The organism is Tabrizicola thermarum, from assembly GCF_003574395.1.
In the GTDB taxonomy this organism is placed as follows: Bacteria; Pseudomonadota; Alphaproteobacteria; order Rhodobacterales; family Rhodobacteraceae; genus Tabrizicola; species Tabrizicola thermarum.
Genome location: NZ_QMJY01000013.1, coordinates 1 through 110,380 on the forward strand (window position 1 = coordinate 1; position 110,380 = coordinate 110,380).

110 protein-coding genes, 1 tRNA gene, 1 pseudogene and 1 riboswitch (1 of these 113 cut by a window edge) are annotated in these 110,380 nt (G+C 67.5%); of the genes and pseudogenes, 58 read left to right on the forward strand and 54 right to left on the reverse strand.

Translation table 11 applies throughout. The features are described 5' to 3' along the window. Positions 1 to 196: 196 nt before the first annotated feature. Entirely contained in the window at positions 197 to 1,276 is a 1,080-nt protein-coding gene (gene zapE / locus D5084_RS04820; protein WP_128514384.1) for a cell division protein ZapE, read from the forward strand. Here zapE and D5084_RS04825 read toward each other — a convergent pair. Together D5084_RS04825 and serB are read right to left on the reverse strand one after the other, a co-directional pair. After that, positions 1,273 to 2,034 (reverse strand): TSUP family transporter, encoded by a 762-nt coding sequence (locus tag D5084_RS04825; protein WP_128514385.1) that lies wholly within the window; start codon positions 2,032 to 2,034, stop codon positions 1,273 to 1,275. The genes zapE and D5084_RS04825 overlap by 4 nt on opposite strands. 286 nt (positions 2,035 to 2,320) lie before the next feature. Further along, positions 2,321 to 3,199 (reverse strand): phosphoserine phosphatase SerB, encoded by an 879-nt coding sequence (gene serB, locus D5084_RS04830; protein WP_128514386.1) that lies wholly within the window; start codon positions 3,197 to 3,199, stop codon positions 2,321 to 2,323. Positions 3,200 to 3,353: 154 nt separating this feature from the next. Between serB and D5084_RS04835 the strand changes: the two genes are divergently transcribed. The 3 genes from D5084_RS04835 (at position 3,354) to D5084_RS04845 (ending at position 7,022) form a co-directional block, all read left to right on the forward strand. Beyond that, entirely contained in the window at positions 3,354 to 4,511 is a 1,158-nt protein-coding gene (locus D5084_RS04835; protein ID WP_128514387.1) for a phosphoserine transaminase, read from the forward strand. A 97-nt stretch (positions 4,512 to 4,608) separates the two neighbouring features. After that, positions 4,609 to 6,201, forward strand: a complete 1,593-nt coding sequence (gene serA / locus D5084_RS04840) for a phosphoglycerate dehydrogenase (protein ID WP_128514388.1) — start codon at positions 4,609 to 4,611, stop codon at positions 6,199 to 6,201. 86 nt (positions 6,202 to 6,287) lie between these two features. Then, entirely contained in the window at positions 6,288 to 7,022 is a 735-nt protein-coding gene (locus D5084_RS04845; RefSeq protein WP_128514389.1) for a metallophosphoesterase, read from the forward strand. 42 nt (positions 7,023 to 7,064) lie between these two features. On the opposite strand, the gene D5084_RS04850 is transcribed toward D5084_RS04845, so the two are convergent. After that, complete coding sequence (locus D5084_RS04850; protein ID WP_128514390.1) at positions 7,065 to 7,286, reverse strand: hypothetical protein; 222 nt, start codon at positions 7,284 to 7,286, stop codon at positions 7,065 to 7,067. A gap of 97 nt (positions 7,287 to 7,383) precedes the next feature. Between D5084_RS04850 and D5084_RS04855 the strand changes: the two genes are divergently transcribed. Next, positions 7,384 to 7,956, forward strand: coding sequence for a DUF2585 domain-containing protein (locus D5084_RS04855; RefSeq protein ID WP_128514391.1), 573 nt, complete (start codon positions 7,384 to 7,386; stop codon positions 7,954 to 7,956). Positions 7,957 to 7,984: 28 nt separating this feature from the next. Here D5084_RS04855 and D5084_RS04860 read toward each other — a convergent pair whose 3' ends face one another. Continuing rightward, positions 7,985 to 9,085, reverse strand: coding sequence for an MFS transporter (locus D5084_RS04860; protein WP_128514392.1), 1,101 nt, complete (start codon positions 9,083 to 9,085; stop codon positions 7,985 to 7,987). A gap of 128 nt (positions 9,086 to 9,213) precedes the next feature. On the opposite strand from D5084_RS04860, the gene bktB reads away from it, so the two are divergent. Continuing rightward, positions 9,214 to 10,371 carry a beta-ketothiolase BktB gene (bktB, locus tag D5084_RS04865; RefSeq protein ID WP_128514393.1) on the forward strand — a complete coding sequence of 386 codons (1,158 nt, stop codon included), beginning with the start codon at positions 9,214 to 9,216 and terminating at the stop codon, positions 10,369 to 10,371. Between the two features lie 75 nt (positions 10,372 to 10,446). Here bktB and pbpC read toward each other — a convergent pair whose 3' ends face one another. Continuing rightward, a complete protein-coding gene (gene pbpC, locus D5084_RS04870) occupies positions 10,447 to 12,489 on the reverse strand; it encodes a penicillin-binding protein 1C (protein ID WP_128514394.1) in 2,043 nt (680 codons plus the stop codon). Positions 12,490 to 12,631: 142 nt separating this feature from the next. Continuing rightward, positions 12,632 to 18,082 carry an alpha-2-macroglobulin family protein gene (locus D5084_RS04875; protein WP_128514395.1) on the reverse strand — a complete coding sequence of 1,817 codons (5,451 nt, stop codon included), beginning with the start codon at positions 18,080 to 18,082 and terminating at the stop codon, positions 12,632 to 12,634. A 180-nt stretch (positions 18,083 to 18,262) separates the two neighbouring features. Here D5084_RS04875 and D5084_RS04880 point away from each other — a divergent pair, with 180 nt between their 5' ends. Continuing rightward, positions 18,263 to 20,809, forward strand: coding sequence for a hybrid sensor histidine kinase/response regulator (locus D5084_RS04880; protein WP_128514396.1), 2,547 nt, complete (start codon positions 18,263 to 18,265; stop codon positions 20,807 to 20,809). A 312-nt stretch (positions 20,810 to 21,121) separates the two neighbouring features. On the opposite strand, the gene recQ is transcribed toward D5084_RS04880, so the two are convergent. Then, complete coding sequence (gene recQ / locus D5084_RS04885; protein WP_128514397.1) at positions 21,122 to 23,167, reverse strand: DNA helicase RecQ; 2,046 nt, start codon at positions 23,165 to 23,167, stop codon at positions 21,122 to 21,124. A gap of 14 nt (positions 23,168 to 23,181) precedes the next feature. Next, a complete protein-coding gene (locus D5084_RS04890) occupies positions 23,182 to 23,469 on the reverse strand; it encodes a YggT family protein (RefSeq protein ID WP_128514398.1) in 288 nt (95 codons plus the stop codon). Between the two features lie 126 nt (positions 23,470 to 23,595). Between D5084_RS04890 and D5084_RS04895 the strand changes: the two genes are divergently transcribed. The 6 genes from D5084_RS04895 (at position 23,596) to D5084_RS04920 (ending at position 28,825) form a co-directional block, all read left to right on the forward strand. Next, the gene (locus D5084_RS04895; protein ID WP_128514399.1) at positions 23,596 to 24,162 is read left to right on the forward strand and encodes a thioesterase family protein; all 567 of its coding nucleotides are present in this window, start codon (positions 23,596 to 23,598) and stop codon (positions 24,160 to 24,162) included. 114 nt (positions 24,163 to 24,276) lie between these two features. Beyond that, positions 24,277 to 25,647 carry an MFS transporter gene (locus D5084_RS04900; RefSeq protein WP_128514400.1) on the forward strand — a complete coding sequence of 457 codons (1,371 nt, stop codon included), beginning with the start codon at positions 24,277 to 24,279 and terminating at the stop codon, positions 25,645 to 25,647. After that, complete coding sequence (mepA, locus tag D5084_RS04905; protein WP_128514401.1) at positions 25,644 to 26,540, forward strand: penicillin-insensitive murein endopeptidase; 897 nt, start codon at positions 25,644 to 25,646, stop codon at positions 26,538 to 26,540. Before D5084_RS04900 ends, mepA begins: the two co-directional genes overlap by 4 nt. A gap of 84 nt (positions 26,541 to 26,624) precedes the next feature. Further along, the gene (locus D5084_RS04910) at positions 26,625 to 27,245 is read left to right on the forward strand and encodes a queuosine precursor transporter (RefSeq protein WP_128514402.1); all 621 of its coding nucleotides are present in this window, start codon (positions 26,625 to 26,627) and stop codon (positions 27,243 to 27,245) included. 258 nt (positions 27,246 to 27,503) lie between these two features. Then, positions 27,504 to 27,926: an alternative ribosome rescue aminoacyl-tRNA hydrolase ArfB gene (gene arfB / locus D5084_RS04915; RefSeq protein ID WP_128514403.1), complete on the forward strand. Its 423-nt coding sequence runs from the start codon at positions 27,504 to 27,506 to the stop codon at positions 27,924 to 27,926. Beyond that, positions 27,923 to 28,825 (forward strand): phosphotransferase enzyme family protein, encoded by a 903-nt coding sequence (locus tag D5084_RS04920; RefSeq protein WP_128514404.1) that lies wholly within the window; start codon positions 27,923 to 27,925, stop codon positions 28,823 to 28,825. Before arfB ends, D5084_RS04920 begins: the two co-directional genes overlap by 4 nt. Here the strand turns inward: D5084_RS04920 and pncB are convergent. Together pncB and pncA are read right to left on the reverse strand one after the other, a co-directional pair. Further along, positions 28,822 to 30,114: a nicotinate phosphoribosyltransferase gene (gene pncB, locus D5084_RS04925; RefSeq protein ID WP_128514405.1), complete on the reverse strand. Its 1,293-nt coding sequence runs from the start codon at positions 30,112 to 30,114 to the stop codon at positions 28,822 to 28,824. The genes D5084_RS04920 and pncB overlap by 4 nt on opposite strands. Before the next feature lies 1 nt (position 30,115). Beyond that, complete coding sequence (pncA, locus tag D5084_RS04930; protein ID WP_128514406.1) at positions 30,116 to 30,724, reverse strand: bifunctional nicotinamidase/pyrazinamidase; 609 nt, start codon at positions 30,722 to 30,724, stop codon at positions 30,116 to 30,118. A 99-nt stretch (positions 30,725 to 30,823) separates the two neighbouring features. Between pncA and trhO the strand changes: the two genes are divergently transcribed. Further along, positions 30,824 to 31,735, forward strand: a complete 912-nt coding sequence (gene trhO / locus D5084_RS04935; RefSeq protein WP_128514407.1) for an oxygen-dependent tRNA uridine(34) hydroxylase TrhO — start codon at positions 30,824 to 30,826, stop codon at positions 31,733 to 31,735. Positions 31,736 to 31,750: 15 nt separating this feature from the next. Here the strand turns inward: trhO and D5084_RS18295 are convergent, their stop codons facing one another. Further along, entirely contained in the window at positions 31,751 to 31,894 is a 144-nt protein-coding gene (locus D5084_RS18295) for a hypothetical protein (protein ID WP_155523098.1), read from the reverse strand. A 99-nt stretch (positions 31,895 to 31,993) separates the two neighbouring features. Here D5084_RS18295 and D5084_RS04940 point away from each other — a divergent pair, with 99 nt between their 5' ends. Then, positions 31,994 to 32,476 carry a RidA family protein gene (locus tag D5084_RS04940; RefSeq protein WP_128514408.1) on the forward strand — a complete coding sequence of 161 codons (483 nt, stop codon included), beginning with the start codon at positions 31,994 to 31,996 and terminating at the stop codon, positions 32,474 to 32,476. A 111-nt stretch (positions 32,477 to 32,587) separates the two neighbouring features. On the opposite strand, the gene D5084_RS18300 is transcribed toward D5084_RS04940, so the two are convergent. Then, positions 32,588 to 32,785: a hypothetical protein gene (locus tag D5084_RS18300; protein WP_155523099.1), complete on the reverse strand. Its 198-nt coding sequence runs from the start codon at positions 32,783 to 32,785 to the stop codon at positions 32,588 to 32,590. Between the two features lie 95 nt (positions 32,786 to 32,880). On the opposite strand from D5084_RS18300, the gene D5084_RS04950 reads away from it, so the two are divergent. Then, on the forward strand, positions 32,881 to 33,747 hold the full coding sequence (locus D5084_RS04950) for a LysR family transcriptional regulator (protein WP_128514410.1): 867 nt from the start codon (positions 32,881 to 32,883) through the stop codon (positions 33,745 to 33,747). Between the two features lie 4 nt (positions 33,748 to 33,751). On the opposite strand, the gene D5084_RS04955 is transcribed toward D5084_RS04950, so the two are convergent. After that, the gene (locus tag D5084_RS04955) at positions 33,752 to 34,498 is read right to left on the reverse strand and encodes an NYN domain-containing protein (protein WP_128514411.1); all 747 of its coding nucleotides are present in this window, start codon (positions 34,496 to 34,498) and stop codon (positions 33,752 to 33,754) included. 119 nt (positions 34,499 to 34,617) lie between these two features. Between D5084_RS04955 and D5084_RS04960 the strand changes: the two genes are divergently transcribed. Then, on the forward strand, positions 34,618 to 35,604 hold the full coding sequence (locus D5084_RS04960) for an acyltransferase family protein (protein ID WP_128514412.1): 987 nt from the start codon (positions 34,618 to 34,620) through the stop codon (positions 35,602 to 35,604). Here the strand turns inward: D5084_RS04960 and D5084_RS04965 are convergent. The 5 genes from D5084_RS04965 to D5084_RS04985 form a co-directional block, all read right to left on the reverse strand. Further along, a complete protein-coding gene (locus D5084_RS04965) occupies positions 35,601 to 36,002 on the reverse strand; it encodes a hypothetical protein (protein WP_128514413.1) in 402 nt (133 codons plus the stop codon). The genes D5084_RS04960 and D5084_RS04965 overlap by 4 nt on opposite strands. A gap of 55 nt (positions 36,003 to 36,057) precedes the next feature. Continuing rightward, entirely contained in the window at positions 36,058 to 36,528 is a 471-nt protein-coding gene (gene ybaK / locus D5084_RS04970) for a Cys-tRNA(Pro) deacylase (protein ID WP_128514414.1), read from the reverse strand. 69 nt (positions 36,529 to 36,597) lie between these two features. Continuing rightward, the gene (locus tag D5084_RS04975) at positions 36,598 to 37,599 is read right to left on the reverse strand and encodes an MvdC/MvdD family ATP grasp protein (RefSeq protein WP_128514415.1); all 1,002 of its coding nucleotides are present in this window, start codon (positions 37,597 to 37,599) and stop codon (positions 36,598 to 36,600) included. Positions 37,600 to 37,656: 57 nt separating this feature from the next. Beyond that, positions 37,657 to 37,974, reverse strand: coding sequence for a hypothetical protein (locus D5084_RS04980; RefSeq protein WP_128514416.1), 318 nt, complete (start codon positions 37,972 to 37,974; stop codon positions 37,657 to 37,659). Positions 37,975 to 38,102: 128 nt separating this feature from the next. Further along, positions 38,103 to 39,233 carry an S-(hydroxymethyl)glutathione dehydrogenase/class III alcohol dehydrogenase gene (locus D5084_RS04985; protein WP_128514417.1) on the reverse strand — a complete coding sequence of 377 codons (1,131 nt, stop codon included), beginning with the start codon at positions 39,231 to 39,233 and terminating at the stop codon, positions 38,103 to 38,105. 73 nt (positions 39,234 to 39,306) lie between these two features. On the opposite strand from D5084_RS04985, the gene D5084_RS18425 reads away from it, so the two are divergent. Next, the gene (locus D5084_RS18425) at positions 39,307 to 39,597 is read left to right on the forward strand and encodes an I78 family peptidase inhibitor (RefSeq protein ID WP_162302380.1); all 291 of its coding nucleotides are present in this window, start codon (positions 39,307 to 39,309) and stop codon (positions 39,595 to 39,597) included. Between the two features lie 59 nt (positions 39,598 to 39,656). On the opposite strand, the gene D5084_RS04995 is transcribed toward D5084_RS18425, so the two are convergent. Then, the gene (locus tag D5084_RS04995) at positions 39,657 to 40,097 is read right to left on the reverse strand and encodes a c-type cytochrome (protein ID WP_128514419.1); all 441 of its coding nucleotides are present in this window, start codon (positions 40,095 to 40,097) and stop codon (positions 39,657 to 39,659) included. A 196-nt stretch (positions 40,098 to 40,293) separates the two neighbouring features. On the opposite strand from D5084_RS04995, the gene D5084_RS05000 reads away from it, so the two are divergent. The 4 genes from D5084_RS05000 (at position 40,294) to D5084_RS05015 (ending at position 45,633) form a co-directional block, all read left to right on the forward strand. Then, on the forward strand, positions 40,294 to 41,970 hold the full coding sequence (locus D5084_RS05000) for a Y-family DNA polymerase (protein WP_128514420.1): 1,677 nt from the start codon (positions 40,294 to 40,296) through the stop codon (positions 41,968 to 41,970). Positions 41,971 to 42,100: 130 nt separating this feature from the next. Further along, positions 42,101 to 43,348: an RNA polymerase factor sigma-54 gene (gene rpoN / locus D5084_RS05005; RefSeq protein WP_128514421.1), complete on the forward strand. Its 1,248-nt coding sequence runs from the start codon at positions 42,101 to 42,103 to the stop codon at positions 43,346 to 43,348. Between the two features lie 73 nt (positions 43,349 to 43,421). After that, a complete protein-coding gene (locus tag D5084_RS05010; RefSeq protein WP_128514422.1) occupies positions 43,422 to 45,422 on the forward strand; it encodes a hydantoinase/oxoprolinase family protein in 2,001 nt (666 codons plus the stop codon). 134 nt (positions 45,423 to 45,556) lie between these two features. Then, positions 45,557 to 45,633: transfer RNA gene (locus D5084_RS05015), tRNA-Met, on the forward strand. A gap of 76 nt (positions 45,634 to 45,709) precedes the next feature. On the opposite strand, the gene D5084_RS05020 is transcribed toward D5084_RS05015, so the two are convergent. The 8 genes from D5084_RS05020 to D5084_RS05055 are packed head-to-tail and all read right to left on the reverse strand — an operon-like array spanning position 45,710 to position 53,054. Next, positions 45,710 to 46,486: a creatininase family protein gene (locus D5084_RS05020; RefSeq protein WP_128514423.1), complete on the reverse strand. Its 777-nt coding sequence runs from the start codon at positions 46,484 to 46,486 to the stop codon at positions 45,710 to 45,712. Next, on the reverse strand, positions 46,483 to 47,136 hold the full coding sequence (locus D5084_RS05025) for an NAD(P)H-dependent oxidoreductase (protein WP_128514424.1): 654 nt from the start codon (positions 47,134 to 47,136) through the stop codon (positions 46,483 to 46,485). The genes D5084_RS05020 and D5084_RS05025 overlap by 4 nt, the downstream gene beginning before the upstream one ends. After that, positions 47,136 to 47,720 (reverse strand): NAD(P)H-dependent oxidoreductase, encoded by a 585-nt coding sequence (locus D5084_RS05030; RefSeq protein ID WP_128514425.1) that lies wholly within the window; start codon positions 47,718 to 47,720, stop codon positions 47,136 to 47,138. The genes D5084_RS05025 and D5084_RS05030 overlap by 1 nt, the downstream gene beginning before the upstream one ends. Further along, positions 47,717 to 49,111: an FAD-binding oxidoreductase gene (locus D5084_RS05035; protein WP_128514426.1), complete on the reverse strand. Its 1,395-nt coding sequence runs from the start codon at positions 49,109 to 49,111 to the stop codon at positions 47,717 to 47,719. Before D5084_RS05035 ends, D5084_RS05030 begins: the two co-directional genes overlap by 4 nt. Beyond that, positions 49,108 to 50,373 (reverse strand): cytosine deaminase, encoded by a 1,266-nt coding sequence (locus D5084_RS05040; protein ID WP_128514427.1) that lies wholly within the window; start codon positions 50,371 to 50,373, stop codon positions 49,108 to 49,110. The genes D5084_RS05035 and D5084_RS05040 overlap by 4 nt, the downstream gene beginning before the upstream one ends. Then, complete coding sequence (locus D5084_RS05045) at positions 50,370 to 51,224, reverse strand: ABC transporter permease (RefSeq protein ID WP_128514428.1); 855 nt, start codon at positions 51,222 to 51,224, stop codon at positions 50,370 to 50,372. The genes D5084_RS05040 and D5084_RS05045 overlap by 4 nt, the downstream gene beginning before the upstream one ends. Further along, a complete protein-coding gene (locus tag D5084_RS05050; protein ID WP_128514429.1) occupies positions 51,221 to 52,018 on the reverse strand; it encodes an ABC transporter ATP-binding protein in 798 nt (265 codons plus the stop codon). The genes D5084_RS05045 and D5084_RS05050 overlap by 4 nt, the downstream gene beginning before the upstream one ends. Before the next feature lie 49 nt (positions 52,019 to 52,067). Then, on the reverse strand, positions 52,068 to 53,054 hold the full coding sequence (locus D5084_RS05055; protein ID WP_238382531.1) for an ABC transporter substrate-binding protein: 987 nt from the start codon (positions 53,052 to 53,054) through the stop codon (positions 52,068 to 52,070). A gap of 283 nt (positions 53,055 to 53,337) precedes the next feature. Between D5084_RS05055 and D5084_RS05060 the strand changes: the two genes are divergently transcribed. The 7 genes from D5084_RS05060 (at position 53,338) to D5084_RS05090 (ending at position 60,212) form a co-directional block, all read left to right on the forward strand. Continuing rightward, entirely contained in the window at positions 53,338 to 53,727 is a 390-nt protein-coding gene (locus D5084_RS05060) for a RidA family protein (protein ID WP_128514431.1), read from the forward strand. Positions 53,728 to 53,849: 122 nt separating this feature from the next. Next, positions 53,850 to 54,065, forward strand: a riboswitch (cobalamin riboswitch). Between the two features lie 30 nt (positions 54,066 to 54,095). Then, complete coding sequence (locus D5084_RS05065; RefSeq protein ID WP_128514432.1) at positions 54,096 to 54,545, forward strand: DUF1636 family protein; 450 nt, start codon at positions 54,096 to 54,098, stop codon at positions 54,543 to 54,545. Continuing rightward, positions 54,542 to 55,309 (forward strand): ABC transporter ATP-binding protein, encoded by a 768-nt coding sequence (locus D5084_RS05070; RefSeq protein WP_128514433.1) that lies wholly within the window; start codon positions 54,542 to 54,544, stop codon positions 55,307 to 55,309. Before D5084_RS05065 ends, D5084_RS05070 begins: the two co-directional genes overlap by 4 nt. A gap of 5 nt (positions 55,310 to 55,314) precedes the next feature. Beyond that, complete coding sequence (locus D5084_RS05075) at positions 55,315 to 56,244, forward strand: ABC transporter substrate-binding protein (RefSeq protein WP_128514434.1); 930 nt, start codon at positions 55,315 to 55,317, stop codon at positions 56,242 to 56,244. Further along, positions 56,244 to 57,593: a flavin monoamine oxidase family protein gene (locus tag D5084_RS05080; protein ID WP_128514435.1), complete on the forward strand. Its 1,350-nt coding sequence runs from the start codon at positions 56,244 to 56,246 to the stop codon at positions 57,591 to 57,593. The genes D5084_RS05075 and D5084_RS05080 overlap by 1 nt, the downstream gene beginning before the upstream one ends. Before the next feature lie 124 nt (positions 57,594 to 57,717). Next, positions 57,718 to 58,773, forward strand: coding sequence for a FecCD family ABC transporter permease (locus D5084_RS05085; protein ID WP_128514436.1), 1,056 nt, complete (start codon positions 57,718 to 57,720; stop codon positions 58,771 to 58,773). Then, complete coding sequence (locus D5084_RS05090) at positions 58,770 to 60,212, forward strand: cobyric acid synthase (RefSeq protein WP_128514437.1); 1,443 nt, start codon at positions 58,770 to 58,772, stop codon at positions 60,210 to 60,212. The genes D5084_RS05085 and D5084_RS05090 overlap by 4 nt, the downstream gene beginning before the upstream one ends. A gap of 129 nt (positions 60,213 to 60,341) precedes the next feature. Here the strand turns inward: D5084_RS05090 and D5084_RS05095 are convergent, their stop codons facing one another. Next, positions 60,342 to 61,286, reverse strand: a complete 945-nt coding sequence (locus D5084_RS05095; protein WP_128514438.1) for a zinc ABC transporter substrate-binding protein — start codon at positions 61,284 to 61,286, stop codon at positions 60,342 to 60,344. Positions 61,287 to 61,352: 66 nt separating this feature from the next. Between D5084_RS05095 and D5084_RS05100 the strand changes: the two genes are divergently transcribed. The 4 genes from D5084_RS05100 to D5084_RS05115 all read left to right on the forward strand — a co-directional run bounded on the left by D5084_RS05100 (position 61,353) and on the right by D5084_RS05115 (position 64,493). Further along, a complete protein-coding gene (locus tag D5084_RS05100; protein WP_128514439.1) occupies positions 61,353 to 61,862 on the forward strand; it encodes a Fur family transcriptional regulator in 510 nt (169 codons plus the stop codon). Next, on the forward strand, positions 61,859 to 62,611 hold the full coding sequence (locus D5084_RS05105; protein ID WP_128514440.1) for an ATP-binding cassette domain-containing protein: 753 nt from the start codon (positions 61,859 to 61,861) through the stop codon (positions 62,609 to 62,611). The genes D5084_RS05100 and D5084_RS05105 overlap by 4 nt, the downstream gene beginning before the upstream one ends. Next, entirely contained in the window at positions 62,604 to 63,386 is a 783-nt protein-coding gene (locus D5084_RS05110) for a metal ABC transporter permease (protein ID WP_128514907.1), read from the forward strand. Before D5084_RS05105 ends, D5084_RS05110 begins: the two co-directional genes overlap by 8 nt. An 81-nt stretch (positions 63,387 to 63,467) precedes the next feature. Further along, on the forward strand, positions 63,468 to 64,493 hold the full coding sequence (locus tag D5084_RS05115; protein WP_128514441.1) for a hypothetical protein: 1,026 nt from the start codon (positions 63,468 to 63,470) through the stop codon (positions 64,491 to 64,493). Positions 64,494 to 64,499: 6 nt separating this feature from the next. Here D5084_RS05115 and speB read toward each other — a convergent pair whose 3' ends face one another. Together speB and D5084_RS05125 are read right to left on the reverse strand one after the other, a co-directional pair. After that, positions 64,500 to 65,474, reverse strand: coding sequence for an agmatinase (gene speB / locus D5084_RS05120; protein ID WP_128514442.1), 975 nt, complete (start codon positions 65,472 to 65,474; stop codon positions 64,500 to 64,502). Positions 65,475 to 65,608: 134 nt separating this feature from the next. Then, the gene (locus D5084_RS05125; protein ID WP_128514443.1) at positions 65,609 to 66,886 is read right to left on the reverse strand and encodes a C13 family peptidase; all 1,278 of its coding nucleotides are present in this window, start codon (positions 66,884 to 66,886) and stop codon (positions 65,609 to 65,611) included. A gap of 157 nt (positions 66,887 to 67,043) precedes the next feature. Between D5084_RS05125 and D5084_RS05130 the strand changes: the two genes are divergently transcribed. Continuing rightward, positions 67,044 to 69,542 (forward strand): GcvT family protein, encoded by a 2,499-nt coding sequence (locus D5084_RS05130; protein ID WP_128514444.1) that lies wholly within the window; start codon positions 67,044 to 67,046, stop codon positions 69,540 to 69,542. Positions 69,543 to 69,575: 33 nt separating this feature from the next. On the opposite strand, the gene D5084_RS05135 is transcribed toward D5084_RS05130, so the two are convergent. Together D5084_RS05135 and D5084_RS05140 are read right to left on the reverse strand one after the other, a co-directional pair. After that, positions 69,576 to 70,025, reverse strand: coding sequence for a hypothetical protein (locus tag D5084_RS05135; RefSeq protein WP_128514445.1), 450 nt, complete (start codon positions 70,023 to 70,025; stop codon positions 69,576 to 69,578). Next, on the reverse strand, positions 70,022 to 70,264 hold the full coding sequence (locus D5084_RS05140; protein ID WP_128514446.1) for a hypothetical protein: 243 nt from the start codon (positions 70,262 to 70,264) through the stop codon (positions 70,022 to 70,024). Before D5084_RS05140 ends, D5084_RS05135 begins: the two co-directional genes overlap by 4 nt. Before the next feature lie 280 nt (positions 70,265 to 70,544). Between D5084_RS05140 and D5084_RS05145 the strand changes: the two genes are divergently transcribed. Both D5084_RS05145 and D5084_RS05150 read left to right on the forward strand, forming a co-directional pair. After that, a complete protein-coding gene (locus tag D5084_RS05145; RefSeq protein WP_238382532.1) occupies positions 70,545 to 70,781 on the forward strand; it encodes a hypothetical protein in 237 nt (78 codons plus the stop codon). A 72-nt stretch (positions 70,782 to 70,853) separates the two neighbouring features. Next, positions 70,854 to 71,171: a hypothetical protein gene (locus D5084_RS05150; RefSeq protein WP_128514448.1), complete on the forward strand. Its 318-nt coding sequence runs from the start codon at positions 70,854 to 70,856 to the stop codon at positions 71,169 to 71,171. Here D5084_RS05150 and D5084_RS05155 read toward each other — a convergent pair. Then, entirely contained in the window at positions 71,168 to 71,497 is a 330-nt protein-coding gene (locus tag D5084_RS05155) for an ArsR/SmtB family transcription factor (RefSeq protein ID WP_128514449.1), read from the reverse strand. The two genes, D5084_RS05150 and D5084_RS05155, sit on opposite strands and share 4 nt — an antisense overlap. Before the next feature lie 193 nt (positions 71,498 to 71,690). On the opposite strand from D5084_RS05155, the gene D5084_RS05160 reads away from it, so the two are divergent. The 5 genes from D5084_RS05160 (at position 71,691) to D5084_RS05180 (ending at position 74,212) form a co-directional block, all read left to right on the forward strand. Further along, positions 71,691 to 72,014, forward strand: a complete 324-nt coding sequence (locus tag D5084_RS05160) for an AtpZ/AtpI family protein (RefSeq protein ID WP_128514450.1) — start codon at positions 71,691 to 71,693, stop codon at positions 72,012 to 72,014. A 2-nt stretch (positions 72,015 to 72,016) separates the two neighbouring features. Then, positions 72,017 to 72,772 (forward strand): F0F1 ATP synthase subunit A, encoded by a 756-nt coding sequence (locus D5084_RS05165; RefSeq protein ID WP_128514451.1) that lies wholly within the window; start codon positions 72,017 to 72,019, stop codon positions 72,770 to 72,772. 42 nt (positions 72,773 to 72,814) lie between these two features. Continuing rightward, positions 72,815 to 73,060: a F0F1 ATP synthase subunit C gene (locus D5084_RS05170; RefSeq protein ID WP_128514452.1), complete on the forward strand. Its 246-nt coding sequence runs from the start codon at positions 72,815 to 72,817 to the stop codon at positions 73,058 to 73,060. A 68-nt stretch (positions 73,061 to 73,128) separates the two neighbouring features. Then, complete coding sequence (locus D5084_RS05175; RefSeq protein ID WP_128514453.1) at positions 73,129 to 73,653, forward strand: F0F1 ATP synthase subunit B'; 525 nt, start codon at positions 73,129 to 73,131, stop codon at positions 73,651 to 73,653. Positions 73,654 to 73,657: 4 nt separating this feature from the next. Beyond that, on the forward strand, positions 73,658 to 74,212 hold the full coding sequence (locus D5084_RS05180) for a F0F1 ATP synthase subunit B (RefSeq protein ID WP_128514454.1): 555 nt from the start codon (positions 73,658 to 73,660) through the stop codon (positions 74,210 to 74,212). 419 nt (positions 74,213 to 74,631) lie between these two features. Here D5084_RS05180 and D5084_RS05185 read toward each other — a convergent pair whose 3' ends face one another. From D5084_RS05185 to D5084_RS05220, 8 genes and pseudogenes are all read right to left on the reverse strand, one after another. Continuing rightward, complete coding sequence (locus D5084_RS05185; RefSeq protein WP_128514455.1) at positions 74,632 to 75,084, reverse strand: YaiI/YqxD family protein; 453 nt, start codon at positions 75,082 to 75,084, stop codon at positions 74,632 to 74,634. Then, positions 75,081 to 75,563: pseudogene (locus D5084_RS18640) on the reverse strand (IS30 family transposase); the annotation flags it as partial. The pseudogene D5084_RS18640 and the gene D5084_RS05185, both read right to left, overlap by 4 nt. Positions 75,564 to 75,726: 163 nt before the next feature. Beyond that, on the reverse strand, positions 75,727 to 76,830 hold the full coding sequence (gene pqqE, locus D5084_RS05195) for a pyrroloquinoline quinone biosynthesis protein PqqE (RefSeq protein ID WP_128514456.1): 1,104 nt from the start codon (positions 76,828 to 76,830) through the stop codon (positions 75,727 to 75,729). Then, positions 76,823 to 77,086 carry a pyrroloquinoline quinone biosynthesis peptide chaperone PqqD gene (pqqD, locus tag D5084_RS05200; protein WP_128514457.1) on the reverse strand — a complete coding sequence of 88 codons (264 nt, stop codon included), beginning with the start codon at positions 77,084 to 77,086 and terminating at the stop codon, positions 76,823 to 76,825. Before pqqD ends, pqqE begins: the two co-directional genes overlap by 8 nt. Beyond that, complete coding sequence (gene pqqC, locus D5084_RS05205) at positions 77,083 to 77,826, reverse strand: pyrroloquinoline-quinone synthase PqqC (RefSeq protein ID WP_238382534.1); 744 nt, start codon at positions 77,824 to 77,826, stop codon at positions 77,083 to 77,085. Before pqqC ends, pqqD begins: the two co-directional genes overlap by 4 nt. Further along, complete coding sequence (gene pqqB, locus D5084_RS05210; RefSeq protein WP_128514458.1) at positions 77,823 to 78,707, reverse strand: pyrroloquinoline quinone biosynthesis protein PqqB; 885 nt, start codon at positions 78,705 to 78,707, stop codon at positions 77,823 to 77,825. Before pqqB ends, pqqC begins: the two co-directional genes overlap by 4 nt. A 15-nt stretch (positions 78,708 to 78,722) precedes the next feature. Then, on the reverse strand, positions 78,723 to 78,815 hold the full coding sequence (gene pqqA / locus D5084_RS05215; protein ID WP_128514459.1) for a pyrroloquinoline quinone precursor peptide PqqA: 93 nt from the start codon (positions 78,813 to 78,815) through the stop codon (positions 78,723 to 78,725). A 77-nt stretch (positions 78,816 to 78,892) separates the two neighbouring features. After that, a complete protein-coding gene (locus D5084_RS05220) occupies positions 78,893 to 79,441 on the reverse strand; it encodes a tetratricopeptide repeat protein (RefSeq protein WP_128514460.1) in 549 nt (182 codons plus the stop codon). Positions 79,442 to 79,635: 194 nt separating this feature from the next. Here D5084_RS05220 and D5084_RS05225 point away from each other — a divergent pair, with 194 nt between their 5' ends. Further along, complete coding sequence (locus D5084_RS05225; RefSeq protein ID WP_128514461.1) at positions 79,636 to 80,538, forward strand: hypothetical protein; 903 nt, start codon at positions 79,636 to 79,638, stop codon at positions 80,536 to 80,538. Here D5084_RS05225 and gshB read toward each other — a convergent pair. Genes gshB through rsmI form a run of 3 tightly spaced genes read right to left on the reverse strand, consistent with a single transcriptional unit; the run spans position 80,535 to position 82,747 of the window. After that, positions 80,535 to 81,476: a glutathione synthase gene (gshB, locus tag D5084_RS05230; RefSeq protein WP_128514462.1), complete on the reverse strand. Its 942-nt coding sequence runs from the start codon at positions 81,474 to 81,476 to the stop codon at positions 80,535 to 80,537. The genes D5084_RS05225 and gshB overlap by 4 nt on opposite strands. A gap of 54 nt (positions 81,477 to 81,530) precedes the next feature. Next, the gene (locus D5084_RS05235) at positions 81,531 to 81,929 is read right to left on the reverse strand and encodes a YraN family protein (RefSeq protein ID WP_128514463.1); all 399 of its coding nucleotides are present in this window, start codon (positions 81,927 to 81,929) and stop codon (positions 81,531 to 81,533) included. A 2-nt stretch (positions 81,930 to 81,931) separates the two neighbouring features. Then, positions 81,932 to 82,747 (reverse strand): 16S rRNA (cytidine(1402)-2'-O)-methyltransferase, encoded by an 816-nt coding sequence (gene rsmI, locus D5084_RS05240; RefSeq protein ID WP_354001212.1) that lies wholly within the window; start codon positions 82,745 to 82,747, stop codon positions 81,932 to 81,934. A 148-nt stretch (positions 82,748 to 82,895) separates the two neighbouring features. Between rsmI and D5084_RS05245 the strand changes: the two genes are divergently transcribed. The 3 genes from D5084_RS05245 to murJ are packed head-to-tail and all read left to right on the forward strand — an operon-like array spanning position 82,896 to position 88,398. Next, the gene (locus D5084_RS05245) at positions 82,896 to 84,071 is read left to right on the forward strand and encodes a penicillin-binding protein activator (RefSeq protein WP_128514464.1); all 1,176 of its coding nucleotides are present in this window, start codon (positions 82,896 to 82,898) and stop codon (positions 84,069 to 84,071) included. A 14-nt stretch (positions 84,072 to 84,085) separates the two neighbouring features. Further along, positions 84,086 to 86,857, forward strand: a complete 2,772-nt coding sequence (locus D5084_RS05250) for a [protein-PII] uridylyltransferase (RefSeq protein WP_435532664.1) — start codon at positions 84,086 to 84,088, stop codon at positions 86,855 to 86,857. Beyond that, a complete protein-coding gene (murJ, locus tag D5084_RS05255) occupies positions 86,854 to 88,398 on the forward strand; it encodes a murein biosynthesis integral membrane protein MurJ (protein ID WP_128514466.1) in 1,545 nt (514 codons plus the stop codon). Before D5084_RS05250 ends, murJ begins: the two co-directional genes overlap by 4 nt. Here the strand turns inward: murJ and D5084_RS05260 are convergent. After that, the gene (locus tag D5084_RS05260; protein WP_128514467.1) at positions 88,389 to 89,078 is read right to left on the reverse strand and encodes a rhomboid family intramembrane serine protease; all 690 of its coding nucleotides are present in this window, start codon (positions 89,076 to 89,078) and stop codon (positions 88,389 to 88,391) included. The genes murJ and D5084_RS05260 overlap by 10 nt on opposite strands. An 85-nt stretch (positions 89,079 to 89,163) precedes the next feature. Here D5084_RS05260 and trpS point away from each other — a divergent pair, with 85 nt between their 5' ends. The 5 genes from trpS (at position 89,164) to D5084_RS05285 (ending at position 93,269) form a co-directional block, all read left to right on the forward strand. Beyond that, on the forward strand, positions 89,164 to 90,219 hold the full coding sequence (trpS, locus tag D5084_RS05265; RefSeq protein ID WP_128514468.1) for a tryptophan--tRNA ligase: 1,056 nt from the start codon (positions 89,164 to 89,166) through the stop codon (positions 90,217 to 90,219). Positions 90,220 to 90,637: 418 nt separating this feature from the next. Beyond that, positions 90,638 to 91,141 carry a type III secretion system chaperone family protein gene (locus D5084_RS05270; RefSeq protein ID WP_128514469.1) on the forward strand — a complete coding sequence of 168 codons (504 nt, stop codon included), beginning with the start codon at positions 90,638 to 90,640 and terminating at the stop codon, positions 91,139 to 91,141. A 27-nt stretch (positions 91,142 to 91,168) separates the two neighbouring features. Then, on the forward strand, positions 91,169 to 91,981 hold the full coding sequence (proC, locus tag D5084_RS05275; RefSeq protein WP_128514470.1) for a pyrroline-5-carboxylate reductase: 813 nt from the start codon (positions 91,169 to 91,171) through the stop codon (positions 91,979 to 91,981). Beyond that, positions 91,978 to 92,313, forward strand: a complete 336-nt coding sequence (locus tag D5084_RS05280) for a tRNA-binding protein (RefSeq protein ID WP_128514471.1) — start codon at positions 91,978 to 91,980, stop codon at positions 92,311 to 92,313. Before proC ends, D5084_RS05280 begins: the two co-directional genes overlap by 4 nt. Continuing rightward, on the forward strand, positions 92,310 to 93,269 hold the full coding sequence (locus D5084_RS05285) for a 2-hydroxyacid dehydrogenase (RefSeq protein ID WP_128514472.1): 960 nt from the start codon (positions 92,310 to 92,312) through the stop codon (positions 93,267 to 93,269). Before D5084_RS05280 ends, D5084_RS05285 begins: the two co-directional genes overlap by 4 nt. A gap of 3 nt (positions 93,270 to 93,272) precedes the next feature. On the opposite strand, the gene D5084_RS05290 is transcribed toward D5084_RS05285, so the two are convergent. After that, positions 93,273 to 94,229 carry an L-malyl-CoA/beta-methylmalyl-CoA lyase gene (locus D5084_RS05290; protein WP_128514473.1) on the reverse strand — a complete coding sequence of 319 codons (957 nt, stop codon included), beginning with the start codon at positions 94,227 to 94,229 and terminating at the stop codon, positions 93,273 to 93,275. Between the two features lie 141 nt (positions 94,230 to 94,370). Between D5084_RS05290 and dgcA the strand changes: the two genes are divergently transcribed. Further along, entirely contained in the window at positions 94,371 to 95,333 is a 963-nt protein-coding gene (gene dgcA / locus D5084_RS05295; protein ID WP_128514474.1) for an N-acetyl-D-Glu racemase DgcA, read from the forward strand. Positions 95,334 to 95,337: 4 nt separating this feature from the next. Further along, the gene (locus tag D5084_RS05300; protein ID WP_128514475.1) at positions 95,338 to 96,201 is read left to right on the forward strand and encodes a D-amino-acid transaminase; all 864 of its coding nucleotides are present in this window, start codon (positions 95,338 to 95,340) and stop codon (positions 96,199 to 96,201) included. Positions 96,202 to 96,238: 37 nt separating this feature from the next. Here D5084_RS05300 and D5084_RS05305 read toward each other — a convergent pair whose 3' ends face one another. The 5 genes from D5084_RS05305 to D5084_RS05320 form a co-directional block, all read right to left on the reverse strand. Then, positions 96,239 to 96,556 (reverse strand): IS30 family transposase, encoded by a 318-nt coding sequence (locus D5084_RS05305; protein ID WP_128514476.1) that lies wholly within the window; start codon positions 96,554 to 96,556, stop codon positions 96,239 to 96,241. 213 nt (positions 96,557 to 96,769) lie between these two features. Then, complete coding sequence (locus D5084_RS05310) at positions 96,770 to 97,630, reverse strand: DMT family transporter (RefSeq protein ID WP_128514477.1); 861 nt, start codon at positions 97,628 to 97,630, stop codon at positions 96,770 to 96,772. 11 nt (positions 97,631 to 97,641) lie between these two features. Then, a complete protein-coding gene (locus D5084_RS18305; RefSeq protein WP_155523100.1) occupies positions 97,642 to 97,803 on the reverse strand; it encodes a hypothetical protein in 162 nt (53 codons plus the stop codon). Between the two features lie 228 nt (positions 97,804 to 98,031). Continuing rightward, positions 98,032 to 99,408, reverse strand: a complete 1,377-nt coding sequence (locus tag D5084_RS05315; protein ID WP_128514478.1) for an ammonium transporter — start codon at positions 99,406 to 99,408, stop codon at positions 98,032 to 98,034. A 28-nt stretch (positions 99,409 to 99,436) separates the two neighbouring features. Continuing rightward, positions 99,437 to 99,775 carry a P-II family nitrogen regulator gene (locus D5084_RS05320; RefSeq protein ID WP_128514479.1) on the reverse strand — a complete coding sequence of 113 codons (339 nt, stop codon included), beginning with the start codon at positions 99,773 to 99,775 and terminating at the stop codon, positions 99,437 to 99,439. Positions 99,776 to 100,065: 290 nt separating this feature from the next. On the opposite strand from D5084_RS05320, the gene D5084_RS05325 reads away from it, so the two are divergent. Continuing rightward, positions 100,066 to 102,381 (forward strand): transglycosylase domain-containing protein, encoded by a 2,316-nt coding sequence (locus D5084_RS05325; RefSeq protein WP_128514480.1) that lies wholly within the window; start codon positions 100,066 to 100,068, stop codon positions 102,379 to 102,381. 92 nt (positions 102,382 to 102,473) lie between these two features. Here the strand turns inward: D5084_RS05325 and D5084_RS05330 are convergent, their stop codons facing one another. Continuing rightward, a complete protein-coding gene (locus D5084_RS05330) occupies positions 102,474 to 103,082 on the reverse strand; it encodes an MlaC/ttg2D family ABC transporter substrate-binding protein (protein ID WP_128514481.1) in 609 nt (202 codons plus the stop codon). After that, positions 103,072 to 103,845 (reverse strand): MlaA family lipoprotein, encoded by a 774-nt coding sequence (locus D5084_RS05335; protein WP_162302381.1) that lies wholly within the window; start codon positions 103,843 to 103,845, stop codon positions 103,072 to 103,074. The genes D5084_RS05330 and D5084_RS05335 overlap by 11 nt, the downstream gene beginning before the upstream one ends. 141 nt (positions 103,846 to 103,986) lie before the next feature. Between D5084_RS05335 and D5084_RS05340 the strand changes: the two genes are divergently transcribed. From D5084_RS05340 to D5084_RS05355, 4 genes are all read left to right on the forward strand, one after another. Next, positions 103,987 to 105,738, forward strand: coding sequence for a type I secretion system permease/ATPase (locus D5084_RS05340; protein ID WP_238382535.1), 1,752 nt, complete (start codon positions 103,987 to 103,989; stop codon positions 105,736 to 105,738). Beyond that, positions 105,735 to 107,033, forward strand: a complete 1,299-nt coding sequence (locus D5084_RS05345) for an HlyD family type I secretion periplasmic adaptor subunit (RefSeq protein ID WP_128514483.1) — start codon at positions 105,735 to 105,737, stop codon at positions 107,031 to 107,033. The genes D5084_RS05340 and D5084_RS05345 overlap by 4 nt, the downstream gene beginning before the upstream one ends. A 158-nt stretch (positions 107,034 to 107,191) precedes the next feature. Next, a complete protein-coding gene (locus D5084_RS05350; protein WP_238382536.1) occupies positions 107,192 to 108,151 on the forward strand; it encodes a hypothetical protein in 960 nt (319 codons plus the stop codon). Continuing rightward, complete coding sequence (locus tag D5084_RS05355; RefSeq protein WP_128514484.1) at positions 108,135 to 109,199, forward strand: endonuclease/exonuclease/phosphatase family protein; 1,065 nt, start codon at positions 108,135 to 108,137, stop codon at positions 109,197 to 109,199. Before D5084_RS05350 ends, D5084_RS05355 begins: the two co-directional genes overlap by 17 nt. Here D5084_RS05355 and D5084_RS05360 read toward each other — a convergent pair. Continuing rightward, positions 109,186 to 110,067, reverse strand: coding sequence for a Rossmann-fold NAD(P)-binding domain-containing protein (locus D5084_RS05360; RefSeq protein ID WP_128514485.1), 882 nt, complete (start codon positions 110,065 to 110,067; stop codon positions 109,186 to 109,188). The genes D5084_RS05355 and D5084_RS05360 overlap by 14 nt on opposite strands. Before the next feature lie 90 nt (positions 110,068 to 110,157). Here D5084_RS05360 and D5084_RS05365 point away from each other — a divergent pair, with 90 nt between their 5' ends. Next, a protein-coding gene (locus tag D5084_RS05365; RefSeq protein WP_354001213.1) for a LysR family transcriptional regulator crosses the window boundary here: on the forward strand, positions 110,158 to 110,380 show its 5' portion. It continues 647 nt past the right edge of the window; 223 of the gene's 870 nt are visible here — the first part of the coding sequence; its start codon is at positions 110,158 to 110,160; the stop codon falls past the right edge of the window.

Sequence of the window (110,380 nt, forward strand, 5' to 3'; positions counted from 1 at the left end):
GCTGGAAAACACCAGCACAGGCCCTCGCCGAGGAACTCGAAAAAACAACAACAACCGTTGCACTTGGAACTTGAGTTAACCTCCCCCTAACGCCCACAGCCAACCCCTTGAAATCCCACACCTCACCCACAGCGCCGCGCGCGGCGCGGGCCAGAGCCCCTTGCGGCCCCCACCCCCGCCCCGCTACTCCTGCCCCATGCGCCAGACCCTGACCGAGATCTACGAGGCCCGCGTGGCCGAAGGCAGCTTGCGGGCCGACCCCGCCCAGCACGCGGTCCTGCCGAAACTCGAGGCCCTCCGGTCTTGGCTCGAAGCGAACGCCACCCGCCGCGTCGGCCTCTTCGCCGGCCTCTTCGCCAGGCCGATCCAGCCCCCGCGCGGTCTCTACCTCTGGGGCGGCGTCGGGCGCGGCAAGTCGATGCTGATGGACCTCTTCACCGAGGCGACCGCCATCCCCGGCAAACGCCGCGTCCACTTTCACGCCTTCATGCAGTCCGTCCACAAGGGCATGCACGCGGCCCGCCAACGGGGCGTCGAGGACCCCCTGACCCCCGTCGCCGATGACCTCTCCCGCGACCTCCGCCTCCTCGCCTTCGACGAGATGCAGATCACCGACATCACCGACGCGATGATCGTGGGCCGCCTGTTCGAGAAACTCTTCGCCGCCGGGGTCCTCATCGTCACCACCTCGAACCGCCCGCCGGTGGACCTTTACAAGGACGGCCTGAGCCGCGCGCTGTTCCTGCCCTTCATCGCAATGCTGGAGGAAAGGCTGGAGGTCGTGGAACTGGAAAGCCCGACCGACTATCGCCAGCACCGCCTGTCCGGCGCGCAGGTCTACTTCCACCCCGCCCGGTCGGCCACGGCGGACATCGCCGCAATCTGGACCGATCTCACCGGCGGCGCCCCCGACCAGCCCCTGACGCTGGAGGTGAACGGCCGCCAGCTCACCCTGCCCCGCTTTGCGAACGGGGTCGGCCGGGCCAGCTTCTGGGACCTCTGCTCGAACCCCCTCGGCCCCGCCGACTACCTTGCCATCGCCCGCGCCGTCCGGGTCCTGATCCTGGAAGACATCCCGCAGCTCTCCTCGGCCAACTACAACGAGGCGAAACGCTTCGTTACCCTGATCGACGCGCTCTACGAGGCGAAGGTCCGCCTCATCGCCTCGGCCGCCGACGTGCCGGAACGGCTCTACATCGAGGGCGAAGGCGCCTTCGAATTCGAACGCACCGCCAGCCGCCTGCGCGAGATGCAGGCCGCCGACTGGGGCGCCTAGGCCCAGGCCTGCCACAAGAGCCGCAGCGCCATCGCCGTCGAGGTGACGACGAGAAGCGGCTTTATCAGCCGCGCGCCCGCGCGCATCGCCAGCCGCGCGCCAAGGCTGGCCCCGGCGACCTGAGCGGCAGCCATCGCCATCCCGACATGCCACCAGGTGGCGCCCGAAAGCACGAAGACCAGAAGGCTTCCGATGTTCGAGGCAAAGTTGAGCATCTTGGTATGCGCGGTCGCCTTCAGCACGCCGTAGCCCGCCAGCAGCACGAAGCCCATCATGAAGAACGACCCCGTCCCCGGCCCGAAGAAACCGTCATAGGCCGCGATTGCCGGGACCGCCGTCACCGCAAAGACGGCGGGCCTTACCCGTTCCGCCCGGGCATCGTCCGACAGCCCCGGCTTCAGCGCGAAGAACGCCGCAACGCCGATCAGCTCCACCGGCATCACGACCCGCAAGACCTCGGCCGGGATCAGATGCGCCACCATCGCCCCTGCGGCCCCGGCGACGGCACTGATCGCGGCCATCCCAAATTGGTCCTGCGGTCGGACATGTCCCGCCCGCGCATAGGTCAGCATCGCCGTCCCGGCACCAAAGGTCCCCTGCAACTTGTTCGTCGCAAGCGCCTCGACCGGGGAAGCCCCCGCCAGCATGAGCGCCGGGACTGAAATCAGCCCGCCTCCGCCCGCGATGCTGTCGATGAACCCGGCGCAGAAGGCGGCAAGGATCAGAAACAGGGCAAGATGCGTGGCGACTTCGAACATGTGCCCTCTTCTGGCCGGTTCCAGAACAGGGGGCAAGGGTGAGCCGCCTCGGGGGCCATCGAGGCCCCGCTCGGCGGCGCTGCCGCGGACCTTGCGGCAGCGTGGCGATGACGGAACGGTCGGCGGCCTCCGGCGGGAGTATTTGGGAAAAGAGCAAATGTGCTTGCCTTTTTCCCAAATACTCTCGGGGGTTTGGGGGTGAAACCCCCATCGCCCGAGGAGGAGGGCGCAAGCCCCGACGACGAGACGGAAGACCTGCGCGCCGGCGTTCCTACGGATCCGAAGGTCAGACCAGGGCGAAGTCGTCGCGAGAGTAGCCTTGCAGATAGAGCAGCGCCGTCAGGTCGCCGTGGTTGATCCTGACCTCGCATTCGGCCTGCACGCGGGGCTTGGCATGCAGGGCGACGCCGGTCCCGGCCGCCTTGAGCATCGGCAGGTCGTTCGCCCCGTCGCCCACGGCCAGCGCATCGGCGGGCGTGATCCCCAGCCGCGCCGCGATCTCGGTCAGCGCCTGAAGCTTGGCTTCCTTGCCAAGGATCGGTTCTGCCACCGTCCCGGCCAGCTTGCCATCTGCCACATGCAGAGTATTGGCCCGGTTCTCGTCGAAGCCCAGCTGCGCCGCGACCGCCTGGGTGAAGGCCGTGAACCCGCCCGAGACCAGCGCGGCAAAGGCCCCATGCGCCTTCATCGTCGCCACAAGCACCCTGCCCCCCGGCATCAGCGAGATCCGGTCGCGCAGAACCTGCCCGATGACGCCCTCGGGCAGACCCTTGAGCAAACCGACCCGTTCCCGTAGCGCGCCTTCGAAGTCGAGCTCGCCGTTCATTGCCCGCGCCGTGATCCCGGCCACCCGTGCGCCGACCCCGGCCTCGTCGGCCAGCTCGTCGATGCATTCCTGCCGGATCATCGTCGAATCCATGTCGGCGATGAGCAGGCGCTTCTTCCGGCCCTCGGCCCTTTGCAGCACCATGTCGATGCACAGGCCTTGCAGGTCCTTCCAGACCTCCCAGCGGTTCTCGGGGATCCGGTCCAGGTCGAACTCTGCCGCCACGCCGGGATCGAGCCAGCGCGCCATGCCCCCGCCCCAGGCGTTGCGCAGGGATTCGACCGTCACCCGCTCCAGCACCGGGGTTTCGGGGTTGGTGAGGAGAGTGACGACGAACATGGGGCAGGTTTCCGATAGTGAACAGAGGCGTCGCTTTTTCGCGACGATGCGTCGGCCTATCGCGATTTTTCCGCTTGCACCAGCCCAAGGCGGCCATTACCCACGGCGGCGGGACACCCTTCCCCAACGAAGGGCTTTTAGCTGGAAGGCTACCATGACAGACCTGACCCCGCCGGCCAAGCGCCCGGCCAATCCGCGCTTCTCCTCCGGCCCCTGCGCCAAGATCCCCGGATATTCCCTCGACATGCTGGCCGACGCGCCTTTGGGCCGGTCGCACCGCGCCGCCGTCGGCAAGGCCAAGCTGAAGGAGGCGATCGACCTGACGCGCGAGATCCTCGGCATTCCCGCCGACTACCGGATCGGCATCGTTCCCGCATCCGACACCGGGGCGGTGGAAATGGCGATGTGGTCGCTTCTCGGGCAGCGCGGCGTCGAGATGCTGGCCTGGGAGAGCTTCGGCGAGGGCTGGGTGACGGACGTGGTCAAGCAGCTGAAACTGGACGCGACGGTCCGCAAGGCGCCCTACGGGCAGATCGTGGACTTCGCCCAGGTCGATTTCGACAAGGACGTGGTCTTCACCTGGAACGGCACCACCTCCGGCGTCCGTCTGCCGAACGGCGATGCGATCCCGGCGAACCGTCAGGGCCTGACCATCTGCGACGCGACCAGCGCCGCCTTCGCGATGGACCTGCCCTGGGACAAGCTCGACGTCACCACCTTCTCCTGGCAGAAGGTGCTGGGCGGCGAGGGCGCGCATGGCATGCTGATCCTCAGCCCCCGCGCGGTGGAACGGCTGGAGACCTACACCCCCGCCTGGCCCCTGCCGAAGATCTTCCGGCTGACCGCCAAGGGCAAGCTGATCGAAGGCATCTTCCAGGGCGAGACGATCAACACGCCCTCGATGCTGGCGAACGAGGATTACCTAGTGGCACTGAAATGGGCGAAGTCCATCGGCGGCCTGCCGGCGCTGATCGCCCGCGCCAATGCCAACGCGCAGGTCGTCTGGGACTTCTGCGCCGCGAACCCCTGGATCGCCAATCTGGCGGAGGACCCGGCGACCGCCTCGACGACCTCGGTCTGCCTCAAGTTCACCGACCCGCGCGTCACCGACGGCGAGGCCTTTGCGAAAGCCGTCGCCAAGCGGATCGAGAAGGCGGGCGCGGGCTTCGACCTCGGCGCCTACCGCGACGCGCCGCCGGGCCTGCGGATCTGGTGCGGAAGCACGGTCGAGACCTCGGATGTCCAGGCGCTGATGCCCTGGATCGCGCATGCCTTCCACGCGGAAATCGCCGCGCTGTCGCAAGCCGCCTGAGCACCCCCGCCCCGGACCTGATCCGGGGCCTCCCTTCATCTCACGAGGTCCCGGATCAAGTCCGGGACGCGATGTCCCCGAACACAGGTTCCGCAAAATGCCCAAAGTCCTCGTTTCCGACGAACTTTCCGAAACCGCCGTCCAGATCTTCCGCGACCGGGGGGTCGAGGTGGACTACATGCCGAAGCTCGGCAAGGACAAGGAAAAGCTGGCCGAGATCATCGGCAACTACGACGGTCTGGCCATACGGTCTGCCACCAAGGTCACCGAGAAACTGCTGGAACGCGCCACCAACCTGAAAGTGGTGGGCCGCGCCGGGATCGGGGTGGACAACGTCGACATCCCGGCAGCGTCCAGGAAGGGCGTCATCGTGATGAACACGCCCTTCGGCAACTCGATCACCACCGCCGAACATGCAATCGCCATGATGTTCGCCATCGCCCGGCAGATCCCCGAAGCCAATGCCTCGACCCATGCCGGAAAGTGGGAAAAGTCCCGCTTCATGGGGGTGGAACTGTTCAACAAGACCCTCGGCGTGATCGGGGCGGGCAACATCGGCGGCATCGTCTGCGACCGGGCGGTGGGCCTGCACATGAGGGTCATCGCCTACGACCCCTTCCTGTCGGACGAACGCGCAAAGCAGCTGGGCGTGACCAAGGTCGAGCTTGACGAGCTTCTCGCCCGCGCCGATTTCATCACGCTGCACGTCCCCCTCACCGACAAGACCCGCAACATCCTGTCGCGCGAGACGCTGGCGAAGACGAAGAAGGGTGTGCGCATCATCAACTGCGCCCGCGGCGGGCTGATCGACGAGGCCGCACTCCTCGACGCGCTGAACTCCGGCCATGTCGCCGGGGCCGCGCTGGACGTGTTCGAGGTGGAACCCGCCACCGAGAACCCGCTCTTCGGCCACCCGAACGTGGTCTGCACCCCGCATCTCGGCGCCTCGACCACCGAAGCGCAGGAGAACGTGGCGCTGCAAGTGGCCGAGCAGATGTCGGACTACCTGCTGACCGGCGCCGTGCAGAACGCGCTGAACATGCCGAACGTCACAGCGGAAGAGGCCGCCGTGATGGGCCCCTGGATCAGGCTGGCCTCCCACCTTGGCAGCTTCATCGGCCAGATGACGGACGAGCCGATCAAGGCGATCAACATCCTCTACGACGGCTCGGTCGCCGAGATGAACCTCGCGGCCCTGAACCAGGCGGTGATCGCCGGGGTACTGAAGGCGCAGAACCCGGATGTGAACCTCGTCTCCGCCCCCGTGGTGGCCAAGGAGAAGGGCATCCAGATCTCCACCACGCGGCAGGAAAAGACCGGGGTCTTCGACGCCTACATCAAGGTGACGATGGTCACCGACAAACGCGAACGCTCGGTCGCCGGGACCTGCTTCTCGGACGGCAAGCCGCGCTTCATCCAGATCAAGGGCATCAACATCGACGCCGAGATCGGCCAGCACATGCTGTACACCACCAACGAGGACGTGCCCGGCATCATCGGCCTTCTGGGGATGACCATGGGCAAGAACAACGTCAACATCGCGAACTTCACCCTTGGCCGGTCGGGCATCGGGCAGGACGCGATCGCGATCCTCTACCTCGACCAGCCGATCGACCCCAAGGTGATCGAGACGCTGGAGGGAACGGGCATGTTCCAGCAGGTCAAGGCGCTTCAGTTCGACGTGGCCTGAGCCCGCTTGCAGCTTGCTCTTTTCCCAAATACTCCACGGGGGTCCGGGGGTGTGAAACCCCCGGCGCTCTCCACCGGGGACGACGCATGCATCTCTACGCCATCGGCGATATCCACGGGCATCTCGACCTGCTGCAACAGGCGCATGACCTGATCGCAGCCGACATGGCTCGGCACGGACCGGGCCAGGTCGTCCATCTGGGAGACCTCGTCGACCGTGGCCCCGACAGCCGGGGGGTGATCGACTTCCTGATGCAGGGACTGGCCGCCGGGCAGGACTGGGTCGTGCTCATGGGCAACCACGACCGGATGTTCCGGCGCTTCGTGCAAGACCCGCACGAACCCGAACCGGGCCTGCGCGCCGATCTGGGCTGGCTGCATCCGAAACTCGGCGGGCCGGACACGCTGCGCTCCTATGGCGTGGTGAATGCCGCCGACCGCCCGGTGGCCAAGGTCCATGCCGAGGCCCGCGCCGCCGTGCCGCAGGCCCATCTCGACTTCATCGCCACGCGCCCGACGCTCCATCTGGCCGGAGACTGCGCCTTCGTCCATGCCGGCATCCGCCCGGGCGTCGCGCTGGACCGCCAGACCGAGACCGACCTGGTCTGGATCCGCGAACCCTTCCTCAGCGAGGGCACCAGCTTTGGGCCCCTGATCGTCCATGGCCATACCACGATCGACCAGGCGACGCATTACGGCAACCGGCTCAACCTCGATTCCGGCGCGGCCTATGGCGGGCCGCTCTCGGCCGTGGTGATCGAAGGGCGCGAGGCTGCCCTGCTCACCCCGCAGGGGCGCCGGAAACTGGCAGTCCCGCGCTGAAGCCCGCGCCGCGATCAGCGCCCGACAGGACGCGAACAGCGGTCACGGATGCTGGCGCCGGATCAACCGTTTGACCGACCGGACGCCGAGATAGCCGAAGACCACCGTGGCCAGCCCGACGACCTCGGCAATCGCCGGGCCCTGCGGGAGGCCGCGCAGGAACAGGGCCACCGCCATCAGGCCGAAGCCACCGAGACTGACCCAAAGCCAGAACCACAGCTCGCCCCGGGTCGGGCCGAAGCGCCAGGGGTTCTTGTCGTCCATCCTCACCTCCTGCGCCAGTGCCACAGCGGACCACAATCATCGACCGTAAGGCAGACCGCACTTTACCGCCAGCCCGGGCCATGATTGCCTTCGCGCCATGACAGACCTTGCCCGGAACCGCCTGACGCCGATCCTGATCACCTTCGGGATCGTCCTTCTTACGGCTGCCTACCTCCTCTGGATCGGTCGCGAGCCGATCTGCAAGTGCGGCCATGTAAAGCTCTGGCATGGCGAGGTGGTCAGCTCGGAAAACTCGCAGCACCTCACGGACTGGTACACCCCCAGCCACATCATCCACGGCTTCCTGTTCTTCGGCGCGCTCTGGCTCGTGGCGCGGCGGCTCGCCCTTGGCTGGCGGCTGGCCATCGCCACGCTGGTGGAATGCGCCTGGGAGATCGTCGAGAACTCCGATGCCGTCATCGAACGCTACCGCGCGGTGACGATCTCGCTGGACTACTACGGCGACAGCGTCATCAACACGGTCTGCGATGTGCTGGCGATGATCCTGGGGTTCTGGCTCGCCTCGAAACTGCCGGTCTGGGCGACGGTCGCCCTGATCCTCCTGTTCGAGGGGGTGACGATGTGGGTCATCCGCGACGGGCTGGCGCTGAACGTCCTGATGCTGCTCTACCCGCTGGACGGTGTGGCCACCTGGCAGGCGGCGCGCTGAAGCGCCGGAAACCGGACGATTTCGGCGCTCAGACCCGCATGTGGCGCTGCGACATCAGGGCCGCGACGGACAGGGCCAGCGTCACCCCGGCCAGGATCCAGAAAAACCCCAGGGGCCCCATCCGCTCCATCAGCGGCGCAAGGATCAGCGGCCCGCCGATCCCGCCCACCAGGCCCGAGGCGATGATCGTCGGCGGCACGCGCAGATCCTCGCCCATCTTTCCGCTTGCGGTGACGTAGAAGCCGGGGAAATACAGGCCCGCCGGGGCGCCGATCGCCACGAAGAACACCGCGGGCGACAGATGGATCGCCCCCAGCGCCAGCAGGGCAGTCACCACGATCGCGCCGGTGAACAGCACGAAGGCAGCGATCCGGTGGGCCACCAGCATCAGGGCCACCCGGGCCAGCAGGAAGACGACGAAGAAGGCGCTCAACAGCCGGGCGGCCGTCGCCTCGTCGATCCCGGCCCGGATCAGCGCGCTGGGGCCAAGGCCGATGAGGCAGGCCTCCAGCGCGATGGCGACCAGACCGAAGGCCATGATCCCCCAATGCGGACGGAAGGGACGCACCTGGCCCTCGGGCGCGGTCTGCGCGCGTCCGGCGGGACCCGCGAACAGCCAGACCGCCACCGCCAGCGCCGCCGTCAGCCCGAAGGACCAGCGCGGATCGCTGCCAAGGGCGACGAAGATCAGCGGTGCGGCGATGGCGCCGATCCCGAAGGTCGCGTTCAGCATGCTCAGCATCGAGGGCCCGAAGGCCCCGAAAGCCCGCAACACCCGCGGGTTGAAGACTGCCGTCGCCATCCCGTAGCCCGCGCCGAACACCGCAGCACCCGCAATCGTCAGCCACCAGCCGGCCAGCGCCGCAATCAGGGCCGCCCCCACGGCCATCATCGCCAGCGCATGGCGCGGCGTGACATGCGCCCCCCTCAGATACATGAAGCCCACACCCAGGAAACACCCCACCCAATGCGAGGAGACAAGCACCCCGGCCTCGGCCAGGCTGACCGCGAACAGCCGGGAAAAGGCCGGCAGGGCCGGGCCATACAGGGACTGCCCCGCCCCCATCATCACGAAGGTCGCGATCCCGGCGAACAACAGGCCCGCATTGGCCCGGATCAGGTCTTTCAAGACTGGTCTCCCACTGATCCGCCCGACTTCTCGCGCCTGTTAGCGCATGTCAATGCCGCCCGTGACGCGACGTCGCCTGCGCAGCGGCCACGCTTTGGTGCATTCTGCCGAAAACGCGCGAGGCCCCCATGACCGACATCCACATCCTCTCGGCCGCCCGCACCGCCATCGGCGGCTTCGGCGGATCGCTCTCGTCCCTGCCGCCGATCGACATCGCCACCCATGCCGCGAAGGCCGCCCTCGCCCGGGCAGGCGTCGAGGGCGCGCAGATCGGCCAGGTCGTGATGGGCCATGTCATCAATACCGAACCGCGCGACATGTATCTGTCCCGCGTCATGGCGATGAACGCGGGCATCCCCGAGACCACCCCGGCGATGAACGTCAACCGCCTCTGCGGCTCGGGCGCGCAGGCGATCGTGTCCGCCGTCCAGGCGCTGATGCTGGGCGATGCCGAGATGGCCCTGGCCGGGGGCGCGGAGTGCATGAGCCGCTCGCCCTACATCCTGCCCGCCGCCCGCTTCGGGCAGAAGATGGGCGACACCCGGGCGCTGGACATGATGACCGGCGCGCTGACCTGTCCGTTCGGCACCGGCCACATGGGCGTGACGGCCGAGAACGTCGCGGCCCGGCACGGCATCAGCCGCGAGGACCAGGACGCCTTCGCGCTGGAAAGCCAGACCCGCGCCGCCCGCGCGATTGCCGAAGGCCGGTTCGAAAGCCAGATCGTCCCGATCGAGATCGGCGGCAGGAAGGGTCCGGTGGTCTTCTCGGTCGACGAGCATCCGAAAGCCACCAGTGCCGCGGCTCTGGCGGGCCTGCGTCCGGCCTTCCAGAAGGACGGGACGGTGACGGCGGGCAATGCCTCGGGCATCAACGATGGGGCTGCGGCGCTGGTTCTGTCGCGGTCCGACAAGGGGTCGCGCGCGCGCATCATGGGCTATGCGCTGGCGGGGGTGGACCCGAAGGTCATGGGCCTTGGCCCGATCCCGGCGGTGCAGGCGCTGTGCCGGAAGCTGGGGATGAAACCTCAGTCCTTCGACGTCGTCGAATCGAACGAGGCTTTCGCGGCCCAGGCCCTCGCCGTCTCCCGCGCGCTGGACCTCGACCCGGCCCGGGTGAACCCCAACGGCGGAGCCATCGCGCTTGGCCATCCCGTCGGCGCCACGGGTGCGATCCTTGCGGTCAAGGCGCTGCACGAGCTGGAGCGGACTGGCGGCCGCACCGCGCTCATCACCCTGTGCATCGGCGGCGGTCAGGGCATCGCGCTGGCCATCGAGCGCGCCTGACGCCTGCTCGTGCGGCTTCCTCGTCTCGTCGGTGGTGCGCCAGCGAGAAGCGACGACGTCACCGACGAGCGGACCCTACCGCACCCGCACCGATGTCCGGGCCGAACGTCCCCGGGCGTCGATCACGCTTAGCGTCACGAACCCTTCCCCCGGCAGCGCCAGCATCGTCTCGCGCGCATCCATGCCGACGACCACCGGCACGCCGTCGGCGAGCCAGGTGAAGGGCGCCGTCCCTCCCGTCACCCGCACCTTCAGGCCCGCAGGCAGCAGTTCCACCTCTGCCCCATCCGGCGGGAAGGCCACGGCGGGGGCATCCGGCTCGGCCTGGAACGCCGCCGTCCGCGACCGGAAGCGTTGCAGGGGCAGCGGCAGGTCGGCATTCGCCACCAGCAGGGTCGAGGCCGGGGCGGCAGGCTGCGGGTCCAGCTTGCCCTTCAGCCGGTTGAAGGCCTGGAACAGGACCGGCGCAGCCACATCCGCCCCGAAGGCCCCCGGCACCGGCGTGCCATCCGCCCGGCCCATCCAGACGCCCACCACATGGCGCCCGTCGAACCCGATCGCCCAGGCATCGCGGTGGCCATAGGAGGTCCCGGTCTTGTAGGCCAGCCGATTGCCTGGCGCCCCCGGCGGCGGCGCAAGGCCCGCGAGGATGTCGCCCACCTGCCAGGCCGCCACCGCAGAGACCACCCTCTGCCCCTTGGACCCTTCGGCGTCCAGCCGCCAGCGGAGCGGACGGGCCACCCCGCCGCGGGCGAGCATGGCGTAAAGCTGCACCATGTCGGTCAGCGTCACCCCCACGCCCCCCAGCGCGATTGCAAGCCCGGGCTGGTCGCCGGGAAAGACCGGCTTCATCCCGGCCTTCTCCATCGCCGAGATGAGCCTGGCCGGCCCCAGCGCATCGGTCAACGCCACCACGGGGATGTTGCGCGACAGCTGCAAGGCCTCGCGCATGCGGATCGTGCCCAGGTAAAGCCTGTCGAAATTCTGCGGCGCATAGGCGCCAAAGCTCATCGGGCGGTCGTCGATCATCGTTTCGGGATGACCCAGCCCTTCGTCGAAGGCCAGAGCATAGACCAGTGGCTTCAGCGTTGACCCGGGGGACCGCAGCGCCCGGGTCATGTCCACGAACCCCTGCCGCAGATCGGCCTGATAGCCCGCCGATCCGACCGAGGCCAGGATCTCGCCCGAGGCATGGTCCGCCACCAGGATCGCCACCTGCAAGCGTTCGCCCCGGCCCTCGACGGCTTCCTGCGCCAGCGCCTCCAGCTTCTTCTGCACCTCGAGGTCAAGGGTCAGCCTGTGGCTCAGCGCCTGCGGGGCCTCCTCCCGGGCCCGGTCCGCCAGATGCGGGGCAAAGGCCGGGAAGGCCTTGCGCAGGCCCGGCACCTTCTCGCGCAGGGCGGCTGAGGCGTCATCCGCGTCAAGCACCCCTTCGGCCACGGCACGGGCAAGGACGCGGTTGCGCGCCGCCTCGGCCCGGTCGGCAGCGCGGTCGGGGCGGCGGGTTTCCGGGGATTGCGGAATGGCCACCAGAAGGGCTGCTTCCGCCGGGGTCAGGCGGGCGGGCTCCTTGCCGAAATAGCTGATCGAAGCCGCGCGGACGCCTTCAAGGTTCCCGCCGAAGGGGGCGAGGTGCAGGTAGAGTTGCAGGATCTGGTCCTTGGACAGCCGCCGCTCCAGCGCCAGTGCCACCCGCATCTGGCGCAGCTTGCCGCCGACCTGGCCCGTGGTGCCCTCTTCCAGAAGCCGGGCCACCTGCATCGTCAGGGTGGACCCCCCCGACACGATCCGGCCGTTCTTCACCGCTTGCAGCACCGCGCGCGTCATCGACCGGAGGTCTACCCCGCCGTGCCGGTAGAACCGCTTGTCCTCGTAGGCAAGAAGCATCCGCAGATATTTCGGGTCCACCTTGTCTGGCGGCAGCGCCAGCCGCCAGCGGCCATCGGCCACCGTATAGGCCCGCAACAGGTCGCCGTCGCGGTCCAGCACCTCGACGGACATCTCCACCGCCAGGGGCGGCAGGATCGTCGCGTCAATCCAGGCGTCGAACCTGTCACGCCCCAGGGCGGCAAGCCAGAGGACGAGAGCGATACCGATGATCCGGCGGGCGCGCATCAGAAACCCTGTCCCGGGCTCGACCCGGGACCCCGCGCATCGGCCCGAGGCCCCGGGTCAAGCCCGGGGCGGGTGATCCTTGCCCCGACCGACCGCCTTGCCGGGCGAAGGACGAAAGGCGCATATGCCCTTGCCCGATCCATCCCTAGGGCGTGATCGTCAGCGTCCCGGTCTCGCTCCGCGCGCGGTAATCGGGGCGGTACATGTCCTCGACCGAGGCGGCAGGGTGGTGGAACGTGCCGGGGCTGACCGCGCGGACGACATAGGCCAGCTTGAACGGCTGATCCGAGCGCCAGTCGACCGCCGTCAGGAAGCGGTCCTGACGGAACTCGGAATGGCTCACGTCCTGCATGGCATCCAGCCAGCCCAGCTCCGAGGTCGATCCCGCCGACATCAGGTTCGGGTTGTCGATCTCGAACCCTGCGGGCAGGGGATCGCTGACCATCAGCCGCGCTTCGCCATAGCCGAACGGCTGGACCTCCAGCACCACGACCAGACGGGTTCCGGCAGCGACACCCTCGCGGGTGCTGACTTCCTGACCTTCCATCGTGTAATAGGTCCGCGTGATCGCATAGCCGTTGCCGCCCGCCGGTTCGGGGTCGGACGGCACGCCGTAGGCGGTGATGGTGACAGTCGTGCCGGCCCCGTCGTTCTTCACCACGACCGGAGTCACCGAGCCTGCGTCCAGCACGCGCACCAGCGGCCCCTCGGCAGGCTTGCCGTCGATGGTGATCCCTTCGGCTCCCGACCGGTCGATCAGCGCATTCGCTGCCAGAAGCGCCCAGGACGCCTCTTGCGTCGACAGGTTGGTGCCCTGACGCGCCAGCCGGTCGGTCAGCGCCTCACGGTCCACCGCCTGGCTTCCGGCCTCCACCGCCAGCGTCAGCAGTGCCGCCGCGTCGCGGTAGCGGGTGCCGTAGTCCACCCGCCAGACCTGCCCGACCTCGGGCGCCTCGGCCTCCATCCTGGCCACGGCCTTGCGGAACATCGCATCGGCCCGCGGCTGGTCGCCATAACTCGCCAGCGCCGCCCCAAGCTGCGCCATCGCGATCGGGGTCGCAAAGTCATCGCCCTTCACGTCGACATAATAGCGCAGGTCGCCGACCGCCGCCGCACCCTCGCGCGCCAGCACCATCAGAGCATAGGCCAGCGCCTCGCCGCCGCCGTTGGTCTGGGCGCTGAAGTCGGGCGCGTAGTTCACCTGGTTGCGCAGGTTCGACAGCGCCGACTTGAAGGCGATGTCCGGCACCTGATAGCCCTGCGCCCTGGCCCGGCTGAGGAAATCGGTGACATAGGCATCCAGCCACAGATCGCCGTCAGAGGGGCCCCAAAGCCCGAACCCGCCGGTCGAGGACTGGTTCGCCAGGATCTCGACCACCGCCTCGTCGATGCGCTTGCGGATGTTGTCGGCCCCCTTCAGGTCCATCACCTGCGCCACCTGATCGAAATACAGCAGAGGCAGCGCCTTCGAGATCATCTGCTCGGTGCAGCCATAGGGATAGCGGTCCAGCGCCGCCAGCAGGCCCGGCGCATTCAGCCGCGCCAAAGGCCCGACCGCCATCGTCGCCTTGCCCGATCCCGGGACCAGCCCGGCAAAGACATTCTCGTCGAAGGTGAAACTTTGCCCGCTGGCCAGCTCCACGCGGGAAATCCGCGCGATCTCGGGGTCGTTCACCTGCACCGGCACGGTCAGCGTCTTCTTCAGCACCTTGCCGTCCGGCGTGGTTAGGCTGACCTCGATGGTCTGCACCCCCACATCCCCCGCCGTCACCGGCACTTCGAACACCGCCTTGGCCTTGTCGTCCAGATCGAAGCCCGAAGGCACCTCGCCCAGCGTCAGACCGTTCGCGGTCACATCCAGGCTCATCCGGCCCGACGGCCCGGTGGCATGGACGATCTCCAGCAACAGCCGCGACTGGTCTCCAGGAGACATGAACCGCGGCACCGAGGCTGTCACCACCACCGGATCGCGCACCAGCACGTCCGCGCTGGCCTGTCCGACCCCGGTCTTCGACCAGGCCACGGCCATCACCTTCACGGTGCCGTTGAAGCTGGGCAGATCAAACGACGCCCGCGCATAGCCATCGGCCCCCACGGTCACCGGCCCGGTGAAATAGGCCACCAGTTCCTCTGTGGGGGGCGGAGCCTGCAACCGCGCCTGCGCGCCCGCGTCCCCGCCGGACCGCACCTCGCCCGTGGCCCCGTTCATCCCGTCGATCAGCCGGCCATAGATGTCGCGGATGCCGACGCCCAGCCGCCGCTGACCGAAGTAATAGGCCGACGGATCGGGGGCCTTGAACCCGGTCAGGTTCAGGATGCCCACATCCACGGCGGCAATCGTGACATAGGCCGTCTCGCCCGCCGTCACCCCGTCAACCTTCACCGCCACGTCCAGCGGCCCGCGCGGGGCCGCCTCTGCCGCCACTTCGACCTTGGCGGACAAGGCCCGCGCGCCCGGATCGATGCTGGCATGGGTCAGCCCCAGGGCCCGCGCCGGATTGCGGCCCGCCGCCACGTCCATCGGCCGCAGGACCGAGGCCGTGACATAGACCCCCGCGCCCCATTCGTCGGTCACGGGCAGGGAGATCAGGTTCTCGCCCTCCTTCACCTCGACCGCCTGCATGGCGACCAGCCGGTTCGACAGCACCGTCACCAGCGCCGTGCCCGCCGCCCGGGGCACGATCCGCAGCGTCGCTGTCTCGCCCGGCTTGTAGGCAGGCTTGTCAAGGGACAGCTCCAGCGTGTCCGGCGTGGCCGAGGCATCCGCAGGCGCGTACCAGCCCGCGTAGAACTCCATCGAGCTTGCCGACTTCCCGCCATCCCGGCGTTCGACCACGATCTCGTAGGTGCCCCAGGTCACGTTGGCGGCGATTTCCACCGGCGCGGCACCCAGCGTCGCATCGCCCTCGTCCACCAGCACGCGGCTGACCACCGGCTCCCAGCTCCAGTTGCCGTAGCTCTGATACCATTGATAGTCGTATTCGACGCGGCTGACCTTCCAGTGCACCGGCAGATCGACCAGAGCCTCGCCCGCGCCGACCGCGATCAGCTGGAACCGCGCATCGCTACCCTCGGCCGCGACGCCATCGAACATCGGTTTGATCCCGATCATCGGTTCGGCCGGCGACAGCGCCTTGACGACCGATCGTTCCACCGGACGGCCCGAGCCTTCTGCGACCCGCACGGTGACCTTTGCCTCCAGCGGGCGGTGGGGATCATCGACCTGCGGCAGAGAGACCGGCAGGATCGCCGTCCCGTCCGCAGCCGTCTCGGCACCGTCCAGCGACGCCATCTGCGCGCTGAAGGGCTGGTCGTGGCGCCCGAAGACATAGCCGGGGAACTTCTCCAGCCCCTCAGCCGCGCGCAACAGGACCTCGCCCTCGACGGCCAGCCCCGCGCCCGGAGCGCCGAAGAGATAGCGCGCGGCAAGGGTCAGATCGACCGGATCGCCGCCCAGAACCAGCGGCGCATCGGCCAGGCTCAGGTCGAAATCGATCCGTTCGGGCAGGAAATCCTCGACCAGGAAGGTCTTCGACGCCAGCGCCGGGGCCTGAAGATCGGCATACATCTCCAGCCGCCAGACCCCGCGCGGGGCAGACCCGGCGATGGGCAGGGCGAAGACATGACCGCCCGCGCCCTGATCCTCGACCAGCTGGCGCGAATATTCCACGCCGTCCGGCCGCGACAGGATCGCCGTCAGGGGCAGGCCGTCCACGGCCTTCTGTTCCGGGTCGCGCGCCAGAGCGGTCACATAGACCGTCTCGCCGGCGCGATAGGCCCCGCGATCCGTGGTCACGAACACATCGACCGGAGGCGCGGCCTCGCGCCCCTCGACGCCCCGGTCGGACAGGTCGAACTCGGGATCGGTCAGCGACAGGAAGGCGATGTCGGTGTCCGCCTCCTTGACCACCACCATCGCCGGGGCGGACCCGCCCGTGCCACGGGTCAGGCCCGCGTCAAAGCGGGCATAGCCCTGATCGTCGGTCGTTGCCGTGCCAAGCACCGCATTCGCGCGGTTCAGAAGCTCGACCGTCACACCCGGCTTGGCCCCTGCCGTGCCAAGGCTGCGCACAAAGACATGCAGCCCGTCCACGCCGGACATCGTGGTGATCCCGAGGTCCGAGATCACGAACCACTGCCACGCCGGCGGAATGGTGTAGGGGTCTACCCCCGGCACTTCGGCCTTCAGCGCATAGATGCCCGCCGAAAGCCCCTTGATCGCATCGCCCATCGGCAGGCGTGTGGTGACATCCCTGTTCACCTCCTGCCCGACCGTGGCCGCGCCGCTCCACAGCTTTTCCCCCACGCTGTCGGCGAAAGTCTCCTCGGAGTAGACGTTGATCGGCGCACCGAAATAGTAGTCCTGGATCGACCGCAGGATGTTCCGGTCGGTGACGCGATACAGCGTCAGGTCCAGCTTTTCGGTGTTCACCGTCTGCACCGGCAGCGCGGCATCGCCCGCCTTCGGCAGCACATAGCCGCGGCCCGGGAACTTCACCCCCGGCGCACGGTCGCGGATGTATTGCGCGATCTCGACCGACTTGGCCATGGTCTGCCCGTCCGCCGCCGGAAGCCCTTCGCGGAAGGTCACGGCATAGCGCTTGCCATGCTCCAGCCCCGCAACGCACAACTGCCGCCAGCCGCCGTTTTCCACGACAAGCCCCGGTTCGGTCATCTTGACAAAGCTCGCGTAATCGACGCCCGAGGCCGCCAGGTCCTCCGAGAAGGTGACGCAGAGCCGCGGACGCGCCAGATCGGATTGCACCTGCGTCTCGATGATGCGGAAGCCGTATTTCCCGATGGCATCGTCCAGCAAGGCCGCGGTATCCGTGCGCGGTTGCAAGGATTGCGCCAGCCGCAGCGCCTGCACCGTGTCGCGCCCGCGCCCGTTGCGTTCCAGGACCTCGCCCATCACCACCAGGATCGAATGCCGCAGCGCAGGGCTTTCGGCCCGCAGGTAGGCGTTGATCGACGACAGGAAGGCCTGGTTCAGGAAATAGCCGAACTGATTCGCATCCGCCTTCGACGCCTCAAGCTGGCGCCGCGCGAATTCGCCCCAGGTCGCCGCGTCGTCGGTCAGGTTCAACGCCGCCCCGGTGAAGGCCGCAGCCTCGGCCCAACTGCCCCGTGCCTCCGCCTCGGCCGCCGCCGCCAGATGCTCCTCGGCGCTCCACTGACCCGTGGTGTGCTGCCGCCCGAGGCCCTGGGCCTGCTCGAACGCGGGCTGGATGTCCCAGTCGGCCAGGAAGCCCAGTTCCCCCCGCCGCGCCCTGGCCGCCGCCAGCACCGCCTTGTCGGTCTGGATCACCGTGGCCGAGTAGGCCCCCGCAAAGAACGTGCCCGCGCCGGGGTCCTTCTTCACAAAGCACGACCCGTTCCGCGTGTTGAACACATAGGCATCGCAGCGCGCATTGGTCAGGCAGGCGCGCTCGCAGGCCTCGATCGTGGTGTCGAAGACCGACGCGATGTCGCCCCCCGGCAGGTCCTGGTCCTGGGTCACGACGAATCGACGCTCCGGGATCAGGTCCTGCGCCTGTGCCATCCCGAAACTGCCCAGAAACGCCACCGCCGCCGCAGCTTTCAGCAACAAACGCATCAAAATGCCTCCCTGACCGAACGGCTCGAGTGTCGCATGGCCCGCCCCGGCGAGGCAAGCGCAGGCGATCTGCCCTGGCGTTAAGCCTTGGTTCATCTCGAGTTGCGAAGCTAGTGGCGAAAACCGGATGTGCGGGGGCCGCTCCACCGCCAATGGGCAAGAAATGTCGGCTGGAACAGCATGGATCTAACGGAACGTCTGGTCAGGGAACGTCGCGCCAGGCTCGCTGCGGAACGCCTGCTGGAACAGAAAAGCCGCGAACTCTTCGCCGCCAACGAGAAACTGGCGATCCATGCCCGTTCCCTGTCCGACCAGATCGTCGAACAGCGCCAGGTGGTCAGATCCGCCCTGACCGAGGCCGAGCTTCTGAAAGACCAGAACCTGCGCTTCGTCCAGGATCTGGACCGCGCCCACACCGCTGCCGTGATGGCCGAACGCAGGCTCTGGGATGCGATCAACACCATCCGCGACGGCTTTGCCGTCTTCGATCCCGAGATGAAGCTCGCCACCGCGAACGAGGCCTGCCTTGCCTGGTTCGTCGGCCATCCCGTGGCCCCCGGCATCCCCTATCACGACATGGTCAGCATCTTTGCCCGCACCATGATCGATCTCGGCGACGAATCGCCGGAAGCCTTCACCACCCGCATGCTGGCCCGGGTGAACGCCGACAGGATCGAACCTGTCACCCTGAAGCTCAAGACCGGGAACTGGATCAAGGTCCAGGACCGCCGGGCCAATGACGGCGGCCTTGTGTCGCTGATTATCGACATCACCGAACAGATGCGCATCTGGGCGGCCATCGACGCGATCCCCGATGGCTTTGTCCTTTTCGACAGGGAGGACCGACTCGTGTTCTGCAACCAGCGCTATCGCGACATCCATCCGTCCAGCGCGGACATCATCACCCCCGGCGTGACCTTCGAGGAGATCCTGCGCCACGGGCTGAATCTCGGGAAGTATCCCGAGGCCGAGGGAAGAGAGGAGGACTGGCTGCAGGACCGGATGCAGCGTCACCTCTCACCGTCCTCGATCAGCGAACAGCAGATGCCGGACGGTCGCTGGCTGCGGGTCCTGGAACAGACAACGCCCGATGGCGGCCATGTCGGACTGCGCGTGGACATCACCGAGGCCAAGCAGCAGCAGCAGGCTCTGGAAGAGGCCCGTATCGCCGCCGAGGCCGCCAATCGCGCCAAATCGGCCTTTCTGGCCAACATGAGCCACGAAATCCGCACGCCGATGAACGGCGTCGTCGGCATGGCGGAACTTCTCTGCGACACGTCCCTGACCGAGGAACAGCGGCTTTTCGCCGAGACCATCCGCTCCTCGGGCGAGGCGCTGCTGGTCATCATCAACGACATTCTCGACTATTCCAAGATCGAGGCGGAACGGCTGACGCTGCGCCCCGAACCCTTCGACCTCGAACGCACGATCCACGAGGTGACGATGCTCCTCCAGCCCCGTGCGAGGGAAAAGGGCATCGATCTGATGATCGACTTCGACATGTTCCTGCCCACCCGCTTTGTCGGCGACCCGGGCCGGTTGCGTCAGGTGCTCACGAACCTGATCGGCAACGCGGTGAAGTTCACCGAAAAGGGTCACGTCCTGACGCGCGTCGTCGGTGTGGATGCCGAAGACGGCACCCAGACCCTGCATGTCACCGTGGAAGACACCGGCATCGGCATCGCCCCGGAATACCTCGACCACATCTTCGGCGAGTTCAATCAGGTCGAGGATGAACGGAACCGCAAGTTCGAAGGCACCGGGCTTGGCCTTGCGATCACCCGGCGGCTGATCGAACACATGGGGGGGGCTGTCTGGGTCGACAGCGATCTGGGCAAGGGCTCCAGCTTCGGCTTCCGTGTGACGCTCCCGGTGGCCGAGGATTCGGCCCCGGTCCAGGTTCCGGTCGCGGTGAAACGGATCATTGCGGTGGACGACCAGTTCATCAACCGGACCATTCTGGAACGCCAGCTCGCCCCCTGCGGGATCGAGGTCACGCTCTGCCGTTCGGGCGCCGAAGTGCTGGAGCGTCTGGCCGCGGACGCGGACTACGACGTGATCCTGACCGACCACGCCATGCCCGAGATGGACGGGGTGCAGCTTCTCGACGCGATCCGCGAGGCGGGCCACCGGATGCCGGTCATCCTGCTGTCGTCGAACCCGACGGGCCTTGGCAGCCTCGCCAACGACTTTGCCGCGATCCTGCAGAAACCGATCCTGCGGTCCGACCTCTACCGCAAACTGCAGGGCCTCTCCGCGCCCGCGGTCGAAGCCCCTGTGGCCCGCGTGCCGGTGGCTCCGGTCGAGTTGCGGCAGATGCGGGTCCTCGCGGCCGAGGACAACCGCACCAACCAGCTTGTCTTCCAGAAGATGGTGCGCGACCTCGACATCGACCTCCGCTTTGCCGACAACGGCCGCATCGCGGTCGAGATGTTCCAGGACTTCCAGCCGGACCTGATCTTCATGGACATCTCGATGCCCGAGATGGACGGCAAGGAGGCATCGCGCGCGATCCGGGCCCTTGGGGCATCGGTTCCCATCGTGGCGTTGACCGCGCACGCGATGGAGGGCGACAGCGAGGCGATCCTTGCCGCCGGGATCGACCGCTATCTGACGAAACCCCTGCGCAAGACAGCGATTGAAGGTGCTCTGATGGAGTTCTGCCCCGAAGGCACCCGCCCCCCCGTCGCCGCGCCCGTCGCCACCCCCGCCGAGGATGCCGCCTGAACCGGGCGCCGCGCCCAGGGCCGGCGCCTCCTCCTCGCAAGACGAAATCTGCCCGGTCTGCCCCGGGCCGATCTCCGAAATACTCTCTGGGGTCAGGGGGGGGTGGAGGGGCGAAGCGCCCCCGACGACCAGGCCGCTTGACACGTCCCGCGCCAGAGGCAGGACAAAGCGGCTTTGCGCGTCAGTGCTCTGTTTGAAAGCCACCGGTCCCGGGGACCTCCGTCGGAAGTTCTTGCCAGACCGTTAATGCCCGCATCCAAACCATTGATTTCCTTGAAATCGAAAAGGTGACCACGCGTGGACAGCCCGCGTTCACCCGTCCCGCAGAACCGCCAGGAAGGCCTTGCCGAACCGCTCGACCTTCTGCTCTCCCATGCCCTGGATCGCCTGCAACTCCCCCAGCGTCGAAGGCCGCCGCTCGGCGATGGCCCGCAGCGTGGAATGGGTGCAGGTCAGATACTTCCCCGTCCCGTCCTCGCCCCGCGCCAGCGTCAGCTGGGCCTCGGCCAGCCGGTCGAAGAGCGCGCCTTCCGGCCGCCCCGCCAGCTTCATCCGCGCGGGATGCAGCCCCTCTGCCGCGCCGGTGATGACCTCCAGAAAGGCCGCCCCGTAACTTTCCAGCTTCCGCGCCCCGACCCCGGTGATCCCCGCCATCTGGTCCAGGGTCGCGGGCTTCCTCTCTGCCATCTCGATCAGCGTCCTGTCCGGGAAGACCACATAGGCCGGCACGTTCTGCGCCTCGGCCAGCGCCCGCCGCTTGGCCTTCAGCAGCGCCAGCAGCCCCAGATCCTCGTCCGCCACCTGCGCCCGTACCACCGGCTCCCGCTCTCCCGCGGCGACCACCGTGTCGCGGCGCAGGGTCACGGAGACCTCGCCCCGCAGCACCGGCCGCGCCGCCTCGGTCATCCGCAGCGCGCCGTGCCGGTCGGGGTCGGGACGGACGAGATCGCGGCCCATCATCTGCCGGAACACCGCCCCCCAGGCAGGTTTCGACAGGTCGCGCCCCACGGCGAAGGTCGGCAGCTGGTCATGCCCCTTCTCCCGCACCTTGGGCGTGGCCGTTCCGGTCAGGATGTCGATCAGATGCCCCGCCCCGAACCACTCCCCCGTCCGCAGGATCGCCGACAGAGCCTTCCGCACCGCCTCGGTCGCGTCGAACAGCTGCGCCGGGCGGTCGCAGAGATCGCAGTTGCCGCAAGGCTCGGCCGCCTCGCCGAAATAGCCCAGCAGCACCTGCCGGCGACAGCCCAGTGCCTCGGCCAGACCCAGAAGCGCGTTCAGCCGGGCGTGATCGGCGGCCTTGCGGTCGGGCGGCGCGGCCCCCTCGTCGATCTGGCTGCGCCGCAGGCGGATGTCGTCGGGGCCATAGAGTGTCATCGTCTCGGCTGGAGACCCGTCCCGCCCCGCGCGGCCGATTTCCTGATAGTAGGCCTCGATCGACTTCGGCAGGTCGGCATGGGCGACCCAGCGGATGTCGGGCTTGTCGATCCCCATCCCGAAGGCGATCGTCGCCACCACGATCAACCCGTCCTCGCGCTGGAAGCGGGTCTCGACCTGGCGGCGCTCCTCCGCCTCCATCCCGCCGTGATAGGCCACCGCCTCGTGCCGCGCCTCACGCAAGGCCTGGGCCAGCGTCTCGGTCTTGGCCCGCGTCGCGCAGTAGACGATGCCGGATTGGCCGCGACGGGCAGCGGCAAAGCGCAGGATCTGCTCACGCGGCTTGTCCTTGACCGCAAAGGCCAGGTGGATATTCGGCCGGTCGAAGCCGCGCAGGAAGGTGACCGGGGCCTCGCCGTCGAAGAGGCGGGTGACGATCTCTGCCCGGGTCTCCTCGTCCGCCGTGGCGGTGAAGGCGGCCAGAGGCACCCGCAGCGCCCGGCGCAGCTCGCCGATGCGCAGGTAATCGGGGCGGAAGTCGTGGCCCCATTGGCTGACGCAATGCGCCTCGTCCACCGCGATCAGGCTGCATTTCGCCCGCCGCAGGAGCGCCAGCGCCCCGCCCGAGGCCAGCCGTTCCGGCGCCATGTAAAGCAGCTTCAGCCGACCTTCGTCGATGGCCTGAAAGACCTCTTCCGTCTCTTCCCCGGTATTGCCCGAGGTCAGCGCCCCGGCCTCTACCCCCGCGGCGCGCAAGGCGCGCACCTGGTCGCGCATCAGGGCGATCAGCGGAGAAATCACCACCGTCACCCCGTCCCTGCACAAGGCAGGCAGCTGGAAACACAGGGATTTTCCCCCACCCGTCGGCATGATGGCCAGGGTGTTCCGGCCCTGAAGCACGGATTGCACGATCTCCGCCTGGCCGGGACGGAACGCCGGAAAGCCGAAGACGGAGTGCAGAAGCTCGGCCGCGCGGTCCAAGGGGCAGGCCTGGATCAGAGGAAGACCGCCACATTGTTGCGCAGGATGATTTCCAGCGCGTAAATGCCGATCAGCACCACGAGGGGCGACAGGTCGATCCCCCCCATCGCTGGCATGATGCGGCGGATCGGGCCGTAAAGCGGCTCCAGCAGGCGGTTCAACCCGTACCAGACCTGCGCCACGAAGGGCTGGCGGATGTTCAGCACCTGGAAGCTGATGAGCCAGCTCATGACGAAATGCGCAAGTATGAAGAACTTGGCCACACTCAGGATCAGCATCAGGATCTGGTAAAGCGAGGTCATCGGGCGCTCCGTCTGGTGTGCGCCACAGGTAGCGGGCGGGGCGGCGAAGGGCAATGCTTTCCGCAGCGTTCCGCTTGACGCGGGCGGCAGGGCAGGCAAGTCACGTCGGGAAAGCGGAGTCGGCCGATGTATCCTTTCCTGCGCATGTTCAAAGAGATGGCCCGGGCCAGCCGGATGCCTCCCCTCGGTCTTTTCGACACCCATGTCAGCCATCACCTGTGCTGGCCCTGGGACCTGGACCCCTGGGTCGAGCTGAACAATGGCCGCACGCTGACGCTCTATGACCTCGGCCGCCTGCCGCTGGGCGCCCGGACCGGGCTGCACCGGGTGCTGAAGGCGAAGGGCTGGGGGATGACCGTCGCCGGGTCCTCGGTGCGCTACCGGCGCCGGGTGACGATGTTTGCGCGGATCACGACCTACAGCCGCTGTCTGGGCTGGGACGAACGGTTCCTTTACACCGAACAGTCGATGTGGACGGGCGGGGAATGCGCCTCGCAGGTGCTGATCCGCTCGGCCGTCGTGGGCAGCGGGAAGGGAGCGCGGACCGGGATCGTGCCGCCGTCGGAACTGGCCGTGGCCCTTGGCGCCGCGCCCGAAAGCCCGGAGCTGCCGGACTGGGTCAAGGCCTGGATCGCGGCCGAAGCCACCCGCCCCTGGCCGCCCGAAGGCCCCGGAAGGCTCGGCGCTTCCTGACGGCCGCTTCTCGCCGGGCGGCCCAGCGATGAGCAAGCGGCAGCGGCGCGAAGACCCGTCCCTTGCGCCAAGGCCGGTTTCCGGGTTCACTTCGCGCAAAAGCAGGGGGCAGGCATGGTCAGCGCAAGGAAACGCATCTGGGGCTGGTACTTCTTCGACTGGGCCAGCCAGCCCTACAACACGCTTCTTCTGACCTTCATCTTCGGTCCGTATTTTGCCGAAGTCGCCCGCGGCCACTACATGGGCACCGGGATGGACGAAGAGGCCGCCAAGGCCGCCGCACAGACCTATTGGGGCTGGGGGCTGGCCATTGCCTCGTTCACCATCGCCATCCTTGCGCCGATCCTGGGCGCCATCGCCGACGGCACCGGGCGCAGGCTGGTCTGGGTCTGGACCTTTTCGGCCTTCTACGTCGTCGGCTCCTGGGGCCTGTGGTGGGTGGCTCCCGGTGGCGGCGAGGCGATGCTGTTCTGGGCGGTCTGCCTGTTCGGCATCGGCTTCATCGGGATGGAGTTCGCGACGATCTTCACCAATGCGCTGATGCCCTCGCTGACCCAGGCCGACGATCTGGGGGCGATCTCCGGCTCTGGCTTTGCCTTCGGCTATCTCGGCGGGCTGCTGTCGCTGATCGTCATGCTTCTGTTCTTCGCGGAAGGCGCCGACAGCGGCAGGACGCTTCTGGGCACGCAACCCCTGTTCGGCCTTGACCCCGAGGCGCGCGAGGGCACGCGCTTTGTCGGGCCGTTCACCGCGCTGTGGTATGCGGTCTTCATGATCCCCTTCTTCCTCTGGGTGAAGGAACCGCACACCGACCGCCGGCCGCTGCACCTGGGCCGGGCCTTCGCCAGCCTGAAGGACCTGATCCGGTCGCTGCGCTATCGGAAAAGCCTGTCGGCCTATCTGGCCTCGTCCCTGTTCTACCGCGACGCGCTGAACGCGCTGTACGGCTTCGGCGGGGTCTATGCTTCGGGCGTGCTGGGCTGGTCGATCATCCAGATCGGGATTTTCGGGATCGTGGGGGCGGTCACCGCCATGGTCGCATCCTTCATCGGCGGGCGCGCGGACCGGGCCTTCGGGCCGAAGCCGGTCATCACCGTCTCGATCCTGGTGCTGATCTTCGTGTGCCTCGTCATCGTCGGGATGACACGGGAAAGCGTCTGGGGCATCGCGATGGACCCTGCCTCGGGCCTGCCGGACCAGATCTTCTTTGCCTGCGGTGCCCTGATCGGAGCGGCGGGCGGGTCGCTTCAGGCCGCAAGCCGCACGATGATGGCCCGCCACACCAGCCCGGACCGCGCGACCGAGGCCTTCGGCCTGTTCGCCCTGTCCGGCAAGGTGGCAAGTTTCATGGCCCCCGCCCTGATCGCGCTGGCCACGCAACTTAGCGGATCACAGCGGATCGGAATTGCTCCGCTGGTTGTGTTGTTCCTCATCGGGCTCGTTCTGCTAGTCTGGGTCCGACCCAAAGGCGAGCTGCCCGCATGACATTTGCCCGCGCCCTGATCCTGTGCCTCTTTGTTGCCGCGCCCGCACAGGCGGAAACGCTGGCCAACAAGCTGTTCGGTGCGAAGGAGAGCCCGTCGCGGCAGGAATCGATGCCCATCGGCTCGTACGCCAGGGGCTGCGCGGCGGGGCTGGTGGAGCTGCCGGAAACCGGACCCACCTGGCAGGTGATGCGGCTGAGCCGAAACCGCAACTACGGCCAGCCCGAGATGGTGCAGTTCCTGATGGACCTGTCGGCCACCGCCCGCGATATCGGCTTTGGCCGGGGCCTTTACATCGGTGACATCAGCCAGCCGCGCGGCGGACCGATGACCTCGGGTCACGCCAGCCACCAGATCGGACTGGACGCCGATATCTGGATGCTGCCGCCGCGCCGTCTGGACCTGACGCCTGCCGAACGCGAGGACATCAGCTCGATCCCCGTCCGGTCGGCGGATCAGCGGTCGGTGACCGAGAACTGGACGAAGGTCCACCACCGCCTGTTGAAAGAGGCCGCCCTTGATCCACGCGTGGACCGGATCTTCGTCGCTGCGGCGGTCAAGATCGAGATGTGCAAGACCGCGAAGAAGGCCGACAGGAAATGGCTGCAGAAGATCCGCCCCGTGGCTGGCCATGACACGCATTTCCATGTCCGCCTGAAATGCCCCAGGGGTGCCCGCCTGTGCGAGACGCAGACCCCCACGGTGGACGAATTGTCCAAGGGTGGCGACGGCTGCGACGAGACGCTGATGTGGTGGGTGACCGATTACCTGAACCCGCCGAAATCCGACGGCAAGAAGCCGAAGGACGAGGACGCGCCCAAGAAGAAGGGCCCGCGCGAGTTCACGATGGCCGACCTGCCGAAGCAATGCGCGGGAGTCCTTGCCGCGGACTAGTTGACGGGCCCGGCGACAAGGTATAGGCCGCCCCAGTCCCCACCGGGGCCAAGTCTCCGCGACCTTGTCAAAACGGAAACCCGCATGCGCATCCTTCTTCGTGGCGTTGTCGCCATGGCGGCCATTGTCGTCGCCTCGAATATCCTTGTTCAGTATCCTCTGGGCACCTTCCTGACCTGGGGGGCGATCAGTTATCCCTTCGCCTTCCTGGTCACCGATCTGGTGAACCGGCTGGAAGGCCCCTCCGCCGCGCGTCGTGTGGTGTTCGTGGGTTTTGTGACCGGCATCGCCTGTTCCTTCGTCGGCACCCGGATCGTCGGTGAGTTCGGCCCGCTTGTCACCCTGCGCATCGCCATCGGCTCGGGCCTGGCGTTCCTTTGCGCGCAGCTTCTGGACATCTCGGTCTTCAACCGGCTCCGGAAGGGCAACTGGTGGATGGCGCCGCTTGTGTCGACGCTTGTCTCTTCGACGCTCGACACCGCGATCTTCTTCACCATTGCCTTCTCGGCCGCCCTGACGGTGCTGGAACCCGGCAACGACGTGTCCTGGGCCACCGCCCCGATGCCGCTGCTGGGCCTGGGGCCCGAGGCGCCATTCTGGGTCTCGCTCGCCATCGGAGACTGGCTGGTCAAGCTTGTGATGGCGTTGGTGGCACTTGTGCCTTTCAGATTGGCGATTGCCAAACTCACGGCAAAGGTAGCGTGATTTGTTTTGACAAACACAAAATCTGTGGCAGGCTCACCTTATCGGCAACCATTTGAAAGGAGGTGATCCAGTGTCTAGAGTGATATTGGAGAGAGGTGTCGGGACAGTCGGAGGGCGTGTTTTCTAAGGGCAGCCCCTGGAAAATAGACCACCGATTGGATTTGGATGCCTAACTGGCCCATCTCCTTGGATCTCGGAAAGGGTTGTCTGAGCAGGGCAACCCTTTCTCTATTCTGCGCCCTCGAACGGCCTGCCGACATGCTCCACATCACCGAAACCCTGGCCATCGCCGAATGGGAACTGTCCGAAAGCTTCATGCGCGCCTCGGGGCCCGGCGGGCAGAACGTCAACAAGGTCTCGACCGCCGTCGAACTGCGGTTCGAGGCCGAACGGTCCCCGCATCTGGCCACCGGCGTGAAGGCGCGGCTGAAAAGGCTGGCCGGGCGGCGCTGGACGAACGAAGGCGCCATCGTCCTTCAGATCGATGAAACCCGCAGCCAGGCCCGCAACCGTGACATCGCGCGCGAGCGGCTGGTGGAGCTGATCCGCGCCGCTCTGGTCACTCCGAAACGCCGGATCGCCACCAAGCCCACTCTGGGCAGTCAGCGCCGCCGCATCGCCGCCAAGACCCAACGCGGCGAGGTCAAGGCGCTGCGTGGCAAGGTGGGGGACGAGGAGTGACCCCCGCCGAGGAGGCCGCCGCCCATTGGGACGGCCGGATCGTCCGCCTCTTGCGTGACCGGGAGAACCAAGTCCTCGAACTTGCCACCCCGAAGGGACGCGCCGCCCTGCGCCTGCACCGGGCGGGCTATCAGTCCGCGGCGGCGATCCGGTCCGAACTTTGGTGGTGCGCCGAACTGGCCCGCGCCGGACTGCCGGTCCCGGCCGCCCTGCCCGCCCGCGACGGCGCGCTTCTGGTGCCCTTGTCCGACGGTCGCCATGCCTCGGTCATCGCCTGGATGGACGGCGAGGCGCTGGGTGAGGCGGCGAGGCCCAATGCCCGCCCGCTGCCGCAGGTGCTGGACCTTTACCACGCGCTGGGGTCGCTTCTGGCGCGGGTCCACAAGACGACCGATAGCCTGACCCTGCCCGCAGATTTCACCCGCCCGCGCTGGGACCGCGAAGGTCTGGTGGGCGACGATCCGCTGTGGGGCCGGTTCTGGGACCATCCGGCGGCCAGCGCCGATCAACGCGCCACGCTGATCCGCGCCCGCGATGCGCTGCGCGAAAGGCTGTCGGGCGAGATCGGCCTGATCCACGCCGATGTCCTGCGGGAAAACGTGCTGGTGAACGGTCGTTCGGTATCGCTGATCGACTTCGACGACAGCGGCTTCGGCTACCGCCTGCACGACCTGGGCACCGCGCTGGTGCAGACCGTGCAGCACCCCGAACACCCCCAGCTGCGCGATGCGCTGATGGCGGGCTATGGCACGACCGATGCAGCGATGGTCGAGGCCTTCACGCTGGCCCGCAGCCTGGCCTCGGTCGGCTGGACGATGCCGCGTCTGGCGCCAGGGGATCCGATCCACCAAAGCCACATCGCCCGCGCGCTGTATTGCGCCGCGCGCGTGCTGGGCTAGACGACCACCTCAAGCACCTCCTGCTGGCCCACGCCGAATACGCGTTTGTAGCGTTCCACTTCCTCCGGCGGCCCCATGGCCTTGGCGGGGTTGTCGGACAGTTTCACCGTGGGCCGCCCGTTCGCCGACAGGGCCTTGCAGACCAGGCTGAACGGCGCCAGGGCGTCATCGGCCACCAGCCCGCGGAAATCGTTCGTCAACATCGTGCCCCAGCCGAAGGACACCTTCACCCGGCCGTTGAATTGGGCATACAGTTCCTCGATCTTCTCGACATCCAGCCCGTCCGAGAAGATCACCAGCTTCTCGCGCGGGTCCTCGCCGCGGTCCTGCCACCAGCGGATCGCCGTCTCGGCCCCCTTGGCCGGATCGCCGGAGTCGATCCTGATGCCGGTCCAGCCCGCAAGCCAATCGGGCGCGTTCTTCAGGAAACCCTCGGTGCCGTAGGTGTCCGGCAGCATGATCCGCAGGTTTCCGTCGTGTTCCTCGTGCCAGTCGGCCAGAACCTTGTAGGGCGCTTGGCGCAGCTCCTCGTCCGTGTCGGCCAAGGCACTGTAAACCATCGGCAATTCATGCGCGTTGGTGCCGATCGCCTCGACATCGCGGTTCTTGGCGATCAGGCAGTTCGAGGTGCCGATGAACTTGGCCCCCAACCCCTCCTGCATCGCCTGCACGCACCAGTCCTGCCAAAGGAACCCGTGCCGCCGCCGCGTGCCGAAGTCGGCAATGCGCAGGCCCTCGATCCCGCGCAGCCGTTCGATCTTTTCCCACAGCCGCGTCATCGCGCGGGCGTAAAGGACCTGAATCTCGAACCGCCCCATGTCGTGCAGCACGGCGCGCGACCGCAGCTCCATCAGCACCGACAGGGCCGGGATTTCCCACAGCATGACCTCGGGCCAGCGGCCTTCGAAGGTCAGCTCGAACTGGCCGTCGCGCTTTTCCAGGTGGTAGGCCGGCAGGCGCAGGCCCTCGAACCATTCCATGAAGTCGGGGCGGAACATCTGGCGCTTGCCGTAGAAGGTGTTCCCGCGCAGCCAGGTGCTTTCGCCGCGGGTGAGCGACAGGGACCGCACATGGTCCAGCTGTTCGCGCAACTCGCCCTCGTCGATCAGATCGGCAAGGCGCACCTTGGTGGAGCGGTTGATGAGGCTGAAGACGACCGTCGTCTCCGGCTTGTTGCGGAAAATCGACTGGCACATCAAAAGCTTGTAGAAATCGGTGTCGATCAGCGACCGCACGATCGGGTCGATCTTCCACTTGTGGTTCCAGACCCGTGTTGCGATGTCGACCATCTTACGCCTCCAGCGCGACGCCGGCCGCGCGCATCTTGTCCCGCGCCTCGGCGAGGCTTCCGTTCAGGTCGATGGCGCGGGCTGCACCCTCCAGCACCATGGCCTTGAACCCCAGCCGTGCCGCATCCAGCGCGGAATAGGCAACGCAGTAGTCGGTGGCGAGGCCGACCAGCGTCACCGCCGTCACCCCCCGGCTGCGGAGATAGCCCTCAAGGCCGGTGGGGGTGGCATGGTCGTTCTCGAAGAAGGCGGAATAGCTGTCGACTTCGGGGCGAAAGCCTTTGCGGACAATCAGTTGCGCGGGATCGGTGCGCAGCGCCTTGTGGAAGGCTGCCCCTTCGGTCCCCTGCACGCAATGGGTGGGCCACAGAACCTGCGGGCCATAGGGCATCGTTGTCAGGCTGAAGGGTGCGGCGCCAGGGTGGTTCGCCGCGAATGATGCGTGGTTGGCCGGATGCCAGTCCTGCGTCAGGACCACGGTGGAGAAGTCGTCCATCAACTCGTTGATCCGGTTGATGATTTCATCGCCTCCGGCCACGGCCAGCGCGCCGCCGGGGCAGAAGTCGTTCTGCACGTCGATCACGATCAGGGCTTGGTTCGCAGGCTTCATCGCGGCCTCCCGGTGCTGATCCCTCTTGCGTAAGTGCGGGGGCGGGGGGCGTCAAGCGAAGCGCTTGAAATTCCCGAGGCTTCGGCGCAAAGGGGGGCGATGCTGACCGTCGCTGCGCTGTATCATTTCACCCGTTTCCCGGACCCCGCCGCTTTGAAACCGGGGCTTCTGGAGGTTTGCGTCGCGCAGGGGGTCAGGGGCTCGCTGCTGCTGGCGCCCGAGGGGATCAACGGCACCATTGCGGGGACCCGCGAAGGGATCGACGCGGCGTTGGCGGCGATCCGGGCGCTGCCGGGCTGCGAGGCGCTGGAGTGGAAGGAAAGTTTCGCAGACTCAATGCCTTTCGGGCGGATGAAGGTGAAGCTGAAGCGCGAGATCGTAACCATGGGGCAGCCCGATGTGGACCCTCTGGCCCGGGTCGGGAACTATGTTTCGGCGCGGGACTGGAACGCGCTGATCCGGGACCCCGATACCGTGGTGATCGACACGCGGAACGACTACGAGGTCGCCATCGGCACCTTTCAGGGCGCGGTGGACCCCGGAACGCGGGCGTTCGGCGAGTTTCCCGACTGGTGGCAGAAGAACCGCGACAGGTTCGCGGGCAAGCAGATTGCGATGTTCTGCACCGGCGGCATCCGCTGCGAGAAATCGACGAATTACCTTCTGGGTCAAGGGGTCAACCAGGTCTTCCACCTGAAGGGCGGGATCCTGAAATATCTGGAAGAGGTGCCGGAAGAGGAAAGCCTCTGGCAGGGGCAATGCTTTGTCTTCGACGACCGCGTGTCGGTCGGGCATGGGCTGAAGCCCGGCGGCCTCAAGGTCTGCGGGGCCTGCCGGAGGCCGGTCACGCCGCAGGATCAGGCCGATCCGGCCTATGAGGAGGGCGTCTGCTGCCCTGCCTGTGTGGACGAATATTCCGCCGCCGACCGGGAGCGGTTCCGCGAACGGCATCGCCAGATGTTGCTTGCCGCAAAGCGCGGAACACAACATCTGGGGAATGGTGCGCTGTAGCGCACCCTACGATGATTATTTGGCCTTGTCGGCGAGAATGTCCTGCACGATCGGGATGACCTTTTCTCCATAAAGGCGGATGCTGGCCTTCAGGTCGGCATGCGGCACGGGGCCGGTGAAATACTTCATGTCGAACCGCTGGATGCCCGGGATCTGCATCGGCGCGATGTCGGCGTCTGCCTCTCGCCTTGCATCCGTCGGGCATACTTCGGGCCGTCGCAGGGGGTTAACATTGTCGGGCGACTCAGCGAGTGACCGATGACCAACCCGGAACTGCTGGCCATCCGGATGGGCCACGACGTCCCCGACTTTGACAGGACGGGCTATTGCGGCGCGGGTTTTGGCACGATGAAACCCTTTCACCGGGTGGGCAGCCTGCTGTTCCTGTCCGGCCATGTCGCGCAGATCGGGGCAGAGATCACCGACAGGGGTCGGCTTGGCGCGGATGTGACGGTCGAGGAGGGCTATCAGACAGCGCGGCGGACGGGGCTGAACGTGCTGGGCGGCATCCGGCAGGCGGTGGGGTCGCTGGACCGGGTCAAGGGGATCGTGCGGAGCCTGAACTTCGTCGTCTGCACACCGGAATTTCAGGAGGTGCACAGGGTGTCCTCGGGCCTGTCGGACCTGTTCGTCGAGGTCTTCGAGCCCGAGCGCGGACTTGGCGGACGGGCGACGATCGGGGTGATGGCGCTGGAGAACGGGGTCTGTTTCGAGACCTGGGTGACGGTGGAGGTGGAGTGACGGCTCCGGCGTCGCGCCGCGGGCTTCCTGTCGCGGGCGGCTGCGCCCTTGACCGGCCCCGGGGGCGCTTCGCCCCCCGGACCCCCCGAGAGTATTTGGGAAATGGGCAAATCAGGAAAGGCGTTCGGCGCAGGCTTGCGGGGCGGGCACGGAGCGGCGGACGAATAGGCTGCGCAGCCGGGCAAGTCGGCCCTGCCAGAGCTGGCGGCGGGCGGCGCGCAGGTCGGCCCGATGCGCGGCGCGGTGGTGGGCGTGGGGGTCGGGCTGGCGGGCGACGGCGCGGAGGAGGTCGAGGTTGACGCTGTGCATGGCTTACGTCCCGGATGGAAGTTCTGCACCTTCAGTGCCACAAAGCATAGGAGAATTCGAATCAGGAAAATCCCTGGGACGTAAGCTGGAGTTACATGTCGAGATGGCGTGACCTTCCCTCGCTTGCCGCGTTGCGGGCTTTCGATGCCACCGCACGGGAAGGCAGTTTTGCCGAGGCGGGGCGGGCGCTGAATGTGACCCATGCCGCCGTGGCGCAGCAGGTCCGAGCGCTGGAGGCCGAGTTGGGCGTGGCGCTTGTGCGACGGGCCGGGCGCCGGGTGGGTCTGACAGCGGCGGGCGAGCGTCTGGCCCGGGCGCTGGACGACGGGTTCGGCGCGATGGCCGACGGACTGGCCGATCTGCGCCGAGGCGAGGCGCGCCGCGTGGTGCGGGTGGCGACGACGACCTTCATCGCCGAGACCTGGATCATGCCGCGCCTGCCGGACTTCTGGGCGCGCCATCCGGGTGTGGAGGTGGCGATGTCGCCCAGTCCGGCCCTGGCCGACTTTGCCCGTGACGGCTTTGACATGGCGGTTCGCGCGCTGGCCGATGGCTGGACCGAGCGCCCGGAAGAGGAGATCAGGCCGCTGTGCCGGTCGCAGGTGGTGGCGGTCTGTGCGCCGTCCCTGGCGGCCTCGGGGCTTGACCCGCAGGAGATGCCCTGGGTGATCGGGGCCGACAGCAAGTGGGAGATGGAGGAAGTCGCGCGGACCGGGCTGGATGTGACGCGGCTGAAGCTGGTGAAACTGGGCAGCCCGCATCTGGAGCTGTCGGCCTGCCGGCAGGGCCTGGGCGCGGCCACCGCGACCGAGATCATCTGTCGCGCCGATCTGGAGGCCGGGCGGCTGGTCGTGCTGCCGCTGGCGGGACTGCCGGTTGTCACCTATGCCGTGGTGCTGCCGAAGGGGCCGCGCCGTCCGGCGGTGGAGGCCTTCGCGGGCTGGCTGGCGACGATCTTCTGAGGCCTTACGCCTTGTCGCGGACCATCAGCTGCGAGGAGCCCTCGCCCTTCTGGACCTCGAAGCGTCCCGTCCGTTTGAGCAGGTCGGAAAGCCGGGCGCAGCCATAGCTGCGGCTGTCGAAATCGGGGTAGAGCTGAGTCAGCACCTGGCCCAGCTGACCGAGAGGATAGCTGTCTTCCTCGATCCCGATCTTCTTCATCGCGGCCAGGATCAGCGGGATCGCCTTGGAGGGCGGGTCCTTTTCGGCTTTGGCGGGCTCTTTCGCCGGTTTCGCGGGCGCTGGCATGTCGGCGGCCGGTTCCGGCGCGGCGGTCAGGTTTTCCAGGAAGAGAAAGCGGTTGCAGACGTTGCGCAGCGATTCGGGCGTCTTCTTTTCGCCCACGCCGATGACCTGGAGCCCGTCCTCGCGGATGCGCGAGGCCAAGCGGGTGAAATCGCTGTCCGAGGAGACCAGCACGAAGCCATCGACCTTGCCGGCGTGCAGGATGTCCATGGCGTCGATCACCAGGCCGATGTCGCTGGCGTTCTTGCCCTTGGTGTTGGCCGATTGCTGGTGCATCACGAGGCCCAGGTTGCGGGCCTTTTCCTTCCACTGGCCAAGCGCCGAGGAGGACCAGTCGCCATAGACCCGGCGGACCGAGGGTTCGCCGTAGGCGGCAAGTTCGTCGAGCACGGCCTCGATATGGCGGGCTGGGATGTTGTCGGCGTCGATCAGGACGGCGAGGCGGGATGAGCGGGTATCGGCGGGCATGGAACCTCCTGTAGTTGACCCCTTTTGGCCGAGCCAAAGCCGCAAGGAAAGCGCAATTGTCTGATTGACTTGGCTTCGGTCGCGGGCGACATCCCGCGCGGACAGGCAGGGATTGGCGAATGATCGGCGGATTGCAGATGTTGCGCGGGGTGGCCGCAACTCTGGTCGTGCTGTTCCATCTGCAGGCCGCGGCGGTGTCCGAGGGGCAGGAGCCGGGCATCCTGGGCTGGTTCAAAGGCGGCGAGATCGGGGTGGACATCTTCTTCGTGCTGTCCGGCTTCGTGATCTTTCACGCGATTCGGGGGCGTGAGGCTCTGGGGCCGGGCTGGTTCCTGCGGCAGCGGTTCTGGCGGATCGTGCCGCCCTACTGGGCGGTGCTTGCGTTGACTCTGGTTGCGCTGGCGGGTCTGGCGGTGTTGCGGGGCGACTGGTCGGACTGGCCGGGGCTGGGGCGGATCGTGCTGTCCTTCCTCTTGTTGCCGCTGCCGGGTCATGTGATGGCCGTGGCCTGGACGTTGACGGTCGAGGCGATGTTTTACCTGGTGTTTGCCGCGACCTATTTCCGCCATGGCGTGCGCGGCACGATTCTAGCGCTGGCCCTGTGGTCGGCGGTCACGTCGGGGCTGAAGTTCGTCCACCCGGGCCTGCCGCCGGTCTTTGGTATCGTCCTTTATTCCGGGGTGATCGAGTTCCTGTATGGCGGGCTGATCTCGGCGGCGGTCGCGTCGGGCTGGCGGGCGGGCGCGGTGCCTGCGCTGGTGATCGGGGCGGCGGGGCTGGCCGTGGTTGTCTCGGGCCATGTCAGCATCAATGTCGGCCGAGCCTGGGTGGCGGGGCTTCCGGCCGCGGCGGTGGTCTACGGGCTGGCGGCGGGGGACTGGAGGATGCCGGGCTGGGTGATGCTGTGGGGCGAATCCTCCTACCTGCTGTATCTTCTGCACCTGCTGGTCTTTTCCAGCGTCGGCACGCTGATGCGGATGGCGGGGATCGCGCCCTACGGCTCGGTCACGGCGATGCTGGGGCTGGGGTCCCTGTCGGTCGCGGTGTCGGTTGCGGCGACGCTGTGGCTGGAGCGGCCCTATCTGCGCTGGGCGAAGGGGCGTTAGCTGTCAGGGTTCGCGGCGCAGCGCGGGCCGTCCAGCAGGGCCTGCAACGCGTCGACGCGGGCGATGTCGGTGTCGGAGATCACGAACTGCGCGACAGTGATCGGCGCGTTCAGATAGGGTTCGACCGCCAGCTGGTTGCAGATCAGAAGTTTGCCCGTCTCGCCGACATGGGCCGACGTCAGGTCGAACATCAGCCGGTCAAAGCTGTCCGACAGCCGGATGACCAGCGCCGAGCCGCGGTCGCCTTCGTCGATGCGGCGGACCGAGCGGATGTCCTCGGGGGCGGCGTTCAGCGCGTCGCTGCCGAAGATCAGCGAGATGCGGGGGCCGTCGGCCTGTGCCAGCGTGGCGGTCAGGATCAGGGCCGGGAACGCAAGGGAGGCGGTGCGGCGGGGCATGGTCCTCTCCGCTTGGGGACCCGGGAAGGATAGCGTTGCGGGGGGTGAGGGCAAGTCAGGCGATCAGCGGCAGGGCCTTGGCAGTCAGCGCCCGAAGCGCGGCCTCGGGGGGCAGCGACAGCAGCAGCCCGCGCTGACCGGCGTTGATCCAGACGCGGGGGGCGGTGCAGGCAGTGGTCTCGATGGCGGTGGGGACGGCGCGCTTCTGCCCGAAGGGAGAGATGCCGCCGACGTGGTAGCCGGTCAGCCTTTCCGCCTTGGGCGCGGGCATCATCGCGGCGGACTTGCCCCCGAAGGCCACCGCCACGCGTTTCATCGAGAGCTGCCGGTCCGAGGGAATGACGCAGCAGGCGGGTTTGCCGTCAACCTCGACCATCAGGGTCTTGAGCATCACGGCGGGGTCGATCCCCAGGGCCTGCGCCGCTTGCAGGCCTGTCGCCTCGGCCTTCGGGTCATAGGCGTAGGGATGCAGCGAAACCTCGATGCCAAGGGCGGCCAGCGCGCGGAGGGCGGGGGTGGAGGTCATGGGCCTGCCTGTCACGGATCGGCGAAAGGGTGGCCGAACCTGCGCGAGGCGGCAAGCACCGAACCGTCGTCAGGCCGCAGCGGAAAGGGGGCGCGCGGACTCGACGAGGAAATCGGCGAAGGTATCGGCCAGGGGCAGGCCCGACATGCCTTCGATGAACAGGAATTGACCCTGCGGGTTGACCTCCAGCCACCAGACCTGGCCCCGGGAGTCGATCTTCAGGTCGAAGATACCCATCCGCAGGTCAAGCGCCGCCATCACGCTGCGAAGCCGCGCTTCGATCTCGGGGGCAAGGCGGGTCTGCGTGACGATGGTCTTTTCGAGGTGGACCCGCCAGTCGAGCTCGGGACAGGCGAGGTGGGCGGCCACGATGTGCTGGCCGAAGATGTGGACGCGCAGGTGTTCGGTGCCATCCACCCGTTCCTGCCAGATCGCGGGAGAGAGGCGAAGGGCGGCGTCACTGGCCAGCAGCGCGGGCGTCACGTCCTGCGCCATGAGCGGGGTCTTTACTGTGCCCGCGATGGCTTTCACGATCACACGGCGCCCGGCACAGAAGGCGCGGATTTCCTCGGGGTCCTGGCTGATAAGGGTGCGTGGCACGGCAAGCCCGGCCTCGTGCGCGGCGCGAAGCTGGACGAATTTCATCTCGGCCCGGCGCGTTGCCTCGGGGTGGTTGACCCAGATGCCGCGGAAGTCGGCCTGGACGATCCCGTTCAGCGCGGCGACGCAGTCGTTGTAGATCAGGTCGCGGGCGGCCTCGTCCGTGACGCTGGCAAGAAAGCCTGAGTTCGGGTTCCAGCCCTTGCCCGAGGGCCGCCGCCACCAGAGGAGGTCAAGCGCGGCAAGGTTCACCGGGCGCCCGTCGCAATCGGGCAGGACCGCGGAGCGGCTGGCATCGGCGGACCAGTTCACTAGGCCGGTGGCAGCGAGCCGGTCGGAGTGGATGATGGCAAGATCGACCGCGTGACGGTCGCGCAGCACCTTGCGCAGGACAAGAGCGTGCAGGTCGTCGGCCACGGTGACGACGGCAAGGCGGGGGGCAAGGCGGGGGGCAAGGCGGGCATCGGTCATGAGTTCGGGTCCTTTGCTGAACGGGGCGCGCGCCCGGGCGGACGCGCGCCCTTCTGGTCAGAAGCAGTCGCTGTCGTCCCAGCCCGAGCGGCAGCCCGAGGTCGTGCCGCAGCGGTTCACCGGCTCGTCTCCGAACAGCCAGTCGAGGAAACGCATGGCAACCTGCGTCTCCTCGGCTTTCGCCTTTTCATAGGCCGCCAGCCGGTCGGGAAGGCGGAAGTCCTGCGGCAGGCTGTGCATCGCGGCGGGACGCGCATCCGTGGCGGGCAGCGTGGCAGGGACCGCCGCCGCAGCCGGTTCGGCCAGCGCAAGGGCCGAGGTCATGAGGACGATGGGAAGAAGGCCGGGCGCAAGGCCCGAAGGGGTGTCTGACATGTCATTCTCCAATGCTTCGTGCAAATCCGCCGATGCATGATCGGCAGGAGCAGCGAACTCTCGTGGCGGGAGTCGGACAAGTCAGGTTTCCCGACGCGGGCACCCCGCGCCGGGAGGCTGGCCCCGGATCAGTAGACGACGACGGCGCGGATCGACTTGCCTTCGTGCATGAGGTCGAAGCCCTTGTTGATGTCGTCCAGCGTCAGGACATGTGTGATCATCGGGTCGATTTCGATCTTGCCGTCCATGTACCAGTCGACGATCTTCGGCACGTCCGTGCGGCCCCGCGCGCCACCGAAAGCCGTGCCTTTCCAGACCCGGCCCGTGACCAGCTGGAAGGGCCGCGTCTCGATCGTGGCGCCTGCGGGGGCGACGCCGATCACGATGGACTGGCCCCAGCCCCGATGGGTGCATTCCAGCGCCGCGCGCATCACCTTGACGTTGCCGGTGCAGTCAAAGCTGTAGTCCACCCCGCCGATCCTGTCGAAGGGCGTCTTGGTCATGTTGACGATGTGGGGGGCGATCTCGCCCTCGATCTTCGTGGGGTTGACGAAATGGGTCATGCCGAAGCGGCGACCCCATTCCTCCTTGTCGTCGTTGATGTCGATGCCGATGATCTTGTCGGCCCCGGCCAGCTTGAGACCCTGGATCACGTTCAGCCCGATCCCGCCGAGGCCGAAGACCGCCGCCGTGGCGCCCGGTTCCACCTTGGCGGTGTTCAGCACCGCGCCCACCCCGGTGGTCACGCCGCAGCCGATGTAGCAGATCTTGTCAAAGGGCGCGTCGTCGCGGACCTTGGCCAGGGCGATCTCCGGCAGGACCGTGTGGTTGGCGAAGGTCGAGCAGCCCATGTAGTGGTAGATCGGCGTGCCATCCAGCATGGAAAACCGCGTGGTTCCGTCGGGCATCAGGCCGCGCCCCTGCGTGTCGCGGATCGCGGTGCAGAGGTTGGTCTTGCGGGAAAGGCAGGACGGGCACTCACGGCATTCCGGGGTGTAAAGCGGGATGACATGGTCGCCCGGTTTCAGAGACTTCACGCCGGGGCCGCATTTCACCACCACTCCCGCGCCCTCATGCCCCAGGATCGAGGGGAATATCCCCTCGGGGTCAGCGCCCGACAGGGTGAATTCGTCGGTGTGGCAGATGCCGGTGGCCCTGATCTCGATCAGGACCTCGCCTTCCTTGGGGTCGTCGAGGTTTACCTCCATGATCTGCAAAGGTTTTCCGGGGGCGACGGCAACGGCGGCACGGGTGCGCATATGGTATTCCCTCCCTTATGGTCGGCGGAAGGCTGTGCCAAAGATGGCCAGAATGCAATTCAGGAAACGACCCATGAAACATGCTTATAGCCTGCTCGCCTTCGCGCCGGTCCTGCTGGCGGCCTGTGTCGAGACCGACATCGGTCCGCAAGTTCCGATCGACCCGACGCCCATCGATTCCTGCGGCGCGGTTCCCTATCAGAACCTTGTCGGCAAGCCCGGCGTCATCCTGGACGGGATGCGCTTCAGCCAGGAGGTCCGGGTGATCCAGTACGGAATGGCGGTGACGATGGACTATCGCGCCGACCGGCTGAACTTCTGGCTGGACCGCCGCGACGTGATCGAGCGGGTGGTCTGCGGCTGACATGCAAAAGGCCCCGGACCTGCGCCCGGGGCCTTGGTTCGTCCCGCCGGGGGGCAGTCCTAGTTCATCACTCGGAATTCGCTGTGGCACTCCTTGCAGGTGCCGCCGAGCGTGCCCATGCCCGCGCCGATCATCTCGGCCGAGCTGACATCCATCGCGCCGGCAGCATCGCCGAGCTTCTTGGCATCGGCCAGGAACTCATCCCAATTCGCCCAGATCTCGGGCTTGGCTTCCGAGGCGGGGTCCGCGCCGCCCTGATCCTTGAACGCGGTCTCGATCTGGCCAGCAGCCTCGACGATGGCGGCCTTGGCGGCTTCGGCGGCGGCGGCGTCATAGGCGGCCTTGCCACCCGCCATGTCGCCGAGGATTCCGGTGTTCTTGCCGACAATCCGCATCAGGTCCGACCGGGCCTTGGCGTTCGGATCGGTGCGGTCGCCCTTGGCATAGGCTGCCCCGGAGATCAGGACGGCACCGATTGCTACGGCTTTGACAAACTTCATCTACTGGCTCCCTCGCTGGCTTGTGCGAACACTATAGCCGCGTCATTCCGTCGCGGTAATCCTGGTTCTGTGCCCTCACGCACTTGTCATCTGCGGTTGTGCGGCGACCCTCACACAGTTGTCATCATGGGCGGGACTCGACAGGGGCGCGGCGGGCTGGCATCACTGGAACATATAGCGAACAAATGAGTCGATGATGGCGGGTCGGCGCATCCTGTCCCTGTGGTTTCCGCGCCTTGCGGCCGAACGCTTGGCGCGGCGGCGGGGCGATGCGGTGCCTATGCCGCTGGCCGTGGTGGGGGATCGCAACGGCGCACAGGTGCTGGTGTCGCTGTCGGCAGAGGCTGAGGCGGAAGGGCTGAGCCTGGGCCAGCCCCTGCGCGATGCGACCGCGATCTGCCCGGCGCTTCTGACCGTGCCCGCCGACCCTCCGGGCGAGGCGCAGTTCCTGTTGACCCTGCGCCGCTGGGCGGGCCGCTTTTCGCCCTGGGTGGCGGATGAAGCCCCGGCGGGCCTGATGATCGACCTGACCGGCTCGGCGCATCTTCACGGCGGGGAAGAAGGCGTGCTGGCCCGGGTGGCCGAGGATTGCGAAGCCCTGGGCCTGACCGTCCGCGCGGCGATTGCCGACACGCCCGGCGCGGCCTGGGCCCTGGCGCGCTATGCCCGGGCCGGAGTGGCGCCCCTGCGGTCCGGCGACGCCATCGACCAGGAGGCGCGGGCGACCCGGTCCCGCGCGGCCAAGCGTCGGGGCTGGGAGAGGGGCGGCAACCTGCCCCGCGCGGTCACGGCCCGGGGGGCCGAGGCGGCGGTGATCGTGCCGCCCGGTCGGCTTTACGACGCCTTGGCCGACCTGCCCCTGCCCGCGCTGCGGCTGGCCCCGGACGTGGTCGACCGGCTGACCCGGCTTGGCCTGCGCCGAGTGGGCGATATCATGGGCCTGCCCCGCGCCGCCCTTGCCCGCCGCTTCGGCGCCGACACGCTGCGCCGTCTGGATCAGGCGCTGGGGCTGGAGCCCGAACCCGTCAGCCCCGCCCGCCCGCCGATGCATTTCGCCGTACGGCTGACCCTGCCCGACCCCATCGGCCTGCGGTCCGATGTCGAGGCGGCGCTGGACCGGCTGCTCCCGCCCTTCTGCGACAAGCTGAAAGCCAGGGGGCGCGGCGTGCGGCGGGTGCTGTTCCAGGGCTTCCGCGCCGACGGCGGGGTGGCCTCGGTCGAGGTGGGGCTTGCCCGCGCCAGCGACAGCCCCGACCGCATCCGCCCGCTGCTGCACCTGAAGCTCGATCAGATCGACGCCGGTTTCGGGATCGACTGCCTGCGGCTGGAGGCCCTGGCCACCGAAGCGGTCAGCGCCGTCCAGCATCGCGGGCAGATCGAGGTGACCGAACAGGCGCTGGCCAATGCCGGGCGGGTGCCGGTGGGCTCTGCCCAGGCGCTGGAGGATCTGATCGGGCGGCTTGGCGCAAGGCTTAGCACCGAGGCGGTGTTGCGCCTGCACCCCGCCGACAGCCATGTGCCCGCGAAATCCGCCAAGGTCCTGATGGCCGCCTGGAGCCAGCCGCATGACGGGCCCTGGCCCGCCCCGCCCGGCCCCCGCCCGCTGGTGATGTTCCGCCCCGAACCCGTCGATGCCCCCGGCGTCCCCGACCTGCCGACCCGGTTCCGCTGGCGGCGGCGCGCGTTCCGCCTGCGGATGGCGGCGGGGCCGGAACGGCTGCAACCGGAATGGTGGCTCGAGGACCCCGACTGGCGCGGCGGCACCCGGGATTACTGGCGGGTCGAGACGGAAGGCGGCGAAAGGCTCTGGCTGTTCTACGGGCGCGGCGGGGCGGTGACCGACCAGTGGTATTGCGAGGGGGTGTTTTCCTGACACCGCGCACCGCCGGAATCTTCGAAAACTCCGGATCGGAGCCTTTGCAGGCTCCGGCACGATTTCTTCGAAGAAATCGTTTCCAGATCGGTGCTTGCCGCAAGAGACCATCCGTGGGAACCATCACCCCATGAAGTCCAGAACCCGAATTTCCGTCACCCAGACCCAGCGCATGGCGCTGACCACGGGACTTGCGACCTCGATCCGCATCCTGCGCGCCGATGCGGCGGGCCTCAGCCGCTATCTGGAGGAAGCGGCGGCCGAGAACCCCCAGATCCTCCTGACCAGGCCCCAGGTGCAGGACTGGATCCCGCGCTGGAAATCCGCCTTCGCCTGGGACGCCGAACGGCCGGAACAGGAAGCCGCGGGACCAAGCCTCATCGCCCATGTCCTGGGCCTGATCGAGAGCCTGCGCCTGAACCCGCAAGAGGCGCGCATCGCCATGGTGCTGGCCGAGGCGCTGGAGCCATCGGGCTGGCTGGGCCGCCCCCCGGCCGCGATTGCCGGGCAGCTGGGCGTCACCGTGGCGGCTGTGGACGGCATCCTTGACCGGCTGCAGAAACAGGCCGAACCGACGGGGCTTTTCGCCCGCAACCTTGCCGACTGCCTGCGGCTTCAGGCCGAGGAGGCCGGGCAGCTTGACAAGCCGATGCGGGCGCTTCTGGACCGGCTGGACCTTCTGGCCAAGGGCGAGATCGACCGCATCGCGCGCGAGGCGGGACTTGAACCGTCGGACCTGCGCCAGGCTTTCGGACGGCTGCGCAGCTATGACCCGAAGCCCGGCGCGGGGTTCGAGCCTTTTGCCGCCCCGGTCCGCGAGCCCGACCTGATCGCCGAAAAGGGTCAGGCGGGCTGGATCATATCGCTGAACCGATCCGCCCTGCCCTCGGTTTCTGTGGCCGAGGGGCGCGCCAAGGGCCGGGCCGAGGCGCGGGCGCTGATCAAGATGATCGAGGGGCGGAATGCAACGCTGCTGTCGGTCGGGCAGGACATCCTGACGCGGCAGGAGGCGGCGCTGGAGGAGGGTCTGGGCGCGCTGGTTCCGATGACGATGGCCGATGTGGCCCAATCGTTGGGTCTGCATGAAAGCACGATCAGCCGGGTCGTCGCCGGGACAGCCGTAGACACCCCGCGCGGCACCTGGTGGCTGCGGACCCTGTTCACCAAGGCCGTGCATGAAGGCGGCCCGGCGGCGGGGGCGCTGCGCGACCGGCTGGCGCGGCTGGTGGCCGAGGAGGACCCCGACCACCCGCTGTCGGACGAGGCGCTGGCGGTAGCCCTGGCCGAGGGCGGCGCCCCCATCGCCCGGCGCACGGTGGCGAAATACCGTGCCATGCTGAACCTGCCCCCCGCGCATCGGCGCAAGCGGCGGGCCTGATGTCGTTTCCGGGGCTGACAGGCGGATGATCCTGCACTAGCTGGCAAGAGGTTGCGCAGGATCAGAGGCGGGCATGGCGATCTTTCTGGGTGTCGATACCGGGGGCACCTATACCGATGCGGTGATCCTGGACGATGAGGCGAATGCCGTCCTTGGCAAGGCCAAGGCGCTGACCTCGCGGCACGATCTGGCCGTGGGGATCGGGCAGGCCGTCGATGCCGCGATTGCGGCGGCGGGGGTCAGCGCGTCGGACGTGGCGCTGGTGTCGCTGTCCACAACGCTGGCGACGAACGCGCTGGTCGAGGGCCAGGGCGCGCGTGTGGCTTTGGTCTTCATCGGCTTTGACGAGGCCGACCTTGGCCGCAGCGGGCTCATCGAGGCGCTGAAGGGCGATCCGGTCGTGCAGCTGCCCGGCGGCCATACCCACGCCGGAACCGAAGTCGCCCCCTTGGACCTTGACGCGCTGGAGGCGCAGGTCCGCGCTTTGGGGCACGAGGTATCGGGCTTTGCCGTGGCGGCGCAGTTCGCCACCCGCAACCCCGCGCACGAGGTCGCCGCCCGCGATCTGATCCGCCGCGTCACCGGGCGGCCCGTGACCTGTTCGCACGAACTGTCGGCCAATCTGAACGGCCCGAAACGCGCGCTGACGGCCGTGCTGAACGCCCGGCTGATCGGGATGATCGACCGGCTGGTCGCCGCCTGCGAGCGGCATCTGGCGGCGGTGGGCATCGACGCCCCGCTGATGGCCGTGCGCGGCGACGGGGCGCTGATCTCGGCGGCGATGGTGCGGGAACGGCCCATCGAGACGATCCTCTCCGGCCCTGCCGCAAGCATCGTCGGCGCGCGCTGGCTGACCGGGGCCACGGACGCGCTGGTCAGCGACATCGGCGGGACGACGACCGATGTTGCGCTCCTTCGCAACGGATTGCCCGAGATCGACCCGCAGGGCGCCCGCGTCGGCGGGTTCCGCACCATGGTCGAGGCGGTGGCGATGCGCACGACCGGCCTTGGCGGCGACAGCGAGGTGCATCTGGTCACCGAAGGTCTGACGGGCGGGTTGCGCCTTGGACCACGGCGGCTGATGCCGGTGTCGCTCCTCGCCGTGGATCATGGCCCGATGGTCCATGCCGCCCTTGACCGCTGGCTGTCCTCGGAGGCCGTGGGCGAGATGGACGGTCGCTTTGTCGTGCCGATGTCGGGCCAGCGCGGCGGCCTGAATGCGCGCGAACTGGCCGTGCTGGACCGGATCACCGCGCCGATGCCGATGGCGGCCTGCCTGACCTCGCGGCTGGAGGTCGCGGCGCTGGAACGGCTGGTGGCGCGGGGGCTGGTGATGATCTCGGGCGTGACACCTTCGGATGCGGCGCATGTGCTGGGCCGGCTTGACAGTTGGGATGCGGCGGCGGCGGACAAGGCGCTGCGGCTGATTGCCAGGCGGCGGACGGGGGCGGGCGACCGCTTTGCCTCGGGGCCCGAGGCCTTTGCGCAGGCGATCGTGGACCAGCTGACGCAACAGACGGTGGACTGTCTGCTGGAAGCCGCCTTCGGTGAGGATGCGGCCTTTGCGGGCGAGGCCCCCCAGGCGCTCGCCCTCCACAGGCTGACCCGCGCCGGCCTTGGCCCGCATCGCGGCGTGGTCGAGGTCAGCGTCAGGCTGGGCGTCCCGGTCATCGGCCTTGGCGCTTCGGCCCCGTCCTATTACGGCGCGGTGGGAGAAAGGCTGCGCTGCCCGATGATCCTGCCCGAACACGCCGGGGTGGCAAATGCCATCGGCGCGGTGGCAGGTCAGGTCAGCCAGCGCGCGACGGCCACGGTCTCCTCGCCCGCCGAAGGTCGGTTCGTCGCGCATCTGGCCGATGGGTTGCAGGTCTTTGCCAGCGCCGAGGACGCCCTGGCCACAACCGAGGCGGCGGTTGTCGCCGAAGCCTCCCGCCGCGCCCGGGACGCCGGGGCGGTGGACCTGCGGCTCAGCGTCGAGCGCGCGGTGAAGGAGGTCGAGATCGAGGGCCGACCGATGTTCATCGAGGCCAGGGTGACGGCAACCGCGTCCGGGCGCCCCCGCGTGGCGCATTGACGGGACGCTCATCGTGTCCTGCGGTCACTTTCGCTGGCGACACCGACGGGAAGAGGAAGTCGCACGAGGAGGCCGGGCGCCTGCGCGATTCACCCTTGACCTCTTCCCGCCGCACCCTTAATCCGCCCGCCAGTGGCTAGGTAGCTCAGCTGGTTAGAGCGTGCGACTCATAATCGCAAGGTCGAGGGTTCGAGTCCCTCCCTCGCCACCATTCCCGATCCTCGGCAAATGGCCAGTCGCCCCCGATCGCATCGGGTGTTCACAGGCCCTGTTCCTGCCCTGCGCCCTTACCGCTGGTGGCCCGGCAAGGGTTCCGCCGCGACCTTGCGCAAAAGGCCGATGACGTCGGCGACGATGTGCTCGGCTGTCAGCCTGCCCTTTTCCGCCGTGGCCAGATGCGCCTCGCCCACCACGCCGGCGGGGTTGAGGTCCGAGGAGATCCAGGCCTGCGCCACCGCTCCGATGGGCGGGATCGGGGCGGTCTCGGCGGTGGACCGGAAGTCGCGCGCCGCCGCCATGTCCACAGTGTCGGGGCGGAAGTGGAGGAGGAGCGAGGTCTCCATGTCGCCGCCATGGATGCCGAAGCGGGTTTCCTGATCGGAAAAAAGCCCCGGCGGCATCCCCATCGCCCCCCAGCCCAGGCGCACGGCCAGCATCCCGGCCTGCACCCGCAACTCGCGCGACAGGATGGATATCAGATCGGCATTGCCGCCGTGGCTGTTCAGGATGACGATCTTCTTCACGCCTGCACGGGCGACGGAAAGGCCGATCTCGGTCCAGGCGGCAAGGGCGGTGGCGGCAGTGAGGGTCAGCGTGCCGGGGGCCCAGAGGTGCTCGTTCGACTTGCCTACCGCCATCACCGGCAGGATGCGCAGGTCAAGGTCCTGCGGAGCGCGCTCGGCCAGAAGGCGGCAGAGATGGGTGGCTATGATCGTGTCCGTGCCGACGGGCAGGTGTGGCCCGTGCTGCTCCACCGCCGCCGTGGGCAGGATCGCGATGGTGCGCATGGGGTCGATGGCGGAGAAATCGGGGGCGCGGAAGTCGGCCCAGTCGCGGATGGTCATTCGGCGGCCTCGGGTCGCAGGGAGGGCGGTTCGGGCAATGGGACGGGGACGGGGCGGCCGATCAGCTTGTCCATCTGCGCGGCGACCCGGGCCAGGTGCGCCCGGCGGCTTTCAGCGGTTGAGCTGTCCATCAGGTAATGCGCCGCGAAGGCCCTGCGATGGAACGGGGTCAGCAGGAACCCCACCCCGCGGCGCAGGGTCCGCCGTCCGGGGGCGCCCACGATGAAGGTCAGCCAGCGGCTGGCCCCGCAGGTGGTGAAGACGCCCAGCCGCGTGATGTGGCGCAGGCCGGGGCGGATCGTCTTGTGCGCCCCGTCGGGCATCAGGAAGGCCACATCCGGCAAGAGCACCCGGTCCAGCCAGCCCTTCAGCATCGCCGGCAGGCCATACCACCAGGTCGGATAGACGAAGATCAGCGTGTCGCACCAGCGGATGTCCTCGACCTCGCGGCGAACGGGGGCGCAGTTGTCGGGACAGGTCAGATAACCCTCCCATTCCTCGCGAGTCAGGACGGGCGAGAAGCCGCTGGCGTATAGATCGTGCAGGCGGACCTCGGCCCCGGCAGAGCCGAGTTTGGCCAGCACGAGGTCGCGGACGGCGGCGTTGAAGCTGTAGGGGGAGGGGTGACAATAGACGACAAGGGCGCGCATCAGAAATGCCTCATCTTCTGTTGCACGCGGGCAAGATAGTCCGCGCGCTGGCGCTGGTCGGCACGGTTCATGTCGTAAAGCGCCATGTAGAGAAAGCTATCCGGTTGGCAGGCGTGACGGAAGGCCCGCGACATGACCTTGCGGGGCGGATCGCCAGCCAGGAAAGCCCGCGTCCGGTTCGCGCCATAGGTGGTGACGGACGCGAGCTTGCGGATATGGGTCATCGCGGGCTTCACCTTGCCGTTTTCCAGACGGAAGGTGATGCCGGGAAGGAAGACGCGGTCGGTGTAGCCCTTCAGGATCGCGGGGAAGCCGAAGTTCCAGACCGGATGCACGAAGATCAGCGCCTGGGCGGCGCGCAGGCGATCGACATGCGACTGCACGGGCTGCGTGTTGGTGGCGGTGTCGTGGTAGCCCCGGCGTTCCTCGGCCCCCATCACCGGGTCGAAGCCCTCGGCGTAAAGGTCGCAGAGATCGACATCCCAGCCCCTCTCGGTCAGCGTGCCGGTCACGGTGTCGCGCAGGGCCGCCGCGAAACTTTCGCCGCAGGGATGGGCGTAAAGGACCAGCGCCCGGGTCGTCATCCGGCCGCCTTCATCCCGGGATAGGCATACATGCGGGAGTAATCCCAGTCCGGCGCGTCCCAGGCGATCATCTTGCCGGGGTTCAGGATGCCCTTGGGGTCCGCCTGGCGCTTGAAGTCAAGTTGCGTCGCGTCGGTCGACTGACGCCCGCCTTCCTCCAGCGTGTAGCGGTGGGGGTTGAAGACGTGGCAGCCCATCGCCTCGTGCGCGGCCACGATCTCGTCCAGCCGCGCCTCGGTGGTGAACTTGACCAGCGTCAGGCCCGCAAAGCCCAGCTGCCCGCCCATCCGCATCGCCTCCAGATGCTGGATCAGCTCGCCCGGGAAGGCGGCGCGGATGGCGGCGATCTTCTCCTCATAGACGCCGGGGGCATAGGCGACCTGAAGATAGGTGATCGAGGGGTCGATCTTCAACGCCCTGAGGGTGGTGTGGTTCCAGCCGTATTCGAAGACCGGGCCGGGTTCGCGGTCCCACTTCGTCCGGTCGCTGCGGTATATGAGTTCGGCGCCGGGATAGCGGGCGAGGAAGGTCACGAACCCGTCCATCGACTGCGGCGCGATCATCAGGCCCAGAAGGTTGTCCTCGGGCGCGACGTGCGGGGCGACGCGCTGGAAATAGGCGCTGGCGGTGGGGGCCTCGTAGACCGAGATCAGCTTTTTCAGGATGCCGTCCTGATGGCCGAGGTCCCCGGCCAGTTGCACTGCCGTGGCAAAGTCGCGGTGGGTGACGAAGATCTCCACCCAGTCATAGGCCGGGGCCAGCGGCATCTCGATTTCGGTGATGACGCCATTGGTGCCATAGGCGTGGGAGACGCGGTGCAGCTCCTCGCCGGTGAAGTCGTGGACCTGCGGCGTCGCCTCGGCGGTGACGACCCGCAGGCGCAGGATGTTGCCAAGGTCGCGCAGGACGCCCCAGGTGCAAGAGCCAACCCCGCCCGAACCGCCACCGATGAAGCCGCCGATCGTGGCGGTGGCCCAGGTGGAGGGGTGCATCCGCAGTTCCTGCCCGGAATGGGCGCGGGTGGCGGCGTCGAGGTCCTTGATGAGGCAGCCGGGTTCGACGATCACCCGACCGGGGTGGATTTCCTTAACCGCCGTCATGTTCTTCATGTGCATTATGATCCCGCCCCTCAAAGGGATCGCCTGGCCATAGTTCCCGGTCCCTGCCCCGCGCACGGTGACGGGCACGTCATGGGCGTGGGCGGCGGCCAGAACCTCGATCACCTCGGCCTCGGTGCGGGGCGAGACGACGAAATCGGCGGTCAGGTGGTCCATCCGCGCCTTCAGGACCGGGGAATACCAGAAGAAATCGCGCGACTTGGCGCGGACCGAGATCGGATTCTCGTCGATCTCCAGGTGGCCGAGGGCGGCTTTCAGGGCTTCGGTGGTCATGCGGTCCTCATCAGGTCGTCAAGCTCGGCATAGTCGGGAAGAGTGCGGTCGATGGGCCGCCCGGCGCGCAGGACGGTGCGGTCGGACTGCGGGCGGGAGAAAAGCTCGGTCCAGGTCCGCGCGCGGAAGATCACCAGATCGGCAGGGGCACCGGGGGCGAGCGAGGGCGCGGGGAAGGCGCACATCGCGGCGGGCACGGTCAGGACGGACTGCACCCAGTCGGTCGCGGAGTGGTCCAGATGGGCGATCCGCGTTGCCTCACGCAGGACCTCGACCATGTCGAGATCGCCATAGGCATAGAACGGATCACGGGTGTTGTCGGAAGCAAAGGCCACCGGGATGCCGCGCGCGCGGGCCTCATGCACCAGCGTGATGCCCCGGTTGCGGGGGGTGCGGGCGGGGTGGCGGTCTTGCAGATAAAGGTTGCACATCGGCAGGCTGACGATCCCGATCCCGGCCTTGGCGCAAAGGTCCAAGGTCCGCAGCGCCTGCCCCTCGGGCATGGTGGAAAGCGAGCAGCAGTGCCCCGCAACGATGCGGCCTTGAAAGCCCGTTTCAATAGCCGCCTCGGCAATCTGGGCGAGGGTGTTGACCGAAGGATCCATCGTCTCGTCTGCGTGGAAATCGGCATCAAGGCCCCGGTCCGCAGCCAGCCGGAAGAAGTACCGCAGGCGGTCGGGCATATCGGGCATGGGATAGGTGAACAGGCCCAAGGTGCCGCGATGCGCTGCCACCCGGTCGGCCAGCGCCTCGAAGGCCGGGTCCAGCACCAGGTCGCAACCCGCAAGCGATGAGGCCTGAAGGTCGATCCGCCCCGCCCATTCCTCCCGGATTTCGGCGAAAAGCGGCCACGAAATCGCATCCTGCGGCGGGATGCTGTCCAGATGCGTGCGGATCGCGCGGGTCCCATGCGCGAAGGCCCCACGAAGCGCGAAGTCCATCCGGCGGCGCACATCCTCGGCCGACCAATGCCTTTCCCGGTCCGCCCCCGCCGCCTCAAGCGCGCCCAGAAAGGTGCCGTCCGGGTTGGGGCTCCGGCCCCAGATCTGGCCCTTGTCGAGGTGGGTGTGCATGTCGATGAAGGCAGGCAGCACCATCGCGCCCTTCAAGTCCACCTCGGCCATCCCGGGTGCCGGCGCGACCAGCTTGCCACCCTCTAGCCCCAGGTCCACCCGCACGAGGTCCCCGGCCCCGCCGATCAGGCAGGCGGGCACGTTCGCGTTGCGCAACACCACACGACCGTCGGGCAGCGCCAGAGTCATTGCCCGCCCCGCAGCGCGCTTTCGTGCCACTTGCGCAGGAAAAGCCACGACACGAAACTCGTCAGCGCGAAGATCGCCACCCCCACCACGGCGATCAGGGCGAGCGCGGCGAACATGCGGGGGATATTGAGGCGGTAGGACGCCTCAAGGATGCGGAAGGCCAGACCCGACCCCGCGCCCCCGGTGCCCACGACATATTCCGCCACGATGGCCCCGATCAGCGCCAGCCCCCCGGCAATGCGCAACCCCCCCAGGAAATAGGGCAGCGCCGAGGGGAGTTGCAGGAACAGAAGCCGCTGCACCCGGCTGGCCCCGTAGATCGAGAACAGGTCGCGCAGGTTGTGGTCGGTGGATTTGAGGCCTAGGGTCGTGTTCGACAGGATCGGGAAGAAGGCCACGATCCAGGCACAGATCAGGACGCGCGCGGTCGGCTCCTTGACGTAGATGAAGATCAGGGGCGCGATGGAGACGATGGGGGTGACCTGAAGGATCACCGCGTAGGGATAGAAAACCAGTTCGGCAAAGCGGCTCTGGTCGAAAAGGATCGCCAGCAGCACCCCGCCGATCACCGCAACGGCCAGGGCCATCAGCGTGATCCGCAGCGTGACCAGCAGCGCATCGCCCAGGATCGCCCGATCCTCGACCAGCTGCTGCCAGACCCGGACGGGAGAGGGCAGGATGTAATGCGGCACTTCGTTGGCCACAACAAACCATTGCCAGAGACCAAGCGTGGCGAAGACGACGGCGATGGGGACAAGCCAGCGCGCCACTGCCTCGACCCTAGCGGCACGGGCGCGGGCGCGTTCCTCGGCATCCCAGACGGCGGCGGCGCGATCATCGGCAAGGGTCATGCGGGCTCTCCCATCGCCTGGGCCAGGGCCTCGGACACCACCTGCGCATGGGCGGCATAGGTGGCCGAGGTGCGAAACTCCATCGTGCGGGGATAGGGAGCGTCGACCTGGACTTCCCGCACCACCCGGCCAGGGCGCGGGGCCATCACGACGATGCGGTCGGACAGGAAGACGCTTTCGAACACGGAATGCGTGACGAAGATCACCGTGCAGCCGATCTTTTCGCGCATGGCGAGAAGGTCGTTGTTCAGCTTCTGCCGAGTGATCTCGTCCAGCGCGGCAAAGGGTTCGTCCATCAGGATCAGCCGCGGGCCGGTCACCAGCGCGCGGGCGATGGAGACGCGCATCTTCATGCCCCCCGACAGCTCGCGCGGGTAGGCGTCGTGAAAGTTTGACAGACCCACAAGGTCCAAGGCCTCGGCCACCCGTGACCGCACCGTGTCGAACCCCTGCCCGCGCAGGCGGAACGGCAGGTAGACGTTCTGCGCAACGGTCGCCCAGGGCATCAGCGTCGGTTCCTGGAAGACGACCCCCAGGTCGCCCTTCTGCTGCCCGCCGGTCCACAGGATGCGGCCCTGCGTCGGTTGCATCAGCCCCGCGATCAGCCGCAGAGCCGTGGATTTGCCGCAGCCCGAGGGGCCGAGAAGCGACAGGAAATCGCCCTCGTTCAGCTCAAGGTTCATGCCCTGAAGCGCGGTCACGGTGCCGTTGAAGACCTTGGCAATCCCCTGCATTTCCAGAAGTTTGCGGCGGGTGCCCAGCGGGCGGATGGTGCGATGGGCCAGTTCGGTCATGGCGGTCCCCGAAAGCGGGCGAAGGCCGGAGGCCCCCGCCCTGCCCGCCTTACTCAGCCGGCTTCAGATCAAGGCCGGTCTTCTTGTTCACGAACTGCAAGGTGTAACCCTTCTTGATGTCCACGCCCTCGGGCAGCACGCCCGCCTTCACCATCGAGGCGTAGAATGCGTCCATATGCGCGTCCGTCATCGCGCCGATGCCCAGCGTCAGCGCATCGCCGCTGTCGACAATTCCGTGTTCCTTCATCGCCGCGATGGAATAGGCGATCGCCTCGTCCGACATGTCGGGGTTGTCGGCCTTGATCATTTCGATGGCCTTGGCGTTGTCACCGTACAGGAAGTTGTACCAGCCGATGGCCGAGCCATCGACAAAGCACTGCACAACCTCGGGCCGGTTCGCCACGGTGTCGGCCATCGTCTCGATGATGGTCGAATAGGCGTCATAGCCCGCGTCCGCGATCAGCCAGGCGTCGGGTTTGAAGCCTGCTTCCTTCTCCACGAAAAATGGCTCGGAGGTGAGATACCCCTGCATCCCCCAGGTGGGGTTGGCGATCAGCGGGGCGGCGTTGAAGGTGTAAACCTCGCGCTGTTCCGGCTTGAAGCCATAGGCGCTGATCATCCAGGCCCAGAAGGTCGTCACTCCGCCGTCCGAGATCAGGATTTTGTCCAGCTTGGTAAGGTCGGCAAAGGACTTGGCAACACCCGGATGGGTCACGATGACCTGAGGGTCCTTCTGGAACGTTGCCGCGACCGTTACGATGGGCAGCCCTTCTATGACGGCATTGATCGTGTCCAGCGACGAGCCGCCCATGTTGAAATCGACCTGGCCTGCCAGCATCAGCGCGCGGTTGTTGACCTGCGGGCCGCCCGGCAGGATCTTCACGTCCAGCCCGCAGGCCGCATAGGTCCCGTCGGCCACGGCCTGATAGTAGCCCCCGTGTTCGGCCTGCGCGACCCAGTTGGTCCCGAAGGTGACCGCGACGTTCTGGGCGGCGACTGGTGCTGCGGTCAGCGCGGCAACTGCCGTGACAAGCAAGCAACGCGAGTTCAAGTGCATGGATCGGCTCTCCTGTTGGTGTATCCCCCGGCGCATTCGTCTGGCCGCGGCGTGACGGTAGGGCAATCCTTGCAGAGCGAGAGTGGCACAGACAGCGATTCTGGCCGATCCTGCGGCTGCGAGTGCCCAAATCTAGCGCAAGACACGGCATCAGGGAAACTTTTGCACAAGGTTCAGGCAGCCTGACAAGCGACTTGGCGGTGGATTTGCCAGGACTGCCCGCTTCGGCGCAGGATGGGGTGCCAGACTCGGAGAGATTTCGATGCGCGCCCTAAGCCCTTCCGCCATCCGACCACCCTTTGCCGCCTATGCTCTTGGGGTCGAGGTGCCCGCCGGATTGCGCTGGGTCTGCACCTCGGGGCAACTTGGCGTGGCCGCGGACGACAGCCTGCCCGAAGGGGCCTATGCCCAGGCGATCCAATGCTTCGCCAACTGCGCGGCGATCCTGGCCGAGGCCGGGATGGGCCCCGCCGACGTGGTGCGGATCAATGCCTTCGTCACCGACCGGGCCCATATGGCAGGCTACATGCGGGCGCGCGACGAATGGCTTGCGGGACTGACGCGCCTGCCCGCCTCGACCCTGGTGATCGTCTCGGGCTTTACCCGGCCGGAATTCCTGGTCGAGGTCGAAGTCACCGCCGCAGCACCCTGACGGTCCGGTATTGGCGGCCTTCCGCCGCTGGTACTCTGCCTGCCCCATGATGCGCTGCTACCGCGCCTGGCGCTTCCGGGCCGCGGCATGTCGCTTTCCGTCTTGCCAGCCCGGGCGTTCCGGCGCAGAAAAAGGGCGATGGTTCCCGGCATGACGCAAAGCGCCGCCGGGTGAAAAGGGAACGGGGTGAGGTGTAGGCATCAGCCGCCAAGTCCCCGACTGCCCCCGCAACTGTAAGCGGCGAGCGACCCCTCATTGCCACTGGCCGGATGGCCGGGAAGGCGGGGGGAAGCGGCGACCCGCGAAGTCAGGAGACCTGCCATCGGATCAGTCAGCCGCCGGGCGGGGTGTCCCGGAAGGAGTGTTCGATGGAAAAGACCCCGAGGCCGACGGCCTCACCCCCCTATGCCGTGGCGCAGTCCGCGCCGCATCAGATTCTGGTCTGCAAGGCCTGCAAGCACAAGGATCAGCCCTGCAAGCCGGGGTTCGAGCTCTTGAAGACGCTGCGCGCCGCCATCGCCGCGGCCGACCTTGGCGAGGCGTTCGAGGTCTCGGGCACCGCCTGCCTCGCCGGTTGCGTGCCCGCCCATGGGGCGCCCTGCGTGGTAGGCTACCGCGCAACCGGCAAGGCGACCTGGCTCTTCGGCGACATCGACCCCGACCAGCCACTGGACGAGCTGATCGAATTCTCGCGTCTCTATGCCGCGCTGGAGGACGGCTGGATGGGCGGCCGCGATCTGCCACCGCGCCTTTGTGATACGACGCTTGCCCGCATCCCCGCCGCGATCATCGTGACCCGCGAGGGCCCGGTCCAATGACCCCGGTCGTCGAACTGTCCCGCGTCCACTGGGGGCCGAAGCGCCAGGCGGACATCCTGCACGACCTGACATTCTCGGTCACTGCAGGAGAGGTGCTGGCGATCTGCGGGGCGAACGGGGCGGGGAAGTCCTCGCTCCTCCGGCTGCTTTACCGCCACCAGGCGCCGCGCAAGGGCACGGTGCGGCTGATGGGCCGCGACCTCTGGCTGATGAAGGCGCCCGAGTCCGCCCGCATCGTTGCCGCCGTGTTGCAGGAACAGCCGACCGACTTCGCCCTGACCACAAGGCAGATCGTAGCCCTGGGCCGACTGCCGCACCGCAAGGGCTTTGGCCCCGGCACGCTGGACAACGCCGTGGTCGAGGCCTCGCTTCGGCGGATGGACCTGACCGCCTTCGCCGACCGGCCCTTCGGCACGCTCTCGGGCGGCGAGCGTCAGCGCGTGATGGTCGCCCGGGCGCTGGCGCAGGAACCGCAGGTGATCGTGCTGGACGAGCCCACGAACCACCTCGACATCCGCCACCAGCTGGAGCTTCTGGCGCTGCTGCGCGGCCTTGGCCTGACGGTCATTGCCACGCTGCACGACCTGACCCTGGCGGCGGACTTCGCCGACCGGGTGCTGGTTCTGCATCAGGGCCGCATCGTCGCCGATGCCCCGCCCGACCAGGCCCTGACCGAGGCGACCATCGCCCGGGCCTTCAACGTCACCGCCCGCGTGGACCGTTCCGGCCCCGCGCCGCGCTTTTCCTTTCAACTGCACGGATGACCTGCATGAAACACGCCATCATCGCCCTGCTGCTGTCCGCCACTCCCGCGCTGGCCTATCCGGTCACGGTGAAAAGCTGCAACCGCGAGGTGACCTTCGACGCATCCCCCGCCCACGCGATCTCGAACGACGTGAACCTGACCGAGATGATGCTGGTCCTTGGCCTGCGCGACCGGATGATCGGCTATACCGGCATCTCGGGCTGGAAGACCCTGGACGAGGAGATGCGCGCGGGCGTCGCCGAACTGCCGGAACTCTCGGCCAAGTATCCGACGAAGGAAGTCCTTGCGGGCGCCGAACCGGATTTCTTCTTCGCCGGCTGGAACTACGGCATGAAGGTCGGCGGCGAGGTCACGCCTGAAACGCTGGAGCCTCTGGGGATCAAGACCTACGAGCTCACCGAAAGCTGCATCCACATCGGCCCCAAGGGCAGGTCCAGCATGGATGACATGTACAACGACATCCTGAACCTCGGCACGATCTTCGGGGTCGAAGCGAAGGCGCAGGAACTGGTCGCGGGCTGGAAGGCCCGGCTTGCGGAAGTGACGGCGGGAATCGACCGCAGCAAACCCCTGCGCGTCTTCGTCTATGACAGCGGCGAGGAAACCCCCTTCACCGCCGGGGCCTATGCCATGCCGACCGCGATGATCGAGGCGGCGGGCGGGGTGAACATCATGGACGACCTGGAGAAAAGCTGGGCCACTGTGGCGTGGGAGCCGGTGGTGGAGAGGAACCCCGAGGTGATCGTGATCGTCAACTACGGCGACGTGACGGCCGAGGAGAAGATCGCCTTCCTGGAGGGCAACCCCGCCTTCGCCAATGTCGACGCGGTGAAGAATGACCGGTATGTGGTCCTGGAATATGTCGAGGCCACGCCCGGCCCCCGCAACATCCGCGCGGTGGAAAAGCTGGTGAAAGGCTTCTGGGGGAACTGATGCACCGCCGCGCCGCCCTGTCCCTGATCCCCGCCGCGCTTCTGGCGCGGGGCGCGCGCGCGCAACAGGCGCCGCGCCGGATCGTCGTCATCGGCGCGGGGCTCTCCGGTTTGTCCGCCGCCCGCACGTTGCAGGCAGCCGGGCATGAGGTCACCGTCGTGGAGGCCCGCGACCGCATCGGCGGCCGCATCTGGACCTCGCGCCTCTGGCCCGACCTGCCGATGGACCTTGGGGCCAACTGGGTCCACGGGGTCAGGGGCAACCCGATCACCGCTCTGGCCGATGAGGCCGGGGCAGACCGCGCAGGCACCTCCTACGACCGGAGCATCGCACTGGGACCCGACGGCGGGGACCTCGACCTCACCCAAGCGATGGAGGAAGCCGAAGCCCTGATCGACGCCGCCCGCGAGGTTGCCGAGGAAGGGGCTGAGGACATCTCACTCGCCGAGGCCGTGCAGTCCCATCCCGACTGGCTGTCCGCCGATCCCCAGACCCGCCGCCTGACCCGCCACTATGTCAACGCCATGTTCGAACAGGAATACTTCGGCGACTGGGCCGACGCCTCGGCCTGGCACATCGACGATCTGGGCGGGTTCAGGGGCGGTGACGTAATCTTCCCGGGCGGCTACGACCAGATCCCCACGCATCTTGCCCGGGGCCTGACGATTCACCTGAACCAGGCTGTCTCCGAACTGGCCTCCTCGCCAGATGGCATAACCATCACCCTTGCCGATGGCAGCACCCTGACCACCGACCATGCCGTGGTCACCCTGCCCCTCGGTGTCCTGCAATCCGGCGCGGTCACCTTCGCCGAGCCGCTGAACTCCGCCCGCCAGGGGGCCATCGACAGCCTCGGCATGGGTCTTCTGAATAAGTGCTGGCTACGGTTCGACCGCATCGCCTGGGACGCATCCGCCGACTGGATCGAATGGCTGGGGCCCAGGGACGGCCATTTCTCGCAATGGGTCAGCCTTTCCCGCGCGACTAACGCGCCCGTCCTTCTTGCCTTACACGCCGGGTCCCAGGCCCGGGAAAAGGAAGCCCTTGACGACGCCGCGATGCAGGCCGCCGCCCATGACGCGCTGAAAACCATGTTCGGCACCGCCTTCCCCGCCCCGCTGGCCGCGCAAGTCACCCGCTGGTCGCAGGACCCCTTCGCCCGTGGCTCCTACTCCTTCCACGCCACCGGCTCCTCCCCCGCTACCCGCCGCGCGATGGCCGGGGCCGACTGGCACGGCCGCCTGATCTTCGCCGGCGAGGCGACAGAACCCATCTACGCCGGGACCGCCCATGGGGCCTACCTGTCGGGTCAGACTGCAGCCCGGACCATGCTGGAGCACGCCGGATGACCCGCCGCTTCCCCAGCGAGGAGCGCCCCGCCACACTGCTCATCGCACGGCTGCGCCGTTCTTCGCTGCCCCCAACGCAAGGAGAATCCGAAGGCGCAGGACGAGCCTCCCCCCGGGGCCGAGCATGACCGAAACGCCCCTCACTACCCCGGTCTCCACGACCCTGCGCCTCACCCGCCGCGCCAGCCTCGCGCTTGGCGGCGGCGCGGCACTCTTCCTCGCGATCCTCATCGCCGTCTCGGTCGGCGCCGTCCCCGTCCCGTTGTCCACCGTCTGGGGCGTGCTGGCCAATCACCTGATCCCCGGCCTCGTCACCCCCGACTGGACCGAAGGCCGCGAGGCCATCGTCTGGAACATCCGCTTCCCCCGCGCCCTTCTCGCCGCCCTCGTCGGGGCGGGCCTCGGGATCACCGGCGCCGCTCTGCAATCCGTCACCCGCAATCCCCTCGCCGACCCCCACCTCCTCGGCATCTCCTCGGGCGGGGCCTTCGGCGCCATCGCGGCGCTGCTGCACACCGGCCTCTTCCTCGGCCTCCTCACCGTGCCGCTGATGGCCTTCGGGGGCGCTCTGGCCGCAACCTTCCTCGTCCTGATGATCGCCCGGGTGACCGGAGCCACCAGCGCCGACCGGCTGGTCCTCGCCGGCGTCGCCGTCAGCTTCATCATCATGGCCGGGGCCAACGTGTTGATCTTCCTCGGCGACCCCAGAGCCACCCACACGGTCGTCTTCTGGATGCTCGGCGGCCTCGGCCTCGCGCAGTGGAGCCACCTGATCTACCCCCTCGCCGTCCTTGTCCCTGCCGGCCTCTGGCTCTGGTCCAAGGCCCCGGCCCTCAACGCCATGTCGCTGGGCGACGAAACCGCTGCCTCCCTCGGCATCCCCGTCGCCCGTTTCCGCCTGTCGGTCTTCGTCGCAGGCGCGCTCATCACCGGCGTGATGGTTGCCTTCTCGGGCCTGATCGGCTTTGTCGGCCTGATGATGCCCCATCTCGTCCGCTTCGTGGCCGGAGGCGACAACGCCCGCGTCCTGCCGCTTTCCGCCCTGTTCGGAGCGATCTTTCTTGTCGCCGCCGATACCGTCGCCCGCGTGGTCATGGCGCCCGAGGACATGCCGATCGGCGTCGTCACCGGCCTGGTCGGCGGGGTCTGCTTCCTCTGGCTGATGGCGCGCAAGTCATGAGGATCATGATCCAGGGCGCGGGCTCCAACGTCGGCAAGTCGCTGCTGGTCGCGGGCCTCTGCCGCCATTTCACCCGGACCGGCCTGACCGTCCGCCCCTTCAAGCCGCAGAACATGTCGAACAATGCCGCCGTGGCGGTGGGCGGCGAAATCGGCCGCGCCCAGGCGCTTCAGGCCCGCGCCTGCGGGGTCGCGCCGCAGGTGGACATGAACCCGGTCCTGCTGAAGCCCGAGTCCGAGACCGGCGCGCAGGTGATCGTGCAGGGGAAACGGCTGACCACGGTGCGCGCGAAGGAATATGCCGCGCTGAAGCCACAGCTGATGGCGCCCGTCCTCGACAGTTTCCGCCGCCTCAAGGCAGAGGCGGATCTCGTCATCGTCGAAGGCGCGGGCAGCCCGGCCGAGGTCAACCTGCGCGCGAACGACATCGCCAACATGGGCTTCGCCTTGGCCTCCGACACCCCGGTGATCCTGACCGGCGACATCGACCGAGGCGGCGTCATCGCGCAACTCGTTGGCACCCAAGCCGTTCTCGACCCCACCGACAACGCCATGATCCGCGGCTTCCTGATCAACAAGTTCCGCGGCGACCCGCGCCTCTTCGACGACGGCTACCGCCTTATCGAACAGCGCACCGGCTGGCCCGGCCTCGGCGTCATCCCCTGGTTCCCGGACGCCCACAAACTCCCCGCCGAAGACGCCGCCGACCTCGGCGGCACCCGTGGCAGCGGGGGCTTCCTCATCGCCGTCCCGCACCTCAACCGCATCGCCAATTTCGACGACCTCGACCCCCTGGCGCAGGAACCCGGCGTCACGCTAAGGATCATCAAACCCGGCAAGCCCCTGCCGGTCGAGGCCGACCTCGTCATCCTGCCCGGCTCCAAGGCCACCATCGCCGACCTTGCCCATTTCCGCGCCCAGGGCTGGGACATCGACCTCGCCGCCGCCCTGCGCCGAGGCACACGCGTCCTCGGCCTCTGCGGCGGCTACCAGATGCTGGGGCGCGAGATTGCCGACCCCGAGGGCATCGAGGGCAAACCGGGCTCCGTCCCCGGCCTCGGCCTGCTCGACCTCACCACCACCATGACCCCCGACAAGCGCGTGACCGAGACCGAAGCGATCCACCCCACCTCCGGCACCAAGGTCAAAGGCTACGAGATCCACCTCGGCCGCACCCAAGGGCCCGACCGGGCCAACCCGCTGTTCACCGTGAACGGCAAGCCTGAAGGTGCCATCCGCGCCGATGGCAGGGTGATGGGCAGCTACCTCCACGGCATGTTCACCGAAGACGCCTTCCGCCGCGCCTTCCTCGCCAGCCTCGGCGCAACTCCGGGCAACCTAAGCTACGACCAGACCGTCGAGGACACGCTCGACGCCCTCGCCGACCACCTTGCGGCCCATGTCGATTGCGATCGACTGCTGCAACTCGCGCAAGCGTAGCGACCTTCCGTCACCAACGTCTTGCCCATGTCCCAAATACTCCCGCCGGAGGCGTCCGCCGCCAAGTCACAATGACCACCGACTTCACACACCCGCGCGGGCGTAGGGTGGGCAATCTGCCCACCGCCCTCAGCCAGCCGCACAATCCGAAATCGACTGCGCAATCCCGCGCAGCAGCGCCGCATAGGCCCCCGGTCCCGGCTCCAGCGAGGACCCCACTGGGTCCAGCGCCGCGCCGATCTTCGCGCCGGTCCCCTCGGCCATCCGGGTCACCAGCGCGGGGTCATGCTGCACCTCGGGGAAGATGCACAGCACCTGCCCGGCCTCCATCCGCGACCGCAGCTCTTTCAGTCGTGCCGCCCCGGGCGACGAGGCATCCCCAAGCGCGATGCTGCCCACGATGTCGACCCCGTAGTGATCCGCGAAATAGCCGAAGGCATCGTGGAACGACACCAAAGGCTTGCCCTTGACCGGGGCAAGGATCGCCGCGACCTCGGCATCCAGCGCCGTGATCCGCTCACTGGCTGCCGTGGCGTTTGCCGCATAAACCGCCGCATTCCCGGGGTCCAGTCGCCCAAGCTCAGCGGCGATCAGCCCCAGCCAGACCCGCGCGTTGCCCGGATCAAGCCAGGCATGCGGGTCCTCGCCGCTGTGCGAATGGCCCTCGTGGTCGTGACCCTGTTGGGCGTCGTGATCGTGGCCTGCCTCGGCGGTATGGTCGTGCCCGTCGCCCTCCTCCCCCGCCGCATAGTCCCGGCGCTTGGTCCCCTCGGCGTCCAGCAGCGCCAGCGCCGCGGCACCGCTGGGGCGGTTCTTCATCGCGGTGTCCAGCCAGGGGGTCAGCTCCGGCCCGATCCAGACCACCAGGTCCGCGCCCGCCACCGTGCCGGCCTGGCTTGGCTTGAGCTGGAAGTCGTGCTCGTCCGCCCCTTTGGCCAGCAGAAGCACCGGCTGGCCAAGGTCGCCCATGACCTGCGCCACCAGGGCATGGACCGGCGGAATATCGGTCACCACCTTCGGGACTTCAGCAAAAGCGGGGGTGGCGGCGGCAAGAAGAGTAATGATATAACGCATCGGTCGGCTTCCTTTTCGGGTCGGCGCGATGTATGTATGTAATATCATAACACGTCAAGAGCTCCGATGTCCGCCCCCCAAGATTGCCCCGGCTGCGCGGCCCCCGACCTCGCCTTTGCGGCGCATGACCACGCCCATTGCGCGCAGGACGCCCTGGCGCGGGCCGAGGCCTTGACCGCCACGACAGGGGCGCGGCTGACCCCGGTCCGCCGCCGGGTGCTGGAGATCCTCTTGGAGGAACACAAGGCGCTTGGTGCCTACGATGTGCTCGCCCGCCTTGCGACCGAAGGATTCGGCAACCAGCCCCCCGTGGCCTATCGCGCACTGGAATTCCTGGTGGAACAGGGGCTTGCCCATCGCATCCAGCGGCTGAACGCCTTCACCGCCTGCGTCCACCCCGGCGAGGATCACGCCCCCGCCTTCCTGATCTGCCGGACCTGCCACACTGTCGCCGAGGCCGAAGCCACCGCCGCCCGCGCCGCATTGGACACCGAGGCCGCCCGCACCGGCTTTCAGGTCGAACGCTCCACCATCGAGGCGCTCGGCCTCTGCCCAAACTGCCGGGGGCAGGCATGAGCCTGATCGCCGCCGACCATGTCTGCGTCCGCTTCGGCAGCGACGAAGTGCTGCATGACATCTCGCTCCGGGTGGACCCGGGCGAGATCGTGACGATCCTTGGGCCCAACGGTTCTGGCAAGTCCACCTTGCTGCGCGCGCTGCTCGGCATCGTCCCGGTTGCCGAAGGCCGCATCCTGCGCGAGGCGGGCCTGCGCGTCGGCTATGTGCCGCAAAAGCTGACCATCGACCGGACCATGCCGATCACCGTCCGCCGCTTCCTGTCGCTGCCGACCCGCGTTTCGGACGCCGCCGCCGCAGAGGCGCTGGCCCGCGTCGGCATGGCGGGACAAGGGGGCGAGCAGATGACCACGCTCTCGGGCGGCCAGCAGCAGCGCGTCCTTCTGGCCCGCGCGCTTCTGGGCAAGCCGCAGCTTCTGATGCTGGACGAGCCGACCTCGGGTCTGGACCAGCCAGGCGAAGCCGCCTTCTACCGACTGATCGAGGAGGTGCGGACACAGACCGGCGCAGCGGTCCTGATGGTCAGCCACGACCTGCATGTGGTGATGGCGGCAAGCGACCGGGTGATCTGCCTCAACGGCCACATCTGCTGCGAGGGCACACCGCGCGTCGTGTCGACTGCGCCGGAATACCGCGCGCTGTTCGGCCTTGGCACCCAGGGCGCGCTTGCGCTGTATCGCCATGAGCACGACCACGACCACAAGGACGGCCACCCGCATCATCACCACCACGACCACGATCATGCTTGACGATTTCCTGGTCCGGGCCGGGCTTGCCGCCGTCGGCCTGTCGCTGGCCACCGGGCCGCTTGGGTCCTTCGTGATCTGGCGGCGGATGGCCTATTTCGGCGATGCAACGGCGCATGCCGCCGTCCTGGGCGTGGCGCTGGCGCTTGCGACCGACCTGCCGATCGGCCTTGGCACCCTGACTGTCGCGCTGGCGATGGCCGTCACCGTCGCGGGCCTGTCCGCGCGGGGCTGGGCGATGGATACCACGCTTGGCGTGCTTGCACATTCCGCGCTGGCCTTCGGCCTGGTCGCCGTCAGCTTCTTTCCCACCGTCCGCACCGACCTGTCGAGCTATCTTTTCGGCGACATCCTGGCCGTCTCGCGTCTTGAACTCGCGCTGGTCTGGCTGGGGGCGCTGGCTGTGCTTGCGCTTCTGGCCTGGCGCTGGCAGGCGCTGCTGACCGCCACCCTGTCCGAGGATCTGGCCCATGCCGCAGGCTTGCGACCTAACCGCGAACGGTTGATCCTCGTCATCGCCCTGGCCCTGGTCGTCGCCGTGGCGCTGAAGATCGTCGGCGCGCTGCTCATCGCCGCGATGCTTATCATCCCCGCCGCTGCCGCCCGCAGCTTTGCCCGCACACCCGAGGCCATGGCCGCCCTCGCCATCGCGGTCGGGGCCGTCTCGGGCCTGGGCGGGCTTGGCCTGTCGCTCTGGCAGGACACGCCGACCGGGCCGTCGATCATCGTGGTTGCGGCGGGTCTTTTCGCGCTGACGTCGCTGCGTCATCGGGCCTGAGTGCGATATTTCTTCCGCCTTCGCCCGAAGGTTGCCAAAATTCCGGGCTAGACCGGGGCGCGCGCAGACAAGGACCAAACCGTGATACGGCTGATCGCCACCCTTCTGATGCTGACCACCATGGCAGGTGGCTACATGTACTACGACTTCCGGATGTCCGCGCGCCTTGCCGGCCGCGCGGATGCCGACGGGCTGAGCTTTGCCGAATACCTGTCGGGCCTCACCGACCGTCTTGCCGGGTTGTCTGACGCGGCCAGCGCCGGGGGAATGCCGACGCGCCTTGCCGACATGTTGCCCAAGGCACCCGAAGGCTGGAAACTGCGCGCCGCCTCGGCCGAGGATCTGAGGCCGTTCCTGCCGAAATCCCTGGCCAAGGCCGACAAGGCTGCCGTCGCCGCGCTTGAGGCGCTGCTCTCGGGCGTTTCCGGCAACGGCACCGAAGTCGCGATCCGGGCCTACCAGAAAGGCGACCGGACCGTGCTGGTCCAGGCGGTGCGTTATCCCAACCTGATCTTCACCAGCAGCGCCGCGCTCAAGGAACGGGCCGCGCTGCAGGCGATCTCGGCCCAGTTCGGCGCTGCCGACGTGATGACGGTCCGCGGGCTGGACGTGACGGAGGACCTTCTGCCCGAAGACTTTCGCGGCCGTCTGTTCCTAGCCGATGTCGGGGGGCAGATCCACCTCCGGCTTTTGGCCCCTCGGCGGATGAAGGACACCGAACTCCTCCCCTTCTTCGAGACACTGAATGTCGAGGCGATGAACGCCAGCGTCATCGACAAGGTCGAGGGGCTGGGCAAGGTCCCGCTGATCGTGCTCGCCTCGGCGCTGGACGACACCGACCGCGAAGCCTATGTCGCCGCCCGCGCCCGCCGCGCCGCCGACAAGGCGCAAAGGCAAGAGGAGGCGCGTAGCGCAACCGAAGTGCAGACTGCCGCCCCACCCTCCAGGGGAAGCCTCGGCATCGGCGCCCTGATCGGCGGCCTTTTCGGCCTGAGCAATGCAACAGGCGCAACCGCACCGGCCCAGGCGGCACCGGTCCAGGTGGACTGCGCGACCGGCAAGAACGGCGTCAAGCGCTGCATGGTCAGCGAGGACGCAGGCGGCTAGGGGCCTTCAGAACGTCAGCCCGGAAAAGCGCGAGGGGTTCTGCGGCACTCCAGGCAGGACGCACAGCATCTCGTACAGGAAATTCGCCCCGATAAGCGCCGTGTTGCCGGACGGATCATAGGGCGGCGAGACCTCGACCAGATCGCAACCGACCAGGTTCAGCCCGGCACAGCCCCGGATGATCTCCAGCCCCTGCCAGGTGGACAGGCCGCCCGGCTCCACCGTGCCCGTGCCCGGAGCGAAGGCTGGGTCGAGGCTGTCGATGTCGTAGCTCAGGTAAACCGGCGCATCGCCGATCCGGTCCCGTACGATCTGCATCAGTGGCGTCAGGGACTTGTGCCAGCATTCCTCGGCCTGCACCACCGTCCAGCCCCTGTCGCGGCCCCAGTCGAAATCGTCCGCCGCATAGCCGGTGGCGCGCAGGCCGATCTGGAACACCATGTCGTTCTGCAGACAGCCATCTTCCCACGCGCGGCGGAACGGGCAGCCGTGGGCAACCGTCTCGCCGAACATGGTGTCGTTGATGTCGGCATGGGCATCGACATGGATCAGCGCCACCGGCCCGTGCTTCTCCTTGATCGCCCGCAGGATCGGCCAGGTCAGGGTATGGTCGCCCCCCAAGGTCAGAGGGATCACGCCTTCGGCCAGCACCTCGCGGTAATGCGCGGTGATGATGTCAACGGTCTTCTTCAGATCGAAGGTGTTGATCGGAACATCGCCCAGGTCCGCGACCTGAAGATGCTCGAAGGGCGCCGCGCCGGTGGCCATGTTGTAGGGCCGGATCATGCGGGATTCGTCACGGATCTGCCGCGGTCCCAGCCGGGTGCCGGGGCGATTGCTGGTGCCGTGGTCCATCGGAATCCCGATGAAGGCCGCATCCAGCCCCCTTGCGCTGATCGCCGCAGGCAGCCGCATCATCGTCGCCGGACCGCCGAACCGCGGCATCTCGTTGCCGCCGAGGGGTTGGTTGAAACGGGTCATGCCGGGCGCTCCTCAAGCTTCGCGCCACCCTCGCGCAGAACGCACCCAACGGCAAGAACCCCTCCTCGTACGCCTTCTGCGTTTCGTCGGTCGCGCCAGCGAGGAGAAGCCGAAGGCGCACGACGAGCGGCCCCTCAGTGCGTCAGCACCCGGTCCAGCACCGTGCCGATCCCGGAGCCTTCAGCAATCTGCGGCAGGCTCGGCGTCAGCCCGCCCGCCGCTTCTTTCCCCGCCACATCCTCGGCCGCGACCCTAAACGCCCTGCGCGGGTCCGGCTCGACCCGCAGCGCACGGTCGAAGAACGACTCACCGAACTCCGTCCACTTTGCCCCGTCGCGGCAGCCGAAGGATGTCCGGTCCTCCCGCGCCGCCGTGATGACCAGCCGGTCGGGCGCGGCGATGTCGTCGATGAAAGACCCCGAAAAGCAGGCCGATACGACGATCACCGCAGGCCCGATCCCGCTGTCATCCAGCATCCGCCGGAACTCTGCCGCCGTCAGGTCCGAGGTCGCGGCCTCGGGGAAGCTCAGCCCGAACAGGTCCTTCTGACCATGCGAGGTGAGGAACAGGAAGGCCAGGTCCTCGGCCCCCTGGCGCGCGCCGATCTCGGCCAGAGCGCGCGCGAGGTTCGCGCGGTTCGCCAGCGGATAGCGCGTCGGGTCGTCGTGGCTGTTGGCCAGCTTGAACGTCCGCGCACCCGCGCCATATTGCGCGTCAAGGATCGCCGCCACGCTTTCGACCTCGGACAGGAACACCGACTGGTCCGCCGTCCCGCCCAGCGCCAGGGCAAAGACCTCCGGGACGCCCGGGGTCTCGGGCGCCAGCGCCGCCACTTGCGCAGCCATCAGCCGATCCTGCGCCGCATACAGCGCCTCGACATCCACCGGGGCCCTGTCGGCATGGGCCGCATCGGGGAACACATACAACGCATCCACGCTGAACCAACGCAGCGCGATGTCCTTCGTCCCCAGAAAGACGACCGCCATCACCAGCCCGGCTCGGGCCCATCCTCGTCCCGGAACGCGCAGCAGCCAGACCAGCAGCGCGATCTGAACCAGATGCGACGCAGCCCGGAGCGCGGCAACCCGACCCTGCGTCTGGAACAGCTGCGGCGCCTCCCGGAACAGCGTCCACAGCGCAAGGTTCAGGACCGCCACCAGCAGGAACAACAGCGTCACCATCCGCGCCAGCAGGTCCATCCGCCCGACCAGTGCCAGCCCGATCACCAGCCCCGCGACGACGACCGCGCTTTGCGCCACGGCCATCTGCACGCCCCACAGCGACAACTCGCCGCCCGGCCCGGAATAGCCCAGCTGCGCCGCATATTCCGCCAGCCAGGACAGGACGATCGCCGCCAGAGCCGCCAGCGCGGGGCGGGATGGGGATATGGGTGCGGTTTCGGTGGTGGTCATGCCTCGGTCCCTTTGCGCCCCTTCAACCGCAGAATCGCGGCAAGACTTCGGCGCGACATGAGCGCATGTCGTTTTCTGACGCCAAAGGTCGGGTGGACTTGCCCGCTTTCCCGCACCTCTGGCAGATAGGGGCAAACCTGTTGCGGGAGTCCCCTCCATGAAGACCCATGTCAAAGCCCTTGTCGTCGGCGGCGGCGCAGTCGGCACCGGCATCGCCTATCACCTTGCCAAGGCGGGCTGGGATACCATGCTCGTGGAACGCGACGAACTGACAGCCGGGTCCACCTGGCACGCCGCGGGCCTTCTGCCGCTGTTCAACATGAGCTACGCCACGACCCACATCCACAAGTATTCGGTGGATTTCTACAAGGGGCTGGAGGCGGAGACCGGCCTGAACCCCGGCTTCTATGTCGTGGGCAACCTGCGCATGGCGCAGACCCAGGCGCGGATGGACGAATACATGCTCTATTCCTCGGTGGCCGAAACCGCCGGGGTCTACCATGAGTTCCTGACGCCGAAAGAGATCAAGGACCGCTGGCCGCTGGTCCGCACCGAGGACCTGATCGGCGCGCTCTACCACCCGCAGGACGGCTACATCAACCCGGCCGACGTGACCCAGGCCATGGCCAAGGGCGCCCGCCAACTGGGCGCGACCATCGAACGCAAGATCCAGGTCGACGGCTACCGCTGGACCGGGTCGGAATGGGTCGTCTCCTGCACAAGGCTGGAAGACAAGGGCGGCATGCTCATCCCCACCGACGACCGTTTCGACATCACCGCCGAACATGTCGTCACCGCCACCGGCAACCACGCCCAGCGCACCGCGCGGCTTCTGGGGATCAAGACCCCGGCGATCCCGGTGGAACACCAGTATATCGTGACCGAGCCCGACCCGGCGCTGGTCGAATGGCGCAAGTCGAACCCGCAGCACCCGGTCCTGCGCGATGCCGACGCCAAGTGGTATGTCCGCGAGGAACGCGGCGGCTGGATCCTCGGCCCCTACGAAAAGGGCGCCCCGGCGCGCTTCCAGTATGGCGTTCCCGACAGCTTCCGCGCCGACCTCTTCCCGCTCGACCTCGAACGGATCGAGGCGGAATACATGTCCTTCATCCACCGGATTCCGTCCTCGGAAACCGTGGGCCTCAAGGACGATTACAACGGCCCGATCTGCTATACGCCGGACGGCAACCCGCTGGTCGGCCCCGCCCCCGGCCTGCGCAACATGTGGCTGGCCGAGGGCTTCTCCTTCGGCATCACCGCGGCGGGCGGCACCGGCTACTACCTCGCGCAACTGATGACCGAAGGCGAGGCCGAGATCGACATGGCCTCGCTCGACCCCAAGCGTTTCGGCGGCTGGATGACCACGGAATACGCCTCGCGCAAGAACGAGGAATGCTACGACCACGTCTTCATCCTGCACCACCCGGACGAGGAACGCGAAGCCTGCCGCCCCTTGCGCACCGCCCCCGCCTATGACCGGCAAAAGGAAATGGGCGCGCAATTCGGCCAGGTGAACGGCTGGGAACGCCCCAACTACTACGGCCCGAAGGACGCCCCCGCTGACTTCGACCACAATGGCCGCAGCTTCCGCCGGGGCACCTGGTGGCCCTATGCCAAGGCCGAGGCCGAAGCCGTCCGCAACACCGTAGGCATCATCGACGCCTCGGCCTTCACGAAACACTTGGTGCGCGGGCCGGGGGCGACGGCCTTCCTCGACCATTTCACCTGCAACAAACTCCCGAACGTGGGCCGGATCAACCTGACCTATGCCCTGACCGACCACGGCACGGTGCGGACGGAATACACCATCGTCCGGCTGAAACAGGACGAGTACTACCTGATCTCCGCCGGAGCGTGGACGGCCTATGACGCCGATTTCCTGCTGAAATCGGCCGAGGACTGGATGGCGGAAGGCAAGGGCCACATCGACATCCACGACGTCACCACCCAATGGGGCGTTTATGCGCTGGCCGGTCCGAACGCCCGGGCGCTTCTGAAAGAGATCGTCAAGGACGCCGATCCCGACACCGTTCTGGGCAACAAGCGCTTCCCCTGGCTCAGCTACCGCGACATCGAACTGGGCATGTGCCCGGTCCGCGCCGTCCGCGTGGCCTACACCGGGGAACTCGGCTGGGAGCTGCACTACCCGATCGAATTCGGCCGCTATCTCTGGGATCTGATCTGGTCGGTGGGCGAAAAGCATGGGTTGAAGGGCGTCGGTGCCCGGGCGCAGAACTGGCTGCGGCAGGAAAAATCCTACCGCGCCTTCGGCAGCGAACTGGGCCGCGACGCGACCCCGCTGGAAGCCGCCCTTGACCGCTTCGTGGACCTCTCCAAGGACTTCCGTGGCAAGGAAAGGATGCTGGCTACCGGCATCCGCGCCAAATGCGTCACCCTCCTGATCGACGGCCCGTCCGACACCGACCCGTGGGGGAAAGAGGCGATCATCCATGACGGCATCAAGGTCGGTCGCCTGACCTCGGGCGGGTATTCCGTAGCCTTCGGCAAGCAGATCGGCATGGGCTATGTCCCCGCCGCATTGGCCGAACCCGGCCAGAAGCTGAAGGTGAAGATCCAGCTGAAGGAATGGGACGCCGTCGTCACCGAGGACAGCCCTTACGACCCGACGAACGCCCGCATCCGCATCGACGGCTAAGCAGACGGGCCGAGGCCACCCCCGGCCCGTACTTCATTCCGCTGCTACCTGCGCTCGCCGGTCAGTGACGATGTAGGAACACGCCCCGCAGGCCCTCGCCCCGGTCTGGGCAAACCAGCGGCAATCCTGCCGGATCGTGCAGGGCGGCAAGGCGCCTGCCTCGAGCGGAAGTGCTGCCTCGATATGCGCCAGCGCCTTGTCGATCACCCCGCAACGGCTGCCAGTCCACTGCGCGCAGCCGCTGGTCTGACACCGGCCTGCAAAGCGCATCCGCGCCTCGACCGGCCCTGCCTCGGCCGCCGCTTCCAGAAACCCGGCATCGACCGTCACCACGGACTTCAGATTGTGGACGCGCCCGTCCGGCCCAAGAAGCCCCAGAAGCCTGACCCCCGGCGCGGCGGGCGCGCTGGGGCAGGACCTCGGGGCGTCCTCCGGGGCCGGGGACCGGGCGGCGGAGCCTGTCGCGCCGCCCGGCCGGGTCATCTGGTGCCCCGAGCCGAGAAGATGTTCTTCTGCAGAACGCCCTCGGCTTCCAGCAGATTGCCGATGTCTGGACGGACGATCAGGCCCCACCAGTCCTTCGGGAACTTGATCGCGAACGGGTCCTTGAACTTGATCCGCGCGATATGGGCCAGCGCGGTCTTCTGCAGGTCCTGGGCGATGGACATGCGCGTGTCTTCGGGCAGGTCCAGATCGCCAAGGTCAACCACGAAACGGGTCATCTGTGTCTCCTATGTCTTGCTTGAAAAGAAAGGCGTCAAATAAGGCCGACGCAGGCTGAGCATAGCAGATCGCGCGCCATCTTGCGATGCGGCTGACGTCAGGTATCCCATACGTCGGCCAAAGGACGCTCGCGTATCGCCGCGCACAGGGCACGCCACGGCTTGAAGCGTGACATGGCGTCCCCATCTTTACCCGATGGCAGCCAGACAACGACGCGAACGCAGGTTCCAACGACAGTTCGACGCGCTCGGGCGCCTCGTCCCGCTCCTGCGCGGGCCCATGTCCACTCTGCGCCGCGACAGCTGGTTTCCGATCCGCTTTCCCGTCGCCCTCGCCTTGATCGCGGGCGGCGTCTTTTCCTTTCTGCCGATCCTCGGCATCTGGATGCTGCCCCTCGGCCTTCTCCTTCTGGCCGTGGACCTGCCGATCCTGCGCGGGCCGATCTCGGCGCTGGTGATCCGGGGGAGGCACACAGCCCGGCGCTGGATGCGGCGCTGGCGGCAGAGCCGCGACTGACCTGCCCCGTTTTGCCGTCGTAACGCGCCTGTCGCACAGCCGTCATGGGATCATGGCAATTGACGGTTCGGGATGACACGGCGCGAACGCAGATTTCACCGGCAGTTCCATGCCCTGGAGCGAATCGTCCCGCTGCTGCGGGCCCCGCTTCTGCGCCTGCGCCGCGACAGCTGGTTTCCGGTCCGCTTTCCGCTAGCGATCCTTCTGACGATCGGCGGGCTGTTCTGGTTCCTGCCGATCCTCGGGCTCTGGATGCTGCCCGCCGGTCTGCTGCTCTTGGCGATCGACATGCCCCGGCTGCGGGGCCCGATCTCGGCCTTCATCATCCGAGGCCGTCGCCTGACCCAGCGCTGGCTGCGCCGCTGGCGCGACTGGCGGCAACGGCGCTAGTCCCCCTCGGCCAGCTCCTGTTCCAGGAATCTCTCGAACGCATCGAGGTCCAGCGGATCGACCTGCCCGAAGGCGCGCATCCAGACCGACGCCTCGCGCATCGCCTCGGGCTCCAGCTTGCACCAGATCACCCGACCGCGCCTTTCGCGGCTGATGAGGCCCGCCTCCGACAGCACGGCCAGATGCTTGGAAATCGCCGCAAGGCTCATAGCGAAGGGTTCGGCCACGTCGGTCACCGCCATGTCATCCTCAAGGAGCATGGCCAGGATCGCGCGCCGCGTCGGGTCGGCAAGGGCGGCAAAGACGGCATCCAGACGGTCGGTCATGCGCGGACTATCCTGTGGCCCCCGGCAATCGTCAACCGCGAGGTTGAATATGCAAAAGCGCCCCGCCGCCGCCGCAACGTCTGACCAGCCGCAGCAAATGAACGCAATTCCAATGGCTTAGACCACTTCCTGGACGCTTGACTCTGCCCCCCCCTCTCCGTAGAACCGCGACGACCGTGAAAGGACCTGTCCGATGGCGTCCGACCCCGATCCCGACCGTCTGAAGGCTCTGGAAGAGAAGCTGAAGCAGGCGAAGGGAAAAGAAGCGCCGCCGCAGACCAACACGGCCAAGGGTTTCTCGCAGGGCGAGGTGGCCTGGAGGATGGTGATCGAGCTGGCGACCGGCATCATGCTGGGATCGGCGATCGGTTACGGCTTGGATGTGCTGTTCGGTACTCTGCCGATCTTCCTGGTGATCTTCTCGCTCTTCGGCTTTGCCGCGGGCATCAAGACAATGCTCGGCAGCGCAAGGGAACTGGGACGGAAGGCTGACAAGGCCGCGAAGGAAGGGAACTGACGATGGCGACCGAAGAACACGGTAGCGGGCTTGCGATCCACCCGATGGATCAGTTCGTGGTCAAGCCGCTGTTCGGCGACGGCCCGATCGAGTGGTACACCCCCACCAACGTCACCCTCTGGATGGGCATCGCCGTCCTTGCGATGGTGGCACTTCTCGTCCTTTCCACCCGCCGCCGCGCCATCGTTCCCTCGCGCGGGCAGTCGGTGGCCGAGCTGTTCTACGGCTTCATCCACAAGATGGTCGAAGACGTCGCGGGCCACGAAGGCCTGAAGTTCTTCCCCTACATCATGACCCTTTTCATGTTTGTCTTCCTGTCGAACATGCTGGGCCTGATCCCGATGTCCTTCACCACCACATCGCACATCGCCGTCACGGCGGTCCTGGCGCTTCTGGTGTTTCTGACCGTCACGCTGGTCGGCTTCTACCGCAAGGGCATCGGCTTCCTGTCGATGTTCTGGGTCTCGTCGGCGCCGCTGGTCCTGCGCCCGATCCTTGCGGTGATCGAACTCATTTCCTACTTCGTTCGCCCGCTGAGCCACTCCATCCGCCTTGGCGGCAACCTGATGGCCGGGCACGCCGTCATCAAGGTCTTCGCCGGGTTCGCGGGCGCCATGGGCATCGCCTCGGTCGTCCCGATCGCCGCGATTGCCGCGATCTACGGGCTCGAACTCCTCGTCGCGGCCGTTCAGGCCTACGTCTTCACCATTCTGACCTGCGTCTATCTTCGCGACGCGGTGGGCGACGCTCACCACTAAGGTCCGGACACTCAACCAACAGCATTCCAAAGGAGAGACATCATGGAAGGCGAAGTCGCACAACTGGCGCTCATGGGCAAATACATCGGTGCCGGTCTGGCAACGATCGGTCTCGGCGGCGCCGGCATCGGCGTGGGCCATATCGCGGGCAACTTCCTGGCGGGCGCCCTGCGCAACCCGTCGGCCGCTCCCGGCCAGATGGCCAACCTCTTCGTCGGCATCGCCTTCGCCGAAGCGCTCGGGATCTTCTCGTTCCTGATCGCGCTCCTGCTGATGTTCGCCGTCTGATCCTTTTGGGCTGACATCCGGGCCGGGCAAACGTCCGGCCCTGGTTCCAAAAGTTCAGGAGAGCCGACATGGCAACCGAAGCAACTGGCGGGTCCGAGCACGCCGTGGGCATGCCCCAGCTGGATTTCTCGACCTGGCCGAACCAGATCTTCTGGCTTCTGGTCACGCTGGTCGTGATCTACTTCGTGCTGTCGAAAGTCGCCCTTCCGCGCATCGGCGCGGTTCTGGCCGACCGGAAAAGCACGATTACCAACGATCTTGCCGCGGCCGAAGAGCTGAAGGCAAAGGCCGTCGCCGCAGAAAAGGCCTATAATGAGGCGCTGGCCAACGCCCGCACCGAGGCCGCAAAGATCGTGGCCCAGGCCAAGGCCGAGATCCAGAAGGATCTCGACGCCGCCACCGCCAAGGCCGATGCCGAAATCGCGGCCAAGGCGGCGGAGTCGGAGAGAACCATCGCCGAGATCCGCGACGGCGCCGCCCAGGCGGTGGCCGAAGTGGCCAGGGACGTTGCCGCCGAACTGGTCGCAGCGCTTGGGCAGGCGGCAGATGCGAAAACGGTGACCGCTGCGGTCACGGCACGGCTGAAAGGGTAAGGCGATGAAGAAGCTCTCCATCCTCCTGACCCTGATCGGCTCGCCCGCGATGGCGGCCTCGGGTCCGTTCTTCTCGCTTCAGAACACGAACTTCGTGGTGCTGATCGCCTTCCTCTGCTTCATCGGCCTTCTGGTCTACATGAAGGTGCCGGCGAAGATCACCGGAATGCTCGACGCCCGCGCGTCGGCGATCAAGGCCGAACTCGACGAGGCCCGCGCCCTGCGCGAGGAAGCCAAGTCGATCCTCGCGACCTACGAACGCCGCCAGAAGGAAGTGCAGGAACAGGCCGACCGCATCGTCAGCGCCGCCAAGGACGAGGCGATGGCTGCCGCGGCCCAGGCGAAAGAGGACCTCAAGGCCTCGATCGCCCGTCGTCTGGCCGCTGCCACCGAACAGATCGCCTCGGCCGAAGCCAATGCGATCCGCCAGGTCCGCGAACAGGCTGTTGCGGTGGCCGTGGCTGCCGCAGGCGACGTGCTGTCCAGGCAGATGACAGCAGAGGCCGCCTCGGCGTCCATCGACGAGGCGATTGCTCAGGTCGAAGCCCGGCTGCACTAGCCGGTCGGGGTCAAGAAACGGAAACCGGCGGTCCGCAAGGGCCGCCGGTTCTGATTTGCGGGACCACTCGTCAAGGCCCTTCGGGTACTCCTCGCCGGGGCTACCTTGCGACGAGAAGCCGAAGACGCACGAGGCGCACGAGGGGAGCCGTCGTCGCGCGCCCCGCCCACCGCAGTCCAACCGCCACAGCCAGCCGCACCGTGCCGGAACAGATCGCCGCACTGGTCGCCATTGCCTTGCCAACCCGAAAGCCCGCCTGCGCCGGGACCGGCCGGACCTCCACCCCTCAGGCTAGGATGGACTGGCCCAGCGGCACCCGGTCCTGCGCCCCCCGGAGGAAGCCGTCAGACGAAGACGGCGCCCTCATCCTCGGATCCGGCCGGCACCGTCCCTCTTGCGCCGACCGCCCATCCAGCTTCTCAAGCCCTTCGCGCCGCCGCCCGCAGCACCCGGTCCAGCACATCCAGAAACCGGCTCCGGTCGGCCTTGGAAAACATCTTCCCGCCCCCCTGCCGGAACGGATCGGCGGACCGCAGGTCCTGCATCAGGTCCCGCGTCGCCAGCGCCATGCCGACATTCGCCGCCGTCAACTCCTCACCATTGTGCTTCACGACCCGCGCGCCCTTGCCCACGCATTTCGCTGCCAACGGAATGTCTCCCGTGACAACCACATCCCCCGGCCCACAGGCCTCGGCGATGTATTTGTCCGCCTCATCCGGGCCGCTGGAGACAAAGACGCTCTCGACCAGAGGGTTCTGCGACGGCCGGATCCCCCCGTTCGACACCACCACCATCCGCACCCTGTGGCGGGTGGCCACGGTCTCCGCCTCCCCCTTCACCGGGCAGGCATCGGCATCGATGTAGATCGTCATGCGGCCCCCGAAAGCCAGCGGTCAAAGGTTAGCGTTCGGTTAACCCAAGTTCGACCTGCAACATCTGAGGCTGCCTTTTCGATTTCCTCGGCGCGGACCTGAGCCGGAGTTTTCCAGCCCGGCGTCTTGCGGGGGCGGTCGTTCATGAGCCTGGCGATGCTCTCGAAATCGCGCCACAAGAACTGGCACAGATCGGTTCCCTTTGGCAGGACCTGACGGAGAAGGCCACCGGTCGTCTCGTTCGATCCGCGCGGCCGGGGCGCGTGGGGGTCGCAAAACCGGCTGTCGATCTTCAGGCGGCGGGCGAGTTCCGGGTGGCAGGCCATCTCGGCGCCTCGGTCATAGGTCAGGCTGCGGCGCAGGAAGGCGGAAAGGCGTTTCATCTGGCGGGAAAAGCCCTCCAGGGCCGCTGCGGCGCCGTTGCCCGCCATCTTCGCAAGGGTGAGCAGCCGTATCCTGCTCTCGACCAGAGTGCCGAGAACCCGATCTGAACAACTCAGATGATGAAACCCCATGAAATTCTGACCCCTCCAAAGCATGAGCACACTATGCTCCGCTTCGTGCAAGAGCCCGCCGATCCTGAACAGACACGGCCAACCCATTGAACAGATTGGCCGCATACCCTTGCCCGCGCATTTCGCGCTACCCGCCGATCCGCCGCCAGCGCGCGACCTCCAGCCCCGGCCCATTCCCCTCGGCCGCGAGGAGAGCATCCAGCTTCGCCCTCCCCGGCGTCCGCCGACAGACCGGGTCCGGGGCCGAGGCGTCGCCCAGCACCGCCAGCGCCTGGCAGCGGCACCCCCCGAAATCGACCTCCCGCCGGTCGCAGGACCGGCAGGGCTCCGGCATCCAATCCGTCCCCCGGAACGCCGCGAAGGCGGGCCCCCGATACCAGATTTCCGCCAGCGGCACGTCCCTCACATTTGCGAACCGCATCCCCGGGATCGTCTGTGCCGCGTGGCAGGGCAGCACCGCCCCGTCCGGCGCGATGTTGAGCCCCGTCGCCCCCCAGCCCCCCATGCAGGCCTTGGGCAGGTCGGCGTAGTAGTCGGGCGGGACGAAGTCGATCACCAGCCGTCCCTGCCGCGCGGCGCGGGCCTCGGCCACCAGTCGCTTCGCCTCATCCACCTGTGCCCGCGTCGGCTGGAGCACGGCCCGGTTCTCCAGGGCCCAGCCCTGGAACTGCACGCAGGCCACCTCCACCCGCCGCGCGCCCAACCGCTCGGCCAGGTCGAAGACCTCGGGCAATTCCGCCAGATTGTGCCGGTGCATCACCGCGTTCAGGGTCAGCGCCACCCCCGCCGCTGCGATGGCCTCGGCCACCGCCATCTTCCGCGCGAACCCGCCCTTGTAGCCGCCCACCCGATCCGCCGTCTCGGCGCGGGTCCCCTGCACCGACAGCTGCACATGGTCCATTCCCGCCGCCACCAGCGCGGCGATCCGCTCGGGCGTCAGCCCGATGCCCGAGGTGATAAGGTTGGCATAAAGCCCCGCGTCCCGGGCCGCCGCAACGATCTCTTCCAGATCCCGGCGCGAGGCCGGCTCGCCCCCCGACAGATGCACCTGCAACACGCCCAAGGCCACGGCCTGTCGGAAGACATCCGCCCATTGCCCCGCCGTCAGCTCTGCCTCGCGGCGGGCCAGATCGACGGGGTTCGAGCAGTAGGGGCAGGAGAGCGGGCAGCGATGCGTCAGCTCGGCCAGCATCGCGATCGGCGGGGGAACGGGGCGGGAACCGTCAGGCATGCAGGTCCACCAGCCGTTCGCGGGCAAGGCCCGTCAGGAACTCGGTCACATCCGGCCCGACCTCCTCGACCGGGGCGGCGAAGTCGGCGGCCAGGCCCGAGACCAGCACATCCACCGGCGTCGTCCCGTCCACCCGGGACAGGATCGCATGGCCCACCTCGTCCAGCATCAGCACCCGTTCCGGCGCCAGAAGCACATGGCTGCCCCGCACCGCATCCCAGTGCAGCCGCACGCCGGGGGGCAGGACCGGGATCACAGCAGCCCCTCACCCGGCCGCCAGGCGCCGGGCGGGATGTGGCCGGGCTGGACATAGCCATGCCACAGAGCATCAAGCTGCGCCCAGAGGACCTCGGTCTTGAACACCAGCGCGGCGGCGGCGGCGTCCTGTTCCTCGGGCGTGCGGGCATGGTCCAGCACCCATTGCAGCCCGAAGGCCACATCCTTCGGCGCCTCGCCCAGGCGGTGGCGGAAATAGGCCAGCGTCTCGGGCGTGGCGAAGTCGTAGTGCTCCAGAAGGCCCGCGATCCGTTCGGCATGGATCTTCGGCGCGAAAAGCTCGGTCAGCGAGGAGGCCACGGCCTGCAACAGGGGCCGTTCGCGGACATAGTGGACATAGGCGTCCACCGCAAAGCGCGTCGCGGGCATCACGCCCACGCCAGAGGCCACATAGTCGGGATCCAACCCCACCGCCTCGGCCAGTTTCAGCCAGCGCCGGATGCCGCCGTCGCGGGTCTCTGTGCCGTCGTGATCCTCGATGCGCGAGCGCCAGGCGCGGCGCAGGTCGGGGTCCTCGACCCGGCTCATGAAGGCCGCGTCCTTCATCGGGATGCGGCTCTGGTAATACCAGCGGTTCACCACCCAGGCCCGGACCTGATCGACCGACGCCTTGCCGCCGTGCAAGAGCTGATGGAACGGGTGGCGGTCGTGATAGCGTTCGTCGCCGATCCTGCGCAGCCGGGCCTCGAAGGCGCCCATCGGTTTGCCCATCTCGGTCATGCCGTCACCTCCATCCCATCCTGTGCGACCTCCCATCCCGCTGCTTCGACTGCGGCCCGTTCGGGGCTGTCGGGGCGCAGGATCGGATTTGTGTTGTTGATGTGAATCAGGACCTTGCGTCCGATCCTTCTGCCCGCAAAGCGCTGGAGCGTGCCGTCCGGCGCCCCGATCGCCACATGTCCCATCCGCGCGCCGGTCTTGGTGCCGACACCCTCGCGGATCATCTCGTCATCGGCAAATACCGTTCCGTCGAACAGCAGCACATCCGCTCCCTCGACCCGGTCGAGAAGCCAGTCGGGCAGCGCGGCACAGCCGGGGATGTAAAGGACGCGCCTGCCGTCCCCGGTGATCTCAAGCCCCACGGTCTGCCCTCCCATCCGGTGGCCGGCGCCCAGGGCCTCCTCCAGAAACAGCGCCACCTTGCCGGGGACGGCAAAGGGGGTGACGGTCAGGCCGGGCAGGGGCGAGAAGCCCTGATCCAGCGACATCTGCCGTCGCGCCACCACATCAGACAGGACCCCGAACACCGGGCTTGCCGCCAGCACCCCATGCGTCTCGGCGCTGGCCCAGAGGTCGAAGCCCGTCCCCTCGCGCAGCGACAACAGGCCCGCGATGTGGTCGACATCGGCATTCGTGACGACCACGGCCTTGACCGGACTGCCGCGCAATCCGGGCGGCGCAAAGCGCGCCGAGCAAAGCTGGGCGCGGATGTCGGGCGAGGCGTTCAGCACCACCCAGTCGGTGCCGTCCAATGAAACAGCCACGGACGATTGCGTCATCCGTGGCAGGTCGCCGGCGCGGGCCAGGGAGCAGTTCCGGCAGGCACAGTTCCATTGCGGCACCCCGCCGCCCGCAGCGGCGCCAAGTACCGTCAGGATCATGGTGTGGCTTTCGGATCAGACCAGGGTGCGGTCGTCCTCGGCCGGGCCGTACATGTTGATTTCCATGCCGCAGCGCACTTCCACTGCTTTCGGTTTCGTCCAGCGCATCTTGGGTCCTCCTCCATCTGATGCCAGCGAGTAAGCCATGATTCTGCCCTCCGGCCTATGCGACCTTGGTTGGGGGGTCAGTAAAGCCGACCTTCGTATTTCCAGTTGTCGGCGTCGGGCGTCACCTCGTCGAGGTCATAGCCCGCCGCCTGTAGGCGCTGTGCGACAGGCAGCCCCGCCTCGGCCGCCCGGTCCACCAGGGCGCGGCCGGCTGCCTCGTCAGCGGAAACGCCCCGGCCGCGCATCAGGTCAAGCCCGTAGTTGAACATGCCCACCGGGTCGCCCGCCTCGGCGGCCATCCGGTCCCAGTGCGCCGCACGGGCGGGATCCTCCTCCGCTGCGCCCAGCCCGTTGTCGTCCAGCTGCGCCATCCAGGTCATCGCCCCGGTCCAGCCATCGCGGGCACAGGCCTCGAAGACGTCGCGGGCATGATCGTGATCGCCCTTCTTGGTGATCCCGTACCCGGCGGCGCAGGCCATCATGCTGGTCTCGCCCCGAGCCACGTCGTCCAGGATGCGGGCGATGGTCATTTCCTCGGGGTTGAGCGTGCCGAACTCCTCTGCCCCGCCGGGCGTTTCCGCGAAGGCAGGCAAGGTCGTCAGGATCAACAGCAGGATCGCGCGCATTCCTTGAACCCCGGCAATATCGTGCAAGCCTAGGGAACATCTGGTACCGGTCCAGCCCCCGCGTGGTCGTATACGACCATTTTCCGCCATCGGCCCGCAGATGTTTTCCCGAAGGACTTGCCGCAGACCCTTTCGCAGCCCATCTGCCGCCTGTAGGCTTTTCCGGCACTGCTCATTTCGTAAAGGGTTTTCCGATGCCTGATCTTCTTGACCGGCGCGCGGTCCTTGGCGGCCTCGCCTGCCTTCCTCTGGCGACGACCCCTGCGGCCCTGCGGGCGGAGACCGGCAAGGAGCGGACCTTCAACCTGCGGGTCGTGATGTCGGGGCACAGCCTGACCGATCCCCTGCCGCATCCGCTCTCGATCCTGGTGCAGGCGGCAGGTGGGCCCAAATCGCGCGGCATGGTGATCGACCGCTCGACGATCCCGGGCAGCACGGCGAAACTGCGGTGGATCAACGATATGAACCTTCCGGTCTATGCCCGCCGTGACATTGCCCGCTATGACGTGCTGGTTCTGACCGAACGGGTGCCGGTGCGCTCGGCAATCGAATGGGAGGAGTCGGTCGACTACACGCAGAAGTGGTTCGATCACGCCTGGAGCAAGGGCAAGGGCGGCAAGGGGGCGGAAACGATCTACTACGCCTCCTGGGTCGACATCCGCAGCGGGCCGGGCAACACCGACGAGTATGACATGCCGGACGAACGGCTGATCCCCCTGCGCGAGAGGCTGGACCTTGAAATGGGGGCGTGGCAGCAGGTGGCGGATCAGGTGAACGCCCACCGCGCCAAGGGCAGCCCGCGGATGCGGGTGATCCCGGGGCCGAAGATCATGGCAGCGGTCCTCGATGCCATTTCGGCGGGCACCGCGCCGGGGCTGACGCGGATCAAGGACCTGTTCGAGGACACCATCCACCCCAACGCCAAGGGCGCCTACCTCATGGCGGTGGCGCATTACGCGGTGATCTACGGCCGCGACCCCCGCACCCTGCCCAACCTGCGGGGCGAGCCGGGCTGGCCTTCCGCGAAACAGGCCGACTGGATGAAGGAACTGGTCTGGGACGTGCTGCGGTCCTACCCGGACAGCGGCCTCACTTAGGCGCGCTTGGCCTCGATCACTTCCCAGATGCGCCGGGCAGCATTGGTGCCGTCGAACCGCTCCAGCTCCTGGATGCCGGTGGGCGAGGTGACATTGATCTCGGTCAGCCAGTCGCCGATGACGTCAATTCCGACGAATATCTGACCCTTCTCGCGCAAGACAGGGCCAATGGTGCGGCAGATTTCCAGGTCGCGGTCGGTGAGGCCGATCTTCTCGGGTCGGCCGCCGACATGCATGTTCGACCGGGTCTCTCCGGCCTGGGGCACGCGATTGATCGCGCCGACCGGCTCACCATCGACAAGGATCACACGTTTGTCGCCCTGCGCAACCGCGGGCAGGTATTTCTGCACGATCAGCGGCTCGCGGTTGATACCCATGAACAGCTCGTGCAGCGAGGACAGGTTTCGGTCGTTCGGGTCCAACCGGAAGACCCCCGCACCGCCATTGCCGTACAGGGGCTTCAGGATGATGTCGCCATGGCGCGCCTTGAAGGCGCGGATGGTGGCCAGATCGCGGGCGATGGCAGTCGGAGGGGTGAGGTCGGGAAAACGCAGGACCAGCAGCTTTTCCGGCGAATTGCGGACCCAGAAGGGATCGTTCACCACCAGCGTCTTCGGATGGATCATCTCCAGAAGGTGCGTCGTGGTGATGTAGCCCATGTCAAAAGGCGGATCCTGGCGCAGCCAGACGACGTCGTAGTCGCCCAGGTCTACCTCGGTCTCTTCGCCATAAGTGACGTGATTGCCGACTTCGCGCCGAACCTCGATCGGCCACCCGCGCGCCATGACCCTGCCCTCGACAAACGCAAGCCGGTCCGGGGTGTAGTAGAACAGCCGATGCCCCCGCGCCTGAGCTTCCAGCGCAATTCGGAACGTCGAATCGGCGTTGATGTTGACCGACCCGATAGGGTCCATCTGCAGGGCTACCTTCAACGGCATGGCGCACTCCTTCATTCGGAGGAAGTGATGGCCGATGCTGCCGAAAGATGCAATTCAGCCTGCGAAGGCGTTTTCGACAATCTCGATGCGCCCCTGGCCGTCGACCAGCGCAAGGTCGATGCGCACATCGGTCAGAAGCCCCCTTGGTTCGGAAGCCACGAACTCGTCCACCGAGGCAAAGATGCGCCGGATCTGAGCGTCAGAGACATGGGTCGCGGCCATGTCCCAGGTCCGGCTGTGCTTGACTTCGACAAAGATGACCACATCGCCGTCGCGGCCGATCAGGTCGATCTCGCCGGTCAGGCCGCGCCAGTTGCGCGCGCAGATCGACACGCCACGGTCTTCGTAATACCGTGCGACCGAAGCCTCTGCCGCATGTCCAGCCAGATAGTTGGTCAGCCCGCGCGCCTTGCGGGTCGTCCGGGCAGGAGAAGAGACGAAGTCGAACGGCATGGCTAACCTTGGCTGCGGGCGAGGGCGATCCGGTAGACGATCTTGCGCGACACGTTCAGATCTTGCGACACAAAACTTGCGGCATCCTTAACGGACATGCTCTGCAAGGCCGTATCCAGCGCGGCAGCGATGCTTTCCTCCGTCGCTTCGGTTCGGGCGGCGCGATCGACCAGAACCACGACCTCGCCCTTGATCTCGCGCCGTTCGATCTGTGCGGCCAGGTCCGTCAGGCTGCCGCGCAGCACTTCCTCGAAGCGCTTGGTCAGCTCGCGGCAGACGACGGCCTGTCGGCTCCCGCCCAGTGTCGCGGCCATGTCCGTCAACAGCGCGGCCAGCCGCTTCGGGCTTTCGTAGAGGATCAGCGTCGCCTGGATCGGCGCGAGGTCCTCCAGGAAGGTTCGGCGGGCCCCCTGTGCCGAGGGTGGGAATCCCGCGAAGAGGAAGCGGTCCGAGGGCAACCCGGAAAGCGTGAGCGCGCAGATTGCCGCGCAGGGCCCCGGTGCCGCGCTCATCGGCAGGCCAGCGGCCGCCACCGCCCGCGCCAGCTCGAAGCCGGGGTCGGAAATCAGCGGCGTCCCGGCTTCGGAGGCGTAGGCCAGGCTCTTGCCCTCGGCCAGTAGACCAAGGAGGCGCTGCATCTGTACCTCGCCCGAATGGTCGTGATAGGCGATGACCTGACGCCCGTTCAGCGGGATGCCATGGATCTCCATCAGATGGCGGAGCGTCCGGGTATCCTCGGCCACCAGGACATCAGCGCCGGCCAGCACGTCCAGCGCGCGCAGCGTGATGTCGCGCGCCGAGCCGATGGGCGTCGACACGAAGTGCAGGCCCGGCGGAATGGCGCGCAGGCCAGGTTTTGCCGGGGAATCAGGGGTATCGGAGGTCTGCCTCACAAGTTTACTTCCAGCATCGAACCCTTTACCTTGGCTCGCAATCGCAGTCGCACTGCAACAGTGAGGAACCACCATGTTGTCCGTTATTCGTCGGGCCCGCAAGTCGCTGGGTCAGGTCTGTCTTGCCTTGGGTGCCATGGTGCTTTCGGCCTGCGTTCCGGATCAGGGACCGGGCATCGTGCCGCCTGGAAAGGGCGGGGCGGTTCAGGTTGCGCTGCTCATTCCCTCGGGCTCGGGCCAGTCGCAGGACGAGCTCTTCGGCGCCAACCTCGAAAATGCCGCCCGGCTGGCCATGGCCGATCTGTCCGGCGTTAAGATCGACCTGCGGGTCTATCGCACGGGCGGCAGCCCGGCCAAGGCTTCGGCTCTGGCCAGGCAGGCAGTGGACGAGGGGGCGCAGGTGATCCTGGGTCCGTTCTATTCCGAAGAGGCCAATGCCGCGGGTGTGGCGGTGGCCAATTCCGGGGTGAACGTGCTGGCCTTCTCGAACAACGCGGCCATCGCGGGTGGCAACGTCTTTGTTCTGGGCCAGACCTTTGACGTAACCGCCGCGCGGCTGGCGCGCTTTGCGGTGAAGAACGGCAAGTCGAAGATCCTGATCGTGCATGACCGCAATGTCGCGGGCGAAGTGGGCAAGGCCGCGATCGAGCGTGGTGTTGCTGCCGCAGGAGGCTCGGTCGTGGGCGTGACGTCTTACGAATTCTCGCAGAACGGCATCGTCCAGGCGGCGCCTGGCATCGTCGGAACCGCCCGGTCCTCGGGCGCGACGGCGCTGTTCCTCACGGCGGACACGGCGGGGGCGCTGCCTTTGCTCAGCCAGTTGCTGGTGGACAACGGCATCGACAAGGCGACGACGCAGTTCATCGGCCTGACCCGCTGGGACATTCCGCCCGCGACGCTCTCGCTGCCCGGAGTGCAGGGTGGCTGGTTCGCGATGCCCGATCCGGGCCTGACCGCGCAGTTCGGCGCGCGCTATCAGGCGGCCTATGGCAGTCAGCCGTTGCCGGTTGCGGCCCTGGCCTATGACGGGATCGCCGCCATCGGGGCGCTGGCCGGGCGGGTCAAGGGCGGCGCGCCGCTGAGCAAGGCTGACCTCACCCAGTCCGCCGGGTTCGCAGGCGTGTCGGGAATCTTCCGCTTCCTTCCGAACGGCACCAATCAGCGCGGCCTCGCCGTCGCGCAGATCCGGGGAGGCCAGGTTGTCGTGGTCGATGCCGCGCCGCGCAGCTTCGGCGGCGCCGGATTCTGACGCAGGGTCCCGCAATCGTGAAAGCCATTGCGGCGGCTCCGGCGGTGCAGGCACCTCCCGGGGCCGCCTATGCCGTGCCTGGTGCCAAGGTCCTGACCGCACGGGTGCTGGATGTCCTGGGCCCGGACGAAGACGGCAAGGCGGCCCGCGCCCGCGTCGTGCGCGAGTTGCAGGCTGCCAAGACCGAGGCCGGGGCCGCATTCGAGGCCGCGTTCCGCCAGACCCCGCGCCACGCCCGGGCGCTGATCACCGCGCAGGCGGCGCTGACCGATGTCCTGGTCGAGGTGACCCTGGCCGCCGCCATGCATCTGCATCCGCTGGCGAACCCGACCGAGGCCGAGCGCATCGCCGTCCTGGGGGTGGGCGGCTACGGTCGGGCCGAGATGGCGCCGCAATCCGACGTGGATCTGTTGTTCCTGACCCCCTGGAAGGTCACCCCCTGGGCGGAAAGCGGCATCGAAACGATGCTTTACATGCTCTGGGACCTGAAGCTGAAGGTCGGCCATTCCAGCCGTACGGTGAAGGACTGCCTTCGCCTCGGCCGCGAGGACATCACGATCCGCACCGCCCTGCTGGAGCACCGCTTCATCTGCGGCCACCGGCCCCTGGCCGAGGATCTGGACGCGCGGCTCTGGGGCGATCTGTTCCGCAATTCCGGCCCCGAATTCATCGAGGCCAAGCTCGCCGAACGGGCTGAACGGCACAAGCGGCAGGGCGGCCAGCGCTATGTGCTGGAACCCAACGTGAAGGAAGGCAAGGGCGGGCTGCGCGACCTTCAGACGGTCTACTGGATCGGGAAGTATCTCAACCGCGTGCCCAGTGCCGAGGGACTGGTGGGCGCGGGGCTTCTGTCGCGCGAGGAATTCGACAGCTTTGCCCGGGCCGAGGATTTCCTCTGGGCGGTGCGCTGCCATCTGCACTACATCACCGGCCGACCGACCGACACGCTGACCTTCGACTTGCAGGTCGAGGTCGCCTCTCGCATGGGTTACCGCGACACCGCCGGACGCCGCGCGGTCGAGCATTTCATGCAGGACTATTTCCGCCTGGCGACCCGGGTGGGCGAGTTGACCCGCATTTTCCTGACCGAGCTTGAAGCCCGCCACGCCAAGCGCGAGGCCAGCCTCTTCGGCATCTTCAAGATGACCAAGCGGGTCAAGAAGGGCTACAAGCTGGTGCAGGGCCGGATCGACGTCGCCGATCCCAAGGCCTTCCTGGCCGACAAGCTGAACCTCCTGCGGGTTTTCGAAGAGGCCCTGCGGACGAAGTATCTTCTGCATCCGAACGTGATGCGGATCGTCACGCAGCACCTCGACCTGATCGACGACGAGATGCGCGAGGACCCCGAGGCACAGCGCATCTTCCTCGACCTCTTGCTGAAGCACGGCAACCCCGAACGCGCCCTGCGCCGGATGAACGAACTGGGGGTTCTCGCAGCCTTCATCCCGGAATTCGAGCCCATCGTCGCGATGATGCAGTTCAACGTCTATCACCACTACACGGTGGACGAGCACATCATCCAGACCATCTCCTGCCTCGCCCAGATCGAGCGCGAAGAGCTGGTGGAGGAACTTCCCGTGGCCAGCGGCATCCTGAAGGCGGGGGTGAACCGGCGAGTGCTTTATGTGGCGCTGCTGCTGCATGACATCGGCAAGGGCCGGCCCGAGGACCATTCCATCCTGGGCGCCCAGATCGCCCGCCGGGTGGCCCCGAGGCTGGGTCTGGATGCCGAGGAATGCGAGACGGTGGAATGGCTGGTGCGCTATCACCTTCTGATGTCCGACATGGCGCAGAAACGCGACATCGGCGATCCCCGCACGGTGCGCGACTTTGCCAAGGCGGTAAAGACGCGGAAACGGCTGGACCTCCTCACCGTCCTCACGGTCTGCGACATCCGCGGCGTCGGGCCGGGGACCTGGAACAACTGGAAGGCAATGCTTCTGCGCCAGCTGTACAAGCAGACCGCCGAGGCGCTGGAAGGCGGGCTGGAAACGCTAAACCGCGAGAACCGGCAGGAAGAGGCGACGAGGGCCCTTGCCCTGCGGCTGAAGGGTTGGGACCAGGCGGCCGTCGAACACGAGCTGACTCGCCACTACCCGCCCTACTGGCAGGGTCTGTCCACCGACACGCACGAGGTCTTTGCCCGGCTTCTGCAAGGCATCGGCGACGACGAGATCCGCATCGACCTGCACCCCGACCCCGACCGCGACGCGACCCGTGCCTGTTTCGCGCTGGCCGACCATCCCGGCATCTTCTCCCGCCTCGCGGGCGCGCTGGCTCTGGTCGGCGCGAACGTGGTGGACGCGCGCACGTATACCTCGAAAGACGGCTACGCGACCGCCGTCTTCTGGGTCCAGGATATCGAGGGCCACCCCTACGAGGTCGCCCGCCTGCCCCGCCTGCGCCAGATGATCGACAAGACCCTGAAGGGCGAGGTGGTGGCACGCGAGGCGCTGAAGGACCGCGACCGGATCAAGAAGCACGAACGCGAGTTCCGGTTCCCGACCCACATCATGTTCGACAACGAAGGGTCCGACATCTACACGATCATCGAGGTCGATACCCGGGACCGCCCCGGTCTGCTGTTCGACCTGACCCGGACGCTGGCAGTGAACAACATCTACATCGCCAGTGCCGTGATCGCGACCTACGGCGCGCAGGTGGTGGACACGTTCTATGTCAAGGACATGTTCGGCCTGAAGCTGCACCAGAAACACCGGCAGGAGGCGCTGGAGCGGAAGCTGCGCCAGGCCATCGCGGAAGGGGCCGAAAGGGCCGCGACATGAGCGGCGCGCGCGGCATGATCCGCAACATCGTGACGCTGGGCGGCTGGACGCTGGTGTCGCGCGGCGCGGGTCTGGTGCGCGAGCTGATGATGGCCGCCTACCTGGGCGCCGGGCCGGTGGCGGATGCCTTCAACGTGGCTTTCAGCCTGCCGAATATGTTCCGCCGCTTCTTCGCGGAAGGGGCGTTCAACCAGGCCTTCGTGCCGCTCTATTCCAAGAAGCTGGAAGCCGGGACCGATGCCGAGGACTTCGCGCAGAACGCCTTTTCCGGGCTGACTGCCTTTCTGATCGTCTTCACGCTGATCGGCACGCTGGCCATGCCCGCCCTTGTCTGGGCGATGGCCGCAGGCTTCGTCGGCGATGGGCGCTTCGACATGGCGGTCGATTTCGGCCGGATCACCTTTTGCTACATCGGCTTCATCTCGCTCTTCGCGCTTCTCTCCGGCATCCTGAACGCGCACGGCCATTTCGCCGAAGCCGGGGCGGTGCCGGTGATGATGAACATCGTGTTCATCCTCGCCATGCTGCTGGCGCACCGGATGGGCTGGGACATGGGCCTGACGCTCGCCTGGACCACCCCGATCACCGGCATCGCGCAACTGGCCTGGACTCTCTACGCCGCCCGCCGGATCGGGTTCATCCCAAAGCTACGCCTGCCGAACCTCACCCCGGATTTCCGCCGTCTGATGGTCAACATGGGCCCCGCGCTTCTGGTCGGCGGGGTCGTCCAGATCAACCTCCTCGTCTCGCGCCAGGTCGCCTCCGGCACCGAGGGCGCGATCTCCTGGCTGGTCTATGCCGACCGCCTGTATCAGCTGCCGCTTGGCGTCGTCGCCATCGCCGTCGGCACTGTCCTTCTGCCCGAACTCAGCCGCCGCCTTCAGGCCGGGGACAGCGCCGGGGGCCGCGAGGCCTTCAACCGCGGCACCGAGTTCGCGCTGCTTCTGACCCTTCCCGCCGCCGTGGCGCTGGTGGTGATCGCGCTGCCGATCACTCAGGTCCTGTATCAGCGAGGGCAGTTCGGCCCTGACGACACCGCAGCCACTGCGCTGGCCCTGGCGATCTACGGCCTGGGGCTGCCCGCCTTCGTGCTGCAAAAAGCGCTGCAACCGCTGTTCTACGCCCGCGAGGACACCCGCAGCCCCTTCCGCTATGCCGTCTGGTCCATGATCCTGAACGCCGCGCTGGCCTTCGGCCTGATGCCCTGGATCGGCTTCTCCGCCGCCGCCTGGGCCACCACGCTGTCGGCCTGGGTCATGGTCGGACAGCTCTGGAGGGGCGCGCGTCGTCTGGGCGAGGAGACCCGCTTCGACGCCCGCTTCCTGTCGCGGCTCTGGCGCATTGCGGCGGCCTCGGCGCTGATGGGCGCGGCGCTCTGGGGCGGGTGGAGCCTGCTGCATCCGCTGCTCGAGGCGCAGGCCTGGCGCATCCTGGCGCTGGTCCTGCTGATCGCGCTTGGCATGGCAAGCTATGCCGTCGCCGCCTTCGGGCTAAGGGCGGTGCGCCTGTCTGACCTCAGGGCGCTGCGCCGTCAGCGCTGACGCACCTGTTCCAGCACCCGCCGAAAGCCGCCTGGGCTGATCACGACGGACACCAGAAAGCCGAAGGCAAAGCCGCTCACATCCGCAACCCAGTCCCAGCCGCCACCAAACAGCATCCCGAAGACGAACTGGAAGAACAGCAGGAACCCGATCAGCGAAAAGGCGCGCCACTTATTCGCGCCGACCCGCGACAGGTTGGTGAAGACCATGAAGGTAAAGGCCCCGATCAGCCCGTAGATCGCCGGATAGGCCCCGATCAGCTGCATCCTGATGCCGGGGATCAACAGCCCGTAGGACACCGCCCCCGCGGCAGCCGACCCCAACACCACGATCAGCACGGCCCACCAGCGGAACACCTCGCCGACCCATTTGCCCAGGGCCAGAACCATCACCACCGCAAAAAGCGCGTGAGTGAAACTGCCGTGGACAAGGGTGTAGCTGACAAGCCGGTGCAATTCGGCCAGCGGATGGCCGCCGGTTTCCCACTGGTATTTCAGAAGCTCGGGGAACAGCCCGAAGCGCTCCACCGCCTGCAACCGCCAGCCGGCGCCCTGCACGCCCCCGACCAGCCCAGCCTCGGCAAGCGAGAGAACCACCTCCATCGCGATCAGCGGCAGGGCCAGCACCCAGACGATCCAGGGCAGCGGATTAAGCGGAGGCGCGTTGATGTCCTGATCCATGCTGTCCTGCCCGCCTCGCCCGATTGACGCCTGTTGTCCCTTGGATTACGCGGGTTCGGCAGGACTTTCCAGACGGAGCAATCTCATGACCTCGCAGGCTTCGGCGGTCCAAACGCCGAAAACCTTCCAGCCGCGCATCTTCTCGGGCATCCAGCCCTCGGGCGGGCTGACGCTGGGCAACTACCTTGGCGCGCTGAAACGCTTTGTCGAAAAGCAGGACGAGGGGATCGAGACGATCTACTGCCTGGTCGACATGCACGCGATCACCGTCTGGCAGGACCCCGCGAAGCTGCGCCAGCAGACGCGCGAGGGAGCGGCCGCCTTCATCGCGGCGGGGATCGACCCCAAACGCTCCATCCTGTTCAACCAGTCCCAGGTCAGCGCCCATGCCGAACTGGCCTGGATCTTCAACTGCGTCGCGCGCATGGGCTGGATGGGCCGCATGACCCAGTGGAAGGACAAGACCGCCGGCAAGAACGCCGAAGCGGCCAGCCTTGGTCTGTTCGCCTATCCCGCGCTGATGGCCGCCGACATCCTGGTCTATCACGCCACCATGGTCCCGGTGGGCGAGGACCAGAAGCAGCATCTGGAACTGACCCGCGACATCGCGATCAAGTTCAACAACGACTACGGGGTGGATTTCTTCCCGGTCGTGGAGCCCCTGATCGAAGGCGCCGCGACCAGGGTCATGTCGCTGCGCGATGGCACCAAGAAGATGTCGAAGTCCGACCCTTCGGACCAGTCGCGCATCAACCTGACCGACAGCGCCGACACCATCGCCGCCAAGATCCGCAAGGCCAAGACCGACCCGGACCCGCTGCCGGAAAGCGTCGAGGGATTGAAGGACCGCCCCGAGGCGCGGAACCTCGTGAACATCTATGCGGCTTTGGCCGGACACACGGTCGAACAGGTCATCCGCGACTTCGCCGGTGCCCAGTTCGGCACGTTCAAACCGGCCCTGGCCGACCTGGCGGTGGCAAAGCTGTCGCCGATCACTACCGAGATGAACCGACTGATGGCCGACCCGGGAGAGATCGACCGCATCCTTGCCGACGGTGCGGACCGCGCCGATGCGATTGCGCGACCCATTCTTGAACAGGTGTTCGACATCACCGGAATGATCCGCTCTCGCCGGAAATGATCCACAGGATTCATGCGTCCTCACGCCGTCCTGTCACATTTCCGATTCAGCGCTCGGCCAGTCTGATCGCGTTCGGAGATGCGATCTGTCCCCATCGCCCGGTCCGGCCAGTCTGCCCCTGAATGGCCCGACCATTCCCGACATACCCCCGTGCGCCCCCCGCACGGGGGCTTTTTCTTCCCTGACGTGTGTCCCACCCGCCTGACGAGTCCTGAAACGGCAAGTCTTTGACTCTGCAGACTCTCCCCACAAGGAAATCCGCTTTTCCACAGCTATTTTCGCAAGAATTCGCTTTACAGGCTTTCGCTCCTGTCCCACCATATCTAGTAAGGGATGCATCAGGCAAACGCAGACCCTTGCCAGATACCCAGTTTCTAGTGGGTTTCGGCCCCTTAGAAGCTTCATCATGAGGCCGGGCATGTCGCTTTCCGAAGACTACGCTGCGATGGAAGATCTGCATCCGATCGACATCGTCGAGACTCTGGCCGAACACCACGCCTGGGAATTCGACCGCGTCACCGATGACCAGATCGCCATGGCGGTCGAAGGCCAGTGGCGCACCTATTCGCTGACCCTCGCATGGAGCGATCAGGACGAAACCCTGCGCCTGATCTGCACCTTCGAGATGGACCCGCCGGCTGACAAGCTTCCGGCGCTTTACGATGTGCTGAACCGCTGCAACGACATGGTCTGGTCGGGGGCCTTCACCTGGTGGGCCGAGCAGAAGCTTATGGTCTGGCGCTATGGTCTCGTGCTGTCCGGCGGCCAGATGGCAGGCCCGGAACAGATCGACCGCCTGATCGCCAGCGCGGTCAGTGCCTGCGAGCGCTTTTACCCCGCCTTCCAGCTGGTTTCCTGGGGCGACCAGTCGCCGGCCGAGTCGATGAAAGTCGCCATTGCCGAGGCTTACGGCCGCGCCTAACCTCTCCTCCGGTTTAGGGGGGATTGCATGACCTTGGAACGTGTGGCCCGTGACGGGCTGGTGCTGCTTGGCTGCGGCAAGATGGGGACGGCGCTCTTGACCGGCTGGCTGGCCGCAGGGGTTCCGCCCGGTTCGGTCTGGGTGATCGAGCCGAACCCGACCGAATGGCTGAAGGGCAGCGGCGTTCACCTGAACCGGGGCGTTCCGTCCGCGCCAGCCGTGGCCCTTCTGGCCGTGAAGCCGCAGATGATGGGCACCGCCCTGCCCGCATTGCAGGCCCTGGGCAACGGCAGCACGCTCTTCGTCTCGATCGCGGCAGGCACCAAGATCGCGACGCTTGAGGACGCCCTTGGCGCCCGCACCGCCATCGTCCGCACCATGCCGAATACCCCCGCGATGGTGGGCAGGGGCATCACCGCGCTATGCCGCAACGCCCATGTCTCCGACGCCGACTTCGCCCTCGCCCGCGACCTGATGGCCGCCGTGGGGCAGGTGGTGGACCTGAGCAGCGAAGACCAGATCGACGCCGTGACCGCCGTCTCCGGCTCTGGTCCGGCCTATGTCTTCCACCTGATCGAAACGATGGCCGCAGCGGGCGAGGCCGAGGGTCTTCCCCCCGACATCGCCATGCAGCTTGCCCGCGCCACCGTCTGCGGGGCGGGGGAACTGGCTTTCCAGAGCCCCGAGTCCGCCGCCCAACTGCGGATCAACGTCACCTCTCCCGGCGGCACCACCGCCGCAGCCCTTGCGGTGCTGATGGACCCCGACACCGGCTTTCCCGCCCTTCTGAAACGCGCCGTCAAGGCCGCCGCCGACCGGGGACGGGAGCTGGGCCGATGACCCTCACCTACGACGACTTTGTGAAGGTGGACATCCGCGTCGGCCGAATCACCCGCGCCGAGCCCTTCCCAGAGGCGCGCAAGCCCGCCTACAAGCTCTGGGTCGATTTCGGCCCCGGGGTCGGCGAGAAACGGTCTTCGGCGCAGATCACGCGGCATTACACCATCGACCAGCTGATCGGGCGCCAGGTCCTTGCCGTGGTCAACTTCCCGCCGCGCCAGATCGGCCCGGTCCTGTCCGAGGTGCTGGTGCTAGGCCTGCCGGATGCCGAGGGCGAGGTCGTGCTGGTCGGCCCGGACCATGAGGTTCCGCTGGGAGGAAAACTGTTCTGAAACCGTCGCTTCTCATCACCCGACGCCTGCCCGACCGCGTGCTGGATGCCGCCCGCGCCCGCTTTGACGTGACGCTGCGCGACCGGACTGATCCGCTCTCGCCTCAGGAGCTCCGCGCCGCGTTGCGCGACTTCGATGTGGTGCTGCCCACGCTGGGCGACCGGTTTCAGGTAGATGTCTTCGCCGATGTGCCAGCGCCTCGGGCACGGCTGCTCGCGAACTTCGGCGTCGGCTACAACCATATCGACGCCGAGGCCGCCCGGGCCGCCGGTGTCGCCGTCACCAACACCCCCGGCGCCGTCACCGATGCCACTGCCGACATCGCGCTGGGTCTGATCCTGATGACCGCCCGCCGTCTGGGGGAAGGGGAACGCCTCGTCCGCTCGGGCGGCTGGGAAGGCTGGCATCCGGTGCAGATGCTGGGGACCCACGTCTCCGGCAAGCGGCTGGGCGTGATCGGCATGGGCCGGATCGGCAAGGCGATCGCCCGCCGCTGCCACTACGGGTTCGGCATGGAAGTGGTGTTCCACAACCGCTCGCCCGTCGCCGATCCGGGGATGCCCGCCCGGCAGGTCGGGCTGGCCGAGGCGATGGCGGCGGATTTCGTGGTGGTGGCGGTGCCGGGCGGCAAGTCCACGCATCACCTGATCGACGCCGCCGCGCTGTCGCATATGCAGCCCTCGGGCATCTTCGTGAACATCTCGCGGGGCGATGTGGTGGACGAGACCGCACTGATCGCCGCCTTGCAGCAAGGCCGGATCGCCGGAGCGGGGCTCGATGTGTATGAGTTCGAACCCGAGGTGCCCGCCGCCCTGTTGGCCATGCAGAATGTCACCCTGCTACCCCATCTCGGCACCGCCTGCCTGGAAGTGCGCGAGAACATGGGGATGATGGCGGTGGAGAACCTGATCGCCTGGGCCGAGGATCGGGTCCCGCCGAACCTCGTCAACCCGTAAGGATCAGACCCCGATCAGTTCCGCCTGCCGCACGATCACCTCGGCCTGCCGCATCGACGCGATGTCCACCAGCCGACCCTTGTAGACCGCCGCGCCCTGGCCCGCGGCCTTGGCCGCCTCCATCGCCGCCAGGATCTCGCGCGCCTCGGTCACTGCGGCCTCGGAGGGCGTGAACACCTCGTTCGCCAAGGCCACCTGTTTCGGATGGATCGCCCATTTCCCGACCATTCCCAGCGTCGCCGACCGCCGCGCCTGGGCCCGGAAACCCTCGTCGTCGCTGAAATCGCCGAAGGGGCCGTCCACTGGCAGCACCCCATGCGTCCGGCAGGCCGCCACGATCGCCGCCTGCGCCCAGTGCCAGGGGTCGGCCCAGTATTTCTGCCCCTCGCGGATCATGTAATAGTTTTCCTGCGTCCCCCCGATCCCGGTGGTCTGCATCCCCATCGAGGCCGCGAAATCCGCTGCGCCCAGGCTCATTGCCTGCAAACGCGGGCTACTGGCCGCGATCTCCTCGACATGCGCGATGCCTGCTGCCGTCTCGATGATGACCTCCAGGCTGATCCGCTTTTTTCGCCCCGCCGCCGCCTCGCAGGCGGTGACAAGGGCATCGACCGCATAGACATCCGCCGCGCAGCCGACCTTGGGGATCATGATCTGGTCCAGCCGTTCACCCGCCTGCTCCAGCAGGTCCACGACGTCGCGGTACCAGAAGGGCGTGTCCAGCCCGTTGATCCGCACCGACAGCGTCTTGCGCCCCCAGTCCACTTCGGAAATCGCCCGGATGATGTTCGCCCGCGCCTGCGGCTTGTCGGCCGGGGCGACCGAATCCTCCAGGTCCAGGTTGATGACGTCCGCCGCACTCGCCGCCATCTTGGCGAAAAGCTCGGGCCGCGAGCCGGGGCCGAACAGCTGGCAGCGGTTCGGGCGGGCGGGGGCGGGGGGTTGCAGGCGGAAGCTCATGACGTTTTCCCGTGGGCAAGGATATTACGCGGTGTTATGCTGCACGGTTATAATGTTGCGCGCCGCAGCGCAATATGCCTTTTGCAGGCGCAGCATTTCTTCCACCTTCCGCAGCCCGGATCTGCCCGCTACAGTCCGCCCATGTTGGACGCCCGGGCCGAGACCTTCCATCTTCGCAATCCCTTCACGATCTCGCGCGGGTCCAAGACCGAGGCGCGGGTGGTGACGGCCAGCGTGACGCGCGGCGGTCATCGTGGCTGGGGCGAGGGCCTGCCCTACCCGCGCTACGGCGAGACGGTGGAGGGCGCGATCGCGGCGATCCGCGCTCTGCCCGAAGGGATCTCGCGCGCGGCCCTGCAAGAGGCGATGCCGCCCTGTGCGGCGCGGAATGCGGTGGATTGTGCGCTCTGGGACCTGGAGGCGAAGGCTACGGGTCGGCCGGTCTGGCAGCTTGCCGGACTTCCTCCGCCGCAGCCGGTGGAGATCGCCTTCACCCTCTCGCTCGATACACCGCAGGCGATGCGGGCGGCGGCAGCCCGGAATGCGCATCGGGCGTTGCTGAAGGTCAAGCTCGGCACGCCCTCCGACATGCCCCGGATTGAGGCGGTCCGCGCGGGTGCCCCCAGAGTCCGCCTGATTGTCGATGCGAACGAAGGCTGGACGCCCGAGATCTATGCCGACCTTGCCCCGCATCTGCTTCGGCTGGGGGTCGAGATGGTGGAACAGCCCCTGCCGCAGGGGGCTGACGACATGCTGGCCGAGATCGCGCGGCCCCTGCCGGTCTGTGCCGACGAAAGCGCGCACGACGTGGCCTCGCTGCCCGGGCTGGTCGGCAGGTATGACGTGGTGAACCTGAAGCTCGACAAGACCGGCGGACTGACCGAGGCACTGCGGGCCCGCGACGAGGCGCGGCGGTTGGGGCTGAAGGTGATGGTCGGCTGCATGGTCTCGACCTCGCTGTCCATGGCCCCGGCGGTGCTGGTGGCGCAGGGGGCCGACTGGTCCGACCTTGACGGCCCCGCCGACATGGCGCAGGACCGCGACTATCCGGTCCGCTACGACGACCGCCACATCCACCCGGCCCTGCCGCAGCTTTGGGGATAACAGCATGACCCGCACCGTCTATGTGAATGGCGACTACCTGCCCGAGGGCGAGGCGAAGGTGTCGATCTTCGACCGGGGTTTCCTGATGGCTGACGGGGTTTATGAGGTGACCTCGGTCCTCGACGGCAAGCTGATCGACTTCGAGGGCCATGTGAAGCGGCTGGAGCGGTCGCTGCGCGAGCTGGAGATGAGCTGCCCCCTGAGTTCGGAGGAGCTTCTGGCGATGCACCGGGAACTGGTGGCCCGCAACGGCATCGACCAGGGGATGATCTACCTGCAGGTCACGCGGGGCAATCCCGGGGATCGCTCGTTCCTGTTCCCGCCCGCCGATCTGCCGGCGACGGTGGTGGCCTTCACCCAGAACATTCCGAACCTCGCCGACGCCCCAGCGGCGAAAACCGGCTTCAAGGTCATCACGATCCCGGACCTGCGCTGGAGCCGGGTCGATATCAAGACGGTGCAGCTGCTGTATCCGTCGATGGGAAAGATGGCGGCGAAGAAGGCGGGGGTCGATGACAGCTGGTTCACGGATGAGGATGGGGCGGTGACGGAGGGGACCTCGAACAACGCCTACATCGTGAAGGGGAACCGGATCATCACGCGGGCCTTGGGCAACGATATCCTGCACGGGATCACCCGGGCGGCGGTGCTGCGGTTCGCGGCGGAGGCGCAGTTCGAGGTGGAGGAGCGGGCCTTCACCCCGGCGGAGGCTCAGGGGGCGGATGAGGCGTTCAGTACCGCCGCGTCGATCTTCGTGATGCCGGTGGTGGAGGTGGATGGGAAACCCGTGGGGACCGGCAAGCCGGGGCCGGTGGCGACCCGGCTGCGGGAGATCTACCTGGACGAGATGCGGAAGGCCGCGATCTGAGGCGCCGCGCGCGGTCACATTTTCCAGGCCAGTGAAATCAATGGCTTGGCTGCGGGCGTTCAGACCTGGTTAACCCAAGTTCGACCTGCAACATCGAGGCTGCCTTTTCGATCTCCAGGCCCAGGACCTGAGCCGGAGGTTTCCATCCCGGCGTCTTGCGGGGGCGGTCGTTCATGAGCCTGGCGATGTGGGCGAGATCGCGCCGGGAGAATTGGCGTAGATCGGCACCCTGCGGCAGGACCTGACGCAGAAGGCCACCGGTCGTCTCGTTCAATCCGCGCTGCCGGGGTGCGTGGGGGTCGAAGAACCGGATGTCGATCTTCAGGCGGCGGGCGAGATCCGGCTGGCAGGCCATCTTGGTGCCCCGGTCACGGGTCAGGCTGCGGCGCCGGAGGGCGGGGGTCGGCGGCGGCGTCGTTGGCGTCCTCCAGCGACCAGAGGATCGACCGGGCGCGATGTGCGGCGGGCCGGGCGTCGGATCGGACGATGCCTTGGACCGTTGCGCGCGGCGTTCTGGCGACCAGCCGGGGCGCGGCAAGCTGCCATGCCGGGAGGGGGATCGGGGCGGTCAGCGGCTGGCCCGCCAGGCGGACACCAGCCCCGCCGCCGCGATCAGCGCCATGCCGGCGAAGCCAAGCGCATCCGGGATCTGCTGGAACACCAGCCAGCCAAGACCTATCGCAAAGGCGATGTGCATGTAGTTGACCGGAGCGAGAGTGGCGGCCGGGGCCTCGCGGTAGGCCGAAGTCAGAAGAAGGTGGCCAACGGTCGCGCAGGTGCCGTAGGCGAGGATCAGGCCGATGTCGGGCAGGGTCGGCATCGATTCGCCCCCGATGACCAGAGTCGCGCCCACCGAGAGGACCGAGCCGACCAGCGCGGTGTGGAACAGGAGAGCCATCGTCGTCTCGGTCCGCGTCAGGATGCGGGTCAGAAGGTGGTAGCCGGTGCCGAGGATGGCGTTGATGAGGCAGAGGGCGACGCCCCAGGGGTCAAGACCGCTGCCGGGCCGCGCAATCAGAAGGACGCCCATGAAGCCGAGCGCAGCGCAGAGCCAGCCGATCGGCGGCACCCGCTCGCCCAGGATCGGCCCGGAGGCAAGCATCAGCAGGACGGGGGTGATGTAGATGAGCGCCACCGTCTCGGCCACCGGCATCACGCGCAGCGACAGCAGCATGGTCACGGTCGCGACGGCAAGCAGAAGGCCGCGCAACAGGACGAGGCCGGTGCGGTTCGTGGCCCAGACCGCGCTGCGGTGGCGGGGCCACATGGCGACAACCACGAGGACGAGGTTGATGAGGTAGCGCGCCGAAAGCACCATCGTCGCGGCGTAAAGCATCGACAGGTGCTTGCCGAGCGTGTCTCCGGTGGCGAAGAGGAGCGTGGCCGCCACGACCAGCGCGACGCCCTTGAGCGGAGTTCCTGCCTGCACGACGGTCCGGGTCAATTCGGGGCTAAGACCCGGAGAGCGAAAAGCACGGTGCCGCTGGCGATCGGCAGGTCGCGGCTGCGCTGCGGCGTGACATCCTCGAGCGGCAGGCCGCGGGCCCCGATCCCGGCAAAGCGCCTGAAATGAACGGCCCGGAAAAGCCAGGTGGCGGGCATTGTCGGTTCTCCTGTCCCGGTCGGAACAGCCTTAGGCCATTCCTCGGGCCCGGCCAATGGCAAAGGGTGCCGGCAAGGTCGCCATGGGCTGTGCCCCGACCGACGAGACGCGGCCGTCGCGCGAGGCCCCCCCCCGAACAGAGATCGGCCCGTGGGGGGAGGTCCCACGGGCCGTCTTCGGTCCGGCGGCGGACCAGGCGGGAGGAGCAACCGCCGCCGGGTCGTGTCTTACGAGTGGTAGGCCTGTTCGCCGTGGCTGACGAGGTCGAGGCCCTGACGCTCGGTATCGCTGTCCACCCTGAGGCCGATGGTCATGTCGACCAGCTTGTAGGCGATGAAGGACACCACGCCCGACCAGACGATGGTGATGAGGACGCCCTCGATCTGGATCCAGAGCTGGGCCATCATCGCGTAGTCGTCGCCCTTGACCCCGCCGAAGGCCGCGGCCGAGAATACGCCGGTCAGAACCGCGCCGACGATGCCGCCGATGCCGTGGACGCCGAAGACGTCCAGGCTGTCGTCATAGCCCATCTTCTGCTTCACCGTGGTCACGAAGAAGTAGCAGACGAACGAGACGATCACGCCAAGGAGGATCGCCCCCATCGGGCCGATGGTGCCGCAGGCCGGAGTGACGGCGACGAGGCCCGCCACCATGCCCGAGGCGGCACCCAGCATCGAGGCCTTGCCGCGGGCCATGCCTTCAATGGCCGCCCAGGTCAGGGTCGCTGCCGCCGTGGCGATGAAGGTGTTGATCATCGCGAGGGTGGCCCCGCCGTTGGCTTCGAGGTTGGAGCCGACGTTGAAGCCGAACCAGCCGACCCAGAGCATCGAGGCGCCGATCATGGTCATGACCATGGAATGCGGGGCCATGTTGTCCTTGCCGAAGCCGACGCGCTTGCCGATCACCAGGCAGCCGACAAGGGCCGCGATCCCGGCGTTGATGTGCACCACGGTGCCGCCGGCAAAGTCGATGGCGCCCTTGACGAAGAGATAGCCGTTCGCGTCCCAGACCATGTGGGCGATCGGGAAGTAGGAGAAGGTGCCCCAGAGGACCGAAAATGCGATGACGGCCTTGAACTTCACGCGTTCCGCAAAGGCGCCGATGATGAGGGCGGGGGTGATCGCGGCGAAGGTCATCTGGAAGACGATGAAGAGGTATTCCGGGATGACGTAGCCCGCCGAGAAGGTCGCGGCCATGCTGTCGGCGGTAACGCCGGAGAGGAAGAGTTTCGCGGTGCCGCCCCACCAGGGCGAGGTCGAGCCGCCGAAGGCGAAGGAGTAGCCGTAGATCACCCAGACGATCATCATCACGCAGGCGACGGTCGTGGTCTGCATCAGGATCGACAGCATGTTCTTGGCCCGCACGAGGCCGCCGTAGAACAGCGCGAGGCCCGGCAGGGTCATGAAGAGGACGAGGACCGTCGCGATCATCATCCAGCTGACGTCGCCCTTGTCCATCACGGGGACGACTTCGGCGGCGGCCTCTGCGACGGCTTCGGTCGCCTCGGCAGTCGCGTCCTGCGCCCAGGCGGGCAGGCCGGCGAAAAGCGACGCGGCCAGCGCGCCGGCAAGCGTTCTCGGGCCAAGTTTCGTTTCGAGTTTCATGTCAGGTATACCCCTTTCCCCCGCCGCGTCAGAGCGCGTCGTCATCGGTTTCGCCGGTGCGGACCCGCACGGCATGTTCAACGTCCAGCACGAAGATCTTTCCGTCGCCGATCTTGTCGGTCCTGGCGGTCTTCTGGATCGTGGTCACGACCTGGTCCGCCAGCGCATCGGAGACGACGATTTCCAGCCGGACCTTCGGCACGAAGTTCACGGCATATTCGGCGCCGCGGTAGATTTCGGTGTGACCGGACTGGCTGCCGAACCCCTTGATCTCGGTCACCATCATGCCCCTGACACCGATGGCGGTCAGAGCCTCGCGGACCTCCTCGAGCTTGAACGGTTTGATTGCTGCAATGATGAGCTTCACGGTGTTCCCCTCTGTTCTCTGGCAGGCTCCCAGGGGTGGGACCTTCAAGCGTCATGAGGCAGGGCAATGCTGCGGCCGCACAAGAATTGGTCGGCGGAAGACGCGCAGGACGCGGGTCCTGGTGCACATTTTTTGCACTTGTTTTGGCTTTTGCCTGTCTATTGGGCATGTTCGGGATGCGAATCGTGGTCCCTCTGCCTTCGCTTTCCCGACGATCCGGGATATTGTGCGCGGCAATCGGGTCGGAACGGCCCCAACGATGACCCTGGTCACGAGTGGCAAGAGCAGGCATGGCAACTGGATACCGGGGGCGCGGCCCCCTTGTCGCGGACAAGAGATATGCGGGCTCCCGGTCGGGGGGGTCTTCGGGTGGCTCGGGGGGCGGTCCGCGCAAGCCTGCGTCACCGACTCCTCCCAAGTCGCCGCGACGGCGGACGGCACGACCGGCGCGCAAGCATGGGCTGGTAATGGGCCTGATCCTGGCGGTCTGGCGGGTGCTGTGGGGCATTGCCTGGCGCGCGACGGCCATCGGCGCGCTGATCCTGGGCGGATTCGTCTGGTATTATTACGCCCAGCTGCCGAAGCTGGAGGATCTGGTCGACGGGCGCGCGCGGGGGTCAGTCACCATGCTGGACCGCAATGGCGAGGTCTTCGCCTGGCGGGGCGAGACGTTCGGCGGGATGGTGACGGCGGACAGCGTGTCCCGCTATCTGCACGATGCGGTGGTGGCGACCGAGGACAAGCGGTTCTACTGGCATTTCGGCATCAGCCCGCGCGGGATCGCCAGCGCGATCCGCATCAACCTGGCCGAGGGCCGCGGACCCTTCGAGGGCAACGGCGGGTCGACCATCACCCAGCAGACGGCCAAGCTGCTGTGCCTTGGCGTGCAGTGGGACCCCAAGCTCTGGAAGTCCGAAGCGGACTACGAAAAGGACTGCCGCAAGGGCGGGATCTGGCGCAAGCTGAAGGAAGTCCCCTTCGCCATGGCGATGGAGGCGAAGTATTCCAAGGAAGAGATCCTGACGATCTACTTCAACCGCGCCTATCTGGGCGCGGGCGCGCGCGGGTTCGAGGCGGCGGCGCATCGCTATTTCGGCAAGTCGGCCAAGGATGTCAGCGCAGCTGAAGCCGCGATGCTGGCGGGCCTGCTCAAGGCGCCCTCGACCTATGCGCCGACGGCCAGCCTGAAGCGGGCGCAGGACCGGGCGGCGGTCGTGATCGGGCTGATGGAGGATCAGGGCTATCTGACCAAGGCCGAGGCCGATGAGGCCCGGGCAAATCCGGCGGTCCTGTCGAAGGCGGCCAAGCAGAAGGCGGGCGGCTATTTCGCCGACTGGGTGATGGAGACGACGCCCGACTATCTGGGGCGCGACACGACCGAGGACGTCATCATCAAGACGACGCTGGATCAGGAGATCCAGAAGAAGGCCGAGGAAGCGCTGGCCTATATCTTCGAAACCAAGGTCAAGGCAGGCTCCGAGGCGCAGGCGGCGATCGTGGTGATGAGCGCGGACGGTGCGGTCAGGGCGATGGTCGGCGGGCGCAAGACGCCGAATGCGGGGGATTTCAACCGCGCGACGCAGGCGGTGCGGCAGACCGGATCGACTTTCAAGCCCTTCGTCTATGCCGTGGCGATGGATCTGGGCTACAGCCCGCTGGACTATGTCGATGACTCGCCCCTGTGCATCTACACGCCCGGCTCGGGCGACTGGTGTCCGCAGAACTACGACAGGCAGTTCAAGGGCCGGATCACCCTGACGCAGGCGCTGGCCGAAAGCCGGAACATCCCGGCCGTCCGGGTGTCCGAGGCGGTGGGACGTGACCTTGTGAAGCAGGTGGCGACGGATTTCGGCCTGGCGCAGAACTTCGCCAACGGCCCCGCTCTGGCGCTGGGGGTGTCGGAATCGACGCTGCTCGACATGACAGGGGCTTTCGCGGGCATCCTGAACGGCGGGTCTTCGGTCACGCCCTACGGGTTCGAGTCCCTGACGCTGAAGGGGATGGACGAGCCCCTGTTCGGCGCGGGCGGAGGGATCGGGGAGCGCGTGATCAGCGAAAAGGCCGCGCGGGCCCTGACCTACATGATGACCGAGGTGCTGAAGTCGGGCACCGGAGGCCGGGCGCGGCTGAAGGACCGCGAGGCGGCGGGCAAGACCGGCACAACGCAAAGCGCGCGGGATGCGTGGTTCGTGGGGTTCACCGCGGATTATGTGGTGGGCGTCTGGATGGGCTATGACGACAACCGTCCGCTGAGCGGAGTGACCGGTGGCGGCCTGCCGGCGGAAATCTGGCATGAGGTGATGGTGCGGATCAACGAGGGCGTACCGGCCAGGCCGCTGATGACCGAGATCCCGGACTCCACCTACGTGCCGATCGACCCGAGCACGACCGAAGGCGCGATCACGGCCGAGGACGTGCCCTATTTCGACGACCCCAACGCGCCATCCTACGACGAGGTCTATGTCGACCCGCTGACCGGCGAGAACATCCCCGTCTACAACGGAGCGCCGCCCCAGGGCGCGGTGCTGGAAGGCCCGGTGTCGGGCGGCGGGTTTGCGGACGATCTGGCCGGGCAGATCGACCAGCTTCTGGGCAACGGGAACTGACGCAGGCAGACCGGTCACCGGAGTGCGCGAAACCTGGGGGCCGGACCCTGTGCGGCTGTGTCGCGATTTCCCTGCGGAAACCGGTTCCGCGGTCAGAGGGTCCTGAGATCCGCGATCAGCCGGTCGAGGTCGCCGCCGCGCTGGTCCAGCAGCGCGCCCATCTCGGCCCGTTCCGAGGACAGCATGTTCACGCCCTCGATGATGATGTTGAAGAACAGGCTCTTGCCGGACTTGTCGGACACATGCCAGCGCACTTCGAACGGCTGCTGCCCCTTCAGGCGCGCGGTCGAGACGACCTCGAAGTAGCTTTTCAGCGCCTTCGCCTCGGCAACGTCGATGCGTCCGCCCTGGAACTCGCGGAAGCGGCGGCCGTATTTGCGGCTGATATAGCCCTGGAAGGCCGTGGTAAAGGCGGAAAGCTGCGCTTTCGACGCCGACCGGGCGGCAGTCCCGAGAACCGACCGCGCGATCGTCGGCACATCGGCATAGCGGACGAACAGCTGTTCGAAATCCTTCAGCATCGCGCTTTCCGACTTGCCGGAATTGATGATCCCGTTGATATCGGCGACCGTCCTGTCGACCAGCTGCTTGGCCGCCTCTGCCGTCAGGGCCAGGGCCGGGCGCGGGAGCGCCGTCAGGGCCGCAGCGGCCGCCAGTGCCACCGCAAAGCCGCGGCGCGAGAAGGTGGGATCATTCGGCATAGGGGTCCTCATAGGGGTCGATGAATGCGTCGTCGCCGCCCTCTGCCGCCTTGCCCCGCGACAGCGTGAACCGCCGGTTCTGAAGGTAGAGGAGCCGCGCCTGGGCATAGCTGTCCGCACTGTCATATAGGATCGAATCCACCGTCGCCGAGAAGCGCGACCGATCACCAAGCCGTGAGAAGAGCCGGATGCCCAGCGCCGCAGTCGCCTCGCGCACCGGCAACGCCCGGTTGACCGGGTCCAGCGCGGTGTCCACGATGATCCCCACCGTGTCGCGCAGGGTCGAGGGTCCGGCCAGCGGCAGTTCCAGATAGGGGCCCTCGCCGACCCCCCAGACGTGGAGCGTCTCGCCAAAGTCGGTGGGCTTGCCCTCCAGCCCGGCTTCCGAGGCGACATCCAGCAGCCCCGCCAGCCCGAAGGTCAGGTTGACCCCCAGGCGCAGGGTGTTCTGCGCGGCGTCGGCCAGCCGCAGTTGCAGCAGGTTGTTGGCGATGTCGCCCGGCAGGGCCAGCGTGCCGGCCAGGTTGTCGACGCCGCGCCGGATGGGTTCGGGCACGCTGCCCACGCCCTGCGACGCCGGAGCGACCAGCCCGCGGTCCACCGCCTTGTTGAACCCGTGCACTTGGCGGTTGACCGGTTCGAACGGGTCGTTGATCGCCGTCGGTCCCGAGGGCGCAGCGCAGCCCGCCGCAAGGCAGGCCGAGACCGCAAGGGCGTAAATCGGCGGCAGACGCCCTGAAATCAACGGAATCTTCAGACCCATTTCCCTACTGTCCGGCACAAGTGCCGCGAACGATAGTCTTCGGCAACCATGAGCCAAGGCATAAGACCGCAGTTTGACCATGACAACGGCCAAACGTGTCCGATGCGCTGCTCATGGCGGGAAGGCGCCAAGGAAGAACCGATGTTCCAGACCGCCAGCGATGCGACCAGGATCATGCCCGGCCCGGGCGAACTTGCCGCCGCACGCGCGGCCTCGGGGCAGGCGCTGGTGACGGCCTTCCTGTTCTCGGCGCTGGTCAACCTGCTGACGCTGACGGCGCCGCTGTACATGCTTCAGGTCTATGATCGCGTGCTGGTGTCGCGGTCGGAAGAGACTCTGCTCGCGCTGTCGCTGCTGATGACCTTCCTGTTCCTGGTCATGGGGGTGCTGGACTATGCCCGGGGCCGGATCATGGCGCGGATCGGCGCGCGGTTGCAGGAACAGCTCGACCCGCGCGTCCTGTCGGCGGCCTTCCGGCGGCTGACCGTGGCGCCGCAGGACCTGGCCGCGCTGGCCGCACAGCGCGATCTGGATGCCATCGCGCGGTTCTGGGCCTCGCCCGTGGCGCTGGCGCTTTGCGATGCACCCTGGGCGCCGGTCTTCTTGGCGGCGATCTTCGTCTTCCACCCCTGGCTCGGCTGTCTGGCACTTGCGGGCGCGCTGGTGATCCTGGGGGCAAGCTGGAGGAACCAGCTCGCCACGGGCGGTCCGTTGCAGGCGTCCGCGTTGGCCAGCCTCGCCGCCGAGCGGCAGGCCGAAAGCCTGAAGCAGGACTCCGAACTGGTGCAATCGCTGGGCATGGCCGGAGCGGCCTTTGCCCGGCTGAAGGCGCGCCGCGATGTCGCGCTCGACGCCGGGTTGCAGGCGTCGGATTCGGCGGGCCGCTATTCGGTGCTGATCAAGACGTTCCGCCTGTTCCTGCAATCGGCGATGCTGGGGCTGGCGGCCTGGCTGGTCCTGAGGCAGGAACTGTCGGCGGGGGCGATGATTGCCGCCTCGATCCTGATGGGCCGCGCCTTGCAGCCGCTGGAGCAGGCTGTGGCCCAGTGGTCCGTCGTCACCCGGGCGCGGCAGGCAAGGACCCGGCTTGGCGGACTTCTGGCCGACGCCCCGCCGTCGCCGCCCCGCACCGACCTGCCCCGCCCCAGGCCTCTGGTCGAGGTGCAGGCCCTGACGGTGGTGCCGCCCGGCGGCAGTGCTCCTGTGCTGCGCAACCTGACCTTTACCCTGCCGCCCGGCCAGGCGCTGGGGGTGATCGGGCCGTCGGGGTCGGGGAAATCCTCGCTCGCGCGGGCGCTGACCGGGGTCTGGCGACCGGCCTCGGGCCGGATCCGGCTGGATGGCGCGACGCTGGACCAGTACGATCCGGACAGGCTGGGCGGCTACCTTGGCTATCTGCCGCAGCGGGTCACGCTGTTCGACGGCACCGTCGCGGACAACATCGCGCGCCTGCATCCGGGCGCGGATGCGGCGGCCGTGGTCGCTGCGGCGAAGGCGGCGGCGGCGCATGACATGATCCTCAAACTGCCGAACGGCTATGACACGCAGGTCGCAACGATGGGCAGCCAGCTGTCGGGCGGCCAGATCCAGCGCATCGGGCTGGCGCGGGCGCTGTTCGGCGATCCTGTCCTGCTGATCCTGGACGAGCCGAACGCGAATCTCGACAACGAAGGGTCGATCGCGCTGAACACCGCGATCCGCACGGCCAAGGCGCGCGGGGCCTCGGTTCTCATCATGGCGCATCGCCCGGCGGCGATACAGGAGTGTGATCTGCTGCTGGTCATGCACGAAGGGGCCGCGGCGGCCTTCGGGCCAAGGGATTCGGTCCTGCGTGAGGCGATGCGCAACGCAGGCCCTGTCGTGCGGTCGCCGCTGTCGGGGGGCGTGGCATGACCGCCTCGCGCATTTCCGTCCGCCGCCCGGTGCTCCTTGGCCTGATCGCGGCGCTGGTTCTGGTCGCGGGCTTCGGCCTCTGGGCGACGACGACGCGGATTTCCGGCGCCATCGTCGCGCCCGGGCAGATCGAGGTCGAGCAGGACCGCCAGATCGTCCAGCATCCCGACGGCGGCGTGGTCGAGGCGATCCTGGTCACCGAAGGCGCGCGCGTTGCGGCAGGCGATCCCTTGCTGCGGCTGGACGGATCGGCCCTGCGGTCCGAGCTGACGATCGTCGAGGGCCAGCTGTCCGACCTTGCCAGCAGGTCGGCGCGACTGGCCGCCGAACGCGACGAAGCCGCCGATGTGCGCTTTGACGCGGCGATGCTGGCGCTGGCCGATGCCTCGCCCGAGGTGGCGGCACAGCTGGACGGCCAGAAGCGGCTGTTCGAGGCGCGCAAGGCAACGCTGGCCCAACAGCGCGACCTTCTGACCCAGCGGATCGGGCAGATCACCGAACAATCGAACGGCCTTGCCGCGCAACGGGCGGCGCTGGCCACCCAGCTTGACCTGATCGAACAGGAACTGGCCGCGCAGCAAAGTCTGCGCGACAAGGGGCTGGCCCAGGCTGGAACCGTGCTGGCGCTGCAACGCGAGCGGGCGCGGTTGCAGGGCCAGCTGGGGGAACTCGCCGCGGAGCTTGCGCGGACGAGGGGGCAGATCACCGAGATCGAGATCGAGATCTCGGGCCTGGCGACCCGCCGCCGCGAGGAAGCGACGGCCGAGCTGCGCCAGATCGGGCCGACGATCCTGGAACTGGCCGAACGCCGCCGCGCGCTGGTCGAACGGATCGACCGGCTGGAGATCCGCGCGCCCGTTTCCGGGATCGTGCTGGGACTTCAGGTCACCACCCCCCACGCCGTCCTGCGCCCGGCCGATCCGGTGCTGTTCGTCATCCCGCAGGACCGTCCGCTGGTCATCACCGCCCGTATCGCACCGATCCACATCGACGAAGTCGCGGTGGGACAGGCGGCCGAACTCGTGTTCCCCGCCTTCGCGTCGCGCGACACGCCGCACCTCAGGGGCCGGGTCACATTGGTGTCGGCCGATGCGCTGACGGATTCGCACACCGGCGCCACCTATTACACGGCCCGGATTCAACTGGACGAGGGCGAGCAGGCTCGGCTGGGCGGCCGCGCCCTCTTGCCGGGAATGCCGGTCGAAGTCTTCCTGCTGACCGGGCGACGCACCCCGCTTGCCTATCTGGTCAAGCCCTTCACCGACTATTTCGCCCGCGCCTTCCGCGAAAGCTGAGCCGGGAGGTATCGGGCCTATTGCGGTGCGATTGTGCGGAAAAACTGCACGAGGTCTGCTACTTGGCCCAGACTGACCCTGAAATGGCCACAAATCTTGGTCTAGATGGGGATGATCTGGGCGAGTCGGATGGAACCGGGGCTGAATTGGGCGGAATTGTGGCAAACGGAACCGCAGTGATCGAGGGGCTGCGCAGCAAACTGCGGCTGAGTTCGGCCAGCGGGGCCGAAAGCTGGGCCCGCAGCTGGATCAAGCGCGCCGTTGCCGCCTCGGTCCGCGCCTTTCTGGTGATGATCCTGATCGTGATGCCCTCGGTGATCCTGCCGGGCATCGGGACCGACACCAAGCAGATCGTGGCGCTGGTTGCACTGTTCGGCGGCGCGCTGGTGTTCATCGAATACAACGCCGTCTATCCCAGCCTGGTGGAGTTTCGCGACGGCGCGCCCTACAACCGCATCCGCTATCTGATGATGCTCATCATCGTGGTGTTCCTGTCCGCCATCGTGGCCGATCAGGAAAACTCGACCACCGTGACCCGGCTGTTTCACGCCCTCGGCCTCATCATCGGCTCGGCCCTCGACTTTCCCTATTCGCCGGTCCGGCTGGCCAGCTACATGCTGGACAACAATGCCACCGCGGCCCAGATCGCCCAGGTCAAGGTCGCGGCGGGTACGGCCTACCTGGTCTCGCTGTTCTCGCTGGGCCTGTTCGTCATCGTGCTGAAGCTGGCCGGCTGGCCCTCGACCAAAAGCGCGTTCAACGTCTGGGTGAACCTGCCCACGTTCGAGCCGACGGCGGGCGGCGATGTCGTCGACCGGCTGGTGCGCGATTCCCATGCCAATCTTGCGGTGGGCTTTCTGTTGCCCTTCGTCATCCCCGCGATCATCGCCGTCCTGACCCGCGGCATCCCGGCCGAGACGCTCACCTCGCCGCAGACGCTGATCTGGGCGATGGCGCTCTGGGCCTACCTGCCCGCCGCGCTGATCATGCGGGCGGTCGCCATGGCGCGCATCGCCGACATGATCCGCATCAAGCGCGCCGCCAAACTGGCCGTCCTTGGCGCGATCGAGCCGGGTCGGCTGGGTCGCGATGACGACGAGGATGAAGACGATCATTAAGGCCGGGGCAGCGCTGACCCTTGTCCTGCTGCTGGCGGGATCGGCCAGTGCCGAGACCCTGCGTATCGCAACCTGGAACGTCGGGTTGAACCGGTCGGGGCCCGGCCTTCTGGTGCAGGACCTGGCTGAGGGCAAGGACGCGCAGATCGCGGCCATCCTGCGGGTGCTGGCGCATCTGGACGCGGATGTGATCCTGCTGACCTCGGTCGACTACGACAGGGGTGGGGTCGCGCTGGGGCTTATGGCCGACCGGCTGGCGGCAGCGGGGCAGGACTATCCCTACCGCTTTGCCCGGCGGCCCAATACCGGGATGCAGACCGGCCTTGACGTGGATGGCAATGGCCGGATCGGCGATCCGCGTGATGCGCAGGGATTCGGGCTGTTTTCCGGCCAGGGCGGCATGGCGATCCTGTCGCGCTGGCCGGTGGCCGAGGACGGGGTGCGGGATGCCTCGGACCTGCTCTGGCGCGACCTGCCGGGCAGCTTGTCCGATGACCGGCCCGCGCTGGCGGAGGTCCAGCGGCTGGCGACCACGGGGTTCTGGGACGTCCCGGTGATGACGCCCGAGGGCGCGCTGCACCTGCTGGCCTGGCATGCGACGCCGCCGGTCTTCGACGGGCCCGAGGACCGCAACGGCCGCCGCAACCATGACGAGGCAGCGTTCTGGCGGCTGTTCCTTGACGGCGCGCTGCCGATGCCGCCGCCAGAGCCGCCCTTTGTCCTGCTGGGCGACGGCAACATGGACCCTGCCGACGGCGACGGGCTGCGGGACGGCATCGCCGCGCTGCTGACCCATCCCGCGCTGCAGGACCCTGCCCCGCGCGGAAACCATGGCCGGACCGAACCCGCCCATCGCGGCGATCCGGCGCTGGATACGGTGCTTTACCCCGATCTCGGGGGCCTTCGGCTGGATTATGTCCTGCCGTCGGCGGGGCTGAGGGTGACCGCGTCGGGGGTGCTCTGGCCGCCCGAGGACGACCCCCTTTACCGCGACCTCGTCACGGCCTCGCGGCATTTTCCGGTCTGGGTGGACATCACCCTGCCATGAGCCCCTTTGCCCGCAGGTGGCGGGCGATCACCTCGTCCAGGGCCGTGTCCTGCCAGTCGGGCAGCCAGCGGCGGAGCGGCGCCGGGTCCAGCGCGTGCGGATGGTCGAAAAGGTAGAGCATCTCGCGCAGCTCTCGCGCCAGTTCCCAGACCGGGCTGGCCAGGGTGAAGATCCAGCGCGGAAAGCGCTTGACGCGCATGGGGCGGCCCGACAGGCGGGCGATCCGGGCGGCAAGGTCATCGATGCTGAAGGCATGGCCGGGAAAGCGGATGTCGGCATAGGGCGGCAGGGCCGTGCCCAGCGCCACCAGCGCCACCGCCGCGCGCGCCATGTCGGGCAGGTAGGCATAGGCGTGCAGCGCCGCAGGGTCGCCCATGGCCGTAACGCGGCCCTTGGCCACCGCGCCCAGGATGATCCGGTTCATCACCATCTGCGGCGCCTCGGGCAAGAGGAAATCCCCGCCGCGTAGAAGGATCACGCGCTGGCCCCGGCTTGCCGCCTGCCGATAGCGCGCCTCCATCTCGGCCCGGATGCGACCCTTGCGCGCGACCGGGCGGTGCGGCGTGTCGGGACCCCAGGGGCCGGGCTGCGTGCCATAGGGATAGACGTTGCCGGGCACGAGGATGGTCGCGCCGCTGGCCTGCGCGGCGGCAAGGACCTGGGTCGTGATCTCGGGGATCAGCTTGTCCCAGTTGTGATAGGCGGGCGAGTTCAGGCCGTTGACGATCAGCTGGGCGCCCTGCGCCGCAGCCGCCATGTCGGTGCCCCGCGCATAGCGCCGGACCTCCCACCCCGCCGCCTGCAAGGCAAGCGCCACCTGTCCGCCAAAGCCACCCGAGGCCCCCAGAACCAATGCTGTCCGTGTCATGATCGCTCTCCTTTTCGGGGGATATGCGCCCAAGGCCTGACAAATGGAATTGCATGAAATCGCCCATCAGGTATTCATGAATGAATGGAAATGCCTGACTGGTCCCTGATCCGATCCTTCCTTGCCGTGGCCGAGGCAGGGTCGCTGTCGGCTGCGGCGCGGACGACCGGGATCAGCCAGCCGACGCTGGGCCGGCATGTCCAGGCGGTCGAGGCGGCGCTGGGGGTCACGCTTTTCACCCGCGTCGCGCAGGGTCTGGCCCTGACCGAGGCGGGCCGGGCGCTTGTCCCGGCGGCGCGGGCAATGCGGGCGG

Coding starts and splice junctions, on each gene's coding strand:
- zapE (WP_128514384.1), top strand. CDS start 197: ATGCGCCAGACCCTGACCGAGATCTACGAGGCCCGCGTGGCCGAAGGC.
- D5084_RS04825 (WP_128514385.1), bottom strand. CDS start 2,034: ATGTTCGAAGTCGCCACGCATCTTGCCCTGTTTCTGATCCTTGCCGCC.
- serB (WP_128514386.1), bottom strand. CDS start 3,199: ATGTTCGTCGTCACTCTCCTCACCAACCCCGAAACCCCGGTGCTGGAG.
- D5084_RS04835 (WP_128514387.1), top strand. CDS start 3,354: ATGACAGACCTGACCCCGCCGGCCAAGCGCCCGGCCAATCCGCGCTTC.
- serA (WP_128514388.1), top strand. CDS start 4,609: ATGCCCAAAGTCCTCGTTTCCGACGAACTTTCCGAAACCGCCGTCCAG.
- D5084_RS04845 (WP_128514389.1), top strand. CDS start 6,288: ATGCATCTCTACGCCATCGGCGATATCCACGGGCATCTCGACCTGCTG.
- D5084_RS04850 (WP_128514390.1), bottom strand. CDS start 7,286: ATGGACGACAAGAACCCCTGGCGCTTCGGCCCGACCCGGGGCGAGCTG.
- D5084_RS04855 (WP_128514391.1), top strand. CDS start 7,384: ATGACAGACCTTGCCCGGAACCGCCTGACGCCGATCCTGATCACCTTC.
- bktB (WP_128514393.1), top strand. CDS start 9,214: ATGACCGACATCCACATCCTCTCGGCCGCCCGCACCGCCATCGGCGGC.
- D5084_RS04875 (WP_128514395.1), bottom strand. CDS start 18,082: ATGCGTTTGTTGCTGAAAGCTGCGGCGGCGGTGGCGTTTCTGGGCAGT.
- D5084_RS04880 (WP_128514396.1), top strand. CDS start 18,263: ATGGATCTAACGGAACGTCTGGTCAGGGAACGTCGCGCCAGGCTCGCT.
- D5084_RS04890 (WP_128514398.1), bottom strand. CDS start 23,469: ATGACCTCGCTTTACCAGATCCTGATGCTGATCCTGAGTGTGGCCAAG.
- D5084_RS04895 (WP_128514399.1), top strand. CDS start 23,596: ATGTATCCTTTCCTGCGCATGTTCAAAGAGATGGCCCGGGCCAGCCGG.
- D5084_RS04900 (WP_128514400.1), top strand. CDS start 24,277: ATGGTCAGCGCAAGGAAACGCATCTGGGGCTGGTACTTCTTCGACTGG.
- mepA (WP_128514401.1), top strand. CDS start 25,644: ATGACATTTGCCCGCGCCCTGATCCTGTGCCTCTTTGTTGCCGCGCCC.
- D5084_RS04910 (WP_128514402.1), top strand. CDS start 26,625: ATGCGCATCCTTCTTCGTGGCGTTGTCGCCATGGCGGCCATTGTCGTC.
- arfB (WP_128514403.1), top strand. CDS start 27,504: ATGCTCCACATCACCGAAACCCTGGCCATCGCCGAATGGGAACTGTCC.
- pncB (WP_128514405.1), bottom strand. CDS start 30,114: ATGGTCGACATCGCAACACGGGTCTGGAACCACAAGTGGAAGATCGAC.
- pncA (WP_128514406.1), bottom strand. CDS start 30,724: ATGAAGCCTGCGAACCAAGCCCTGATCGTGATCGACGTGCAGAACGAC.
- trhO (WP_128514407.1), top strand. CDS start 30,824: ATGCTGACCGTCGCTGCGCTGTATCATTTCACCCGTTTCCCGGACCCC.
- D5084_RS18295 (WP_155523098.1), bottom strand. CDS start 31,894: ATGCAGATCCCGGGCATCCAGCGGTTCGACATGAAGTATTTCACCGGC.
- D5084_RS04940 (WP_128514408.1), top strand. CDS start 31,994: ATGACCAACCCGGAACTGCTGGCCATCCGGATGGGCCACGACGTCCCC.
- D5084_RS18300 (WP_155523099.1), bottom strand. CDS start 32,785: ATGCACAGCGTCAACCTCGACCTCCTCCGCGCCGTCGCCCGCCAGCCC.
- D5084_RS04950 (WP_128514410.1), top strand. CDS start 32,881: ATGTCGAGATGGCGTGACCTTCCCTCGCTTGCCGCGTTGCGGGCTTTC.
- D5084_RS04955 (WP_128514411.1), bottom strand. CDS start 34,498: ATGCCCGCCGATACCCGCTCATCCCGCCTCGCCGTCCTGATCGACGCC.
- D5084_RS04960 (WP_128514412.1), top strand. CDS start 34,618: ATGATCGGCGGATTGCAGATGTTGCGCGGGGTGGCCGCAACTCTGGTC.
- D5084_RS04965 (WP_128514413.1), bottom strand. CDS start 36,002: ATGCCCCGCCGCACCGCCTCCCTTGCGTTCCCGGCCCTGATCCTGACC.
- ybaK (WP_128514414.1), bottom strand. CDS start 36,528: ATGACCTCCACCCCCGCCCTCCGCGCGCTGGCCGCCCTTGGCATCGAG.
- D5084_RS04975 (WP_128514415.1), bottom strand. CDS start 37,599: ATGACCGATGCCCGCCTTGCCCCCCGCCTTGCCCCCCGCCTTGCCGTC.
- D5084_RS04980 (WP_128514416.1), bottom strand. CDS start 37,974: ATGTCAGACACCCCTTCGGGCCTTGCGCCCGGCCTTCTTCCCATCGTC.
- D5084_RS04985 (WP_128514417.1), bottom strand. CDS start 39,233: ATGCGCACCCGTGCCGCCGTTGCCGTCGCCCCCGGAAAACCTTTGCAG.
- D5084_RS18425 (WP_162302380.1), top strand. CDS start 39,307: ATGAAACATGCTTATAGCCTGCTCGCCTTCGCGCCGGTCCTGCTGGCG.
- D5084_RS04995 (WP_128514419.1), bottom strand. CDS start 40,097: ATGAAGTTTGTCAAAGCCGTAGCAATCGGTGCCGTCCTGATCTCCGGG.
- D5084_RS05000 (WP_128514420.1), top strand. CDS start 40,294: ATGGCGGGTCGGCGCATCCTGTCCCTGTGGTTTCCGCGCCTTGCGGCC.
- rpoN (WP_128514421.1), top strand. CDS start 42,101: ATGAAGTCCAGAACCCGAATTTCCGTCACCCAGACCCAGCGCATGGCG.
- D5084_RS05010 (WP_128514422.1), top strand. CDS start 43,422: ATGGCGATCTTTCTGGGTGTCGATACCGGGGGCACCTATACCGATGCG.
- D5084_RS05020 (WP_128514423.1), bottom strand. CDS start 46,486: ATGACCATCCGCGACTGGGCCGACTTCCGCGCCCCCGATTTCTCCGCC.
- D5084_RS05025 (WP_128514424.1), bottom strand. CDS start 47,136: ATGCGCGCCCTTGTCGTCTATTGTCACCCCTCCCCCTACAGCTTCAAC.
- D5084_RS05030 (WP_128514425.1), bottom strand. CDS start 47,720: ATGACGACCCGGGCGCTGGTCCTTTACGCCCATCCCTGCGGCGAAAGT.
- D5084_RS05035 (WP_128514426.1), bottom strand. CDS start 49,111: ATGACCACCGAAGCCCTGAAAGCCGCCCTCGGCCACCTGGAGATCGAC.
- D5084_RS05040 (WP_128514427.1), bottom strand. CDS start 50,373: ATGACTCTGGCGCTGCCCGACGGTCGTGTGGTGTTGCGCAACGCGAAC.
- D5084_RS05045 (WP_128514428.1), bottom strand. CDS start 51,224: ATGACCCTTGCCGATGATCGCGCCGCCGCCGTCTGGGATGCCGAGGAA.
- D5084_RS05050 (WP_128514429.1), bottom strand. CDS start 52,018: ATGACCGAACTGGCCCATCGCACCATCCGCCCGCTGGGCACCCGCCGC.
- D5084_RS05060 (WP_128514431.1), top strand. CDS start 53,338: ATGCGCGCCCTAAGCCCTTCCGCCATCCGACCACCCTTTGCCGCCTAT.
- D5084_RS05065 (WP_128514432.1), top strand. CDS start 54,096: ATGGAAAAGACCCCGAGGCCGACGGCCTCACCCCCCTATGCCGTGGCG.
- D5084_RS05070 (WP_128514433.1), top strand. CDS start 54,542: ATGACCCCGGTCGTCGAACTGTCCCGCGTCCACTGGGGGCCGAAGCGC.
- D5084_RS05075 (WP_128514434.1), top strand. CDS start 55,315: ATGAAACACGCCATCATCGCCCTGCTGCTGTCCGCCACTCCCGCGCTG.
- D5084_RS05080 (WP_128514435.1), top strand. CDS start 56,244: ATGCACCGCCGCGCCGCCCTGTCCCTGATCCCCGCCGCGCTTCTGGCG.
- D5084_RS05085 (WP_128514436.1), top strand. CDS start 57,718: ATGACCGAAACGCCCCTCACTACCCCGGTCTCCACGACCCTGCGCCTC.
- D5084_RS05090 (WP_128514437.1), top strand. CDS start 58,770: ATGAGGATCATGATCCAGGGCGCGGGCTCCAACGTCGGCAAGTCGCTG.
- D5084_RS05095 (WP_128514438.1), bottom strand. CDS start 61,286: ATGCGTTATATCATTACTCTTCTTGCCGCCGCCACCCCCGCTTTTGCT.
- D5084_RS05100 (WP_128514439.1), top strand. CDS start 61,353: ATGTCCGCCCCCCAAGATTGCCCCGGCTGCGCGGCCCCCGACCTCGCC.
- D5084_RS05105 (WP_128514440.1), top strand. CDS start 61,859: ATGAGCCTGATCGCCGCCGACCATGTCTGCGTCCGCTTCGGCAGCGAC.
- D5084_RS05110 (WP_128514907.1), top strand. CDS start 62,604: ATGCTTGACGATTTCCTGGTCCGGGCCGGGCTTGCCGCCGTCGGCCTG.
- speB (WP_128514442.1), bottom strand. CDS start 65,474: ATGACCCGTTTCAACCAACCCCTCGGCGGCAACGAGATGCCGCGGTTC.
- D5084_RS05125 (WP_128514443.1), bottom strand. CDS start 66,886: ATGACCACCACCGAAACCGCACCCATATCCCCATCCCGCCCCGCGCTG.
- D5084_RS05130 (WP_128514444.1), top strand. CDS start 67,044: ATGAAGACCCATGTCAAAGCCCTTGTCGTCGGCGGCGGCGCAGTCGGC.
- D5084_RS05135 (WP_128514445.1), bottom strand. CDS start 70,025: ATGACCCGGCCGGGCGGCGCGACAGGCTCCGCCGCCCGGTCCCCGGCC.
- D5084_RS05140 (WP_128514446.1), bottom strand. CDS start 70,264: ATGACCCGTTTCGTGGTTGACCTTGGCGATCTGGACCTGCCCGAAGAC.
- D5084_RS05145 (WP_238382532.1), top strand. CDS start 70,545: ATGTCCACTCTGCGCCGCGACAGCTGGTTTCCGATCCGCTTTCCCGTC.
- D5084_RS05150 (WP_128514448.1), top strand. CDS start 70,854: ATGACACGGCGCGAACGCAGATTTCACCGGCAGTTCCATGCCCTGGAG.
- D5084_RS05155 (WP_128514449.1), bottom strand. CDS start 71,497: ATGACCGACCGTCTGGATGCCGTCTTTGCCGCCCTTGCCGACCCGACG.
- D5084_RS05160 (WP_128514450.1), top strand. CDS start 71,691: ATGGCGTCCGACCCCGATCCCGACCGTCTGAAGGCTCTGGAAGAGAAG.
- D5084_RS05165 (WP_128514451.1), top strand. CDS start 72,017: ATGGCGACCGAAGAACACGGTAGCGGGCTTGCGATCCACCCGATGGAT.
- D5084_RS05170 (WP_128514452.1), top strand. CDS start 72,815: ATGGAAGGCGAAGTCGCACAACTGGCGCTCATGGGCAAATACATCGGT.
- D5084_RS05175 (WP_128514453.1), top strand. CDS start 73,129: ATGGCAACCGAAGCAACTGGCGGGTCCGAGCACGCCGTGGGCATGCCC.
- D5084_RS05180 (WP_128514454.1), top strand. CDS start 73,658: ATGAAGAAGCTCTCCATCCTCCTGACCCTGATCGGCTCGCCCGCGATG.
- D5084_RS05185 (WP_128514455.1), bottom strand. CDS start 75,084: ATGACGATCTACATCGATGCCGATGCCTGCCCGGTGAAGGGGGAGGCG.
- pqqE (WP_128514456.1), bottom strand. CDS start 76,830: ATGCCTGACGGTTCCCGCCCCGTTCCCCCGCCGATCGCGATGCTGGCC.
- pqqC (WP_238382534.1), bottom strand. CDS start 77,826: ATGACCGAGATGGGCAAACCGATGGGCGCCTTCGAGGCCCGGCTGCGC.
- pqqB (WP_128514458.1), bottom strand. CDS start 78,707: ATGATCCTGACGGTACTTGGCGCCGCTGCGGGCGGCGGGGTGCCGCAA.
- pqqA (WP_128514459.1), bottom strand. CDS start 78,815: ATGCGCTGGACGAAACCGAAAGCAGTGGAAGTGCGCTGCGGCATGGAA.
- D5084_RS05220 (WP_128514460.1), bottom strand. CDS start 79,441: ATGCGCGCGATCCTGCTGTTGATCCTGACGACCTTGCCTGCCTTCGCG.
- D5084_RS05225 (WP_128514461.1), top strand. CDS start 79,636: ATGCCTGATCTTCTTGACCGGCGCGCGGTCCTTGGCGGCCTCGCCTGC.
- gshB (WP_128514462.1), bottom strand. CDS start 81,476: ATGCCGTTGAAGGTAGCCCTGCAGATGGACCCTATCGGGTCGGTCAAC.
- D5084_RS05235 (WP_128514463.1), bottom strand. CDS start 81,929: ATGCCGTTCGACTTCGTCTCTTCTCCTGCCCGGACGACCCGCAAGGCG.
- D5084_RS05245 (WP_128514464.1), top strand. CDS start 82,896: ATGTTGTCCGTTATTCGTCGGGCCCGCAAGTCGCTGGGTCAGGTCTGT.
- murJ (WP_128514466.1), top strand. CDS start 86,854: ATGAGCGGCGCGCGCGGCATGATCCGCAACATCGTGACGCTGGGCGGC.
- D5084_RS05260 (WP_128514467.1), bottom strand. CDS start 89,078: ATGGATCAGGACATCAACGCGCCTCCGCTTAATCCGCTGCCCTGGATC.
- trpS (WP_128514468.1), top strand. CDS start 89,164: ATGACCTCGCAGGCTTCGGCGGTCCAAACGCCGAAAACCTTCCAGCCG.
- D5084_RS05270 (WP_128514469.1), top strand. CDS start 90,638: ATGTCGCTTTCCGAAGACTACGCTGCGATGGAAGATCTGCATCCGATC.
- proC (WP_128514470.1), top strand. CDS start 91,169: ATGACCTTGGAACGTGTGGCCCGTGACGGGCTGGTGCTGCTTGGCTGC.
- D5084_RS05280 (WP_128514471.1), top strand. CDS start 91,978: ATGACCCTCACCTACGACGACTTTGTGAAGGTGGACATCCGCGTCGGC.
- D5084_RS05290 (WP_128514473.1), bottom strand. CDS start 94,229: ATGAGCTTCCGCCTGCAACCCCCCGCCCCCGCCCGCCCGAACCGCTGC.
- dgcA (WP_128514474.1), top strand. CDS start 94,371: ATGTTGGACGCCCGGGCCGAGACCTTCCATCTTCGCAATCCCTTCACG.
- D5084_RS05300 (WP_128514475.1), top strand. CDS start 95,338: ATGACCCGCACCGTCTATGTGAATGGCGACTACCTGCCCGAGGGCGAG.
- D5084_RS05305 (WP_128514476.1), bottom strand. CDS start 96,556: ATGGCCTGCCAGCCGGATCTCGCCCGCCGCCTGAAGATCGACATCCGG.
- D5084_RS18305 (WP_155523100.1), bottom strand. CDS start 97,803: ATGCCCGCCACCTGGCTTTTCCGGGCCGTTCATTTCAGGCGCTTTGCC.
- D5084_RS05315 (WP_128514478.1), bottom strand. CDS start 99,408: ATGAAACTCGAAACGAAACTTGGCCCGAGAACGCTTGCCGGCGCGCTG.
- D5084_RS05325 (WP_128514480.1), top strand. CDS start 100,066: ATGGCAACTGGATACCGGGGGCGCGGCCCCCTTGTCGCGGACAAGAGA.
- D5084_RS05330 (WP_128514481.1), bottom strand. CDS start 103,082: ATGCCGAATGATCCCACCTTCTCGCGCCGCGGCTTTGCGGTGGCACTG.
- D5084_RS05335 (WP_162302381.1), bottom strand. CDS start 103,845: ATGGGTCTGAAGATTCCGTTGATTTCAGGGCGTCTGCCGCCGATTTAC.
- D5084_RS05340 (WP_238382535.1), top strand. CDS start 103,987: ATGTTCCAGACCGCCAGCGATGCGACCAGGATCATGCCCGGCCCGGGC.
- D5084_RS05345 (WP_128514483.1), top strand. CDS start 105,735: ATGACCGCCTCGCGCATTTCCGTCCGCCGCCCGGTGCTCCTTGGCCTG.
- D5084_RS05355 (WP_128514484.1), top strand. CDS start 108,135: ATGAAGACGATCATTAAGGCCGGGGCAGCGCTGACCCTTGTCCTGCTG.
- D5084_RS05360 (WP_128514485.1), bottom strand. CDS start 110,067: ATGACACGGACAGCATTGGTTCTGGGGGCCTCGGGTGGCTTTGGCGGA.